At 39.1% G+C, this 113191-nt stretch carries 129 protein-coding genes and 5 pseudogenes (1 of these 134 cut by a window edge); 89 read left to right on the top strand and 45 right to left on the bottom strand.

Annotated elements, in window-relative coordinates:
• From HNQ46_RS08525 to HNQ46_RS08455, 15 genes are all read right to left on the bottom strand, one after another.
• Positions 1–616 carry the start of a VirB4 family type IV secretion system protein gene (locus HNQ46_RS08525; RefSeq protein ID WP_183684312.1) on the bottom strand. The gene continues 1268 nt to the left of window position 1, outside the view, so 616 of the gene's 1884 nt are visible here — the first part of the coding sequence; its start codon is at positions 614–616; its stop codon lies beyond the left edge, outside the window.
• 1 nt (position 617) lies between these two features.
• Positions 618–1364 carry a hypothetical protein gene (locus HNQ46_RS08520; RefSeq protein ID WP_183684311.1) on the bottom strand — a complete coding sequence of 249 codons (747 nt, stop codon included), beginning with the start codon at positions 1362–1364 and terminating at the stop codon, positions 618–620.
• The gene (locus HNQ46_RS08515) at positions 1361–1681 is read right to left on the bottom strand and encodes a hypothetical protein (RefSeq protein WP_183684340.1); all 321 of its coding nucleotides are present in this window, start codon (positions 1679–1681) and stop codon (positions 1361–1363) included. The genes HNQ46_RS08520 and HNQ46_RS08515 overlap by 4 nt, the downstream gene beginning before the upstream one ends.
• Complete coding sequence (locus tag HNQ46_RS08510) at positions 1681–1968, bottom strand: hypothetical protein (protein WP_183684310.1); 288 nt, start codon at positions 1966–1968, stop codon at positions 1681–1683. Before HNQ46_RS08510 ends, HNQ46_RS08515 begins: the two co-directional genes overlap by 1 nt.
• Positions 1965–2843 carry a conjugal transfer protein TrbL family protein gene (locus HNQ46_RS08505; RefSeq protein ID WP_183684309.1) on the bottom strand — a complete coding sequence of 293 codons (879 nt, stop codon included), beginning with the start codon at positions 2841–2843 and terminating at the stop codon, positions 1965–1967. The genes HNQ46_RS08510 and HNQ46_RS08505 overlap by 4 nt, the downstream gene beginning before the upstream one ends.
• Positions 2844–2848: 5 nt before the next feature.
• On the bottom strand, positions 2849–3238 hold the full coding sequence (locus HNQ46_RS08500) for a hypothetical protein (RefSeq protein ID WP_183684308.1): 390 nt from the start codon (positions 3236–3238) through the stop codon (positions 2849–2851).
• Positions 3239–3252: 14 nt separating this feature from the next.
• A complete protein-coding gene (locus HNQ46_RS08495) occupies positions 3253–5277 on the bottom strand; it encodes a type IV secretory system conjugative DNA transfer family protein (RefSeq protein WP_183684307.1) in 2025 nt (674 codons plus the stop codon).
• Positions 5278–5291: 14 nt separating this feature from the next.
• Entirely contained in the window at positions 5292–5669 is a 378-nt protein-coding gene (locus HNQ46_RS08490; protein WP_183684306.1) for a single-stranded DNA-binding protein, read from the bottom strand.
• 304 nt (positions 5670–5973) lie between these two features.
• Entirely contained in the window at positions 5974–7509 is a 1536-nt protein-coding gene (gene mobP3 / locus HNQ46_RS08485) for a MobP3 family relaxase (protein ID WP_183684305.1), read from the bottom strand.
• A complete protein-coding gene (locus HNQ46_RS08480) occupies positions 7502–7993 on the bottom strand; it encodes a type II toxin -antitoxin system TacA 1-like antitoxin (protein WP_183684304.1) in 492 nt (163 codons plus the stop codon). Before HNQ46_RS08480 ends, mobP3 begins: the two co-directional genes overlap by 8 nt.
• 36 nt (positions 7994–8029) lie before the next feature.
• Entirely contained in the window at positions 8030–8722 is a 693-nt protein-coding gene (locus HNQ46_RS08475; RefSeq protein ID WP_183684303.1) for a hypothetical protein, read from the bottom strand.
• 9 nt (positions 8723–8731) lie between these two features.
• A complete protein-coding gene (locus tag HNQ46_RS08470) occupies positions 8732–10180 on the bottom strand; it encodes a helix-turn-helix domain-containing protein (protein WP_183684302.1) in 1449 nt (482 codons plus the stop codon).
• Between the two features lie 2 nt (positions 10181–10182).
• Positions 10183–11478, bottom strand: coding sequence for a ParB/RepB/Spo0J family partition protein (locus HNQ46_RS08465; RefSeq protein ID WP_183684301.1), 1296 nt, complete (start codon positions 11476–11478; stop codon positions 10183–10185).
• Between the two features lie 15 nt (positions 11479–11493).
• Positions 11494–12333, bottom strand: coding sequence for a ParA family protein (locus HNQ46_RS08460; RefSeq protein WP_183684300.1), 840 nt, complete (start codon positions 12331–12333; stop codon positions 11494–11496).
• A 474-nt stretch (positions 12334–12807) separates the two neighbouring features.
• On the bottom strand, positions 12808–13344 hold the full coding sequence (locus HNQ46_RS08455) for a cysteine hydrolase family protein (RefSeq protein ID WP_183684299.1): 537 nt from the start codon (positions 13342–13344) through the stop codon (positions 12808–12810).
• A gap of 416 nt (positions 13345–13760) precedes the next feature.
• Here HNQ46_RS08455 and HNQ46_RS08450 point away from each other — a divergent pair, with 416 nt between their 5' ends.
• The 4 genes from HNQ46_RS08450 to HNQ46_RS08435 all read left to right on the top strand — a co-directional run bounded on the left by HNQ46_RS08450 (position 13761) and on the right by HNQ46_RS08435 (position 16612).
• On the top strand, positions 13761–14645 hold the full coding sequence (locus HNQ46_RS08450; RefSeq protein ID WP_183684298.1) for an acetamidase/formamidase family protein: 885 nt from the start codon (positions 13761–13763) through the stop codon (positions 14643–14645).
• A 97-nt stretch (positions 14646–14742) separates the two neighbouring features.
• Positions 14743–15465: a TraX family protein gene (locus tag HNQ46_RS08445; protein WP_183684297.1), complete on the top strand. Its 723-nt coding sequence runs from the start codon at positions 14743–14745 to the stop codon at positions 15463–15465.
• Positions 15466–15646: 181 nt separating this feature from the next.
• Complete coding sequence (locus HNQ46_RS08440; RefSeq protein WP_183684296.1) at positions 15647–16372, top strand: lysophospholipid acyltransferase family protein; 726 nt, start codon at positions 15647–15649, stop codon at positions 16370–16372.
• Between the two features lie 30 nt (positions 16373–16402).
• Positions 16403–16612 carry a type II toxin-antitoxin system Phd/YefM family antitoxin gene (locus tag HNQ46_RS08435; protein WP_183684295.1) on the top strand — a complete coding sequence of 70 codons (210 nt, stop codon included), beginning with the start codon at positions 16403–16405 and terminating at the stop codon, positions 16610–16612.
• A 22-nt stretch (positions 16613–16634) separates the two neighbouring features.
• On the opposite strand, the gene HNQ46_RS08430 is transcribed toward HNQ46_RS08435, so the two are convergent.
• Both HNQ46_RS08430 and HNQ46_RS08425 read right to left on the bottom strand, forming a co-directional pair.
• Positions 16635–17138: a hypothetical protein gene (locus HNQ46_RS08430; protein ID WP_183684294.1), complete on the bottom strand. Its 504-nt coding sequence runs from the start codon at positions 17136–17138 to the stop codon at positions 16635–16637.
• 18 nt (positions 17139–17156) lie between these two features.
• Positions 17157–17792: an L-2-amino-thiazoline-4-carboxylic acid hydrolase gene (locus HNQ46_RS08425; protein ID WP_183684293.1), complete on the bottom strand. Its 636-nt coding sequence runs from the start codon at positions 17790–17792 to the stop codon at positions 17157–17159.
• 399 nt (positions 17793–18191) lie between these two features.
• Between HNQ46_RS08425 and HNQ46_RS08420 the strand changes: the two genes are divergently transcribed.
• Together HNQ46_RS08420 and HNQ46_RS08415 are read left to right on the top strand one after the other, a co-directional pair.
• Positions 18192–18839, top strand: a complete 648-nt coding sequence (locus HNQ46_RS08420) for a hypothetical protein (protein WP_183684292.1) — start codon at positions 18192–18194, stop codon at positions 18837–18839.
• A gap of 87 nt (positions 18840–18926) precedes the next feature.
• A complete protein-coding gene (locus HNQ46_RS08415; RefSeq protein WP_183684291.1) occupies positions 18927–19487 on the top strand; it encodes a hypothetical protein in 561 nt (186 codons plus the stop codon).
• Between the two features lie 167 nt (positions 19488–19654).
• On the opposite strand, the gene HNQ46_RS08410 is transcribed toward HNQ46_RS08415, so the two are convergent.
• Positions 19655–20134, bottom strand: a complete 480-nt coding sequence (locus HNQ46_RS08410) for a hypothetical protein (RefSeq protein WP_183684290.1) — start codon at positions 20132–20134, stop codon at positions 19655–19657.
• Positions 20135–20158: 24 nt separating this feature from the next.
• The gene (locus HNQ46_RS08405) at positions 20159–21181 is read right to left on the bottom strand and encodes a hypothetical protein (RefSeq protein ID WP_183684289.1); all 1023 of its coding nucleotides are present in this window, start codon (positions 21179–21181) and stop codon (positions 20159–20161) included.
• A 349-nt stretch (positions 21182–21530) separates the two neighbouring features.
• Between HNQ46_RS08405 and HNQ46_RS08400 the strand changes: the two genes are divergently transcribed.
• The 4 genes from HNQ46_RS08400 (at position 21531) to HNQ46_RS08385 (ending at position 25223) form a co-directional block, all read left to right on the top strand.
• Positions 21531–22283, top strand: coding sequence for a response regulator transcription factor (locus tag HNQ46_RS08400; protein ID WP_334298773.1), 753 nt, complete (start codon positions 21531–21533; stop codon positions 22281–22283).
• A 23-nt stretch (positions 22284–22306) separates the two neighbouring features.
• Complete coding sequence (locus HNQ46_RS08395) at positions 22307–23614, top strand: sensor histidine kinase (protein ID WP_183684287.1); 1308 nt, start codon at positions 22307–22309, stop codon at positions 23612–23614.
• 221 nt (positions 23615–23835) lie between these two features.
• A complete protein-coding gene (locus HNQ46_RS08390) occupies positions 23836–24504 on the top strand; it encodes an ABC transporter ATP-binding protein (RefSeq protein WP_183684286.1) in 669 nt (222 codons plus the stop codon).
• 2 nt (positions 24505–24506) lie between these two features.
• Positions 24507–25223, top strand: coding sequence for an ABC transporter (locus HNQ46_RS08385; RefSeq protein WP_183684285.1), 717 nt, complete (start codon positions 24507–24509; stop codon positions 25221–25223).
• A gap of 107 nt (positions 25224–25330) precedes the next feature.
• Here HNQ46_RS08385 and HNQ46_RS08380 read toward each other — a convergent pair whose 3' ends face one another.
• The 3 genes from HNQ46_RS08380 to HNQ46_RS08370 all read right to left on the bottom strand — a co-directional run bounded on the left by HNQ46_RS08380 (position 25331) and on the right by HNQ46_RS08370 (position 27491).
• Entirely contained in the window at positions 25331–26356 is a 1026-nt protein-coding gene (locus HNQ46_RS08380) for a DUF3137 domain-containing protein (protein WP_183684284.1), read from the bottom strand.
• Between the two features lie 505 nt (positions 26357–26861).
• A complete protein-coding gene (locus HNQ46_RS08375; protein WP_183684283.1) occupies positions 26862–27191 on the bottom strand; it encodes a type II toxin-antitoxin system RelE/ParE family toxin in 330 nt (109 codons plus the stop codon).
• On the bottom strand, positions 27192–27491 hold the full coding sequence (locus HNQ46_RS08370) for a type II toxin-antitoxin system RelB/DinJ family antitoxin (protein ID WP_243155888.1): 300 nt from the start codon (positions 27489–27491) through the stop codon (positions 27192–27194).
• A 179-nt stretch (positions 27492–27670) separates the two neighbouring features.
• Between HNQ46_RS08370 and HNQ46_RS08365 the strand changes: the two genes are divergently transcribed.
• Positions 27671–28258 carry an SMI1/KNR4 family protein gene (locus HNQ46_RS08365; protein WP_183684282.1) on the top strand — a complete coding sequence of 196 codons (588 nt, stop codon included), beginning with the start codon at positions 27671–27673 and terminating at the stop codon, positions 28256–28258.
• 72 nt (positions 28259–28330) lie between these two features.
• Positions 28331–29149: a hypothetical protein gene (locus HNQ46_RS08360; RefSeq protein ID WP_183684281.1), complete on the top strand. Its 819-nt coding sequence runs from the start codon at positions 28331–28333 to the stop codon at positions 29147–29149.
• 355 nt (positions 29150–29504) lie between these two features.
• Here the strand turns inward: HNQ46_RS08360 and HNQ46_RS08355 are convergent, their stop codons facing one another.
• Positions 29505–29777 carry a type II toxin-antitoxin system Phd/YefM family antitoxin gene (locus HNQ46_RS08355; protein ID WP_183684280.1) on the bottom strand — a complete coding sequence of 91 codons (273 nt, stop codon included), beginning with the start codon at positions 29775–29777 and terminating at the stop codon, positions 29505–29507.
• A gap of 246 nt (positions 29778–30023) precedes the next feature.
• Between HNQ46_RS08355 and HNQ46_RS08350 the strand changes: the two genes are divergently transcribed.
• Positions 30024–30377 (top strand): hypothetical protein, encoded by a 354-nt coding sequence (locus tag HNQ46_RS08350; RefSeq protein ID WP_183684279.1) that lies wholly within the window; start codon positions 30024–30026, stop codon positions 30375–30377.
• Positions 30378–30392: 15 nt separating this feature from the next.
• Here HNQ46_RS08350 and HNQ46_RS08345 read toward each other — a convergent pair whose 3' ends face one another.
• Positions 30393–30596, bottom strand: a complete 204-nt coding sequence (locus tag HNQ46_RS08345) for a helix-turn-helix transcriptional regulator (RefSeq protein ID WP_007157276.1) — start codon at positions 30594–30596, stop codon at positions 30393–30395.
• A gap of 8 nt (positions 30597–30604) precedes the next feature.
• Positions 30605–31120, bottom strand: coding sequence for a hypothetical protein (locus HNQ46_RS08340; RefSeq protein ID WP_243155887.1), 516 nt, complete (start codon positions 31118–31120; stop codon positions 30605–30607).
• A gap of 280 nt (positions 31121–31400) precedes the next feature.
• Between HNQ46_RS08340 and fumC the strand changes: the two genes are divergently transcribed.
• Positions 31401–32765: a class II fumarate hydratase gene (gene fumC, locus HNQ46_RS08335; RefSeq protein WP_183684278.1), complete on the top strand. Its 1365-nt coding sequence runs from the start codon at positions 31401–31403 to the stop codon at positions 32763–32765.
• Positions 32766–32956: 191 nt separating this feature from the next.
• Positions 32957–34129: an NAD(P)-dependent malic enzyme gene (locus tag HNQ46_RS08330; RefSeq protein ID WP_183684277.1), complete on the top strand. Its 1173-nt coding sequence runs from the start codon at positions 32957–32959 to the stop codon at positions 34127–34129.
• A 190-nt stretch (positions 34130–34319) separates the two neighbouring features.
• Here the strand turns inward: HNQ46_RS08330 and HNQ46_RS08325 are convergent, their stop codons facing one another.
• Positions 34320–35549 carry an ATP-binding protein gene (locus tag HNQ46_RS08325; protein ID WP_183684276.1) on the bottom strand — a complete coding sequence of 410 codons (1230 nt, stop codon included), beginning with the start codon at positions 35547–35549 and terminating at the stop codon, positions 34320–34322.
• A gap of 248 nt (positions 35550–35797) precedes the next feature.
• On the opposite strand from HNQ46_RS08325, the gene HNQ46_RS08320 reads away from it, so the two are divergent.
• The 35 genes and pseudogenes from HNQ46_RS08320 to HNQ46_RS08155 all read left to right on the top strand — a co-directional run bounded on the left by HNQ46_RS08320 (position 35798) and on the right by HNQ46_RS08155 (position 61541).
• Complete coding sequence (locus HNQ46_RS08320) at positions 35798–37294, top strand: carboxypeptidase M32 (protein ID WP_183684275.1); 1497 nt, start codon at positions 35798–35800, stop codon at positions 37292–37294.
• 290 nt (positions 37295–37584) lie between these two features.
• Complete coding sequence (locus HNQ46_RS08315) at positions 37585–38799, top strand: iron-containing alcohol dehydrogenase (RefSeq protein ID WP_183684274.1); 1215 nt, start codon at positions 37585–37587, stop codon at positions 38797–38799.
• Positions 38800–39001: 202 nt separating this feature from the next.
• The gene (locus tag HNQ46_RS08310) at positions 39002–39538 is read left to right on the top strand and encodes a 3'-5' exonuclease (RefSeq protein WP_183684273.1); all 537 of its coding nucleotides are present in this window, start codon (positions 39002–39004) and stop codon (positions 39536–39538) included.
• Between the two features lie 120 nt (positions 39539–39658).
• On the top strand, positions 39659–40201 hold the full coding sequence (locus HNQ46_RS08305; RefSeq protein WP_183684272.1) for a GNAT family N-acetyltransferase: 543 nt from the start codon (positions 39659–39661) through the stop codon (positions 40199–40201).
• A 130-nt stretch (positions 40202–40331) separates the two neighbouring features.
• Positions 40332–40949 (top strand): class I SAM-dependent methyltransferase, encoded by a 618-nt coding sequence (locus HNQ46_RS08300; RefSeq protein WP_183684271.1) that lies wholly within the window; start codon positions 40332–40334, stop codon positions 40947–40949.
• Positions 40950–41044: 95 nt separating this feature from the next.
• Complete coding sequence (locus tag HNQ46_RS08295; RefSeq protein ID WP_330604569.1) at positions 41045–41308, top strand: hypothetical protein; 264 nt, start codon at positions 41045–41047, stop codon at positions 41306–41308.
• 53 nt (positions 41309–41361) lie between these two features.
• Positions 41362–41685: an LPS biosynthesis protein gene (locus HNQ46_RS08290; RefSeq protein ID WP_142535304.1), complete on the top strand. Its 324-nt coding sequence runs from the start codon at positions 41362–41364 to the stop codon at positions 41683–41685.
• A 33-nt stretch (positions 41686–41718) separates the two neighbouring features.
• A complete protein-coding gene (locus HNQ46_RS08285) occupies positions 41719–42108 on the top strand; it encodes a bleomycin resistance protein (RefSeq protein ID WP_183684270.1) in 390 nt (129 codons plus the stop codon).
• 129 nt (positions 42109–42237) lie between these two features.
• Positions 42238–43080, top strand: coding sequence for an AraC family transcriptional regulator (locus tag HNQ46_RS08280; protein ID WP_183684269.1), 843 nt, complete (start codon positions 42238–42240; stop codon positions 43078–43080).
• A 62-nt stretch (positions 43081–43142) separates the two neighbouring features.
• The gene (locus HNQ46_RS08275) at positions 43143–43679 is read left to right on the top strand and encodes a GNAT family N-acetyltransferase (protein WP_183684268.1); all 537 of its coding nucleotides are present in this window, start codon (positions 43143–43145) and stop codon (positions 43677–43679) included.
• A gap of 42 nt (positions 43680–43721) precedes the next feature.
• The gene (locus HNQ46_RS08270) at positions 43722–44315 is read left to right on the top strand and encodes a type IV toxin-antitoxin system AbiEi family antitoxin domain-containing protein (RefSeq protein ID WP_183684267.1); all 594 of its coding nucleotides are present in this window, start codon (positions 43722–43724) and stop codon (positions 44313–44315) included.
• Between the two features lie 184 nt (positions 44316–44499).
• On the top strand, positions 44500–45030 hold the full coding sequence (locus HNQ46_RS08265) for a GrpB family protein (RefSeq protein WP_183684266.1): 531 nt from the start codon (positions 44500–44502) through the stop codon (positions 45028–45030).
• 450 nt (positions 45031–45480) lie between these two features.
• A complete protein-coding gene (locus HNQ46_RS12230) occupies positions 45481–45720 on the top strand; it encodes a hypothetical protein (protein ID WP_330604568.1) in 240 nt (79 codons plus the stop codon).
• 126 nt (positions 45721–45846) lie between these two features.
• Positions 45847–46275 carry a hypothetical protein gene (locus HNQ46_RS08255; RefSeq protein WP_007157249.1) on the top strand — a complete coding sequence of 143 codons (429 nt, stop codon included), beginning with the start codon at positions 45847–45849 and terminating at the stop codon, positions 46273–46275.
• Positions 46276–46368: 93 nt separating this feature from the next.
• Positions 46369–46786 (top strand): annotated as a pseudogene (locus HNQ46_RS08250) (pyridoxamine 5'-phosphate oxidase family protein).
• Positions 46787–47016: 230 nt separating this feature from the next.
• Entirely contained in the window at positions 47017–48498 is a 1482-nt protein-coding gene (locus tag HNQ46_RS08245; protein ID WP_183684265.1) for a phytoene desaturase family protein, read from the top strand.
• Positions 48499–48546: 48 nt separating this feature from the next.
• A complete protein-coding gene (locus HNQ46_RS08240) occupies positions 48547–50025 on the top strand; it encodes an Lsa family ABC-F type ribosomal protection protein (RefSeq protein WP_183684264.1) in 1479 nt (492 codons plus the stop codon).
• 37 nt (positions 50026–50062) lie between these two features.
• Positions 50063–50326 (top strand): hypothetical protein, encoded by a 264-nt coding sequence (locus HNQ46_RS08235; RefSeq protein WP_183684263.1) that lies wholly within the window; start codon positions 50063–50065, stop codon positions 50324–50326.
• 47 nt (positions 50327–50373) lie between these two features.
• On the top strand, positions 50374–50685 hold the full coding sequence (locus HNQ46_RS08230) for a hypothetical protein (protein ID WP_007157244.1): 312 nt from the start codon (positions 50374–50376) through the stop codon (positions 50683–50685).
• 36 nt (positions 50686–50721) lie between these two features.
• The gene (locus HNQ46_RS08225; protein ID WP_183684262.1) at positions 50722–51180 is read left to right on the top strand and encodes a hypothetical protein; all 459 of its coding nucleotides are present in this window, start codon (positions 50722–50724) and stop codon (positions 51178–51180) included.
• A 41-nt stretch (positions 51181–51221) separates the two neighbouring features.
• Positions 51222–52127: a ketopantoate reductase family protein gene (locus HNQ46_RS08220; RefSeq protein WP_183684261.1), complete on the top strand. Its 906-nt coding sequence runs from the start codon at positions 51222–51224 to the stop codon at positions 52125–52127.
• Between the two features lie 26 nt (positions 52128–52153).
• Positions 52154–52345: pseudogene (locus HNQ46_RS08215) on the top strand (SdpI family protein); the annotation flags it as partial.
• Between the two features lie 97 nt (positions 52346–52442).
• A complete protein-coding gene (locus HNQ46_RS08210) occupies positions 52443–53054 on the top strand; it encodes a DNA alkylation repair protein (RefSeq protein ID WP_183684260.1) in 612 nt (203 codons plus the stop codon).
• 60 nt (positions 53055–53114) lie between these two features.
• Complete coding sequence (locus HNQ46_RS08205; RefSeq protein ID WP_183684259.1) at positions 53115–53429, top strand: TfoX/Sxy family protein; 315 nt, start codon at positions 53115–53117, stop codon at positions 53427–53429.
• 33 nt (positions 53430–53462) lie between these two features.
• Positions 53463–54404 (top strand): RhuM family protein, encoded by a 942-nt coding sequence (gene rhuM, locus HNQ46_RS08200; RefSeq protein WP_330604566.1) that lies wholly within the window; start codon positions 53463–53465, stop codon positions 54402–54404.
• A 28-nt stretch (positions 54405–54432) separates the two neighbouring features.
• Entirely contained in the window at positions 54433–55050 is a 618-nt protein-coding gene (locus tag HNQ46_RS08195; protein WP_183684258.1) for an SAP domain-containing protein, read from the top strand.
• Positions 55051–55122: 72 nt separating this feature from the next.
• Entirely contained in the window at positions 55123–55686 is a 564-nt protein-coding gene (locus HNQ46_RS08190) for a GNAT family N-acetyltransferase (RefSeq protein ID WP_183684257.1), read from the top strand.
• Between the two features lie 218 nt (positions 55687–55904).
• The gene (locus tag HNQ46_RS08185; protein ID WP_040648815.1) at positions 55905–56777 is read left to right on the top strand and encodes a BRO family protein; all 873 of its coding nucleotides are present in this window, start codon (positions 55905–55907) and stop codon (positions 56775–56777) included.
• Between the two features lie 221 nt (positions 56778–56998).
• Complete coding sequence (locus tag HNQ46_RS12395) at positions 56999–57121, top strand: CD1845 family protein (protein ID WP_456299641.1); 123 nt, start codon at positions 56999–57001, stop codon at positions 57119–57121.
• A gap of 30 nt (positions 57122–57151) precedes the next feature.
• On the top strand, positions 57152–57607 hold the full coding sequence (locus HNQ46_RS08180; protein WP_007157236.1) for a GNAT family N-acetyltransferase: 456 nt from the start codon (positions 57152–57154) through the stop codon (positions 57605–57607).
• Positions 57608–57653: 46 nt separating this feature from the next.
• Positions 57654–58289, top strand: a complete 636-nt coding sequence (locus HNQ46_RS08175; RefSeq protein ID WP_183684256.1) for a hypothetical protein — start codon at positions 57654–57656, stop codon at positions 58287–58289.
• Entirely contained in the window at positions 58276–59088 is an 813-nt protein-coding gene (locus tag HNQ46_RS08170; RefSeq protein WP_183684255.1) for a DUF6630 family protein, read from the top strand. The genes HNQ46_RS08175 and HNQ46_RS08170 overlap by 14 nt, the downstream gene beginning before the upstream one ends.
• A 50-nt stretch (positions 59089–59138) precedes the next feature.
• Positions 59139–59549, top strand: coding sequence for a hypothetical protein (locus tag HNQ46_RS08165; RefSeq protein WP_183684254.1), 411 nt, complete (start codon positions 59139–59141; stop codon positions 59547–59549).
• 98 nt (positions 59550–59647) lie between these two features.
• Entirely contained in the window at positions 59648–60430 is a 783-nt protein-coding gene (locus HNQ46_RS08160; RefSeq protein WP_183684253.1) for a CPBP family intramembrane glutamic endopeptidase, read from the top strand.
• Positions 60431–60542: 112 nt separating this feature from the next.
• Positions 60543–61541, top strand: coding sequence for a PDDEXK nuclease domain-containing protein (locus HNQ46_RS08155; protein ID WP_036595163.1), 999 nt, complete (start codon positions 60543–60545; stop codon positions 61539–61541).
• A 1-nt stretch (position 61542) separates the two neighbouring features.
• Here HNQ46_RS08155 and HNQ46_RS08150 read toward each other — a convergent pair whose 3' ends face one another.
• Positions 61543–61869 carry a helix-turn-helix domain-containing protein gene (locus tag HNQ46_RS08150; RefSeq protein ID WP_183684252.1) on the bottom strand — a complete coding sequence of 109 codons (327 nt, stop codon included), beginning with the start codon at positions 61867–61869 and terminating at the stop codon, positions 61543–61545.
• A 535-nt stretch (positions 61870–62404) separates the two neighbouring features.
• On the opposite strand from HNQ46_RS08150, the gene HNQ46_RS08145 reads away from it, so the two are divergent.
• The 6 genes from HNQ46_RS08145 (at position 62405) to HNQ46_RS08120 (ending at position 65012) form a co-directional block, all read left to right on the top strand.
• Positions 62405–62818 (top strand): DUF5301 domain-containing protein, encoded by a 414-nt coding sequence (locus HNQ46_RS08145; protein ID WP_183684251.1) that lies wholly within the window; start codon positions 62405–62407, stop codon positions 62816–62818.
• Between the two features lie 110 nt (positions 62819–62928).
• Positions 62929–63312, top strand: coding sequence for a hypothetical protein (locus HNQ46_RS08140; RefSeq protein ID WP_183684250.1), 384 nt, complete (start codon positions 62929–62931; stop codon positions 63310–63312).
• Positions 63313–63330: 18 nt separating this feature from the next.
• The gene (locus HNQ46_RS08135; RefSeq protein WP_183684249.1) at positions 63331–63876 is read left to right on the top strand and encodes a DUF1697 domain-containing protein; all 546 of its coding nucleotides are present in this window, start codon (positions 63331–63333) and stop codon (positions 63874–63876) included.
• A gap of 229 nt (positions 63877–64105) precedes the next feature.
• Positions 64106–64321, top strand: coding sequence for a DUF3791 domain-containing protein (locus HNQ46_RS08130; RefSeq protein ID WP_183684248.1), 216 nt, complete (start codon positions 64106–64108; stop codon positions 64319–64321).
• The gene (locus tag HNQ46_RS08125) at positions 64318–64800 is read left to right on the top strand and encodes a DUF3990 domain-containing protein (protein ID WP_183684247.1); all 483 of its coding nucleotides are present in this window, start codon (positions 64318–64320) and stop codon (positions 64798–64800) included. The genes HNQ46_RS08130 and HNQ46_RS08125 overlap by 4 nt, the downstream gene beginning before the upstream one ends.
• Entirely contained in the window at positions 64797–65012 is a 216-nt protein-coding gene (locus HNQ46_RS08120; protein ID WP_183684246.1) for a hypothetical protein, read from the top strand. The genes HNQ46_RS08125 and HNQ46_RS08120 overlap by 4 nt, the downstream gene beginning before the upstream one ends.
• A gap of 49 nt (positions 65013–65061) precedes the next feature.
• On the opposite strand, the gene HNQ46_RS08115 is transcribed toward HNQ46_RS08120, so the two are convergent.
• Positions 65062–65409 carry a winged helix-turn-helix transcriptional regulator gene (locus HNQ46_RS08115; protein ID WP_009537548.1) on the bottom strand — a complete coding sequence of 116 codons (348 nt, stop codon included), beginning with the start codon at positions 65407–65409 and terminating at the stop codon, positions 65062–65064.
• 244 nt (positions 65410–65653) lie between these two features.
• Here HNQ46_RS08115 and HNQ46_RS08110 point away from each other — a divergent pair, with 244 nt between their 5' ends.
• From HNQ46_RS08110 to HNQ46_RS08085, 6 genes are all read left to right on the top strand, one after another.
• A complete protein-coding gene (locus tag HNQ46_RS08110) occupies positions 65654–66169 on the top strand; it encodes a nitroreductase family protein (RefSeq protein ID WP_183684245.1) in 516 nt (171 codons plus the stop codon).
• A gap of 240 nt (positions 66170–66409) precedes the next feature.
• The gene (locus HNQ46_RS08105; protein WP_183684244.1) at positions 66410–67096 is read left to right on the top strand and encodes a hypothetical protein; all 687 of its coding nucleotides are present in this window, start codon (positions 66410–66412) and stop codon (positions 67094–67096) included.
• A gap of 106 nt (positions 67097–67202) precedes the next feature.
• The gene (locus HNQ46_RS08100; RefSeq protein ID WP_243155886.1) at positions 67203–68198 is read left to right on the top strand and encodes a permease; all 996 of its coding nucleotides are present in this window, start codon (positions 67203–67205) and stop codon (positions 68196–68198) included.
• 63 nt (positions 68199–68261) lie between these two features.
• Complete coding sequence (locus HNQ46_RS08095) at positions 68262–69191, top strand: CobW family GTP-binding protein (RefSeq protein WP_183684243.1); 930 nt, start codon at positions 68262–68264, stop codon at positions 69189–69191.
• A gap of 75 nt (positions 69192–69266) precedes the next feature.
• The gene (locus tag HNQ46_RS08090; protein WP_183684242.1) at positions 69267–69497 is read left to right on the top strand and encodes a thioredoxin family protein; all 231 of its coding nucleotides are present in this window, start codon (positions 69267–69269) and stop codon (positions 69495–69497) included.
• A 13-nt stretch (positions 69498–69510) separates the two neighbouring features.
• Entirely contained in the window at positions 69511–70572 is a 1062-nt protein-coding gene (locus tag HNQ46_RS08085) for a S66 family peptidase (RefSeq protein WP_183684241.1), read from the top strand.
• A 6-nt stretch (positions 70573–70578) separates the two neighbouring features.
• On the opposite strand, the pseudogene HNQ46_RS08080 reads toward HNQ46_RS08085, so the two are convergent.
• Positions 70579–70782: pseudogene (locus HNQ46_RS08080) on the bottom strand (helix-turn-helix domain-containing protein); the annotation flags it as partial.
• A 162-nt stretch (positions 70783–70944) separates the two neighbouring features.
• Complete coding sequence (locus tag HNQ46_RS08075) at positions 70945–71289, bottom strand: winged helix-turn-helix transcriptional regulator (protein WP_183684240.1); 345 nt, start codon at positions 71287–71289, stop codon at positions 70945–70947.
• A gap of 119 nt (positions 71290–71408) precedes the next feature.
• On the opposite strand from HNQ46_RS08075, the gene HNQ46_RS08070 reads away from it, so the two are divergent.
• From HNQ46_RS08070 to HNQ46_RS08055, 4 genes and pseudogenes are all read left to right on the top strand, one after another.
• Positions 71409–72218 carry an amidohydrolase family protein gene (locus tag HNQ46_RS08070; protein ID WP_183684239.1) on the top strand — a complete coding sequence of 270 codons (810 nt, stop codon included), beginning with the start codon at positions 71409–71411 and terminating at the stop codon, positions 72216–72218.
• A gap of 369 nt (positions 72219–72587) precedes the next feature.
• Positions 72588–72776 (top strand): annotated as a pseudogene (locus HNQ46_RS08065) (tyrosine-type recombinase/integrase); the annotation flags it as partial.
• A gap of 283 nt (positions 72777–73059) precedes the next feature.
• On the top strand, positions 73060–73509 hold the full coding sequence (locus HNQ46_RS08060; protein WP_183684238.1) for an Hsp20/alpha crystallin family protein: 450 nt from the start codon (positions 73060–73062) through the stop codon (positions 73507–73509).
• Between the two features lie 609 nt (positions 73510–74118).
• Positions 74119–75864 carry a GGDEF domain-containing protein gene (locus tag HNQ46_RS08055; protein ID WP_183684237.1) on the top strand — a complete coding sequence of 582 codons (1746 nt, stop codon included), beginning with the start codon at positions 74119–74121 and terminating at the stop codon, positions 75862–75864.
• A 133-nt stretch (positions 75865–75997) separates the two neighbouring features.
• Here HNQ46_RS08055 and HNQ46_RS08050 read toward each other — a convergent pair whose 3' ends face one another.
• Complete coding sequence (locus tag HNQ46_RS08050; protein ID WP_183684236.1) at positions 75998–77104, bottom strand: peptidylprolyl isomerase; 1107 nt, start codon at positions 77102–77104, stop codon at positions 75998–76000.
• Between the two features lie 359 nt (positions 77105–77463).
• Here HNQ46_RS08050 and HNQ46_RS08045 point away from each other — a divergent pair, with 359 nt between their 5' ends.
• The 9 genes from HNQ46_RS08045 (at position 77464) to HNQ46_RS08005 (ending at position 86739) form a co-directional block, all read left to right on the top strand.
• Positions 77464–79851, top strand: a complete 2388-nt coding sequence (locus HNQ46_RS08045) for a PEP/pyruvate-binding domain-containing protein (RefSeq protein WP_183684235.1) — start codon at positions 77464–77466, stop codon at positions 79849–79851.
• 70 nt (positions 79852–79921) lie between these two features.
• Positions 79922–81004 (top strand): hypothetical protein, encoded by a 1083-nt coding sequence (locus tag HNQ46_RS08040; protein WP_183684234.1) that lies wholly within the window; start codon positions 79922–79924, stop codon positions 81002–81004.
• A 6-nt stretch (positions 81005–81010) separates the two neighbouring features.
• A complete protein-coding gene (locus HNQ46_RS08035; RefSeq protein WP_183684233.1) occupies positions 81011–81370 on the top strand; it encodes a diacylglycerol kinase in 360 nt (119 codons plus the stop codon).
• 9 nt (positions 81371–81379) lie between these two features.
• Positions 81380–81970, top strand: coding sequence for a CDP-archaeol synthase (locus tag HNQ46_RS08030; RefSeq protein ID WP_183684232.1), 591 nt, complete (start codon positions 81380–81382; stop codon positions 81968–81970).
• A gap of 63 nt (positions 81971–82033) precedes the next feature.
• On the top strand, positions 82034–82636 hold the full coding sequence (locus HNQ46_RS08025; RefSeq protein ID WP_183684231.1) for a CDP-alcohol phosphatidyltransferase family protein: 603 nt from the start codon (positions 82034–82036) through the stop codon (positions 82634–82636).
• Between the two features lie 102 nt (positions 82637–82738).
• Positions 82739–83833, top strand: a complete 1095-nt coding sequence (locus HNQ46_RS08020; protein WP_243155890.1) for a phosphatidylserine decarboxylase — start codon at positions 82739–82741, stop codon at positions 83831–83833.
• Positions 83820–84785 carry a UbiA prenyltransferase family protein gene (locus tag HNQ46_RS08015; protein WP_183684230.1) on the top strand — a complete coding sequence of 322 codons (966 nt, stop codon included), beginning with the start codon at positions 83820–83822 and terminating at the stop codon, positions 84783–84785. Before HNQ46_RS08020 ends, HNQ46_RS08015 begins: the two co-directional genes overlap by 14 nt.
• Positions 84786–85179: 394 nt before the next feature.
• Complete coding sequence (locus HNQ46_RS11980) at positions 85180–85353, top strand: helix-turn-helix domain-containing protein (RefSeq protein ID WP_207720010.1); 174 nt, start codon at positions 85180–85182, stop codon at positions 85351–85353.
• A 375-nt stretch (positions 85354–85728) separates the two neighbouring features.
• Positions 85729–86739 (top strand): YeiH family protein, encoded by a 1011-nt coding sequence (locus HNQ46_RS08005; protein WP_007157209.1) that lies wholly within the window; start codon positions 85729–85731, stop codon positions 86737–86739.
• A gap of 91 nt (positions 86740–86830) precedes the next feature.
• Here HNQ46_RS08005 and HNQ46_RS12345 read toward each other — a convergent pair.
• From HNQ46_RS12345 to citD, 6 genes and pseudogenes are all read right to left on the bottom strand, one after another.
• A pseudogene (locus HNQ46_RS12345) lies at positions 86831–87013 on the bottom strand (IS5/IS1182 family transposase); the annotation flags it as partial.
• 317 nt (positions 87014–87330) lie between these two features.
• Positions 87331–89919, bottom strand: coding sequence for a bifunctional lysylphosphatidylglycerol flippase/synthetase MprF (gene mprF / locus HNQ46_RS07995; protein ID WP_183684229.1), 2589 nt, complete (start codon positions 89917–89919; stop codon positions 87331–87333).
• Positions 89920–90011: 92 nt separating this feature from the next.
• Positions 90012–90719: an alpha/beta fold hydrolase gene (locus HNQ46_RS07990; RefSeq protein WP_183684228.1), complete on the bottom strand. Its 708-nt coding sequence runs from the start codon at positions 90717–90719 to the stop codon at positions 90012–90014.
• A gap of 125 nt (positions 90720–90844) precedes the next feature.
• Positions 90845–92419: a citrate lyase subunit alpha gene (gene citF / locus HNQ46_RS07985; protein ID WP_183684227.1), complete on the bottom strand. Its 1575-nt coding sequence runs from the start codon at positions 92417–92419 to the stop codon at positions 90845–90847.
• Positions 92412–93314 (bottom strand): aldolase/citrate lyase family protein, encoded by a 903-nt coding sequence (locus HNQ46_RS07980; protein WP_183684226.1) that lies wholly within the window; start codon positions 93312–93314, stop codon positions 92412–92414. Before HNQ46_RS07980 ends, citF begins: the two co-directional genes overlap by 8 nt.
• Positions 93304–93609 carry a citrate lyase acyl carrier protein gene (gene citD / locus HNQ46_RS07975; RefSeq protein ID WP_183684225.1) on the bottom strand — a complete coding sequence of 102 codons (306 nt, stop codon included), beginning with the start codon at positions 93607–93609 and terminating at the stop codon, positions 93304–93306. The genes HNQ46_RS07980 and citD overlap by 11 nt, the downstream gene beginning before the upstream one ends.
• Positions 93610–94105: 496 nt before the next feature.
• Here citD and HNQ46_RS07970 point away from each other — a divergent pair, with 496 nt between their 5' ends.
• The 5 genes from HNQ46_RS07970 (at position 94106) to HNQ46_RS07950 (ending at position 98453) form a co-directional block, all read left to right on the top strand.
• A complete protein-coding gene (locus HNQ46_RS07970) occupies positions 94106–95404 on the top strand; it encodes an enhanced serine sensitivity protein SseB C-terminal domain-containing protein (protein WP_183684224.1) in 1299 nt (432 codons plus the stop codon).
• A gap of 102 nt (positions 95405–95506) precedes the next feature.
• Entirely contained in the window at positions 95507–96172 is a 666-nt protein-coding gene (locus HNQ46_RS07965; RefSeq protein ID WP_183684223.1) for a methylated-DNA--[protein]-cysteine S-methyltransferase, read from the top strand.
• 46 nt (positions 96173–96218) lie between these two features.
• Positions 96219–97475, top strand: coding sequence for a DNA polymerase IV (gene dinB, locus HNQ46_RS07960; protein ID WP_183684222.1), 1257 nt, complete (start codon positions 96219–96221; stop codon positions 97473–97475).
• Positions 97476–97505: 30 nt separating this feature from the next.
• The gene (locus tag HNQ46_RS07955) at positions 97506–97865 is read left to right on the top strand and encodes a HigA family addiction module antitoxin (RefSeq protein WP_243155885.1); all 360 of its coding nucleotides are present in this window, start codon (positions 97506–97508) and stop codon (positions 97863–97865) included.
• Positions 97866–97880: 15 nt separating this feature from the next.
• Positions 97881–98453 carry an HD domain-containing protein gene (locus HNQ46_RS07950; protein ID WP_183684221.1) on the top strand — a complete coding sequence of 191 codons (573 nt, stop codon included), beginning with the start codon at positions 97881–97883 and terminating at the stop codon, positions 98451–98453.
• A 99-nt stretch (positions 98454–98552) separates the two neighbouring features.
• Here HNQ46_RS07950 and HNQ46_RS07945 read toward each other — a convergent pair whose 3' ends face one another.
• From HNQ46_RS07945 to HNQ46_RS07925, 5 genes are all read right to left on the bottom strand, one after another.
• A complete protein-coding gene (locus tag HNQ46_RS07945; protein ID WP_183684220.1) occupies positions 98553–98741 on the bottom strand; it encodes a hypothetical protein in 189 nt (62 codons plus the stop codon).
• A gap of 72 nt (positions 98742–98813) precedes the next feature.
• Positions 98814–99449, bottom strand: a complete 636-nt coding sequence (locus HNQ46_RS07940; protein WP_183684219.1) for a hypothetical protein — start codon at positions 99447–99449, stop codon at positions 98814–98816.
• A gap of 10 nt (positions 99450–99459) precedes the next feature.
• Entirely contained in the window at positions 99460–99819 is a 360-nt protein-coding gene (locus HNQ46_RS07935; protein WP_183684218.1) for a DUF2493 domain-containing protein, read from the bottom strand.
• 167 nt (positions 99820–99986) lie between these two features.
• Complete coding sequence (locus HNQ46_RS07930; protein ID WP_183684217.1) at positions 99987–100322, bottom strand: type II toxin-antitoxin system RelE/ParE family toxin; 336 nt, start codon at positions 100320–100322, stop codon at positions 99987–99989.
• Positions 100312–100569, bottom strand: coding sequence for a type II toxin-antitoxin system Phd/YefM family antitoxin (locus HNQ46_RS07925; RefSeq protein ID WP_183684216.1), 258 nt, complete (start codon positions 100567–100569; stop codon positions 100312–100314). The genes HNQ46_RS07930 and HNQ46_RS07925 overlap by 11 nt, the downstream gene beginning before the upstream one ends.
• Before the next feature lie 365 nt (positions 100570–100934).
• Between HNQ46_RS07925 and HNQ46_RS07920 the strand changes: the two genes are divergently transcribed.
• From HNQ46_RS07920 to HNQ46_RS07885, 8 genes are all read left to right on the top strand, one after another.
• Entirely contained in the window at positions 100935–102560 is a 1626-nt protein-coding gene (locus HNQ46_RS07920; RefSeq protein ID WP_183684215.1) for a malolactic enzyme, read from the top strand.
• A gap of 11 nt (positions 102561–102571) precedes the next feature.
• Positions 102572–103519, top strand: a complete 948-nt coding sequence (locus HNQ46_RS07915) for an AEC family transporter (RefSeq protein WP_183684214.1) — start codon at positions 102572–102574, stop codon at positions 103517–103519.
• 250 nt (positions 103520–103769) lie between these two features.
• On the top strand, positions 103770–104600 hold the full coding sequence (locus HNQ46_RS07910; protein WP_183684213.1) for a 4Fe-4S binding protein: 831 nt from the start codon (positions 103770–103772) through the stop codon (positions 104598–104600).
• Positions 104601–104636: 36 nt separating this feature from the next.
• The gene (locus tag HNQ46_RS07905) at positions 104637–105317 is read left to right on the top strand and encodes a response regulator transcription factor (RefSeq protein WP_183684212.1); all 681 of its coding nucleotides are present in this window, start codon (positions 104637–104639) and stop codon (positions 105315–105317) included.
• A gap of 88 nt (positions 105318–105405) precedes the next feature.
• Positions 105406–106332, top strand: coding sequence for a sensor histidine kinase (locus HNQ46_RS07900; protein WP_183684211.1), 927 nt, complete (start codon positions 105406–105408; stop codon positions 106330–106332).
• A 150-nt stretch (positions 106333–106482) separates the two neighbouring features.
• Positions 106483–107346 (top strand): ABC transporter ATP-binding protein, encoded by an 864-nt coding sequence (locus HNQ46_RS07895; protein WP_183684210.1) that lies wholly within the window; start codon positions 106483–106485, stop codon positions 107344–107346.
• A gap of 2 nt (positions 107347–107348) precedes the next feature.
• Complete coding sequence (locus HNQ46_RS07890) at positions 107349–109364, top strand: FtsX-like permease family protein (protein WP_183684209.1); 2016 nt, start codon at positions 107349–107351, stop codon at positions 109362–109364.
• A gap of 96 nt (positions 109365–109460) precedes the next feature.
• Entirely contained in the window at positions 109461–110807 is a 1347-nt protein-coding gene (locus HNQ46_RS07885) for an erythromycin esterase family protein (protein ID WP_183684208.1), read from the top strand.
• Between the two features lie 308 nt (positions 110808–111115).
• On the opposite strand, the gene HNQ46_RS07880 is transcribed toward HNQ46_RS07885, so the two are convergent.
• From HNQ46_RS07880 to HNQ46_RS07870, 3 genes are read right to left on the bottom strand one after another with little or no spacing between them, the layout of a single operon-like run.
• Positions 111116–111871, bottom strand: coding sequence for an SDR family NAD(P)-dependent oxidoreductase (locus HNQ46_RS07880; RefSeq protein ID WP_183684207.1), 756 nt, complete (start codon positions 111869–111871; stop codon positions 111116–111118).
• A gap of 13 nt (positions 111872–111884) precedes the next feature.
• The gene (locus HNQ46_RS07875; protein ID WP_243155884.1) at positions 111885–112166 is read right to left on the bottom strand and encodes a beta-ketoacyl-[acyl-carrier-protein] synthase family protein; all 282 of its coding nucleotides are present in this window, start codon (positions 112164–112166) and stop codon (positions 111885–111887) included.
• Positions 112153–112521, bottom strand: a complete 369-nt coding sequence (locus HNQ46_RS07870) for a carboxymuconolactone decarboxylase family protein (RefSeq protein ID WP_183684205.1) — start codon at positions 112519–112521, stop codon at positions 112153–112155. The genes HNQ46_RS07875 and HNQ46_RS07870 overlap by 14 nt, the downstream gene beginning before the upstream one ends.
• Positions 112522–112672: 151 nt before the next feature.
• Here HNQ46_RS07870 and HNQ46_RS07865 point away from each other — a divergent pair, with 151 nt between their 5' ends.
• Positions 112673–113035: a MerR family transcriptional regulator gene (locus tag HNQ46_RS07865; RefSeq protein WP_183684204.1), complete on the top strand. Its 363-nt coding sequence runs from the start codon at positions 112673–112675 to the stop codon at positions 113033–113035.
• Positions 113036–113191 lie beyond the last annotated feature (156 nt).

Genomic DNA, 113191 nt, shown 5'->3' with positions numbered 1-113191 from the left:
TAATAGGCATCGGACGTTCTCCAACATTACTGATCTTTTCATAGTTTGGAAGACCATAGGGGGCTAGTGTAGCAAAGGCTAAATCTTGTTTAAACAGTAAAGTTCTGGTTCTACATTCCACGATAGATAAAGCACTCTGAACTCTTTTTAATCTACTGAACAGCTCTTCTCTATTATCAGCCGTTATATATAGCAGAATGTTTACATAGCCAACTGGCTCCCCTTTTACTACAATACGGTTTACTAATTCTTTTAAATTCTCTATTGCATTTTTTAAAGACTGCTTTTCAGACTCTACCTTGGAAAGATCAAAAGCTTCTTTTAACTCACTAAGTCTTTTATTCAGCTGTTTTGCGAGTCTGTCCGGTGCGGTATATCTAAATTCTATTTTTGTTTGTGTAGATTCAAGGTTACAGACAGTTGTAAGCCAGCCGAATCCTGCTTCAGCCGGATAACGACTGATACAAAGCACAGTTCCAATATTCTCAGAAACATTTAAGTGCGACCGATCAAAGTCAACACCTGAAGGTGTTATCATATTCAATATGTTTTGGTTCACTTCTTTTGCATAGTTTTTAATTGTCTTAGATTTTTTCTTCTCTTTTATTCCAAACATCCTAGTTCTCCTTTATGAAGGGATAGCTTTCAAACTTGGACACTTCTCCTGTATATGGTGCTTGCAACGGGTTTCCGAAAAGATTGCAAAGCTTGATAATTTCTTTATCCTTTAGAATCTCACAAGGAATTCCGACAGCTTGATACCTTTCCCGGAAATCAGATAAGCGATTCCGTAAGTCTTTTTCAGTATCTTTAATATTTGAACCTATTTTTTTCCAAATCTTTACTATATGCTGGTGCTCAAAATTTTCCCCGGAAGTAGAAAGCCTGGTCATCTCTTGCATCATCAGAGTAAGCCCTTTTCTCTTTCCTATATCATCTGTCCCCTGTCTAATTTCTTTAATGAAATCTTTATTTGGATCCAGATTTACTTGGGAGGGCAAGGTAAAGTAATCGAAATTATCTCTATCACCTTCAAAAGACATAGATAACTTTTGTGTAAGAATCTGGAGCTCTTCTGCACTTAAAAGTTCCAGATTGATACTTCCTATTCTCAGATACCCTAGAATATAGTCGTCCTTCCGATAAAGAAAGCAATTTTCAATATCCGCAACTTCGACCAAAGAATTTGCCGTTTGCCTTTCTTTTGAAAGTTCTTCAACCTCTTTAGCAACTTCCGGATTATTAGCTTTTTTTAATGGCTTTTTGATTGCATTGATTGTTAGATATAAAATACCAAGCGGAAGTAAGATAAAAGGTAAGATATACAATGGATTTTGTAGAAGGTACTCCACTAATTTATTCATAGAATTTCCTCTCCATTTCTATCGAAAAGATAAATTTTTTGCTTTTTTAGAAATCGTAATATGAACATGATCTTTTGAATTAAGTTCTCATTACAGTTATCTCTTCTAATTGTGCTTACAGTAGCAATTGTTGAAAAGACAGCAAAACCTATTCCCACTAAGTTATTGGTAAATATTCTTGCAAGGATAACTGAAATAATTAAAATAATCAAAAGAGCCACTCCGCAAATGGATATCTCCAAAATTCCTATTCCTTCTATCAGGTCATCTGAATCAAGTGTTTTCACCGGGATATATAATGGCTTTTTAGAATCCATCACTTATACACCCCCTTGACTAAAAGGATAATGCTTTCTATGCATATACCTATAATTACAGCAAGGACTTTTATTTTACTTGTTTTGAAAAATTTCATTAAACCGCTGTCCTCATTAATCGCTTTTATTCCTCCCTGAATCAAACGAAGAGAAATTCCTAAAACCAAAAGTAAGAGAAATAACTGCGTGAAATCTGAAATAAATCCATTTAAGGTAGTTGCATGAAGACCGCCTTCTAAATAATCATATACTACGTTTGCAGTAGATTCCTCGGATAAAGCAATCATTTTCCACCTCCTAATACAACTCTTCCAAGTCCTTGGATCGTTGCAGAAGCTCCTCTTTTAACACTATCGCCAACACCGGAATTATAAGCAAATTTTTCCAACCATTTGGGAGATTTTAAAACGGCGATTAAAAGTCCCAATGTGGTAAATGCACTTAGTCCAAGCGGTGAATCTGGATTATTAGTTAAACCAGCCATAGTAAGCCCCAACGTAATAAGATAGACCTTAAATAATAGAAGCTGGATAGAATAGTAGACTCCTGTCACAACAATATTTGTAATGAGTCCTTTCAATCTTTCCCGGTTTGTGAAGCATAATTCAATACAGAATATTGGCAATACTATGTACATCATTGCAAGCTCTACAGCCCTAATGACTGCAATAACAGAGAAGATTAACATTCCAATAACAAGGCTGAAGAAAAAGAGATTACTTAAAAAGCTTCCGGACGTCATTGCTGTCAAAGAGCTTTCTAAAGTCCTGGTTACTTCGCTTAAATCTACTTCCTGATCTTTTTCTACAAGTTGTGTGGCCAGCAATGCTGTAAAATTCAAAAAGCTATAGAAAAGCCATGTAGAACAAGAAGTAATTGCTGTAGCATAAGTTGCTCTTTCAAGAACGTTCAATGGACTTGCTTCCGGATCCCCGGACATTTCTAATATATACACATCAAAAATCTGTTTTACCGAAAAGAAAATAATCAGGCTTATAGATACAGCAAGCATAGTATTATGCGAAGCTACAACCAGTTTATTTTGTGCGAAGTTAAACACGGCATTTTTAAACTGGGATAATTGTGAACTGGTTATAATATTGATGAACTGTATTGTTACGTTAGCCGTAAATTTTGTAAGAGCTTTTAATAGAAAGTCCATAAGCATTACCTCAAAAACATAATCAAAGGATAAAAAGCATTGGTTGGAACATTCTCTGTTCCCTTCGCTCCATATATCTTGGCAATGATTAAGATAATTGTGGGAATACAAGCAACAACAATTCCAACAATTATTGTTGTAAAAACAGCTTTCCGCTTCGCAGGTTTATCATGCGAATCTGCGGTAAGCCAGCCAATTCCATGAACCAGAGCCACAATTACAGTAATCAAGATAACGAGAACGAGCATTACGTTCATAGATCCTTTTAAAATATCTACAGTCCCCGTATAAAGTTTAGATGATTTTAGGCTTGATTCGAAAGAAGCCGATGAATCAAGTAATACAGCATGAAAGAATCCAAAATTGTTATAAAAGCTACCCATTAATGTTTTCATATAATTCCCCTTTTCTAATTGTTTTGTTCAATAAGACTTTTAATCTTATCTTCCATTTGCTCTTTTTCTTTAATCCAAATCCCCCATTGTTTTAATGGCTTATCATCTCTTTCTTTTCTGCTATTTTCATAGTCCAGGATAAATTTTTTAGTGAATTCCTCATCACCCAAGCCAAGTAAGTTATTGAAATCAGTCTCCGAAATATCCGGAAGATATGAAACAAATGGACGATGTCCGGTTACCATTACTAGGGCATCCGGTTTTTCAAATAGAGCTAATTCACTAGGTAATAGCAATCTCCTTCCGGTAAGTCCAGAACCACCGGATATAGTTGCTTTACTTCCAATTTCCGTTGAACGTGATGATGACTCATTAGGATTTTCAGTAGTATAGTCCCCAAGTCTTTCTGATATATCCTTTAATGTTTCCTTTCCGTCAGATTGAAGAAAAATTTTTAACTTACACTGGCTCTTAATCGTTTCAAAATCATCTTTATATTTTGCCTGTAGTTGTTGATAATCTTGTACAACAAGATTTATAGATATACCTCGTCCACGTCCTACAGAAAGCATTGCCGGCAAAATAGGAATTCTGGGACAATTTCCAATCTCATCACAGTCGAATACAACTTTTTGCTTCATGCTACCACCACACTTTCTGGCTTCTTCAACAAGCTTTATATAAAGCTGAACCATGAAAAGAGAAGCCAATGGATGATAGGTTGTTTTCTCATCCGGGACAATAAAATATATCGCTGTCTTCTGTTTTCCAATATCTTCTAAGTTGAATTCTGTTTTCATGCTCATTTTCCCGATTTTATTGGATGAAAATAGCCTTAAGGTTCCTAGCCCGGAAGTATTGAAAGAAGATCTTGTCCTCACTTCTGCAACTTCAGCTTGCATGTAAATCAGTTTTGCTGGATGAGTGTCTGGAAGTCTTTCCAGATATGTACTTAATAGATTTTTCCCTAGTTCTTGATAATACTTACTCATGTATGCCAGGAAACAATATACGTTATATAAATTTTGGCATTGTTCAGGAGCTTCCATACATACTGCAAGAATTGACGAGGCAAGCGTTGACGTTTCTCCATTGTACCAAAGTGGTTCCCCCTTTGCTTCTCCAACCATCGTTGAAACCAAGTCCCAGGTATACTCCTGGGCTTGATCCGTCCAAGAATAGTCATTTTCCAAATCTTTACGTTTAGCAACCAGGGCACTAACGTCTTCAGGAGAAGGATTTTCTTGCTTTTTTATTTCCTCAATTTCTTGAACTAGTTCTTTTACTTGCTTTTCCCACTTTTTCTTTCCTTCTTTAAGGGCATCTATAATTGGTTGTAAAAAATTATACTGCATCGACTTTTCCGGATTAATGAAATCAATCACTACAATTTTGTAGTCTTGAGACTCTGCATATTTACTAGTTAAGTAAAATATTTCCCCTTTAACATCTGTAACGAAATAGCTATCCCCGGCAAGAATCTGTAAACAAATTGAAGGAAGCAAAACTCTTCTTGTTTTACCAGCTCCAGTTAGAGCTATCGTTATTGAATGAGCAAAATTTTTCATGTACCGGACAATGGCGTTTTTATAATCTAAAACAATTCCAGACTGAATTTTTTCATTTTGCGTCTTAACATTCAAATCGCTACTTATAGCTCGAATCTCTTGTTCGTCTGCAAACCATGCTTTACCATGTTGTCCATTTCCCACCGGTCTTGGAATTGAGATATACTCTGTAACCTTATATTCTGAAACATTAGATAACTTGGCTTTATAGAAGAAAAACTGGTAAGTAAGCCAAATAAGAATAATGGTTTCATACAAAATTCCAAATACCAGCATTCCAGAGTAAAATTTCTTTGCGTATTGCGGGATGTCCAGCGGATTTACAGAGAAATGTAAATTTAAAATATCTGTATGCGTAATCCGGAGAAAAAGACGAATAACCTGATCCGTTAAGTAAGAAAGGTAAATAGCCAAAAACACAGAAAGAAAAATGGATATCAAAAATGCTGGAAGTTTTCCTTTAGTTTGCATAAATCATTACCTCGTTAATTGGACGGAAGATCTTCTCCAGGAACATAGTTGGATTCGTTTTCTTTCTTTTTTGTTTCTGCAAATTCTTGCTCGTCTACATAAACGTCTGTGGTATATACAGTTTTTCCATCTTTATCTTTAAAACTCCCGGTATGCAGATATCCGGACACAAGCATCTTCATTCCCTTATTTAAATATTTCTCGCAAAAAGATGCTCTTGCTCCAAAACATACACAGCGAACAAAATCGGCTGAATCATGCTCCTCATTTTTTCCGATCCTTTGGACAGCCAATGTGTATCGGCTAACAGCAGATTCCTCACCATTGTCTTTGCTGAAATATTTAGTTTCAGGATCTGCTACAAGTCTTCCGGATAAAATTACTTTGTTCATTTTGTTCTCCTTTCATTGCACCAATTTCTTTGGATTTTACATATATCTTCCAGCCCATTTGAGCCGAAAAAAAACTAATGATAGTCCACAATAAAATTGGCAAAAAACGACCAATTTTCTTGAGGCAGGAATAGGACGGCTACGCATCGCCTAAACTGGTACTGGCAAAGCCAGTACCTATGCGGTTTTAGAGCATTATTTTTTGTGGCTACAAATGTTGTTTTTTCCATTTTGTACGGCTACAAAATATATAAAATGCAGATAAAACCATTGATACAAGCCATTTTTCATATGGCTACAATTTCTAATAATTGCTATTTTCCATAGAAAATCCTTGTTCTCTTTTCCACTCCCTAAGAGCTTTTACATTGCCTTTGTCTTTTCCTGAAGAATAAACAGAAGAGGGAGATCTAGTATTATTGGCATAAAGTAAAGCATCTAAAAATGTATTGACTAATCTATACATATGATATGACTCCTCTTGTTTTGCATGGTATCCAGGCTCCTGGGGTTCCACAGGGCTAGTGCCTTTCGGCTCCTGGGGTTCCACAGGGCTAGTGCCTTTCGGCTCCTGGAGTTCCACCGGGCTAGTGCCTTTCGGCTCCTGGGGTTCCACAGGGCTAGTGCCTTTCGGCTCCTGGAGATCCACTGGGCTAGTGCCTTCCGGCTCCTGGGGTTCCACCGGGCTAGTGCCTTCCGGCTCCTGGGGTTCCACCGGGCTAGTGCCTTTCGACTCCTGGGGTTCCACCGGGCTAGTGCCTTTCGACTCCTGGGGTTCCACCGGGCTAGTGCCTTTCGACTCCTGAGGTTCCACCGGGCTAGTGTCTTCCGGCTCCGGAGATTCTTCTTGGGTAATACTTTCCATGTCTCTAATTTCTCTAAGTACAAGGTTGCAAAGTCGTTTTTCTATATCCTCTTTTGCTTTTAGAACTGCAACTTTGATTTCTTTTTTACTTGGGCTATAGTCCTTTGCAATCCTATAATGGTAATTTAGAAAATCATCATATTCCCTTTTTAGGACTTTATTCGTCAAAAGAACCTGTACAACAGCAAGAACTTTTTCTTTATTACTAGGTGATAAATATTGGAATTTATTCAATTTATCCCTTGGAAGAGAGTCTAATAATTCTGAAAAAACACTACTAAACTTCTGCCTATACTCCTTATCAATTTTACTAATAAAGGGACGATCTTCTTCAAAAGTAATATCATCAACTAACATTTGTAATTCGGTTTTACTGTCATTAATCAGCTCTTCACGAGATAAGTATTTTTTGTTAGCCAGGCTTTTTCTTTCTTCTTCCGTAAACAGCTTAGAGAATAATTCTCTGCAATAATGTTGCTGTGGTTGAGATATAAAGCTATTTTGCACATTATTTATATTCTGATCCCATATCATAAAATGGATATGAGGGTGATTTTTTTCTCTATGAAAAGCTGCTACCCATTGTAAATTTCCAGACTGTATTCCAAATTTTTCGCCTATTAAGGGAAGGGCTTGAGAAAGATACTTTCTCCAATTTTCTTTATCAAGAAACCCAAGATCTCTGGCATCCCTTTCATCAAGAGATAATATTCCTCTGAATACAACTTGCTTCTTTGAACGTTCCTTAATATTGCTTAAAACAGAATCAATATCATCGGTTTCAATATTCCCAAACAACCCATGGCTTCTTGGGCGTTCGTGAATGTATTGTAAATATGTTTCATTTTCAGATTGTTGAGATAAATCAACTCCTTCTCTGGTTGCGATATAATACAAGTAGTTATAAGTTTTTACTGCCGTATTCCTTTTGTTTGGAGATTCACTCCTTATTTTAGATACAACAATATTATTCATCTTCTCCCTCTGTAATAGCCTTCTTCCAATCGTCTAAAGCTTTTAAATCGTTCTCCATTCTTGTTCTTTCAATCAGACTTTCTACTTGTAATTGTCCTTTGCTGATTTTCTGGCTTTCGCCTTTAGACTGGTAAAAATAAGCTTTATATTCTGTTGGATCCAATCCGGGATTCTGAAGAATATAATTTTTCAAAGACATAAGATTTGCTCTTTCCAACTCAGATAATATTTTTTTCTTTAAATCTATTTCGCTTTGAAAATTTGCATCTAATAATTCTTTAACCGTCTGACGAATTCTGCCATCTAATTCTGCAAAGGCATATTGTGATATCGTTCCATGTATTAGTTTTAGAATATTGTCACGAACAAACTGAGCTCTACTGATTCCTTCTGCTTCTGCACAAGCATCTAACATTGCTAAATTTTCTTTAGACATCCTAAAATGAACATCAACATCTTCTTTGTTTTTTCTTGTGTTGCCCATAGGTCTCCTTTTAAAAATGGGAAGTACTTCCCATTTCTACCATTCAAGAACAAAATTATCATCATCTTTATTATTCGAGAGAAGATAATCAGATACATCGTTTGGTTCAATATTTTCATCCCTAATCTCAGCAATATATGTAGCAAATCCGTTGCAGTGAAATTTCAACGTTCCAATATCATGCTCCGTCATTTTTTTTAACTTGGTACGAAGCTTCTTGAATGACGAAATATAGTTAAAAGCAAATTCGTATAATTCAGGATCTTTTTCTTTGTCTGGAATCTTTTTAGTATGATAATCTATGTAATTATCAAGATTAGTAAGAGCTTCTTCTTTTGTCATAGCAAAGTATTTAAAATGTCCATCTAAAAATTTTAATTGATAATGGTCTAACTTCCATGAATCTATAAATTCACCAAAGCAAGCATATTTGATTTTCCCATACTTACGGTTATATTCCTTCATAATTTCTTCGCATACTTTCATAAAATATGGATTATCAAGTTTTGTAAAACGCTTTGCGTCAAAATCTCCTTTTTTATAGTATCCCAATTCCTTGAGTTCTATTTTAGGCATAATAAAATACTCACAAAGTATCCATCGGTCGAACACAAAGGTAACTGTATCCATACACTCAATAATTCTTCCTTTACAAGAATATCTATTTTGGAATGCATTATTTCCGTAATTTGCTATTGCCTCAGCAACTTGTATTTTTCTAATTCTCATAGTTCCTCCTTATATTCCAAAATCTTTACGAAGATTTGCATGGAGCCTAAAATTATCAGAAAGTAATTCATCATATAAAGACGATGCAATGTATAGCGTTGGACTCTTGATTTCGTCGTTTTCTATTTTTTTGCAGATACGCTTTAATACATTTTCAGCTACATCTTCAAGTTGAAGGCTTTGGAACGTTTTATCATATGTTCTATTTAACGCATCAATGAATTTAGCGTAATTAATGCGTCTAACCTTTACCGGGCGAAACTCATCAGCTAAACAAAGGTTTACAATCATATCAGTAATTAATGATAAACATTCTTTTTCAATAGGATCTTTCAGCAGTTCTATTCTTTGTTCGTAATTAAGAAAATTTTTAATTACTATTTGAAGTAAATCCGGCTGAGTAGCAAAGTAGTAGGGTATTCCATTGTTTTTTATGACTTCATTTTTCCAATCAATATTTTGTAATTTATCCTTTTGCAAGTTGTTCCGTCCGTCCGTCCAATTGTTTTCGAAATGGGAAGTACTTCCCATTTTTTCCGTGTTTAGACTGACTGAGCAGTTATTTTTGAAAGAGTTATTTTTGAAAGAGTTACTTTTATTGTCTGAGATTTCAGTATCCTCAATACCAGTATCTTCATTTTCAGGACTCTGGAATTTAGCACACGAAGAGTTTGGAAAAACATCTTGTTCATTGTCTAAATTATTAGCAGTGTCCGGAAAATTGATACACGGGGAAAATGGCTTATTTACGTTACTTTTTGGAAATTCACAAAGGATAAAACAAGTTTTAGCATAATAATTTCCTTCTTTTTTATACAGTTCACTCTGAATATACCTGTATTCTTTTAGTAGGTCTAAGTGCTTATAATAACTATCTTTTCCGATTCCTAAGTGACGGAGCATTTGATCTCTATATTTACTAATAAAATCTCCAGCTCCGGCATAACTACAAAAATATGCATAAATTCCTTTAGCCTTTAAGGTAAGACGTGGGTCTTTCATAACTGCCTTGGGAATCATTCCATAGCCAAAGGCTTTCATGCTATATTTTTCATGTTGAACAAAATTCTTTTCTACATAAAGACTTGTATTAGCAATCGGTCTTATGATTTCATATCTTTCAAGACGTTGAGGAAGGATATAAGTATTTTTGAAATATGCTCCTTTTCGATTTTGTATGATTTTTAAATATTCTAGATCTCTTAGCAATTTCAAATGGCGATAATAAGCACCAGTTGAAACATTTAAATCGTCCAGAATTTTATCTCTGCCCGGAAAAGAAGAATTTCCAGCTCCAGCGTAGCTACAGAAATAAGCATAAATTGCTTTTGCTTCCAGGGTGAGATCCGGATCTAGCATTACAGCTTTAGGAATAATTCCATAGCCCTGGAAATTAATTCCTTCTATCTCTAATTTAGTAATAAATTCGGCTTTTATAGTAGAGATTTCTTGTTCCATAGCTAATTATCCTCATACGAATTAATCCATTGTTCAAACTGATTAATATTGCTAAATAAACTATCCTTTAAATCCAGAATATCGGAATATGGAAGAACGTCCTGGATATCAAGAGAGCTTGTTCTAATTGCTGTTAAGCTTTCAATTACGCCGAGTAATTCATCAAGTTTTTTTCTAAAGGTAACAACATTTTTAAAATAATAGATATCTTTCTCTGCTAGATCCTGTTGCATTTTTTCTTTTTGCTTTTCTTTAAATAACACAGGGTTTTCACTTAAATTTGCCAATTCTTCAGCTACTTGTTTCTTGCATTCCTTTGCTTCAACATAATCCTGAATTACAAAAGAAATAGCTTGTGCATCGTCTTCGCTATCTATACGATTACAAATAGCCTGTTGTTCTTCTTCTGTTAATCCGGATAATGTTGATACTGCTTCAATCCGTAATTTCTTATTTTCAAATAATTCTTTAAATCTTGGAATTAAGGAATCCAGTAGCTCATACTTATGTAGTTGCCTTCTACTAATTCCAATGGCATCAGCAATTTCATCTTTTGTAACTTTATTTTTCCCTAAAAGGGAAGCTTCCTCCTCCAGCAATTTTTTCACTTTAGAAATATATTCAGATCTTTCTTTTGGTGTAAATTGACGGACATCTAAATTTGTAGCGTATTTCCTTAATTCCGAACGAATTTCATCAAGTCTATTTCCATTCTCATCGTTATGTTCTTTAGAAAAAGAATTAACTTTAAAAGGAATGCCTTCTGTTAGAAGAGGTAAAATATTGCTTCTAAATAAAACAAAATTCTCTTGTTCACTTTCCGGCAATTCGTTAATCCGTGTTACAGAACCAAATTTAGAATTTAGCAAGTCTAATGCACGGATTCTTCTTTCTCCACTTTCAAGAATATAAAGGTCTCTATCATCATCGTAATGCCCGGTTAAATTATGCTCCAATCCATTTTTTAGAAGACTATTTGCCAATTCCTCAATATTCTCCATTGAAAAATCATTATTTTCGTTGAAGATAATTTTCTCCCTGGGAATTCGTTTAAAGTTAAAAGGATTTTTACCATTGAAGGCATCAAACGCTTCCCCCATAGATTCCTTATTAAAAGTTAGAAAACGAGTTCCAGAAGGGTTTAAAGATTGTTTTTGGGAAGTACTTCCCAAATCTTCAATTTGCTTTTCTGTCGTATCGGAAGTCTCAGACGAGAGTAGGAGAGAATCTGCTTTAACATCCTGTAATCCAAATTCCCCAGTAGATTGAATATCAAGCTTTTTGAATTTTTCCTTCATTTGCTAATCCTTTCTTTATAAACTCATTTCTAAACGCTGTTTTGATAAATCATCTAAAATGCCTAATTCCAGTAATAAATGCGAATAATCCAAAAGAGCGTTGCTGTCTAAGCTATGCTCTAGAATTGGTTTAAATTCACTTTCAATCTGAGCAATCTTTGTGTCTTTTCTGATATAAGTATTAAAGAAATAATCCGGAATAGATTCCTTATATTCTTTAATTCGTTCTTTTACTGCAATCGTTGAGGGATTTACTTGTGTAAGAAAAGCCCCAAGGAAAGTTAATGAAAGATCATATTCCTCTGTTAAATTGTTTATCGTATCCATTATTTCAAATAGTCCTTTTTTAGAAAATCCATCTTCTCTAATAGGAGTAACAATGTAGTCGCTAGCCACAATAGAATTCAAAGTGAAAAAATCTAATGCAGGTGCGTTATCAATCAAGATAAAATCAAAATCTTCTTTAATAGCCGTAAGAGCTTTATTTAGAATGAAAGGACTTTTAAAACATGGATCCATATTTGACTCTATTGAATTGAACCTTTTACTTGAGGGTATAATAGAGATATTTTTTATTGGCGTAGGATAAATGAAATCTAAAAGTTGCTCTTTCTTCTTTGGTCTTTCTTTAAATATTTCAGCAATATTCTTTTTACTTGGAGCAATTCTTCCGGCAATATTTGCGGACGAGTCTTCAACATACTGATGCAAAGCCAAAGACAAATTACTTTGTCCATCAAGGTCAACCACCAGTACTTTTTTACCCAAATAAGCTAGCAATTCTGAAAAAATCAAAATGCTAGTGGTTTTGGCTACGCCACCTTTGTTATTTACTACACTTAATATCTTTTTCATACCTTTTTCCTCTTGACATTTCTTCTGTTTTTCAGTAAGCTGAAATGGCTTAGATTTTTAAACAAACAAACTTCTCTAAGCCCCCGGTGCAATTTACTGGGGTCTCTTTTTTTTCAAAAATTAGTGAAAATAAAACAAGCCTAACAAACTCGTAGAAAAGTTTGTTGGGCTTGTTTTTTGGGGAAAATCAATATCAAAAGCTACATAAAAAACTACAGTAGTTATTTACTAAGCAGATATTTCCTTAGAATAAGCCAATATAATTAAAATTCCATACAAACAAAATAAGTTTTCTAAGCAATATAGGTCTAAATTTGGGGCACGCTCTCGCTAGCTTCGCCACGTATCGGATACTAAGCGAAAAACCGCGATTCTCTTGTTTTTCGCAAGTACCGACGGGCTCAGACTACCCCTTATTTAGACCTATATTGCCGAAAATTTATATAATTTTGATTTTGATAGCCCGTTATTTTTCTATAGCACCTCCACCTGACAGGAGCGTAGAGTCTCCAAAGCGGCTTCATGCTTTTCTTTAGTAACCCCGGCGCAACACCGGCTATCCACAGAGAGAGGGACTTCCGGTAAAAATGCCTTTATAAGAAGAGCATTGGAAACCACGCAGATATCGGTACATAAGCCTATAAGCTCGATGGAGAAATCCTGCCCTCTACTTTTGGATTCCTGACAAAGGGCTTTCATAGCATTTGCCAACTCCAAACTTCCAAAGCCGGGCTTTTCAAAGAAATGATTCTCTAAGATTAAGCCCTGAAGAGCGCTGTCCAACTGCCAGCCCTCCGTCCCCTTAATGCAGTGAGAAACAGGAAGATTTTTTCCCTCCTGAGTGGAGAGGTAATCCTCTCTATGGGTGTCTAGGGTTGCGTAGACATCTTCTTTGGGATAGGAGAGAATTTTTTCTTTTACCTTTTGTACAATGGCTTCCGCCTCCTTTGTTCCCAGAGAACCGTCAATAAAGTCCTTTTGCATATCTACTACAATAAGAATTTTCTTCATTTTCCTGCCTTCTTTCTGAGTCGATTTTGATGACAATGGTGTTCCGATTGGAAGTATACACCTTCATAGAAAATCCTGCCAGTTTCATTATTTTGCTTCTAGTCCCTTTTTAGCCATCAAAAATAGAGTGAGACTTTATCGAATGCTGAAAAATCTAACAAGCATTTGACTATTAGGGGGTGCTTGTATAGGATGGTATCATTGAGGCGAAAGCTATTGAATTTTAACCCGGAATGGCAAATGCCTCCTTACAACAATTCGCTATTGCTTCAGTAGCTTCGACTTTTTTAAAATCTCAAGAAGTGAAAATATAAACTGAAACCTAGAGACAGAAAGGAGAATCATCCGTTTTCTCAAACTTGTATGGAATCAAAAGGTCGAATCAGCTCTAAGGGAAATCGGATGAAGGAAAAACTATGAAAATCATTGAAAACAATAGAGTATTTGCTTTTGACAGTAAAAATGAATGCGTTGCGGAGGTGATGGACGGAGAAACCGTCGTTTTCCGTACCCACGACTGCTTTGATAACCAGCTTAGTGAAGAGGGAAGCTGTATCGGAGCTTTGAACTGGGACCGTATCAATCCCGCCACCGGCCCTGTCTATGTGCAGAATGCAAAGGCAGGAGATGTCCTCAAGGTGGAAATCCTGGAAATTGCTCTGGATAAGCAGGGCGTAATGTGTGCCCTTCCGGAGAACGGCGTCCTTGGCTCTTTGGTGAAAGAAGAATCCGTAAAACGGATTCAGGTGAAAGACGGCAAGGTTCATTTTAATGACAAGCTTGTGTTTGATGTTACGCCCATGATTGGGGTTATCGGTGTTGCGCCGGAAAACGGCTCCATCAACTGCGGTACACCGGGCTGCCACGGCGGAAACATGGACAATAAGCGCATTAAAGTTGGGGTAAGCCTTTATTTTCCCGTATTCCATGAGGGCGCTATCTTCTCTTTGGGAGATGTGCACGCTGCTATGGGAGATGGAGAAGTGATGGTCAGCGGTGTGGAAATTTCCGCAGAGGTGAAGGTCAGACTGTCTGTGATTAAGGGAATCAGCATTGAAACCCCTATGGTGGAAAATGAAGAGATTTGCGGTGTAATCTACTCCCACGAAGAAATAGAGAAGGCAGTTTTTCATGCGGTACGGATCATGAATGAAAGAGTACAGGAAAATCTGGGACTCTCCTTGAACGAAGCCGGTATGCTTCTCAGTGCCGTAGGAGACCTGCGTTTCTGTCAGGTGGTGGATCCGGAAAGAACCGTGATGATGTGTATACCGAAGAAGATTATGAAGAGCTTGTTTTAGAAAGCTGGAGAAAACAGTCTTAAAATAAAAATAGGCTGTCATTCTCAAAATACAAAAGTATACTAGGATAAAAAGTAATATAAAGGTGGAAGAAATCATGGAGCATGGAAAGCGGCTGAATAGCAAAAAAGTACAATGCCTTAATGGAGCCCAGCTAAAGGCTATCGCCTTCTTCTCCATGCTTCTTGATCATGTAAATAATGCTTTGCTAGTACCAATTTTAGAAGGGAAAGGCTTTTTGCTTCAGGTATCGAATCTTCTTTCGATTCTGGGGAGAATTGCCTTTCCTCTCTTTATCTTCTTTCTTGTGGAAGGTTTTTTTAAGACGAGAAATCGGAGAAAGTACCTTCTGAATCTTTTCCTTTTTGGCGTTCTTTCCGAAGTGCCCTTTGATTTATTTACCTCAAAAGTCTTCTTTAATCCAAATTGGAATAACATGATGTTTACTTTGGCATTATGTCTTAGTTGTATTTGGATCATCGACAGTTTCAAAAGGAAAATTCCGAACAGAATTTTATGGTACGGATTTTCTTTGCTTCTTGTGGGGATTTTCAGTATTTTGGCGATGTTTTTGAGCCTGGACTATGATTTCCATGCAGTAATAGTGGCTTATCTTTTTTTTATTTTCTATCAAAAACCCCTTTGGGGCGCAGGGCTTGGATTTCTGTCTATCATAAAGGAGATTTATTCTTTTCTTGGATTTGGATTATGCCTAACGTATAATGGGGAAAGAGGAAAACAGAGTAAGTGGCTGAATTATGTATTCTATCCGGTGCATCTTTTGATACTGGGGCTTTTACGCATGTATTTCAATATATAGCCTTTTCATATTAGGCCTTTCAAAATAGCCTTTCAATATTAAGTAGATTAGCGTTTGCTTATTTTATTTTAAAGATAGTTTTTACTTATGCGATACTGAAATTTAGACTTTCGCTAGTTAGTTATGGAGACTTTTATTACTATTTGTGCCGCCTGCTGAATGTGCTGGAATGGAGATTGCTATGAGATTGATTATTGCATTTTTGTATTTTGTTGGAGCTATGTTATATTCTTATCCGGTAAGATTGATTCATCATTTGAAATACAAGGACAAGAAAACTGAACATGATGCAAATTTTTATAGCTTGAAAAAAATAGCAAGAAAAATGCTCAAATTATTAGGTGTAAAAATAGATATTCAAGGCTGTACCATATATGATGAACCCGTGGTTTATATTGGAAATCATAGAAGTAATTTTGATAGCTTAATAATGATTGCAATAATGGAGAAACCATTGATTTTCATTGGAAAAAGTGAGATTAAAAAATTTCCATTTATTGGTAAATGGTTTCGGGATATAGGATGCTTGTTTTTAGAACGAGATGATATCAAAAAGTCAATAGAAGTTATTAATCAAGGCATTCAAAGAATAGAAAACGGGTATTCAGTCGTTATTTTTCCGGAGGGGAGAAGAACGAAAGAAGACAGTGTGGAGGAATTTAAACCCGGTAGTTTTAAAATGGCTTTTAAGGCAAATGCGCGTATTGTTCCAGTTTCATTCTATAATTCAGAGGAGTGTTATGAGCGTTTTCATAGCTTTCGCCCGGCTAATGTGAGTATTCGTATTGGGGAAATTGTCAATCCAAAAGCACTTGAACTGAATAACACTGTACAGATGGCAAAATACGTACATACGGTGATTTCTCAGATTTATGAAGAGCAACGTATACATTATAGTATGCATTGATATTAGCTAATATAAACGAGAGGTGATACTATGATAGAAAATATAGCAATTGCAACAGCAACGGAGATGCAGAACAATTTTGGAAGGTATCTTGCCATGGTTCAGGAGGGCAAGGAGATTATCGTCACAAAAAACGGTAAAGAGGTGGGGCGTTTTATTCCGCGAGAAAAGGCGGTATCTTATTTAACGGATTCTCTTGCAGGAATACTGAAAGGCGATACAGATTTAAAAGCTTTATGAAATTGAGCACAGACGGAAACAACTATGGAAAGAAAATATGAAATTTTATTTGCTCCATGCTTACCACGAAAAGAAGAAGCAGAACTGAGCTGATGATGAAGCATCCGCTTACGGCAAAACTTGGGGAATAATACTTTCTCTTTTCCTTTGGAGAGGAGCCTAAATTCCAATAATGTGTCAGTTCGTTCATCACAAGGCAGATGACAAACTGTGCTTTTCCGCAGTTTAAAACTGAAATGAAAGTATCACGGCTTTTGACATGGAAGAAAAGATAGGAGAAAAAGCTTAAAAGAAGCATTCCCCGAAGAAAAAATCGGCTCCGCTTTAGTCCGTCATAGTTCGTCCTATCTTCTAATTTAACCCGGTGAAAACGGTCCTGCATGCTCTGCCCGATACGATAAAACCAATCCGGTACTTCTTTTTTCTGCTTAACGGCAAACTCCAAAAGAAGATAAAGATAAAAAGAGAAGCTGTAGGCAAGGCAAATAATCAAGCCATAGAGCAAGAAGAATAAATAATAGCCCATATAATCTTAGCTCCCTTCTTAGCGTGGATTCTTTGTTTGATTCCCCACGAACCAGTAATCACAGATTGTGCCTCCTGTTGCCAGCGTTTGCTCTCTATGCAATACTCCCTTGTTTCGTTCAACCGTGATGTGGTCAATGTCACAGCACAAAGGCAATAAATCAAGATAGCCATTTTCTCTTGCGAATTTTTCCAAAGGGCATCTTGTGAAGTGATAATAAAAGCCGTCCTTATGTCGCTTTTCATCAAAATGAAAATCCCAGGTTTTATCCTGATATTCCGGATGCGCCTCTGCCCATTCTTCCGCCTTATGCATCCTTTCAGCAAATTTCTTCATGTCCGTCTCTTTATTGAAATCTATGGAGCTCATGGCTTTTCTGATGATGCGATTGTCCATAAATGCAGCAATCACTTCTCTAAAATCTTCTACCGAAAAGTTACCTGCTCTGCATACTGCCAGAAAAACATAGGCGGAATAAATATTGTGGGCCATAGGATTTTTCTCACCGACATCTTCCGTGCTCTCCAGCATTTCTCGGTATAAGATACGTCCTTTTTGTAAGCTCTCCTTCGTCTTATCCTTTCCGAACTTTTTTATCATCGGTTTTTTCAAGAATAAACTGAATAAGTTAAAATAGATTCCTTTGTATTTCATTACACTCACCTCGCTAAACTTTTTCATCAATGTAGTTCAGGTTCTGCTATTTAGTACAAACCGTATGAGCTACGTAACTCTAGGAATAAAACATGATGAGATAACATAATGATAGAACAAGAAATATTGCATTAGTTTCGTTTAACTAATAATAGCTTAACACTTTCAGCCATTTTGTCCATGCTGAATTTTCCTGCACATCAGCTTGTTTTTATTGCTTTCTCTGCTGGAAAATACTAGGATGTTTTTTGAGAAATAAAGTAAATAGTATAGCAGTTGGGCAATGTTAAAATAATAAAAGGCAAAGTCAGAGATTATCAGAGCAGGAAAGTATAGGTCTAAAATTACCGGACCTGCAGTAAAAATCATCAAGAAATACCAACGGTGGAGGTAGAGATTATGAAGCATTTTTCATGGATTCTCAGAATCTTTCATATTTTTATATTATACACTTGGATTGCTTTTATACTCCTATTTCCGGCAAGCCCCGTATTCAGTTTACAGATTTATGTCTTATTGAATATCCTATTTGCCCTTGTGTTTACCGGCTTTTTCATCAGTCAGATTGTGGAGGCTTTTAAAATTTTTAAAAGAGGGGATAGTGAACAGTGCATAAAGGCTTTCCTTTTCTTTAAATACAGTTCTCTGCCTGCCGTACTGATTTTACTGGCCATATTTCTTGTGGTCTTACTTGGCGGAATAGGGCTTTCCTTTGTGCTGCTGGTGCTACCGGCGACTCTATTCATTGCTCCTTTTTTCTTCGCTATGAGCTTAGTTGTGGCACCACTTTTCCTCGGAATATCGTTTATGGCGGGATTAGCAGGACTTAGCTATGCTATTTTCCTGATTTTACTGAGCAGAAAAGAAAAGGGCTGGACTTTGGGACAATGTATCTTGCACTTTATTTTCCAGTGCATTCCCGGCTTTGATATATTGGATGGTCTGTATATTACGGTGCGATATTGGAAGAGGGGGAAAATTTTATCTATAATCACTGCGATTTGTGCTATCTTGGGATTGACGTTTATATTATTTATGCGTTCTTAAACAAAGACATTATGCCGTTCTCAAGCAAAGATATTATGTATTCTTAAAGAATGAAAGTAAAGATAGCATTTTAGAAAGAGAGACAAGATGAGAAATTTATGTTTTTTATTGATCCCCATGGGAATTGCACTATTGATTTTCAGCATTAGAAACATTATCCGCTTTGCGAAGGCAGAGCTATTCTTCGAAATGCCCTGTTTAGAGGAAGAGGGAAGAGTTCACCTTCCTCAGGGAAAATACGGGATTTGGCTTAGCGGGAAGAAATTCACGAAATCTCCTCTTGGGAAAATCGGTTTCCAGCTGGTAGAGGAGGAGACAGGGAACAGAGTTAATCTTGCTCCCAATTTGATGCGGACCAGCGTAAGCGGGTTTAGGGAAGCAAGGGTGGAACTCTACTCTTTTTACGTGGAAGAGGGAAATTATACCCTGTCTTTAGATGGAGAAAGTAGCGTGAGAGACAGGCTGGAGGCATCTATCGAAAATCTTCTCTTCAAACAGCCTGTGGATTTCAGCAACTTTACCGTACAGATTCGAAAGGGAAGTTCTTTTGCTATGTTTTTCCTGTCTGTTTTTGGTATTAATATTGCCGTTTGGATGATTCTTGGAGGAATTATGCTTCCCTTCCTATTGGCTGAAGCAGGATATTAATGCATTTCCCTTGAGTGCGAATTCCGTAGTTGGTAAGAGAATAATCTGCATGAAAAGTTATGCCGAGGGATGGCTTTTCCATAACGAATAGTCGACGGTTTGCCTGCTTAGCAGATACAATTGCTCATTTCAGACTTCGCAGTGTTTCGCGGGCTTGTACGGAAGTTCTACAAATTGACGTAAAGAGCCAGAAGGAAGACGGAAAAAAATGCCGCTCCGCGAACTGCATTAGTAGTGGAGTAGATATGATAAGCGTCTTCGGAAGAACTGAACTGCATTCTAAGAAGGAGCAAGATTGGGTGGACTATTAAAGCCACGATGATCGTAGCAAATGGCATTTTCATGCATTGATAGAGAGCGGCATGAGCGTCTCCGTTCTTATGGTATAGAAAAACAAAGGTCAAAACATTGACCAAAAGCCAAAGAAAGAGAAATAAGTTGGCATCTCGAAGAGCGGCGGAATTCGTTGCATTTTCATATTCAATATGCACTCTTCCCTGAAAAGCTTGCCCAAATTTATAAATCCACTGAGGGACTTCCCGCTTTCTTATTACGCCGTATAAAAGCCGAAAATAAATATAAAAGGTAAGGAGAAAAGAGAGACCAACCATAAGTCCAAAAAAGAATTCAAAGTTAAAAAAGTTCATTTTCATTATCCTTTACTGATAGAATCATTCCCAAATTGATTGTTGAGCGCGGATTCCGTAGTGGAATACAACGCCATTTGTATCAAAATATGCATAAAGACTATAGTTTTTCCATAATGCATAGTCTTTTGTTTGCATAGTCAAAACATAATAGCTCTCATTCTGAATTTCTTTATAGTTAGCGGGTTTTAAAGAGAAAATATCCGTGATTTTTTTGGTTTGAAAGTCGGAAAGGGAGAGTGCAGTTAAGTTCACCCGGTTAAATTGGACTTCTGCTAATTGGGCGCAATCTCCGGGGATTTCATAATAGGTAATAGTACAATTCTTTAATGCATCCTTATCCTTCCAAGTAGGGGTCACACTCATAAAACCGTAGGATTTTCCGTCCTTTGTAATTTCCAGATATTCACCGTAATAAAAGGGGTCATTTCTTTTGTTGGTGACTTTACTTTTAGCGCTTTTCCCTGCAAAAGAAAATCCTGCATCGATAAGCGAAGAGGCCTTTGTGCTGCCGACAATCAGTTTCGTTCCGTCAATTTGTGCGGTTAGAGGGCTTTCCGGAAACCCCATGGTAGAGACAAAGGAAGCCAAAAGGGAGCCGGAGAAGAAGGCTACCCAAGAAAGTGCATTGGTTGTGGAATACCAACGACGGGCTTCCCTGGAAGAATGAAAAGTCATTCTAAAAAACTGAAAGAGGGAATGAAGCATCATGGCTAAAAGCACGGTAAGGAACTGTAGCTTACAACATTGATAGACAGCTGCATAGTAGTTTCCGCTTTTGTAATACAAAAAAGCAAAGCTTAGAACATTGGAAAGAAGCCAGAAAAAAAGGAAAATATTGGCATCCCGAAGAGCTGTGGAAGTCGTTGCATTTTCATATTCAACATGAACTCTACCCTGAAAAGCCTGCCCGAATTTATAAATCCACCGAGGGACTTCCCGGTTTTTCTTTACGCCGTATAAAAGCCGAAAATAAATATAAAAGGTAAGGAGAAAAGAAAGGCATACAATAAGAGCGAAAGATAATGCAAATCGAAAAGAATCCACTTTTTCTTTCTCCTTTCCTATAGAGTGTTTTTCTTAAGCAGTGCAGTAAGCGAAGAGAAGCCTAGGCATTTAGCGTCTGTTAACGAAAACAGTATAACATTTTTATGATGTGGACGAAAGAAATAAACTGCGAAGCATAAAATGAAAAAATAGGAATCTCTCAACGAAAAAAGAGCGAATCGAACAGTGAAAAACCACAAAGCTCAAAATAAAAAAATACTAAGCACGCAATGAAAAACTTACTCTATTTTAGGTAAAGCATGGTAAAATAAACCGATTAATTTTGTAGAGTTTAGAGACAGCTTGAGGGAAATAGCGGATTTTTTGACTACGAAAGTTTTTAAGAGGAGTGAGAGACTTGCTGAAGATCTTTATTTTAGAGGATGAAAGAATACAACAATCCCGCATTGAAAAGGTGATTAAGGAGCTGATTAGTAGGAAGAGCTTATCTTGTAAGGCAACGGAAATCTTTGGAAATGCCGGGCAGCTTCTTACTGCTATTACGGAAAGAGGTTCTCATCAGCTTTTCTTTTTGGATATTGAGATTAGAGGAGAGGAAAAGAAGGGGCTGGATATTGCGAAAGAAATTCGAAGCAGGGATCCCAATGACACTATCGTATTTGTGACAACTCATTCGGAATTTATGCCGATTACCTTTCGCTATAAGGTTTCGGCACTGGACTTTATTGACAAAGCTTTGGATGAGGAACATTTTTCCGAGCGTGTGGAGTCGGCTATTGAGTACACGTTGGAAAAACTTGGTGCTACTGTATCGGAGGATTCTTTCAGTTTTGAAACGGCCATGGCCAGAGTGCAGGTTCCTTTTCATAAAATTTTGTATTTTGAGTCTTCACCTACCGTCCATAAGGTGATTTTACATACCAAGGAGGAAAGAATTGAGTTCTATGCAGGGCTTTCCGACCTGGAAAAGGCGGATTCCAGACTGTACCAATGCCACCGCTCCTTTGTGGTCAATCCGGAGAACATTGTGAAGATTGATAAAGAGGAGAAAATGGCGATATTCGAGAATCAGGAGAGCTGTCTGATTTCCCGTATGAAGTATAGAGGACTTCTGGAACGGATGAAGTCGATGAAGCAGTAAAATATTTTCAGAGAGGAGAATGTATGGAATCTATGATCAATCTGACAATTGAATATGTGAAAATCGTCAATGTGATGTTGTTCTATCGTCAGATTAGTGATGAAAATATGCCTCTCTGGTCTTTTCTCCTTGTTCCGGTTCTTTTTGAGCTGTTGTTCTTCTTTTTTCCGCCTCTTGCTTTCTTCGGGTATTTTGTGAGCTTCGTGCTGTACAGCTTTTATCGAAATCGGGAGAAAGACGGAGGACTGAAGCTTTTTTACGGACTGTATCCTATTGTTTTAGAAAGTCTGCTGGGAAGGCTGCTGGCCTTCTATGTCTTTCCGTTCTTTGGCATTTCCGTTTACAATGAGGCGAGTATCGGCGGATATGATCTTCTGATTGAACTTCTGGTTTTCCCCCTCTATCTTGTTATTATAAAATCCCTGAAAATCAACTTTCAGGAGCTAAAGGCAGGCTTTGCGCGTGGTTTTTTTCGCCGCTTTTTACTGCCGATTAATCTCTCTATGATGGTTTACATCGTTTTGATTACAGCCTTTTTGATGCTGCGTGAAAGCTTTTCTTGGGCGGACAGTCTTCGGGGACAGCTGAATAATCTCTATATCATTATCTTTTTCGTGATGCTTTTATATATCAATGCCGTTTCCAAGGAAAGACTGGAAGCGGAAGTGCTGGAGCAAAAGGATAGTGAGCTAAAGGCACTTTCCGAATACAGTCATCATGTGGAGGAGTTATACGGAGAGATTCGCAGTTTTCGGCATGACTATATGAATATCTTAACCAGCTTGAAGCTGGGAATTGAGCGGAAAGACTTTGACAGCATTCAAAACATTTACAATACGGTTCTTAAGGACAGCGGAAAGCCCTTTTATAGCAGTAAATTTGACCTTGCAAAATTAAGCCGGATTGAAAATGATGCGGTAAAAAGTATCTTATCCGCGAAGCTCCTGGAGGCCCAGAGTAAGGGGATAGAGACTTCTGTGGAGATAGAAGAAGAGATTTATGATTTTCAAATCGAGCTGCTGGATTTCATCAAGATTCTTTCTATTCTTTGTGACAATGCCATAGAGGGATGTCTTACTGCTGAAGATCCGAAAATCGCCATCGCCTTGATTCGTGAGGAGAGAATGCTCATTTTGGTGGTGGAAAACAGCACAGAGGCGGAAAAACTGGAGCTCTCTCCTATTTTCGAAAAGGGGTATTCCTCTAAGGGGGAAGGCAGAGGACTTGGTCTTTATAACGTGCGTACGATTTTGGAAAAATACCCAAAATCCCTAATCAGTACCCGCAGCGCCAATCATCTTTTTTCTCAAACCATTCAGTTTTGCAAATAGACCTTGGGATTTTTCCTAAGGTCTATTTTTGTGCGTTCTTTTAGGGGATACTCCTTTCAAAAAACTTTTTTGCTGCGATACGATCCTCTTTCAGTCTGTTTTTTTCCGGAAAATTACCGTTCGCGACAAAATAAGTACCATTCACGACAAGATTATTTTCTCTTCCGAAACACGTTCTATAATGAGCCTCGTAAAGAAAAAAGAAATGGAGGTTCACTGAGATGTTTAGTGTAGATGAAATCAAGAAATCCTTTAAAAATAAAGAGGTATTAAAAGGCGTTTCCTTCTCCATAGAGGAAGGTGAGAAGGTCGCTTTGCTGGGGAATAATGGAGCGGGAAAGAGTACGCTGATGAAAATCATTGCCGGTCAGCTGGAGGCAAATTCCGGTACTGTGAAGACGGCACTGGATTATCAGACGGAAATCGGCATGATGCCCCAGGGCGATATTTTGATTGATGATTTGACGGTTTCGGATTTAGTACAGCTAAAAAGTGCGATGAATCGAATTGCAATAGATGTGGATAAAGCCTTGGAAAAAGTTTCCTTGCAGGATTTTAAAAAGCAATATGTGGGCGGTCTTTCCGGAGGACAAAAGAGGAGGCTTTCCTTACTGCTCAGCATTTTAAATTCTCCGAAGCTGATTTTTCTGGATGAGCCAACCACCGGAATGGACTTAGAATCCGTAGACCGGTTTTGGAAGCTTCTAGAGAAGGAAAAATATACTTCGGTGATTGTTACCCATGATTTTAACCAGATTGATCACTTCTTTACGAAGGTAATGATCTTAAAGAATGGACGAATTGCAGCAGCTGAATCCGTAGAAGAGATTCACCGGCAGGGAAAAATGATTGAAGAGTTTTATAGAGAAAAGGTTGAAAAGGAGGCCTAAAAATGATTAGCATGATTCAATTAAAGCAGGTGTTACGAAACAGAAGATTTGTCTTATTTACGATTCTTCTTCCACTGGCCTGGTATATGTTCTTATACAATATTCAGGCGGATATGCTACCGAATATTATGCTGGGGATTGCCGTGTTTATCGGTATCATCGGAAACAGTCTGGCAACCTTTAGTAAAAGAATCTCCTCTGACATCGGTTTTTATTCCTTTGAATCCCGATTTTCCAACTACGGGATAAAAAACTATCTTTTGGACCAGACCTTAGTGCAAATCGTGTTAAATGCCTTGATCTTTGTTGTTGTTTTAGGCGCTGCGACGGTATTTGCCAAATTCCCGATTAACGGAAAGCTGGGCATTCAGTTTTTCTTATTGACCATCATGGGGATTTACTTCAGCGTTATCGGCTTTGTACTTGGTGTGAGATTGGATGCCAAACTCATTGATACAGTGGGATTTCCGGTCATTATTCTGGCAGCTTTGACCATTATACCCTTCGCAAGCTTCGGAGCGGAAAGCGGATTTATTTCCCTTGTTGCCAAAGTACAAAGGATTTTCCCGGGCTATTATTACACGAATATGATGAATGCAATCTTGTCCGGAAATGGAATTCAGCTGAAGGATATGCTGCTCTTTATCACAACATTTGTACTGAATATCATTCCTTTGTACTTCCTTGTTCCCAAGGTGAAATTAAGTAAGGCAAAATAAGAGATCTTATGCAAAGAAAGTAATTCTATGCAAAGAAAGAATTTCTATGCAAAGAAAGAAATTCTATGCAAAGAAAAGCGGAGTCCTATGCAAAGAAAAGCGGAGTCCTATGAAAAACCTTCGTGCTTATGTAGCATCTCTGTCACTTCGTTTGCAAAATCCATGGCATAGCTGATCTTCCTTGCCACGTTTTCTATTCGCCATGCCATGTATTTTTTCTGGTCGTCCGGAGCGTCGAAGAAGTACTTATTGTTGTAATTTGCAAAATATATGCGAGATTCGTTTATGTAAAAGGAAAGCTTGCGGCGGGAAGTCATGCTGTTAAACCATTCGATAACAGTGGGGCTTAAGAACTTCCTTGCAGATAGTTCGTCTGTGCAGTAAATGTTGTAGTGTTCGTTATGCTGTATATCTTCAACGTCGATTTTATTGCCGTCCTGCGTGGTGCCAAGATAGCCGTCTTCCGTCTCAAAGTTAAGGAAATGCTCTGTCGGAACAATCCATAACTTTCCCTTTGAAGAGAGCGGGTTCTTTATGGAATAAACCTGTCCGAGAAAGTCGGTAATATCATCGTAACCGTTATCTCCTTTTTCGACGCTGAATGCATATAAATCGACTATTTCAAGATCTCTTTCATCATGGAGTTCCAGTATTCCGGATTGGATATAGCATTTTGCAGAAGGGACGACTTCTTTTATCGTATTCAGGGCAATATGATACTCCGTATCGACTTCCGCTGTAGGATACAGAGCTTGTAGGATCGGTGTAAGAATTTCTCGCTCGTAAAGACTGCGGAGCTTTCGCTTTTTCTTTCTATCCAAGCGGTCAACAAAAAAGCTATAAAAAAAGGCAGTGAAGAAATAGAGTGCCAAAGAAAAGAGAACCAAACAGGAGAGTAGACGCAAAAACTCATGCATAAAATCGCTGCGGGGAAGGATACCCTCATCTACCAGGGTCATTAAACCATAAGTGATAATCAAGCTGAGAAAGGGCAGAAGCATAATTAGAATTAAATATTTTTTTACTCTTTCCCTCCAAGTGATGATATTTCGTATGGCTTTCCAACCATGTTGTAACTGAGCCGTATTCTGAAGCTCATTTATTTTCTTTAGTTCTTCTTGACTTAAACCCATTTTTGATCTCCTTTCTTTCCACTCGTATCATAAATGCTTTAAATAAAGAATTCTTCTCTTTTTACCATTACTTTTATTGTAATGGTAAAAAATAAATTATTCTAGAGATTTTTAAGTATAACATAGGAGAGTTCTATACGTGATATAATAAATTATCTTTTTCTAGAATTTTGATTCGATTACGTCGTGAACCGGAGGAGAAATTATGGAATTTTTTATTGCGGAAGAGGGAGTTCCTATAAATCTGGGCCCTGACGGTGGAGAATTGCAGTGGAAAGACATATAAAAGCAATTTCCTTATATTGATTCTGATTTACTTAGCTCGCCTTTTTGCCTATAATTCACAGGTTGGCTTTCCACATTATAAATTTATTTATGATAATTTTGTTTATACTATTCAATTGCAAAACAGAAAGTCATTGTTCTTTAATATAGTGACCATTTGGTTTGTGGTAGGAAAAATCGGGAGAAAGCTTAAGTTATATTTTGGCTTGTTCATTCATTTTTATTTGAACTTAGTAGCAAGTTGCCTTAGTTGATCTCTGCGATTATATAGAATGTTTAAAATGTAGACTTGTTTATCTTTTTGATTAATTCGATAGTAGATATAGAAGTTTTTTGCCATGATTTTTCGTATACCGATAGATTTCCATGGTTCTATTTCCACGGGTTTTACTCGATCCGGCATTTGCGATAAGGTATTTATTTTCTTACGAATGGATTCAATATAAAACAGGGCAGTGTCCGGAGCGAGTAAATTATCCGAAATATAATCTTTAAGTTCTAAAAGATCTTTAGTAGCGTCGGGAGTCATGATGATTTCAAAGGAGTCCATTTATCTTAAACTCCCTTCTACTTCATCAAAAACCTTATCAAACGGGCGCCCCTCCTTACGGAGTGATTGTTCATAGCTGTGGGAGAGCTTTGCATTTAAATCAGCTTCAGACAGTTGGTCAAGAGTTTTCGGTTCCTTGGGAATAGTAAGGGAGAAGGGAATACCCTGATTGTATATTATCTGTCGATAAAGGGAATTTATTACAACAGAGACAGGAACACCCAGTTTTTGCAAAATATCTTCTGCTTCATTTTTAACATTACATTCTACACGAGCACTTACTGTTGCATCTTTCATCATATCACCACCTTTCTACATAATTGTAATGTAATGTATTGTGAATTACAATACATATTACTTCCTGCTTCTTTAGGATAGATATAGTATAATTACTATCGCTTAAAGAAATGCGGAAGTATTTTTGCGTTGAATATTTAGGATAAAATCGAATATTCATGATAAAGAAAGCAGGAGTAGAAATGGATCTTATTCAGAAGATAAGGCGGATAGAGCAGTACGTAGTAGAGAATTTTGAGGAACTGGACATGGATGATCCGATAGAAGAGGGATATTGGGAGGAGTATCAAGAGATTCCCGGGGCTTCGCAGAAAGAGATAGAAGCTTTTGAGAAGAAGTTTTCCATCAAGCTACCGAAAGACTTTAAGGAGCTTTACAGCTATAAAAACGGAAGCCAATATTTTAGTATTTTACCTTCTGTAATCCATGGTGTGGAAATGTCATTTAACCTGATGAGTATGAAGCAGATTGAGAGGACGAAGCAATATTTTCAGAACAGAGATGCTCTTCTGACAGAGTTTCCGGACTTTTTCACCGAAGAAGAAATAGAGAAAACGCGGGATAGCAGGATTAAACCCTATCTTTTTCATAAGCAATGGATTCCTTTTGCGGAGTATTGTGACAGTTGCTTTTTAATGCTGGATTTTGACCTGGATAAGGAGGGAAAAGAGGGGCAGATTCTTTGCTATATCCATGATCCGGATGAGGTGATTTATGCCGCAGCAGGACTTTCGGAGTTCGTGGATGATATTTTACTGACCATAGACTGAGGGGAATCCGGATTTTGATGTTACAGGGAAGCAGTATTGATAACGGGGGCATTGTCCAAGAAAGGGAAGCTTATGGAAGCAATAAAACTACCTAAGAAGTACAGAGACATTTGCGAAGAAATTAAAAATGGTTCCGCTGAAAGTTTGGCTAAACTAGATGCCTTTGAAGAGAAATTTCCTCACCAAAATCTTGCGGTAAGGGCTGGGGTGGAGTTTTTTGACCGAAAGTATGAAGAAGCGGTAAGCCATACTCTCCTTTTAATGCCCTTTTGGGATGAGTGGTATTATTCCAATGTAGCCAACGAATATATGATGGCCATGTGCTTTGCGGCAAAGAAAATCGGACGGGAAGCAGAAGTAAGTAAAGCTCTTCAGGAAGAACAAAGTCGCTTAATGGAAGCAGAGGAAGAGAAATGCCTTAAGGGCTCTTGCCAACGATACAATTATTGCAAGATTCTCCTGGACTATATGCAGCAGGATATTTTACCGGAATCAAGGAGCAAGGATTATCAGCCGCCAAAAGCACCGAAAACAGCTTCGGAATTGATAGCAGAAGGAAAGCTGAATTCCGAAAAAGACTTTGATAAGATGAAGCTTTTGAATTTACTTTTTATGAAGGGCAGTCCGGAGGATACAGTGGACTATTATGAAAGAATCAAGGACTTAAATCTTGGGGAACTGTATTACGAGCAGGCCTGTATTTGCTATCGATATCTCGGACAAAAAGACAAGGTATTGGAAGTGGTAGAAAGCTGGGCGAAAAGCAAGCTTTGGGATGTAGCCAGTCCTACGCAGGTTCGCCCCATGAGCTTCTTTATGTATCCCTTTATGCATGAATATTTGGAGAATGAAGAAAGTTTAAAAAGAATTAGGGAAGTGATCTTTGGATAAGCTTAATGAAGGGAAAACGAAGATAATATTGTGATTGAATATAAAAAATGCTAAGACAAAATTTATCTTAGCAAGTCATCAATATTTTTCTTTGCATATAATAATCTTCTCACTTCCATTGTATTACCTATTACTACATAGAAAATGGAAAAGTTTCTTACATTGATTCTGTAGTAAACTTGCTTTCTTAATTTAGAAGATGGATACTTTGGAAATGAAAGAGGCATTTCCAGTCGCTTGCTGATTGCGAACTCAATATCATCAAGCAAGCGGTGAGCTGCACCGGGATTTTTGAGAGTTGATATAGTCTGTTACTTCGTATAAATCTTCTTGGAAGATTGGAAGAAAGCTTAAGTTATATTTTGGCTTGTTCATTAATCCTTCTCCTTACAGAACCAAAAACTTCAGATTTAGAGAGCCGAGTTGTAGAGCTTGCGGCAAGGGAATCTGCTTCATCCAGCTTTTTTTCTGTATCATCGGTTAAGGCGGAATATTGTTCAAGACTCATTAAAACCATTGTTCCATAACCATTTTTTGTAAGAAATACAGGGGCGTTGGAATTAACAACAACATCTTCAATTTCTGGAAATTTATTTCTTAAGTCGGAAACCGGACGGATATTAATCATAGGGGTTCTCCTTTTTGTTTTTTTATCATAATAATATTGTTATTTTATCATAAAAAGGAGAAAGGACAAGGGAATAGTTATATTTCGAATAAGTCGTGATACAATAAATTATCTTTTTGTACAGTATTTGGCTTCGTTGGGAACTTATTACGAGCAGGCTAGTATTTGTTATCGGTATCTCGGATAGAAAAGAATTAGGGAAGCTATCTTTGGATAAAGTTCGGATAAAGATTAGGGAGGAAAAGGATGAAGGAAAACACCGTTAGAGTAATCAAAATCGCTAAGGAAGCCCTGTATGAATTTCTCTATGAAAATATCATCTCGCAGGAAGAAAGTCTCTTGCAAGTGCCTGCTACAGAAGTGATGAATAGCTTTGCCATGGACTGGGAAAGAGGAGAGTTTATTTTTATGGCACATCAGGCGGAAGATGCGGATGGAGAATTGATTCCTTTGCCGAAAGAAATCCTGCTGGAAACGTTGCTGAAAGCCCTGCCGGAAACGGCAGATTCTTTGCTGGGACGAGGAAAGGTCTATCGGGACTATAGCTTTGAGGAATTAAAAGAGCTTTGTGGAGAGAACGAAGATAACGACGGAAAGTGAGCGCCTTTTATGAAGTTAATTAGGCGCTTCTTCCCAGAACAGCTCATCCAATGTTTTTCCTAATACATGACAAATGGCGAGGCAGAGGCGGATGGTAGGGTTATAGTCCCCTTTTTCTATAGCATTGATGGTTTGCCTACTAACGCCTACCAGATCGGCCAGCTCCTGCTGGGACAGATCTTTTCCCGCTCTAGCGGATTTTAAACGGAGATTCTTCATTTTCCACCTCACTCTTCATCATTCTTCATTCGATTCTTCAGTAGCATGAGAATCAGGGCAATGGCAAAAAAGATACTGAGAAGGAGAGGAAGCATAAAGCGGCTGCTGAGCCTTCCGGCAATCCATATTTTATCGGGAGAGATATTCTCTACGGTGTTAAAGACGTTCAGTACACTGAACAGAGCCCATACAATAACGGCAATCCTTTTATTATGTTTATTGCTAAGCCCCCAGAAGGCATCATGGAAAAGGCAGTATCCCATGAGGATCAGTCCCGAGAAAAGAAGAATGGCAAGGGGAATAATTCCGGCTTCCAAATATTTCTCAATCGGCTCGGCAAAAGCAGCGTACAGCATGAGGAGTCCCATGGTGGTGAAAAAAGCATATTGATAGCCCTTCCCGCGGACGATTACCTGCCTCTCATCATAGCAATCCTGTTGTTTCTTACTCAATCTGTTTCGAAATAGAACTAAGAGGGAACTGGCAAAAAAACCTACAGCGATTCCTAAGTTAAAATAATTCATCGAAAACTCCTTTCATTTCTTTGCCTTCACTCTTGGGTGAAAGCAATATGTATTACAAAATGTCGTAAATACTTTACATAACCAATATACACCTTGTTTTTGATATGTCAAGTATATTTTACAAAAAGACATCTGAAGAATTTTATAAAATGACATCCAAAGAATGCTCCGGTGGAAATTAAAGAATCCAATAGAATCCAGCCTGTTCCCTCAGCCATTTTTTTGATAAAATCTATCCGAAGTAATTTTCCTGTTGTAAAGGCTGTATGGAGGAAAAGAAATGGACTATAGAACAGAACACGATTCCATGGGGGAAGTGCAGGTTCCGGTGGAGAAATACTGGGGGGCACAAACTCAGAGAAGCTTTGAGAATTTTAAAATAGGAACGGAGAAAATGCCTACTGAGATTATCCGTGCCTTTGCCATTTTAAAGAAGGCGGCAGCAATGGCCAATAACCGACTTGGAAAACTGGATGAAAGACGAAAGACTTTGATTTCTGATGTCTGCGATGAGATTTTGGGAGGAAAACTTAACGAACATTTTCCTCTTGTGGTATGGCAGACCGGAAGCGGAACCCAGTCCAACATGAATGTGAACGAAGTCATTGCCAATCGGGGAAATGAAGTGGCGGGAGAAAAGCTACTTCATCCAAACGACCATGCCAATATGTCCCAAAGCTCCAACGATACCTTCCCAACAGCCATGCATATCGCAGCAGCCTTGGAAATCGAGGAGAGACTTTTTCCCAGTCTTGACACCCTCATTCAATCCTTTGAAAGACTTATGCAGGAAAATGAAGGCATTGTAAAAACAGGCCGGACCCACTTACAGGACGCCACTCCGATTAGCTTTTCTCAGGAAATCAGCGGTTGGAAAAATATGCTGGAAAAATCGATGGAGATGCTTAAATTAAGCCTTCCCGGACTTCGTGAGCTGGCTCTTGGGGGAACTGCAGTGGGAACGGGACTGAATGCCCCGAAGGGTTTTGATGTGGAAGTGGCTAAAGCAGTTTCGGAACTAACACATAAGGATTTTAAAACTGCAGACAACAAATTCCATTCCCTTAGCAGTAAGGATGAACTGGTTTTTGCCCATGGCGCTTTGAAAGCCTTGGCAGCGAATTTAATGAAAATAGCCAATGACATCCGTTGGCTTGGCAGTGGCCCAAGATGCGGTCTTGGAGAAATTTTCCTTCCGGAAAATGAGCCGGGAAGCTCCATTATGCCGGGAAAGGTCAATCCCACCCAGTGCGAGGCGCTTACCATGGTGTCCGTTCAGGTCATGGCCAATGATGTAGCAGTGGGCATGGCGGCTTCTCAGGGAAATTTTGAGCTAAATGTATATATGCCGGTGTGTATCTACAATTTTTTGCAGTCTGTACGCCTGCTTTCCGATGCCATGCTGTCCTTTAATCAGAACTGTGTTGTTGGCATCATGGCGAACAAGGAGAAAATGCAGGAAAATCTTCATCGTTCTCTGATGCTTGTAACCTGCTTAAATCCCTATATCGGCTATGAAAATGCGGCGAAGACAGCGAAGAAAGCCTTTCAGGAAAACATCTCTTTAAAAGAGGCCTGCCTACAGCTTGGTTTCTTGACAGAAGAGAAGTTTGACGAAGTGTTTCAACCGGAAAAAATAATATAAGAAGAAATGATATAAGAAACAATGAGTTAAGAAAGGCACATTATAAGGAACGATGGATACCGGGAAGAAGTATCCAAAGGTAGAATAAGAGAAGTTAGAAATAATAAAAGTCAGAAATAATAAAAGTTGGAAATAATAAAAGTCAGAAATGAAATAGAATAGAATTGAAATAAAGTACGGAGGAAGAAAAAATGGACTATGCGAAGGAATCATTGAAACTGCATTATGAATTAAAGGGAAAGCTGGAAATTACACCGAGAGCCAAGGTAGATAGCAAAGAGGCTTTAAGCCTTGCTTATACCCCGGGAGTTGCAGAACCCTGCCTTGCGATACAGAAGGATGTGGAAAAAAGCTATGAGCTGACCAGACGCTGGAATACGGTGGCGGTGGTAACGGACGGAACTGCAGTTTTAGGTTTGGGAGACATAGGACCGGAGGCGGGCATGCCGGTTATGGAAGGAAAATGTGTGCTGTTTAAGGCCTTTGGAGATGTGGATGCCATTCCGCTCTGCGTAAGAACGAAGGATGTGGAAGAAATCGTGAAGACGGTGAGCCTCCTTGCCGGAAGCTTTGGGGGAGTGAATCTGGAAGACATTTCCGCACCCCGATGTTTTGAAATTGAAAAGAGACTCAAGGAAATTTGTGATATTCCGATTTTCCATGATGACCAGCATGGTACTGCGGTGGTCACTTTGGCAGGTCTGATTAATGCCTTAAAGCTTACCGGGAAAAAAATCGAAGAAGTGAAGATTGTGACCTCCGGAGCAGGAGCGGCAGGCATTGCCATTATCAAACTGCTCTTAAGCATGGGAGCAAAACATGTGATTATGACGGATAGGGAAGGTGCTATTTATAAGGGAAGAGAGAACTTAAATCCCATTAAGATGGAAATGGCAGAGGTTACCAATCTCTCCATGGAAAAGGGAAGTCTTTCTGATGTTATCAAAAATGCGGATGTCTTTATCGGTGTTTCCGCACCGGGAACCCTGAATAAGGATATGGTGAAGAGCATGGCGGAGAAGCCCATTATCTTTGCCTGTGCCAATCCTATTCCGGAAATATTCCCGGAGGATGCGAAGGAGGCAGGAGCTGCGGTAGTATCTACAGGGCGGTCGGATTTTCCAAACCAGATTAATAATGTACTATGCTTTCCGGGTATCTTTAGAGGCGCTCTGGATGTGCGGGCAAAGGACATCAATGATGAAATGAAGGTTGCCGCAGCCTATGCTATAGCGGAACTGGTGAGCGATCAGGAACTTAATGCGGAGTATATTCTGCCGGCGGCCTTTGATGAAAGAGTCAAGGACGCAGTAGCTAAAGCCGTAGCGGAAGCCGCAAAGAAAAGTGGAGTAGCAAGACTATAGTGCTGTATGGAAATATTACATTGAAGTACTGCATGAAGATGCTACATAGAACTTTTTTGTAATAATAAGGGCGAATGAATGATGCAAGTACAAAAGCCGGGGATTTTCTCCGGTTTTTGTGCTATGCATAGTAAGTATCACTAGCAAAGCATGCGTTTTCTCGTTTGGGAATATGCTTCATAATATAGAATTAAAAAGCCTTTCCATTTCTCATAAAGTCAACGAGGTTAATATGTTCAATACCATTACGTTGTTGCAGAATAGAGTCAGCAGTAACTACATATTTTGGATAATTGTCTTTAATTGCTTCAAGCGGTCTGTACTCACGGTCTTCCGTTTCCTTTGATAATGCAATGGTATACGCAACCTGAATGTAGGAATATCGCATTTCATCATTTCTTAAGATGAAATCGCATTCCAGTTTTCCAACTCGTCCAACGCTAACAGAGTAGTCGTGAGATCTTGCGTATATATAGGTGATATTTTCGAGAACAGGACCGAAGTTAATTCTATTATCGGTATTCTGTGCAAAATAAAAAGCAGTGTCTGCCAGATAGTATTTTTTTTCTCCGCTTAAGGACTTTTTGGATTTCATATCAAACCTTGGGCATTCGCAAAGAATTTTCGCGTCCAACAAGGCTTTAATGTATCTTGCAATTGTGGCCTCACTGATAGCTGTTCCACTCTGCTCAATGGCTTTTTTCAAACTTTTTAGGCTGGTTGTTGCACCAAAATTATTGATAATATATTTTTGGACTGTTTCGAATGTATTCTTGTTACGGATTTTCAGCCTTCTTCTAATGTCTTTTTCAAAGATTTCATCGATAACGCTTTGAACATATCGCCTTTTTGCAGAAATACTATCCATTTGTATAGTTCTGGGAAATCCGCCTTCAAGGATGTAATTTTGTAATTCTTCTTGTCGGTCGGAAGCAATCGCTTTACCATAGAATTCTTTGATGCCTTCATACTCCTCGAAAGAAAGAGGAAACATTTCAAATTCAATATATCTTCCGGTAAGCTTTGTCATTAACTCTCCACTTAGGAGATACGAGTTTGATCCTGTGATAAAGATTGACCATTCATTTGTCCTACGTAAACTATTAAGAATTATTTCAAAGCCCTTAACATTTTGGATTTCATCAATAAAAAGGTATTTTGTTCCGGAGACCGGAGGGATTGATTCCAATAACGCTTCTAGCTGTTCCGCCTTTAGAATTTTGTGATAGGCTTTACTGTCTAGGTCAAAGAAATAGAGTCGGTCAGTTGGAATTCCGGATTCTTTTAATTCGCTGGCAATTGTCTCCATGATACAGGATTTACCACATCTTCGGACACCGGTAATTACTTTAATGATATCGGTTTCATGGTAAAAATCACGAATCTTTTTAAGGTAGTTTTCACGAGGATACCAATTCATATTGTCCTTCCTTTTTTAATTTTGTTTAGCCTATACTAACAAAATTATCATAAAATATCAAGTTTAACGTTGGCGATTTTGAAAAAAATGAAAAATCACAAACGTTAAACATCTAGTATCATAATAGTATGACTTTTCTACATTTGTATGTGTTATTATTAAATGTGTTATGAAAATGCTGAATATATGGTGCTCTCTGCACTGGTATATGTCATATCAGGCAGAGCAGATAGAAAGGAAAAAAATATATGACTACGGAAGAAAAATTAAAGAAGTATCAGGACTGGCTGTTTAAATGTTCTGCCTACCATATGGCTCTAAATATCATTGATATTGATAAGCAGACTGTAGCGCCTACAGCCGGAGCAGGCTATAGAGATGAGCGTTCCGCCTTTTTGACAGGGGAGCTTTTCAGTTTGGAGACAGATCCGGAAATTGTAGAATTACTCAAGGATTTAAAGGATGATCCCAAGGTGGATGCTGAAAATAAGCGGGCCATTCAGCTTTATTACAAGCAGGCCTTGGATACCCTTTGCATTCCCAAGGAGGAGTTTGTAGCCTTTGAAAAGCTTTGTAGTGAATCCTTTGATGCCTGGCTTTTGGCAAAATCCAAGGCGGACTATTCTCTTTTTGCTCCCTATTTAGAGAAGGTGATTGAAGGAAAGAAGAAGCTTTATGGCTATCGGAACAGCAATCTGTCCATTTACAATCAGATGCTGGATGATTTTGAACCGGGGATGGACGAGGAAAAGTATGATGCCTTTTTTGAGGCTTTAAAGGAAAGATTGGTGCCTCTTATTCAGAAGGTGACCAAGGCAAAGCAGCTTCGAGAGGATTTCTTGGCCCAAAGCTTCCCGGTGGAAGAGCAGAAGAAGTTTATGGAAGGGCTTTTGGAGTACTTGCATTTTGACTCCTCCTGGGGCTATCAAAATGAGTCCGAGCATCCCTTTACTTCCTGGACCTGTGAAAATGACTGCCGTACCACTACGAAATATCTCGAGAACAATGTGATTTCTGCTATTTTGTCCACGGTACATGAGGTAGGGCATGCCTATTATGAGCACAATATTAATCCAAAGTATGACGGCATGATTTTATCCGAGGGGGTGTCTTCCGGTATGCATGAGTCCCAGTCTCGCCTTTGCGAAAATTATCTGGGAAGAACCATGGCCTTTTGGAAATATCATTATCCCAAGCTGCAAAAGCATTTTCCAAAGCAACTGGGAGAGGTTTCCTTAGAGGAATTTTATCAGGCCATCAATGTGTCTAAACCTTCCTTTATTCGCACGGAAGCAGATGAATTGACCTACCCATTGCATGTCCTGATTCGTTATGAAATCGAGAAGGGCTTATTTAACGGAAGCATTTCAACAGAGGGACTGGATAAGACCTGGAATGCAAAGTACAAGGAGTATTTGGGCGTGGACGTACCAAATGATAAAGTGGGCATCTTACAGGATGTGCACTGGTCGGACGGAAGCTTCGGCTACTTCCCTACCTATGCTTTAGGAACAGCCTTTGCGGCGCAATTCATGCAGGTAATGCGGAAGGACCTGGATGTAGAGAGGCTTTTGGAAGAAAACCATTTTGATGAAATCATGAACTGGCTAAAGGAGCATATCCATACCTACGGTTTCCGCTATGAGGCACCGGAGCTTATGAAAATGGTGACAGGGGAAGAGTTTAATGTGAACTATTTCTTGGATTACATTGAGGAGAAATATACGAAACTGTATAAACTGTAAATCAGAAATAAAAAACAGAAAAGCAGCTTTTGACAGAAGCTTTGCTTTTCTGTTTTTTTATTCTTAACGAGTATCGCACGCGTAGTGTGCGATATCTCGTTCTGCTACCTTTCATTACAGACTAGAAATAGCCGGATGTAGATTTGGATTTGTACTATTACTCTTATTTTATTCCGTAGAATGTTCAAAAAAATATGCAATTTCTACATTGTTAAATTATTGACATTCCATAAAATGAGGTGTAGCATGTGGGAGTAAGTAAAGTTGACAGCTCTAAAAGGAGGCAGGAGATGAGATTTACATTACCAAGAGACATTTATCATGGAGAGAATGCGTTGGAGGCGCTGAAAACTTTTAAGGGAAAGAAGGCTTTTGTCTGCGTGGGTGGCGGATCTATGAAGCGTTTCGGTTTTTTGAATAGGGTAGTACAGTACTTACAGGAAACCGGAATGGAAGTAAAGCTTTTTGAAGGGATTGAGTCCGATCCTTCCGTAGATACCGTAATGAAAGGCGCGAAAGAGATGCAGGACTTCGGACCGGATTGGATTGTGGCAATCGGCGGAGGTTCTCCCATCGATGCGGCGAAGGCGATGTGGATTAAGTATGAGCATCCGGAGTGCAGCTTTGAAGATATGTGTAAGGTCTTCGGCATTCCGACACTTCGAAACAAGGCAAAATTCTGCGCGATTTCTTCTACTTCCGGAACTGCTACCGAGGTAACCGCATTTTCCATTATTACAGACTACAAGAAGGGTATTAAGTATCCGATTGCAGACTTTGAAATTACGCCGGATGTGGCTATCGTAGATCCTGCTCTGGCACAGACCATGCCGAAGAAGCTGGTGGCTCATACCGGAATGGATGCTTTAACCCATGCCATTGAGGCCTATGTTTCCACCGCAAATTGTGATTACACTGATCCTTTGGCTTTGCATGCGATTGAAATGATTCGGGACAATCTGGTGGATTCCTATAATGAGGATAATAAGGCCAGAAGTGAAATGCATAATGCACAGTGTCTGGCGGGAATGGCCTTTTCCAACGCGCTTCTCGGTATCGTTCACTCCATGGCTCATAAGACCGGTGCAGTATTCGGAGACTTAGGGGCACACATCATTCACGGTGCGGCAAATGCCATGTACCTTCCAAAGGTTATCGCTTTCAATGCGAAGGATGAAATCGCAAAGAAACGTTATGCAAAGATTGCGGACGTTATTGGCCTTTCCGGAAGCAATGATGAGGAGAAGGTAAAGGCATTGATTACCTATGTTAGAGGTTTAAACGATAAGCTGAATATTCCTCATTGCATCAAGAACTACGGCGCAGATTCTTACCCGACTGAGCAGGGATTTGTTCCGGAGAACATTTTCTTAGAGAGACTCCATGACATTGCTGTAAATGCGATTGCGGATGCTTGCACAGGCTCTAATCCTCGTCAACCTAGCGTAGAGGAAATGGAGAAGCTCTTAAAGTGTTGCTACTATGATACAGAGGTGGATTTTTAAGGGGAAATGTTTTAAAGGGAAAATGTTATAAAAGCAGAAGGTATTTTATTCCTAAAGACTTTCAGTGTTTAAGATTTTTATAGAATATCGAAAAGAAAAAAGCATTTGCGAAAACCGTTGTTTCTCAAGTAAAATTGGGATACAACGGTTTTTTAGTAGAATGGATAAAGGTCAAAAGCCCTTGAAAGGCTAGGAGGATATCGTGGCACGCTTTATTGTTTTTGATGTGGAGACACCGAATCGGAAGAACAACCGTATAAGTGCTATTGGCATTACCGTAGTGGAAGAGGGAAAAATCAGCAAGGAATTTTATTCCCTTGTGAATCCGGAAACCAACTTTGACTATTTCAATGTAAAGCTTACCGGAATCAGTAAAGACAGTGTCAAAGATGCCCCTACCTTTCCGGAATTATGGCAGCAGATTGAACCGCTTTTTTCCGACGGAATGCTGGTGGCCCACAATGCCTCTTTTGATATGAATGTGCTGAAAAACTGTCTTTTGGACTATGGCATTGACTGGAAGCCCTATGCCCGCTATCTTTGCACGGTGAAAATGGGTAGAAGCCTCTTTCCCGACAGGAGCCACAAGTTAAATATGGTCTGCGAGGATTTTGGGATTTCCCTTCAACACCACCGGGCGGACAGCGACAGTCATGCCTGTGCGGAGATTTTACTTCGCTATCTGGAAGCCGGGGCAGAGGTGAAGGACTTTATACGGACTTGCTCCTTTAAGAAATAAGGAATGGAGTATTGCATAAGTGTTGAGTAAAGTGTTGAACAAAGAAATGCGTAAGTGCTGAGCAAAGTATTGGGTAAAGTATTAAATAAAGCATAATAGTGATTTTGCAGGAAAGATATTATGAAGGACATTATCAAAGATGTTACTAAAGATGTAATCAAAGACGTTGTCATTAAAGAAGCTCTGCCGGAGGATGCTGAAGCAAGAATAGCCTACTCAAAACAGGTCGGTTCGGAAACAGACAATTTATCCTTTGGAAAGGAAGGATTTCCAATTTCCGTAGAGGAAGAGCAGGAGGAAATTCGGAACTTTTCCAGGGATCCGAAATCGGTATGTTATTTCGCTTGGAAGAACGGAAAGCTTGTAGGAAGCGGAGAATTAAGGGCTTTTCCAAGAAGAATGAGTCATAGGGCTGAGCTGGGGCTCACCGTGGTAAAGGCGGAGTGGAATAGCGGTATTGGAAGCGAACTTATGCAAAAGCTTATAGACTATGCCGGGGAAAATGCCGTGGAGCTCATTAATCTGGAAGTGCGAGGGGACAACAGCCGCGCCATTCATTTGTATGAAAAATTCGGCTTTAAAAAAGTGGGAACTTTACCGGCGTATTTTAAGATTGGAAAAGAGTATATCGACTTTGACAGTATGGTGTTGGATCTAAGATAGGGTATACGGAGAAAAACCGGGAGAGGTAGCTTATGCATAGAGAAGATTTTACCTTGTGTAATCATAAACTAAGCTTATTTCAGACGGTAAAAGCAGGAGTATAAATAGAAAAGTAGGAGTAGGAGGAAAAATGTTAAATAGTAAAGGTTTTGATTTATGGGCGGATGATTATGACAAATCAGTCGGGCTCTCGGAAGAAGAGAATCGTTATCCCTTTGCCGGGTACAAAAAGATTCTGGGGGATATTTACAAAATCATAATGGAAAAGCCGGATGCAGTAGTTTTGGACCTTGGATTCGGAACAGGCACTTTAACCACAAAGCTATATAAAAACGGATGCACTATTTACGGACAGGATTTTTCCTCAAGAATGATAGAGCTCGCGTATGAAAAGATGCCGGGTGCACATCTCTATCAGGGAGATTTTTCAAAGGGTTTAGCGGATGAACTGAAGCAAGAGTCCTTTGATTTTATTATTGCGACGTATTCTATTCATCACTTAGCGGATGCACAAAAGGTTGTTTTGCTAAAAGATTTGCTTGCACGTCTCAAAGATGGCGGAAAGATTCTAATTGGAGATGTCGCTTTTTCGAATCGTAAGGCATTGGATCAATGCAAAAAAGAATATGCGGATGAATGGGATAATGATGAAATCTATTGCGTTGCGGATGAACTAAGAACAGAATTTCCGAATCTGATTTTTGAGAAGAGGACATTCTGCTCCGGCATACTGATATTAGCAGGATAAAGAAGTTTAGCTTTAAAAATGATGTTCTAACAATAGAGTTGGATACAATATTTCAATATACGAAAGGTGAAGAAAAATTATATTCCGGAGAAGTTTTGTTTTTTGACAGTGATTTAGAGGAATGTAATATTTTGATATTTGATAGGACTGTATATGAGGGGGAATTTTCCGGAAAAGCCATCGGATTAAAAGAATATATGAAAGAATATGCCCATGCAGAATTTGAAATCCTAACAGAAGGATACTTCGGCTATAGTACAACATATACAGGCTGGCTTTGGGAGAAAGGAAAAGAACCTGTATCGGCTATCCTGTATATTTGGAATTCAGGGGATATGGTTTATAGAATTGGTGACTAAATTAGAATTTATCAGAAAATGAGGAATAGTTGAAATGGAGGCGCTATAATAACATGAAAATTGAAGGGAACCAGAAAGAACTGGATGCAATGGTAGAATTTCATAAGGGAAACCGTATCGAGGGGCTGAGACTGCAAGAAGAATTTGCAGCGGAATTTCGTAAGGAGTATAAAGACAAAGATCACTGTCCTTGCCTGAAAGCCTGTCGTTATCACGGAAACTGTAAGGAATGTGTAGCAATCCACAGAGCGCATCAGGAACATGTTCCTAATTGTATGCGACCATTGATTAATAAAAAATTGAAATTGATGTCAGAATTAACAGAGCATACCTTGGCAAATGAAATAGAAGCTCCACATGAGATTTTAAGAAAATAGGCAAGTCAAATTTGAAGTTGTGGGGAAGTGAAGATGGATTTTAATAAGATGATTCCGGAATTATCGGTTTTTGATATTAATAAAACAAAAAAATTCTATAGCAGATTAGGATTCAAAATAGAATACGAACGCAATGATGAAAGGTTTGTTTTCATGTCTTTTCAAGGTAGTCAGTTTATGTTTGAACAAATTCATGATGATGGGTGGAACACAGGCGAATTAAGTTATCCCTTGGGAAGAGGTATAAATTTTTCAATAGTAGTCGAAGATGTTGAAGGAATTTATAAATCAGTGAAAACTCTAAATTTTGAAATATATAGAGAACTAATAAGAAATCAATATAAAGTTAATGGTGCAGAAGAAACACAAATTGAGTTCTTAATACAAGATCCCAATGGATATTTATTAAGATTTACAAATTGATAAATGCTAATTTGTTGAATTTAGCAAGGTATTATGAGATGAAATCTATAAAACTTGTACGGATATTGTAGGGTAGGAAAAGAAGTCTTCCTCTATACTAAAATAAACCGAAAGAAAGGAGGGATTGAAATGAATATTATCAAGTCATTTAACAATACGATTGATTATCTTGAAACAGTTCTTGATGATGAGATTGACGAAAAGAAAGTAACTCAGCTATCCGGATATTCGTATTCAATGTTCAGTCGCTTGTTTTCTATTCTGACTGAAACAACGCTCTCAGAATATTTAAGAAGCAGAAGATTGACGGAAGCAGCCGTTATATTAAGAAATACGGACGAAAAAATTATTGATGTTGCTTTCAAATTTGGATATGAGTCATCAGATTCATTTGGAACAGCTTTTAAAAATTTTCATGGATTTACTCCTTCTGAGGTAAGAAATGGAAAACCATTCAAATTAGTATCACGAGTGCAGTTAGCACTAAGTGTAAGAGGAGGAAGAAGCATGAATATTACAATTCAAAAGAAACAAGCATTTACAGTTGCAGGGGTAAATGAACAAAGCATCAATTCATCATTATGTCCGAATGTCTGGGATAAACTGTATGAAAAATATAGCCATGATGAACTTGCAAGTTTGGGAAGCGGTCAAAGTATGGGCGTTTGCCATGATGTGGAAAATCCAAGCACAATAAATTATATGGCTGGTTATATCGTTAATGATGTAGATAAAGCCAAAAGTATGGGCTTAGATGTTTTGGAAGTGGAAGAAGCAGAGTATGCAGTTGTAGAATTAGTAGGAAGTGTTCCGGAGTGCATTCATAACGGGTGGAAATATGCAATGGAAGTATTCTTCCCTGAGCATGGCTATATTCATTCAGGAAAACCTGACTTTGAATATTATTATGAAGGTGATATGCACAGCAATGATTATAAAATGGAGCTGTGGATTCCGATAAATAAAGCTTAAAAAACAGGTTTGTAAAGATAAAAGAGATTCCATTTCAAGAGGATTGGGGAGATAGAAGAAGTATGCCAAACATCAGCCAACTGTCTACAAAGTATAGAATTAAAAAAATGGAGGAAGAGGATATCTCCAGGATTTTGAATCTGGAGAATGGCAATCCCCAATACTTTGCGTATTGCCCACCAAAGCCATGTAGGGAAACGGTGCTGAATGATTTAAAAGCCTTACCGGAGGGGAAAAGCCTTGAGGATAAATTCTATATCGGCTTTTTTGAAAATGACAGCTTAATTGCCATTATGGACTTTATTCTCTCCTTTCCAAAAGAAGATACGATTTTCATTGGCTTGTTTATGATGGACAGAAAAGAGTCCGGAAAAGGGAAAGGGAGCGCTATTATTATAGAGGCTTTAACGGCATGGAAAAGAGAAGGCTATGAAAAAGTAAGACTGGCCTATATGAAAGGAAATATGCAAAGCAGGGACTTTTGGAGAAAATGTGGTTTTACAGAGACGGGTGTAGAAAAAGAAAATGAGCAGGGCGTAGCAGTCATTATGGAAAAAATGTGTGATGGGATAAACCTAGATTTGGTAAACTATTCATGATTACATAAGAAGAGCAAGAAAGTAAAAAAAGGTGGTGATTGTATGACTGATTCTCAGAAAATTCTGGAACTTGCAAAACAGAATAATGCTGTTCTTACAACGGCCATGGTGGTTCATGCGGGATTTTTCAGAGGGAGTCTTCAGCATCTTGTAAAAAAAGGAGATTTAGAACGTTCCGGAAGAGGAGTCTATATATTACCGGAAGCGTGGGACGATGAATTTGTTAATTTGCAAACTCGCTATAAAAGGGAAATTTATGCCTTGGAAACAGCTCTTTTTCTCTGTGATTTGGCGGATAGAACTCCTCTTAAGTTTCAAATGTTTTTTCCTGCTACTTATAATTTATCTAATCCTAAAAAGGATGGTATATTAGCTAAGGGGGCAAAGGAGCCATTTTATAGCCTGGGGTCTACAGAACTTACTAGTCCGGCGGGAAACCCCGTGAAGGCTTATTCTGCGGAACGTACGCTATGTGATATTTTGAAAACAAGAAATCACGTGGATGTACAAGTAGTAGTAGAGGCCTTTAAACGATATGTTTTGCGAAAAGACAAGAACATTCCTCTTTTTTCAAATTATGCTGGAGCCCTTCATGTAGAGGAGAAGCTTAGACCGTATCTTGAGGTACTTCTATGAAAAGCCGGTGGGAGAATTATCAAAAAGACTTTGATTATGCTAAAGGCATTGAGTTTGAAGAATGTTGTAATGCAATTAGCACTTTGTTGGAAAGTTTATAAGAGTCAGTTCTGAGATTTTTATGACTATGAATTTTAGAATGAAGTCTTATTTTGTAGTGTTCTAAAGAACCTATGGAGAAAATATGAGAACAGAACATATTGTCATAGAAGACTATACTCCACAATGGAAGACAGAGTTTCAAAAAATCGTTGTTTCCCTTGGTAATGAAATCGTGGCTAAAAGCCTTAGCATTGAACACGTTGGCAGTACCTCGGTGGAAAATTTAGCGGCAAAGCCAATTATTGATATGGATATTGTGATTCCGGATATGTCGGTCTTTCCTGAAATGAAAAGCCTGCTGGAAAAGAAGGGATACCGGCATGAAGGGAATCTTGGAATAGAGGGAAGGGAAGCATTTTCCTATGAAGAGAAACCGGAACTTATGGTGCATCATTTGTATGTCTGCCCTATGGACTCTAAAGAACTGAAGAGACATATTGCTTTTCGAGATTATTTGCGTACCCAGCCTCATTTGGCAGAGGAGTATGCCGAAGTGAAAAGGGAAGCTGCCCGGCTGTATCCTAAGGATATAGACAAATATTTGGAATACAAAGGAAAATTTATTGAAAGAGTTTATCTCCTATATGAAACCACTGACCTTGAGGGAAAGTAGAGATGTCTGTAACAAGTTTTATTCATGTAAACAAAGCGGAAAATCATGATTTTGATTCATAACGAGTATCGTGCGCAAAGCGTGCGATATCTCGTTTAGAAAAATTTAGTAGGGAAATAGAAAGGAAGTATCCGGGGACAGGAATTGATCTTATGCGATGAAAATAATGAGGATACACTGATGCTTTCCACGAATACCGATATAGAAGATATTGAGGAGTGGTTAGGAAAATTAGGGCTATAAGTATGGGGGACAGAGATGGATTTTACGCAGGATAGGAAAAGTAATATTCTTTTTGGTTTGCATGATAGCAGGATAAAGAAGTTTAGCTTTAAAAACGATGTTCTAACAATAGAGTTGGATACAATATTTCAATATACGAAAGATGAAGAAAAATTATATTCCGGATAAGTTCTATTTTTTGACAGTGATTTAGAGGAATGTAATATTTTGATATTGGATAGGACTGTATATGAGGGGGAATTTTCCGGAAAAGCCATCGGATTAAAAGAATATATGAAAGAATATGCCCATGCAGAATTTGAAATCTTAACAGAAGGATACTTCGGCTATAGTACAACATATACAGGCTGGCTTTGGGAGAAAGGAAAAGAACCTGTATCGGCCATACTGTATATTTGGAATTCAGGGGATATGATTTATAGAATTGAACATGAAATTCTAAGTTAATGATGGAGGTCATGCAAAATGGGAATGCGCGCGACTTATCGATATTTAAGTGATAGAAATTTAAAAGAGCTTAAGTCTTATTCTGGAAGAGAAGACATAGTTTGATTATTTGGAGGTGATATCAATATGCTGTTAGATAGTGAAAGATATGAAGCAGTTATTGCTTATGGCAAGGAGGCTATCAATCAACTCGATGATAACAAAATAGAAGCGGGATTCTCCATTGCAGAACAAGGATGGGAAGCATTTCCTGATTCGGGAGCAAAATGGAATCAAGCTTATAACTATGCTAAAACATTCTTTTTACGTGCTCTAAAATATAATAATCTCCCCATTGCAAAACAATGGTTAGACAGAATGGTAGAGAACAATAATACTCTACATTTGTTTGAGTCTGAAATAGAACATATGCAAGCAAAATATGAATTTGAAACCGGAAACAAGGAGGAAGCTTTTCAACTATGGAAGAATCTTGTAAAACAAAAAGGAGTTGGCTACAGATATTTTGAATACGATGATCCGAAGTATAAAGAGTTTTATAACACAAGAAAGTAAATGTAAGAGTTGTTCTATATTTTATTCGTAAGGACTAGCAAAATATCAAAAAGAATAGAATAAGTAAGGTATCGAAAAAGGAGGTCTCCTTAAATGGATATAAAAGCGGAATTTTTAAGAATTATGGCTGAACAAACGGAAATAGCCTTGGCAACATCTGTAAAATAATGTTCCCAATGTAAGAATAGTAAATTTTTATTTTGAGCCAGCTGAAAATATACTTTACTTTTCGTCTTTCAAAGGAAACGACAAAGTGAAAGAAATAAACGAAAATCCAAACGTGGCATTTACCACCATTCCTTACGGAGGAAATGAGCATGTCAAAGCTAAGGGGATAGTGCAAAAAAGTTCCAAGACGATTTTTGATCTTGCCGAGCAATTTATTGCTAAAATTCCGGGCTACAAAGACACGATAGAATATGCAGGAGAATTGTTGATTTTATTTGAAATCAGATTTGATACAGCTGTAGTTACCAAGGATTTACAAACCATTAAAACTATAAAGCTATAAATTGCAATCGAATATATTGAAAGCTAAAGGAAATATATTGAAAGCCAAAGGAAATATATTGAAAGCCAAAGGAAATATATTGAAAGCCAAAGGAAATGTACTGATTATGATTTGCTAGCATAGTGCAAACAAATTAGAATTTGTTTAGTTCCTTAGAGTAATGTATGAGCATTGTGTACTGTCTGATGCTCTAAAATTGTTCTAAGACCTTATATAGAAAGTAAGAGAATATGGGTAAAAAAGTAGTAATTATTGGAGCAGGTGTTTCTGGCTTGAGTGCTGGAATATATGCATTGCAGGCTGGATATTCAGTAGAAATATACGAAAAAAACAAAATGCCCGGTGGTGAGTGTGCAGGGTGGAACAGGCAAGGATATCATATAGATAATTGCATTCATTTTCTCGTTGGATGTAATAAGGATGAACAATTATATAAAATGTGGGAAAATCTAGGAGTTCTTTCTGATAGTTTGGAGATTTATCGTGAGCCATATTTTTATTGTATGGAAATGGACGGGGTAACACTACATTTGTGGAGAAATTTAGAGAAAGCAAGAAAAGAGTTTTTAGAACTTGCTCCAGAAGATACCAAAGAATTAAATTTGTTTTTTGACTGTGCTAAAAGCTTAGAGTGTATAAAGCCGCCATGTGATATTTCAATTGCTCATATGAACCTAATACAATTTATTAAACTAGGAATGAGCATGAAAGATGCTAATAAGGCTATAAAGGAATATGGAAAACAGTCTATGGAAGACTTTACAAATCGTTTTACAAATCATTACATTAGAGCGATTTTTAAAAATTACTTTAATAGCAACTTCATTGCCCTCTCCTTTGTTGCATCGTATGCTTTTTATACAAGTAATACAGCAGCTATTCCACAGGGAGGTTCTGTTGGCTTGGTTAGTAGAATGCTTGCAAAATTTGAATCCTTGGGTGGCAAACTACATTTAGGCGTTAATATTGAAAAAATAAATATTGCAGATAAGAAGGTTGTTAGTATTATTGGTAATAATGGAAAGGTTATCAACTCAGATAACTATATTTGGTGTGCAGACCCACATTCTCTTTTCTATGACTTAATTGATGAAGGATATTTGGATAAAAATCTTAGGTACATGTATGAGAATCCGGAGGGTTATGTTTCTAATACAGGTTATCAGGTTGCATTTGGAATAGTTACTGAAGCGGATTTGAAATTACCTGAAGGAAGCATTATTTTTCCTTGTGACGAATATGATGTTGCAGGAGAAACACACAATTTTTGTGGAATGCGTGTTTATGATTATGATGAAACACTATTTCCTATGGGAAAGAGAGTTATTCAGTGTAATGTTTTACAAAATGCTGAAAATCATGCTTACTGGTTTGGGCTAAAAGATAATAAAGAGAAATATAATCAAGAAAAACAGCGAATTGCAGAAGAATTGAGATTAAGGGTTGAAAAAAAGTTCCCTCAGCTTGAAGGTAAACTCATCGTGCTTGGAACGTATTCTCCAGTTACATTCACAACTTGGTGTAATGCCCACAAAGGGGGATATATGAGCTTTAATCCACAGAAAGGTTATAAAAGTAAGTATGTTAAGAGCATTATCAAAGGTATAAACAATTTATACCTTGCAAGTCAATGGATTCAAACTGGTGGAGGGCTTCCTATAGCTGCAGCAAGTGGAAAGTTTGCCATAGATAATATGAAATCTCATAGATAAATTCCAGTTTGCTAGTATGGGTAAATTTGAATTTGAGGAGGTGTTTTTATGTCGGCTATTAAACTTGAAAACCTCACTTTCTCATATTATGGCTATGTAAAACCTGTATTTGAAAATGTATCCTTTTCATTTGATACGAACTGGAAAACAGGGCTAATAGGAAGAAACGGAATTGGAAAATCAACACTATTTAAGCTACTTCTAAACCAAGAAGTTTATCAAGGTAAAATCAGCAAAAGTGTTGACTTTACTAAATTTCCACCTGATTTAAGTGATACTTCAAAATTAGGGATTGAGTTATATAAAGAACTCATCTCAGATGAGGAAGAATGGAAATTATTTAGAGAACTTAATTTGCTAAATGTAGATGAGAAGCTTGTTTACAGAGAGTTTGAAACGCTTTCTAAAGGAGAACAAACAAAAATCCTTTTAGCTATTTTGTTTACAAGCGAAGATGGTTTTTTACTTATTGATGAACCAACAAACCACTTAGATATGGACGGAAGAAAAATCGTCAGTGAATATCTGAAAAGTAAAAAAGGTTTTTTGCTTATATCACATGATAGAGATTTTTTAGATGGCTGTATCAATCATGTTATTTCTCTTAACAGGAATTCTATTGATGTCCAATCAGGAAATTTTACATCATGGTATGAAAATAAATTGAGGAAAGATCAATTTGAAATTAGTCAAAATGAGAAATTAAGAAAAGATATTAAACGATTAAAAGAAGCTGCAAGACAAAGTCAAATTTGGTCTGATAAAGTTGAAAATACTAAAAATGGCGTGAAAGTATCAGGCGTAAAACCGGACAAAGGGCATATAGGTCATCAGTCAGCTAAGATGATGAAAAAATCCAAGAATTTGGAGCAAAGACAAAATAAGGCAATAGAAGAAAAACAAAATTTACTAAAAGATATTGAAACAAAGGAAAGTCTATTATTGCATCCATTACATCATCACAAAAATCCTCTAATATTGGTTAGAAATTTATCATCATGTTATGGAGAAAGACAGATATTAAGCGATGTAAGTTTTGATATAAAGCAAGGTGATATAGTGGCTATATGCGGGGGTAATGGTAGCGGAAAATCAAGCTTGATTAAAATTTTATTAGGTCTAAATCACGAGTACATAGGTGATGTAAACTTAGCAAGTGATTTAAAAATATCGTATATTCCTCAAGATACATCCAATTTAACAGGTAGCCTAAATGAGTATATAAAAAGCCAAGGTGTAGATGAAACATTGTGTAAAACAATTCTTAGAAAATTAGATTTTGCAAGAGAATTATTTGAAACAGATATGAAGAACTATAGCGATGGACAAAAAAAGAAAGTTTTAATTGCTGTAAGTTTATCAAAGCCGGCTCATATATTTGTTTGGGACGAACTGTTAAATTATATAGATGTAATATCAAGAATACAGATTGAGGAAATTATAAAAGAAGCAAATCCTACACTCCTATTTGTGGAACACGATAAGAGGTTTGTAGAAGATATAGCGAATAAAATAATACGATTGTAAGCTGTACCATATTAAGTCACGAAAAGAATTTTCTGAAATGGCCTTATGGTTGGATAAATATGGTGTCAATATCGAAACCTCTTTTGCGGATATGAGTCTTGAACCGTATGAGAGTGGGACACTTAATTATATTGGAGCACAGTATACTGTTTTTGATAATTTTACGAATGATAATTCATATTATGTTGAAGATTTTAACATAAAGATTGCAGATTCACACTCCCATATCGAAATTGGTGATGAACACTTTGTTCCGGGAGTAATCCCTATTCATTTTATGATATTATCGATTAATGGATAATTCAGTTTTGTAGAAATAAAGTATGTGAATTTACAGAGGTAAAGGAAATGAAAAAAACAAGAGAAATGTCTGTTTACTTAATAGTGATAACTTTAGCTTTTTATGTGTTGCCTGCTTTCATTAATGATACAGGAACCGGTATATTCTTTTTACTTATTTTAACTCCATGTATTTGTTTTTTAACTTCTCTGATTTATGGGATTAGACATTCTTTTAACTTGATATTTTTATTGTTAATAATGGCCCTCTTTATTCCAACAATATTTATATTTTACAATGAAAGTGCAGCTGTTTATGTATTAATATACGGCATAATTGCAACAATAGGAAATTTTTTGGGAAGCTTATTAAAAAAATAAGTAATTAATAAATTCCGCTTTGTAGGGGAGAGCAAAATGTTAAAAATAAAAGATTTTATATTTCAAGACGATTGGGAAGATAGAAGAACCTCCCTCATGTTTTTTAAAGCAGACCGGGAGGAAAGCGCCTCATGGTCTGTAGACATTGGGTTTAAGCCCGGGGATTTCGAGGGAAATGAGATTTCTCCTTCCATATGTATTAATCCGATAGATACGGATAAGAGCACAGTAAAGGAATTGGTGGGGACTACATTTTCAGTAAAGACAGTTGAGGAAAGCGACGAGCGTGAAGATTCCTTTTATATTTATGAAAATGAACCGCTAATTGAATACAGGATAGAAGTCTTAGATATAGTAGAGGCAAAAGCCCATATAAAATGCAATGGGGTGCTTATTCTGGACGGCTATGCGGAACCATGGATAGAGGAAAGATTCGAAATAGACAGTTGGATTCCGGTAATAGAATCCGTGCAGGATTGGGATAAGCTGTTTTAAAAATAAGGGATATTTTGCATATGGCAGAAAGGAGTCTGTTAGTGAGATTACTCATATTTGGTACGGGAGTGATAGGCTCGCTGTATGCCTCGCTTTTTGCCGAAGCGGGTTTTGATACTACTGTTTATGCAAGAGGAGCCAGGCTGGAAACGCTTAAGAAGAAGGGTCTGCTTTATTTGAAAAGAGAAAAAGTTAAAAAAGCAAATGTTTCTGTTTTGTCTGAACTCAAGGATGATGACGAATATGATTTTATATTCTTGACAGTCAGAGAGAATCAGTTATATCAGGCACTTGATGAACTGAAAACCAATAATAGCAAATGCATTGTTACAATGACAAATTCTATTGATGACTACAATGCATGGAAGAATATTTGTGGAGAAGGCAAAATCCTTCCGGCATTTCCAGGCGCAGGAGGAAGCATTAAGGACGATGTATTGGATGCCACGCTTACTCCGAAAATCATTCAACCGACTACCTTTGCAGAGATTTCCGGAATGAGAACGGATAGAGTAAGACGCCTTTCTTTGATTTTTAAGCAATCTTCTATTCCATATCAGATAGTGAAAGATATGCAGATTTGGCAGCTTTGTCATCTTGCAATGGTAGTTCCTATTGCAGATGCATATTATGAAGCGGATAACCCCTTAAAAGCCGGCTATGAACACAAGATTATGCATAATACAGCAAAAGCTCTAAAACGAAACCTCCAATTTGTGAGGAAAACCTGTGGCAAGTTATCTCCATGGAAAATGAATATCTTTTTGTTTGTGCCGCTACCGATATTGACTTTTATTATGTCGTTTGTATATAGAAGCATTTTCGGCGAAAAGTTCATGTATCAACATTCGATAAACGCACCGGATGAAATGAGAGAATTACACAAGAAATTTTATGAGTACATGGAAAATGTTATAAATATAACTGAGGCTGAATCAATGCTTTAGAAGTAAAAGTAATGGAGGAATTTCAAATGGGATTCTGGATATTCATGCTAATTATGGTTTTACTTATTCCGTTAACTATGATTTTCTTCGGGTGGCTACTTTTCAGGAAAACACCGAAAGAAATTAATTATGTATACGGATACCGAACAAAAAGGTCAATGATGAATGAGGAAACATGGAGATTTGCGAATCAATATTTTGGGAAAGCATGGTATCTTTAGAGAAGATAAACAGAATTGACGGAGCTTTTTGAGTGAGATTCGTCAGTACAAAATAGAAAAGGGCAGAGCAAATCTCTTAAGGAGGTGAGTAGATTTGAAAGAATATATTGCCGCATTAGAACAGGAATTATCTTCGGTAGAAAATGGTTTCAAGGCGGAAGAAAGTAGAGCATTACAGGATTTCCAATCCCATGATTTTGCTTATTGCAAGACTTTGGCATTTGCAGCTTATCAATCTCCTGTTTATCAAGTGAGAATGTATGGGGTATTTCTATTCGGCCAATTATCTGAGGACGAAGAAATCCTTCATTTTATGAAGGAAGAAGTTACGAAGGATGAGAACTGGAGAGTGCAGGAGATTTTAGCGAAGTCCTTTGATATGTATTGTAAAAAAATCGGAATGGGAAAAGCCCTTCCCACGATTTCGGAATGGCTACAAAGTCCTGAGCCGAACGCCCGAAGAGCCGTTACGGAAGGGCTAAGAATCTGGACAAGCAGAGCCTATTTTAAAGACCACCCGGAAGAAGCCATTCAGCGTTTAGCCGCTTTAAAAGAGGATCCTAGTGAATACGTCAGAAAATCCGTGGGCAATGCTTTACGAGATATCAGTAAGAAATTTCCGGATTTCATTCGTAAAGAAGTAGAGACTTGGTCCTTAGATAGTAAAGAAATCAAACAGGTTTATCGATTGATCACTAAACTCTAAAGCTGCATAGGTCTTAATGAAAACTATAGAAAGTTTAGGAATTAGGAGGGATTATAAAAAATGGCTTCAAGTAAAGAATATTTAGACTTTATTTTAGAACAAGTATCGGAATTGGATAATGTTAGTTATAAAGCCATGATGGGAGAATTTATTATCTATTACAATGGAAAAATCATTGGTGGAATTTATGATGATAGGTTTTTAGTAAAGCCTGTGAAGTCTGCAATAGCACTTATGCCAAATGCAAAGTATGAGCTACCCTATGATGGAGCTAAGGAAATGCTATTGGTAGATGATGTTGATAATAAAGAGTTTCTCATTGGATTGTTCGATGCTCTGTATGATGATTTACCTGCACCAAAACCAAAGAAATAATCAAATTAAAACTTGTGAGGATGGGATAATACAGTGAATGAGAAAAATAATGAGATAATTTTATTTGAAACACATGATCAAGAAGTTAAGTTGTCAGTTTCTCTTGAAAATGAGACAGTATGGCTGAGTTCTAATCAAATGGCATTGCTTTTTGATAGAGATGAAAAAACGGTTCGTAAACATGTTAATAATGTTTTTAAGGAAAATGAATTAGACAAAGAAAACAACACGCAAAAAATGCGCGTTGATGGAGTTAAACAGAAAGTTCCATTTTATAGTTTGGATGTCATCATATCTGTTGGTTATAGAGTCAAATCCCAGCGTGGAACTGAATTTAGACAATGGGCGAACAAAGTTTTAAAACAATATATCTTGAATGGGTATGCAATCAATGAGAAACGACTTCTTGCGTTAAACAAAACGGTTGAGATTCAATCCAAGATAATCGCAAATGCACTGGAAGTTGAAGAGTCAGAGATACTTAGAGCAGTAAATCTATATACAGATGCCCTGCTTCTGTTGGATCAGTATGATCACCAGTCATTGAGTAAGCCTAGTGGAAGAAAGTCTTTGTATCGTATGACTTACGGTGATTGTAGAACAATCATTAACCAACTAGAAGATAGCTTTAGTTCGGATGTCTTTGGAGTTGAAAAAGAAGCAGGTAAACTTGAAGGGATACTTGCTGCTGTTTATCAGGATGTCTTTGGAGGTGAGGTATATCCATCACTAGAAGAAAAAGCAGCAAACCTTTTATATTTCTTGATAAAGGATCATCCCTTTGTTGATGGATGTAAGCGGGTTGCAGCATCCATATTTTTGGAATTTCTAGGGAGAAATGACGCATTATTCCGGAATGGAGAAAAGGTAATTAGCGATGGAGCTTTAGTAGCAATTACACTCATGATTGCAGAGTCTAAGCCGGAGGAAAAAGACATAATGACTACTTTGGTTATGAATTTACTGAAGATATAGATAAATTAGTATTTGTAGAGGAGGGTTGATGAAAGATATTAGACCGGATTTTAAAGATATAAAATCATTTGAGGAATTTAACAGATACTATTGGTATCGAGAAGAGCTTTCGCAAATTTGTAAGTCTCTTGGATTAGAATACAGAAGTACAAAACAGGAGCTGAATCATATTATAGAACAATATTTCAAGAAAAATAGAATAGAAAAGTCTGTAATGAAAGTAAACAAAAAACAAGCCGAAGCGATAACCTTAAATTCACCGTTACTTGAATGTGGTTTTTCCTTCAATCAAAAATTTCGCGAGTATTTTTCAGCTGTAACAGGTATTAATCCATTTAAATTTAATGCTGATATGGCAACTGCATGGAGAAAAGTAAAAGCAGAAAATGACTTAAACTTTACAATTCAAGATATGCTTAAAATATATTATGGTGAATCAGATTACGCTAAGTATGATCATTCAGCTTGTCAATGGAATCAGTTCCTAAAAGATTTTTGTTTAGATAAATGTAGCAATCATTATTCTGATAAGTTAAAAGCTGCAGCTACCATTTGGAAAGAAGTTAGAGACTCAAAAAATGAAAAAGTTTATTCAAGGGAACTTTTAAAAAAATATGAGGATAAAATAGAGGAGTACCATAAATAACTTCCGGTCTGTATGGGAGAGTAAAATGTTAAAGATATTACATTTCAAGAGGATTAGGGAGATAGAAAAAGTATGCTGAACATTAGCCAACTATCTACAAAGTATAGAATAAAAAAAATGGAGGAAGAGGATATCTCTAGAATTTTGAATCTGGAGAATGGCAATCCTCTATACTTTGTGTATTGTCCACCAAAGCCATGTAGGGAAACGGTGCTGAATGATTTAAAAGCATTACCGGAGGGGAAAAGCTTTGAGGACAAGTTTTATATCGGCTTTTTTGAGAATGACCGCTTAATTGCCATTATGGACTTTATTCTCTCCTTTCCAAAAGAAGATACGATTTTCATTGGCTTGTTCATGATGGACAGTAAAGAGTCCGGAAAAGGGAAAGGGAGCGCTATCATTGCAGAGGCTTTAACTACATGGAAAAGTGAAGGTTATAAAAAAGTAAGGCTGGCCTATATGAAAGGAAATATGCAAAGCAGGAACTTTTGGAGAAAATGTGGTTTTACGGAGACGGGAGTAGAAAAAGAAAATGAGCATGGAATAGCGGTCATTATGGAATGTAACTGTCTCCAATTCCCCGAGTTTCCTTTGGAGGAAAGAATCGAAGTCAGCTCATATCATATGACATAGGAGAACTTTCAGGGCAAGTAATATGAAACTTGAATAAGGGTAGGCGTGGTAATTTCAATATTTACCTTGAGACTTTACGGAAAGAGGTATTTCTAAGCTCATGACAATGTTAAAATGATAATTAATTATTTGTATGTGTGAGGTTCTTTGGATTTTTAAGCATATAAAGGATTTCAATAAGGGAATTCAATAGTTCATAGTAAATGAGAGGTTTTAAGATGGATAATGAAGTTAAAATCTTTGAGGGAAATCAGATTCGTTCACTTTGGGACAACGAGAAAGAAGAATGGTATTTTAGTATAGCTGATATTATTGGTGTTTTAACGGACAGCAAAGATTTTGGAGCTTATTGGAGAAAGCTAAAGCAAAGATTGAAAAAGGAGGGAAGTGAGGTCGTGACATTTTGTCACGCACTGAAATTAAAATCCCCTAAAGATGGAAAAAGTTATAAAACGGATGTAGCTAATGTGCAGGGGATTTTTCGCATTATTCAATCCGTACCATCTCCCAAGGCGGAACCCTTTAAGATGTGGTTGGCAGAGGTTGGAAAAGAAAGAATAGATGAGATTATTGATCCGGAGTTGACGATAGATAGAGCTTTGGAAACTTATGTGCAGAAGGGATATTCCAGAGAATGGATTAATCAGAGATTACAAGCCATTCAAGTAAGAAAAGAACTGACTGATGCTTGGCAAGACCATGGAGTAGAAGAGGGCAAAGAATATGCCATACTGACCAATGAAATATCTAAAGCGTGGAGTGGTATGACAACAAGAGAGTACAAGGACTTCAAAGGATTAAAGAAGCAAAATCTTAGGGATAATATGAGTAGTACCGAGTTAATATTAAATATGCTTGCAGAAGCGGCTACGAAGGATATTACTAATGCGACAAATCCCTATGGATTAGAAGAGAATAGGCAAGCTGCAAGAGATGGTGGTAAAATTGCCGGAAATGCTAGAAAAGAAATTGAGGAGCATACCGGAAAAGCAGTTATTACCTCTCAAAATGCAATTGATTTTGGAAAGTTGATTAGCGACGTAACGAAAGAGCTGCCTGAAAACAGGATAGATAGGAGTAAAAAGAAATGATTAATATCGGAAAGCTGGAGAGTGAATTATAGGAGTCGGCAGATTTACTCCGCTCAGGTTCACCGCTAACATCAAATCAATATTGCATGCCTGTTCTTGGTCTTATTTTATCAATTTTGACAGCTTTTCTGACATTCTTGCTTGGTATAGTAACAGCGTTACTGTATATCGTTATGGTATTCTGCATATTTGGAGCAGTAGTTTCTTTCGTTTAAGGAGAAATCGGAATAGGTATATCCGGATTGGTTATCGGTTTCCTGTTTAGTCCTTATGGACTTCCTATGATAGGAGCAACAGTGATAGCGTTTATCGAATTGATAAATGATAGGATAAAAGCGGTGTAGACAAATTTGAATTTGTTGAGGTGAATATTAGTGAATATAATTTTTGAAAATGGAATTAATGAGTTTAATGGACACGAGTTAGCTGCATGGTCCAATGAAAAAGGAATAGATTTTCAGGAACAATGGATGGGACCAACGATAGAATATCCATTAAATTATAGTAAACTAAAAAGTTTAGAAAATTTATATTCAATTTTTGCTGATAAGGAGTTTATTGGAGTTATTCAACAGGTTAGAATCTATGAAGATAATATACACATAGGAAGATTTATAATAAACCCAAGTAAGACAGGAATGGGATATGGTAAAGAATCATTAAAGGAGTTTATAAATTATTGTTTTAAAAATGCTGTTATTAAAAGCATTTCTTTAACTGTATTTGGTTATAATAAAAGTGCGAAAGCATTATATGAAAAGTTAGGATTTAAAATAGTAGAAACCATAAATAAGCCAGATTTAAAATACATAATGAAAAAGTATAGATAAATTATCTCTGCAAAATCCCAGTTTGTAGAGGGGGAGAGAAAACGAAATGGACTTATGGGAGCAGATTCAGAATAATACGGAACTCCATACTATGCTTATGCGAGAGTGTGATATTTGCTTTTACAAGCAGCTTCAGGAAATCCAGTTTATGGAGAATAATGAAAACTATTCTATGCAAGCTAAGGCATTTGCACATGATGCAAGTGGCGGAGAATTTGTATTTTTAGAGGATGAAAGTATTGGCTTTATCGGTAGTGAAGGAGAGGTGGGAAGAATTGCGGAAAGTCTTGCAGAGCTTCTGACCTTTTTAATTCACGCAGGAAATCTATTTGACTTTAACTGTAAGAAGATTTATCAAAGGGAAGGCTTGCTGAGAGCCTTTTGCGAAGGCTATCTAGCCAAAATCCGAGAAGAGTATCATAAAGAAAATAAGGACTGGGATAAGATTCGGGGGACGTTGGCGGAAGAACTGTCACTTCCGTTTCATCCGGAGCAGTTGGCGGATGTGGCAATGCAGTTTTATAAAGCAGCGATAAGAGAGCCTTCATTTTCCTGCAAATATATGGACGGTATGGAGGAATATACTTGTGATTCCATACTTTCCGATACGGTAGGGATGTGGGTGAAAGAACTTAGCGGAATGACGAAAAAGGAGATGGAAAACAATCATGAGCATCTATAATTGGATACAGAAAGTACTTTTTGAGAATTACGAAGAATGGCACATGAAAGACCCCCTTTACGAGGGAAACGGATTTCATATCAGCGGAATTGACAATACACTAAAAGCGATGCATGACGGATATATTTTTTATACAGAGCTGACCCCGTCCCATGCCGTAAAGGGCTGTACATCGATGAAAGCGGTAGTCGGGAAAAGCAAAGAGCTGGTCAATTTATATTTGAAAATAGAGGATAAAAAATATCTAATTTCCGACTTAAGCTACAGCGATGCCGTAAAGATTATGAGGGCATTTGTGAAAAAGGAAGTTCTTCCTGATGAAAAGACTTATACGGAAGTGATAGGAAATGATGATGCAATCGTAAAATCCGCATTTGAAGAATTAACAAAGCTCCTGATGGCAGACTCCAAAACAGCGCAGCGTTTCCTGAAAAAACACAAGCATGAAAGTATGGAAGATATGGATCATGCCTGGGAAGAGCTTTTTTTCGCATTAGAGCGGAAAGGAAAGCTTATAGAACTGGATTGGAAAGCAAGGAAGGATAGCTTTATTCCTGCTGTGCGTAAATTAAGTGCCGGACTAAATCTTGTGCCGGATGAGAAAATACTGAATGATGAAGAGGATATTCCAAGGTGGGGAAATATTCTGAATGCCCAGTGGACAGAGTATGTTTTGTCTGCTATGGATATAGGAAGTGACAGCTATGCACTGATGGTTCTTAGCAAGGAAGACTTTGAAAAAGCAAGGGAGTTGGCGAAAGTAATCTTGCATAGAATAGCAGTGATTGAAGAGATGTGAGAAGAGAAGTGAAATGAGAAGTCTGAGAAAAATCTGAGGTGGAAATAGACATGGAAACGCTAAACAGCATCATTCAAAAAATGGAAGCCTGCATTCAAGATAATGACGATCTTGAAACCGTGATGATGGACTGCATGGAAGAAATTGAAGAAAACTATAATCAATTAGACTCCGTACAGCCCTTGCTTCGGCTGATGGAAAGGCATCCTTTGACAGACTTTGGAAGTCCGGGACCAATCGTCCATTTTGTGGAGAGATTTTATAAAAAAGGATATGAAGAAGAACTTCTTCTGTCCTTAAAAAGAATGCCTACTTTACATACGGTATGGATGCTAAATCGTATTATCAATGGAACAGATCAAGCGGAAGTCTATTTAGATATTCTGAAGGGAATTTCTGAAAATGCATCCTGCGATAAGGAAATCAGAGAAGAGGCATTACATTTCTTGTCGATTCATTAAACTGTAATAGAAAAGGTGATAAATATGAACTTGGCAAAAATTTCAGCAAACGGTCAGATTACAGTGCCTGTAGAAGTGCGTTATGGAAGAAAGGTATAATGAATAATAAGTCGATAATGAAAGCATTTTTATTTCCAACATTGCTTCATATAACAGCAGTTGCAGTACTGGTTGGAATTCTCAAAGAAAAAGGATATGGATTAGGCTACCATTCTTTTTTGGGAATGGTTTTTATTATCATTGGAGGTGTGTCGTCTGCCTTTTGGGGCGTATTTTATCAAATTAAATACAATGGGAAAAAGCCTTTGCGTATAATAAAGGATTTTTTCAAGATAAAGCAGCCATTTAAAATCTATGCAATGGTAATCGTATTTTTAATTATAGACTTTTGTTCTGTGGCAATAAGTAAGGGATTCAAAATTGAAAATGTATGGATTCCGATAACTCTATTCTTTAAGGCCATTCTATTTGGTGGAATAGAAGAAATAGGATGGAGATATTCTTTTCAGCCCTGTTTAGAGAAAAAGCTTTCCTATATCGTTGCGACGATGATGACCTTTGTGTGCTGGGAAGTATGGCATTTTTTGTTCTTTTTTATTGATGGTAGCATTGCAATGGTTGATGTTCTTAATTTCTCGTTGGGACTATTCACAAACTGTTTCATACTATCGGCATTATTTGCCTATTCAAATAGTTTATGGATATGTGTAATGACACATGCACTAATGAATACATTATCTCAAATTACTTTCCATGATAATGTAATTATAGGGAATGCATCCAAAGTAATATGTATAGTTGCTGCTATTTTGTTAGTTCATGCGACAAAGAAGGCAAATAGCAGCTTAATGAAAGCTGACAATGTTTCTACCGTTGGATGAGCAAAAGTTCAGCAATTTGATAGGAGACTATACCAAGGGCAAGGATACGGGAAATCAACGTATTATTGTAAAAAATACAGATTACATTGAAAGCGAGGTGAAGCGAGTGTTAATGAATTCGTCGGAGTATATCTCCATTGTTGAGAAGATAAAGAGTGAAATTACGAGTGCGCAGTATCGGGCAGCTGTTCATGTAAACGCAGATATGTTGCTCCTATATTATGACATCGGTTGTGTCATTAATGAGCACAAAACTTGGGGAAACAAATTCATTGATAACCTTGCGTCCGATATTCGCATGGCGTTCCCGGAAAGCAAAGGTTACTCTGTTCGCAATCTAAAGTATATGGCAAAATTTGCTGCTCGTTTTTCAGATAGAGAATTTGTGCAAGAGGCACTTGCACAAATAACTTGGTATCATCATATTGCCTTGATGGATAAACTGAAGAGTGCAGATGAACATATATGGTATACGAAAGAAGCGGCAAAGAATGGCTGGTCCCGCAATGTGCTGGTGCATCAAATCGAAAGCGGACTATATCAGCGGCAGGTGCTGGTTGATAAGGTTTCTAATTTTGAGAGCCGCTTGCCATCACCGCAAAGTGAGTTGGCAGCGCAGACCATGAAAGACCCGTATGTGTTCGACTTTATCCCATTCCGTGAGGAGATGTTGGAAAGAGATATTGAGCAGGCGCTTGTTCGCGACGTTACTAAGCTTCTGCTGGAACTTGGAACAGGATTTGCATTTTTAGGCAATCAGTATCATCTTAATGTCGGGGGCGATGATTTTTATATTGACTTATTGTTTTATAATCTGAACCTGCGGTGTTATGTAGTTATCGAGTTGAAAGCAGGAGATTTCAAACCGGAATATGCCGGTCAGCTGAACTTTTACCTATCTGCAGTAGATGGAATCCTAAAGAAAGAGGAAGACAATCCGTCCATCGGCTTACTGCTCTGCAAAAGCAAGAATAATTTGGTTGCAGAATATTCCCTAAAGGACATTTCAAAGCCGATTGGTGTGAGTGAATATAAAGTCACCCGAAGTCTTCCAGATGCCCTGGAAGAGCAGTTGCCGTCGGTTGAAGATATTCAAAAGAGAATCAAGTAAATTAAGCTTTGGAAACAAAAGGGTATTTTTCTATGAGATTATTATCCAGTTCCATCATGTGAAGAAGCCGGCTGGATGAACCAGAAGGCTGGTTGATGCCGGCTTCCCATGCCTCTACAGTTTTAATGGAAACACCCATATAACTTGCAAAGTATTTTTGAGATAAACCGGTTGAGGCTCTGATTTTTTTTATATCATTCGCTTCGTATACTTTAAGCGGAATTACGGTGATCCGATGTCTTTTTAACGAAGGAGTCTCTTTTTTTGCGTCTTCCAGTGCTTCATTCAGCCCGGACAAAATGCTGTCGAATACGGGTTTTCTACTCATTATTTACCTCCCATAAGATATCCCAATTTTGGGAAAACTCATTGGTTTGAATAAATGTCCTTGTCATAGTATTGTCTCCTGATATAATACACCCTATTAAATAGGGTGTCAATGATTATTGAATTGCTTTAATGAAAAATAAAAAATTGAATCAAAAATGAGGAGTAGTATTTTGATAATGTTTTAATCGATACAGAATATTGGGAATATGCAACTATAGCCATTGAAAAGCTATAGAAGATAAATAAGTGTATAGAATACATGGGAAATAAAGTGCTTGAGTGGAATTATGTTTTAGAAATTTATTGAATTGCTTTTTTATGTTTTAAAGATTGGAGAGAAAGCCTTGAGGTTATAGTTCTTTTCACGAGATATATAATATGCCTAAAGTATAGCACAAAACGAATCGCGTCGAAGAGATTTTCGTGGAAATTTGGTACAATTTATTTAATTATTCTTGCTTCAAGTGACAAATAAGGGAAAATATAGTTTAATGAAAGCTAGCCATTCAAGTTGGGGGGTAAGGAGGAAAAACATGAAAAAGTATATGGGAATCGCTTTAGCTGTTATTTTTATTTTTGTATTAACAGCTTGCGGAGCGAAGAAGGAAATCAGCCTGCCGGAAGCAAAGGACATAACGGAAATTGAAATAACGGAAAATCCTTCCGGAAATACTGTAAAAATTACGGAACAGGATGAAATAGCTAAAATAGTGAATGACATCAAAGAAAATACTAAAGATACAGGAGGAAAAAGTTATAATGAACAGCCTGCAAACATTAAAAAATTTCTGGCTGTTAGCTTTTATTATAACAATACGGAAAGGAACTGGGAGGTCGTTTATCTATATGAAAATAGAAATAAGACCTATGCTGAACAACCCTATTCAGGGATTTGGAAGATCAAAAAAGAAGTATTTAAAGAGATTAGCGGTAAATTAAAGCAATAAAGGGACAATGTAAAAGGATTTTGACACACACTATAAGTGATGTAAAAGCCATTTGCTGGACGACAGGGGGCATTTTCCCTACAATAAAAATGCCAGGGAGGTGCAGTAGCATGGAGCATAATATTAGAAACAAAATCATTATCATACTTTCTTATCTGTTGATTTGGGCACTTGCCATGATTGTGTTTTGGTTTTTTACAAGTGGAAGTGATGCGATGGGCTACAGCTTGATGTTCCTTTGGATTATTCTACCGGTAACAACATTTGTTGAGTCCGTGCTGATTGGGAAAAATGACTTTTGGGGAAAAGGAAAATGGGGATCTACCCTTTTCTTTGGCCTAATGTATATGCTTGCTGAATATGGTACATTTAAAATGGCAAACAATATTGCTTTCAACAAGCTGAATGCCCCGGATTTCGGAATGATTGTAGCCGGAGTGATAATCTCCGCAATCGGTATCTTGCTGGGTTCGTTGTGGAAGAAAAAACACTAAATTTAAGGAGGTAATTCCTTGCGATATATCCTTTTCCTTCGAGGCGTCAATGTGGGTGGGAAAAATAAAGTTTCTATGACGGATTTAAAAGCCTTATTGGATAATGCAGGTTTTGAAAATCTTGATTCCTATATCAACAGCGGCAATCTGTTTTTTAGCAGTGCTGAAAGTCGTGAAACTTGCATTTCCAAAATAAGAAAAGTCTTAGATAGAAACTATGACTTTTCAATTCCCTTTGCTTTACTTACCAAAGAAGAGTATCTGGAAGAACAAGCGGAATTACCGGATTGGTGGGAAGAGGAGCTGGCAAGAAGAGATGTTTTGTTTTATTCCTGTGGTATGGATAAATCCGGAATTCTCCACTTTATAGAGAACTCTACATTTTACAATGAGAAAGTATATGTCGGGAAACAGGCAGTGTTTTGGGGGAAAATGGATGAGGCGGAATATCTAAAAACTACCTACCATAAAAAACTCATGAAGCAGGATTTCTACAAGCAAATTACGATTCGAAACGGAAATACCTTTGAGAAGATTGCAGAAATGTTGAGTAGCCGGGAATGAAAGAGATAGGAAAATGCATTGAACTTTAGGGAACTTCCTATTACTGATTAGTATAGAAAAGTTCCCTAAAGGAAAAGCTCTAAAAAGAAGTTGTGGAAGTATTAAGAACATTGAAGTGAAAAAAACGAAGTGTTCAAAACATCACTAAAGAATGTATACTAGGTAGTATTATTACGATAGTTTCTATGTTTTATTATCTTATTTTGTAAATTGATTGAAGGAGGGAATTTTGCGTTCGGAAATCTTTTCTTTTGTTATTTATATGATTCATGCCTGCGCAAACCGTTGGAGGAAGACGCCTGCACAGGTATATCTTGTTTTAAAACAGAGTGGCTGTCTTAATCATTACCTGGTTCCGAATTATGATATTTTACATACACAGAGTACTGATTTTGTTGTGAAAGATATTGAAGAATATCTTGCCCAAAAAGAGGTGATAGTATGATAGTATATCATGGTTCAAATCAGCATGTAGAAAATCCTGATGTAAAACATAGCCTTCGGAATTTGGATTTTGGTTCCGGATTTTATGTGACCACGGTAAAAGAACAGGCAGAGAAGTGGGCAAAACGAAGAGCGGATTTAATGACAGGAAGACCGATTATTAATAGCTATGAGCTTAGTTTGGATAAAACAGATTTTAATGTGAAAGATTTCGGAGAGGATTTGGACTCTTGGATTGATTTTGTGTGTAATTGTCGTGAGGGGAAAAAGGATTATTTGCAATTTGACATTATTATTGGAAAAGTTGCAAATGATAAAGTTTTTCGAGTGGTTGATATGTATCATCAAGGGATATGGGATAAAGAAAGAGCGATAAAGGAAATTCGTGTTTATCCCAATTATGACCAGATTGCTTTTATTTCTCAAAGATCAATTGATGAACTTTTAGAATTTGTTTCAGCAGAGGAGTTAACATCATGACAGAGGAAGCTTTAGAGCAGTTTTATCAAGAAAGTCTGGAAGAAAGATTGATCCAGAATATTGCAAAAGAGTTGCATTTATCTTTAGAAGAGGCGATGGACTGTTATTATAAGAGTAGGCTGGCAGGCATGATTCAGGAGGGAAAGGAAGGAGTGCAGTATCTGGATTATAGGGCTTTAACTGCGCTTTTTATGGAAATGGAGAAGGCATAAAATTTATTTACAGTCCACAAATAAGCTACTTACAGGCAGTAATTCCGCCTTATTCTTCAAAGCTTCCGGCCATATACTTGCGTCCCCAGTCGCGCATGGAATGGATAATGTCTGTAAGGGTTTTTCCTCTTTCCGTAAGGGAATATTCGGTTTTGGGCGGAACCACAGGGTAGACTTTCCTATGGATTATTCCGTCATGTTCTAATTCCTTAAGTTGCTGTGTCAACATTTTGGCGGTGGCTTGAGGAATATATTTTTGTAGCTCATTATATCGCAAGGTTCCATCGTGGATGAGATGGCAAAGGATAATCATTTTGTACTTTCCGCCAATCTGAGAGAGCGTTGCCTCTACGGGACAATGAAACAATTTTTCTGAATTTGAAATTTTTTTTGTCATTTTTTTGCTCCAAATTCTTCCGGAAATTCGCAGAAAAAGTCAATAAAATCAAGACTTTATCATGGTTTCTAAAAAGTAAGTATATTACTAAAAAGTGAGTATCTCACTGAAAAGTGCGTTCTTGCTGAAAATATACTAACTGTTTAGGATAACATAATCAAGTTGGTAAGAAAAAATGATATCCAACAGAGATGAACTCATAGAACAGAACAAAGTATAGTAGGAAGAAAAGAGGGAAAAAATCATGGATTTTATAACACTGGCAAAGAGTCGTTACTCTGTTCGCAATTATAGCGAGAGGCAGATAGAAAAAGATAAGCTGGATAAGATTTTAGAGGCGGCGCATATCGCACCCAGTGCCAGAAACAAGCAGTCTGCCAGAATTTATGTTGTGCAAAGTACAGAAGGAATTGAAAAGCTTCGTTCCCTTACCAGATGTGCGTACAATGCGCCAACAATTCTGATGATTGGCTATGAGGAGTCCGAGCAATATCGGAATGAAATGGAAGAGGGAATCGTTTCCGGTCAGCAGGACGCCTCTATTGTGACTTCTCATATAATGCTTGAGGCGGCAGAGCTGGGACTAGGCTCTGTATGGGTGGATGGGTTCCCAAATACCGAGACGGCAGAAGTATTTCATTTGCCAAAGTCTGTAAAGCTGGTATGCCTGATGCCTCTAGGCTATGCGGCGGATGACGCAAAGCCGGCACCGATGCACGAGAAGTATAGACCTCTTGAAGAAATGGTGAAGATACTATAGAGAAGAACTCCGGCAGAAGGATTGCGTACGAAAATAGAGTGATTTTTAGACATCCGAAAAATAATCTGAAAATATCTTAAACAAAACAAGACTTTATACGGCGACTAATCTAAAATGAGACTTTAGATTAGTCGCTGTTTAGTATAGTATTAAGAATAGAAGGACGCAGATCAAATAATTGCATGACTGCACATCTATAGAATAGACAGAAATGGCTTTAGTGAATAGATTGGAAAAGATATGAAAAAAATTAGTAAAAGCATAATAATCAGTCTCATTTTGGGCATCCTATTCGGTCTTATTCTTCTATTTATCAAGTTAAGGCTTCAGCTTAGTGAAGAAGAAACCATGCGAATTTACATTTTCTTGTCGATAGCAGTGCTACTCATCAGCGTTATTATAAATCTGTCTTATAATTTCTTCTACGGAAAGAAAATCAACGCCCTTACCTCTTTACTCGGCGAGGCAAAGTATGATGAATACCTGGAAAAGATAACAGCGATTCGGGACAAGGTAAAATCCAAGCATCTTAGAGCTATTGCCGAGCTGAATCGTACTGCGGCATTAACAGGAAAAAAAGAATATCGTGCTGCGGTGGAAATCCTAAAGGAATTGGAGCCCAGGGTAAAGAAAATGCCTTCTGTAGAGATGGTAAGGAGGATGAATCTTTGCCTGAACTATTTTTATTTAAGGGATTACAATGAAGCGGAGGCTCTCTATAAGGATAGTGAAGTGCTTTTTGGAAAATACAAAGAGAATGCGTTCTATAAAAAGAACTTTACCATTCTGGATATGTTTCTGGATCTATGCTGCTATGAAAAAAAGGAGGGCATGGCGGAACGAATTCAGGAAGCAAGAAAGCTGTATCCGGAAAAGCAATTGCAAGAGGATTTTGAGTATCTGGAGGGATTCTTGGAAGAAAGGTAGAATAAACGGAAGGTAGAAGGGATAGAAAGGTATAATGGAAAGATAGCCTTAAAGGAAAGAATGGTAGAAATGAAAGATCAACTTCATGGAGAGATAGGTGCAACGAATGGAATTTATTCAGGATGAAGTTCTTAGGATGACATGGTTAAGCCGTTTACTGCGTTTAGCTTTAGAGGAGCTGGGGCTGAATGTGGACAGTCGTATCGGGGGCAGTTTGCATTTCTTTTTATATGACTGTGTAAAGATTACGATTTACCTTTGTGTGCTAATTTTTGCAATTTCCTATGTGCAGAGTTTTTTTCCGCCGGAAAGAACGAAGAAGATACTGGGGCATTTTCGGGGGCTTTCTGCCAATCTGGTAGCTGCTCTTTTGGGGACGGTTACTCCCTTTTGCTCCTGTTCTTCCATTCCGATTTTTATGGGATTTACGGCAGCAGGACTTCCCTTAGGGGTGTCTTTTTCCTTCCTGATTTCCTCTCCCATGGTGGACTTGGGAAGTTTAGTATTGCTAAGCGGTATATTTGGGATAAGGATTGCTTTTGTCTATGTCCTTTTAGGACTGTGCCTGGCAGTTTTAGGCGGAGCTGTGATTGAGCATTTAGGCATGGAAAATGAAGTGGAGGACATTCTTCGAGGGGTATCGGCTGTAGAGCAGGACATTCCCACATTATCCTTTAAAGAACGACTTTCTTATGCCAAAGAGCAAGTGAAAACGACTTTTCGAAAGGTTTTTCCCTATATTCTTTTAGGGGTGGGAATCGGATCTTTCATTCATAACTGGATTCCTAAGGCTTGGGTTCTTTCTTTACTGGGAGCAAGGAATCCCTTTGGCGTGATTCTGGCGACCTTGGTGGGGATTCCCATGTATGCGGACATTTTCGGAACCATTCCTATAGCGGAATCACTTCTTTTGAAAGGCGCGGAGCTCGGGACGGTACTTTCTTTTATGATGGGAGTGACAACGCTGTCGCTTCCTTCTATGATCATGCTTCGGAAGGTGATTAAACCGAAGCTTTTGGGAATTTTCGTAGGGATATGTGTGGTTGGAATTATCCTGATAGGCTATCTTTTTAATGCGTTGCAGGCGGTACTTCCGCTATGATTTAGAAGGGATATATGCAATAGAAGAAGGCAATACTTTGACGCTTTTTTCTTAGGAGGAATAATGGAAAAGAAGAAGTTATTTGTTTTAACAGGCTTTTTGGGGGCGGGAAAAACCAGCTTCCTACAGCATGTTTTGGAGGCATTTTCCGATAAAAAGCTTGCGGTGATTCAAAATGAATTTGGAAAAATCGGGATTGACGGAAGCATTCTGCAAAGACAGGGGATTCCAATCAAAGAAATCAATCGAGGTTCCATTTTTTGCTCCTGCCTTCAGTTGTCCTTTGTGGAAGCCTTGGCGGAGCTTGCGAAAAGCGATGCGGAATCTCTTTTTGTAGAAAGCTCAGGGCTCGCGGATCCGTCCAATATCATGGATATTTTAGAGAGCGTGAAGCTGTTGGCGGGGGACGTGTATGATTTTCAGGGGGTAATCTGCCTGATTGACGGCGTGCATTTCCCGAAGCAGGTGATGGATACGGAAACGGTGGACAGGCAGTTAAAGCATTGTGATGTTGCCATCATCAATAAAATAGATTTGATTTCAGAAGAGCAATACAAAAAAGTCTTTTCCTTGGTTCGGGGAGTGAATCCGCATTGCCAAGTTTTATCCTGTGCTCATGGGCAGGCGGACTTAAGCTTTATGAAAGAAGCCTTTCTACAGGGGAATTGGGCATTTTCAGAGGAAAGCTTAAATACGGTGGACAACAAGCCGAAGACGATTTCTTTACTTTGTTCGGAAAATGTAGAAAAGAGGAGATTTCAACAATTTCTGCAAGCGATTCTACCGGAATGCTACCGAATCAAGGGTTTCTTCCTTTTAGATCGGAGCTGGATGCAGGTGGATGTGGTGGAGGAATTAATCGACTATAAGCCCTGCCCTGAGAGGGAGATTTCCGAGCTGGTATTTTTGTCGAAGGTTGGACCGAAGGTGATTCGGAGCATTGATGGAGCTTGGAAAAAATATATGGACTCTCCTATGAAATTAAAGAATTAACGCAAAGAAGTTCTTGTCAAAGCATAGAAGCTTGAAAGCAAAAAAGCAGAAAAGGAATTCAGCGAGGGAAGGAATATGGAAATCAAGGTAATCGGTGCAGGCTGTAAGGAATGTGATACGCTCTATCAAAATGTAGAAGAGGCGGTAAAGGAGCTGGGAAAGGATGCCAAAATCGAGAAGGTAGAGGAGTTAATCGAGATTGTAAAGCTTGGAGTACTCAGTGCGCCATCCCTCATGATTGATGGGAAACTTATCGTAAGCGGACGGGTTCCCGGAGTTGGAGAGTTAAAAAAGTTATTGTCTTAAAGGAAGGATAAGCATGATGCAAAAGGTGAAAACAGTAGCCATTGTCAGTCTCTCCAGCGGTGTTCTGGGAGAAGACTTTGTGCAGCATGAAGTAAAAATAGGCCTGGAACGGCTACGTCGTTTTGGGTTGGAAGTGAAATTCATGGAAAATGCCTTGAAAGGCTTAGACTATCTGAAAGAGCATCCGGAAAAGAGGGCAGAGGATCTCTTACAGGCTTTTTCCGACGATTCGATAGATATGATTTTATGTGCCATAGGGGGAGCGGATACTTATCGCCTACTTCCCTATCTTTTTGAAGAGGGACAATTGGAAAAGGCCGTAAAGCAAAAGATTTTCCTTGGCTTTTCCGATACCACGATGAATCACTTGATGCTTCATAAATTGGGGATTAAGAGCTTTTATGGACAGGCTTTTATTCCGGATATTTGCGAATTGGAAGAGGAAATGTTGCCCTACAGCGAAAAATACTTTTTGGAACTGATACAAAGCGGAAGCATTCGTTCTCTTGAACCGAGTCCGATTTGGTATGAGGAGCGGACAGATTTTGGACCGAAAGCAATAGGAACAAAACGAGTTAGCCATGAGAATGAAGGCTTTTTACTCTTACAGGGCAGTCCTGTTTTTCAAGGAGAAATCTTAGGGGGCTGTATAGATACCCTCTATGATATCTTTGACACAACGAGGCACGAGGACTCTGTCAGCTTATGCAAAAAGTATGCACTATTTCCGGATTTGGCAGACTGGAAAGGGAAGATTCTTTTGCTGGAAAGTAGTGAGAATCAACCCAATCCGGAGAAGTATCGGAAAATGCTTAAAGCTTTAAAGCAAAGCGGTATTTTCGAAGTCCTCAGCGGTGCGCTGGTGGGAAAGCCTATGGATGAGCGTTATGCCAAGGAGTATCAGGAAATTCTTCCGGAAGTGATTGGTAATCCCACTCTTCCGATTGTATTCAATCTGAATGTGGGACATGACACTCCCAGAGCGATTATTCCCTTTGGCATTATGGCGAAGGTGGATGTTTCGGCACAAAGAATCAGCTTTACGGAAGACACAAAAGTTTCACAACTGAATTAGCACTCACGATATGTTATAGCGTGTCACAAGCTCATAAAAGATTTGCAGACTTGGTTGTTGCCCTTTATTTTCAATATTGGTAAGGTAACGCGGAGAAATATTCATTGCGTCGCTTACATCTTTGTGACTTTCCTTTCTCGCTGTCCGCGCTGCTTTTATCGCTTGCCCGAAAGCTGCGAAGTCATAAAGTGGTACAGGTCTTTTTGCCATAATTATTCACCCTGCTATATTGTATAGTTCCTAACTTTTTCAAGATACGTCTACACAATTCCCACTACTGACTTAAATAATTCATTTTATTTATCCAGTTAAAAGAAAAATGCTGGTAGTAATGTAATCAACTACTAGCATTTCCGTTATTATTTCAGAGGATTAAACAATCTCTGTATGTGAATTATATGAATGATATGCTTTTCCCCAATCACATAGTTGCGCTAAGATTGGTTTAAGGGTAGCCCCCAATTCGCTTAATGAATATTCAACTTTAGGCGGTACTTCCGGGAACACCTTTCGAGTGATAATTCCTTGTTCCTCTAATTCCCGAAGTTGCTGTGTCAAAGTCTTTGTAGTGATATTACCTAAAACCCTTTGTAATTCATTAAATCGGATTGTTCCGTTTGATAAATGCCACAGTATTTTTAACTTCCATTTTCCGCTTAGTATATTCAATCCGACTTCAACAGGACATTGTTCATCAACCGCTTGTGATTTTGCCATATTTTCCCATTCCTTTCACAGTATCAAGAAAGATACTTTATTTCAAAAAAGTGCGTACTTAATTTTACTCTATATTAGTGCTATCCTCATTATATAAAACGTGTCAAGGAGGCGTAAATATGATTATTGATAGTCACGAACACATAATGTTTCCAGCAAAAATGCAGTTAGACAAAATGGACGCTGCGGGAGTAGATAGGGCAATTCTTTTTTGTTCTGCTCCGCACCCCGAAAAAGCAAACAATCTGAATGAGCTTGAAACAGAAATGAACACATTATACAAAATTCTTGCAGGAGTAAATAGCAAAGAAGATAATATTAAGCGATTGAAAAAAAATATTGTAGAAATCACCACAGCAATAAAAGAAAATCCTAATCGCTTTTGGGGGTTCGGTTCTGTTCCGTTGGCATTAAGTTTAGAGGAAACACAGAATTGGATAGACACACAGATTACCGCTAATTCTTTGTGTGGGATAGGTGAATTTACTCCCGGTAATGAACAACAGATTATTCAGTTAGGAACAGTATTTCAAGCAATAATGAATACAAGGTTATACCCTGTTTGGGTGCATACTTTTAATCCTGTTACATTAAGCGGTATTAAGCAGTTAATGTCCTTATGCGAAAAGTACCCAGAGGTGCCTGTTATTTTCGGGCATTTAGGTGGCTCTAATTGGATAGAAGTAATCAAATTTGCAAAGGAACATAAAAACGCTTATTTAGACCTTTCAGCAGCGTTTGCTTCTATTGCTACAAAAATGGCATTAGTTGAGTTGCCGGAAAGATGTCTGTATAGTTCTGACGCTCCTTATGGTGAGCCATATTTGTATAAGCAACTTATTGAGTTTGTAAGCCCTAGCCAATCAGTAGCAAAAAAGGCATTGGGGGAAAATATTTTAGAGTTGTTGGAGCGTATAAACCTAATTTAACATTTCCACTTTCTTTAATTAAATAACTTATCTGCCGGACGACGGCAAAAGAAAAAAGCCGTCGTAGAGCAGACATATTTTCACGCACGTATGAAGCGGCGGCTTTGATTTTCAGAGTCGCCGTTTCTTTGCGCTTGCACAAACCTATGACGACTTGCAGGGACATGGTAGCCGATTGGAGGTTGATTTACCGTGTCCGTTTTGGTTATTCATAGTGCCCATGAGTTACATCAATTAAAAAAAGCGTAGCTCCCTCTCCGGGTAATTCCGACTATGAATACGAACTGACAATTCAATATATTAGCTTTTTTGTTTCCTATGCGTTTGTTTGCGTTCTGCGAGCAAGCGCATTTTGTCTTTTCTATAACAGTATCCGCTCACATTATGCGACATACGGCTTGTACCAGAATGGCAGAAAAGAGAATAGACGTAAAAGTTCTCCAATATATTATGGGACACGCCCACATAGACGTGACGATGGACGTATACAACCATGTAAGTGAGATGTCCAGAATTGAGAGTGAAATCACTAGGCTGGATAGCGTAGCAATTAGCTGATACCAAAAATAAAAAATTGGTGTCAAATCAAGAAAAAGTGATGATTATAAGGAAGAAAAAGTGTTGCAAACCCCGTAAAATCAAGTTTTGCAAAAAAATCTCAAAAAATTAGCACTCAACGCTTGACAGTGCTAACAATTTGAGTATAATCATAATCAAGCAGAGGAACAGAGAAGACCGCAAGGACTTTAAAGGTTCTCACGATGATGAAGATTCTTCCCCTTGCTAAAAACAATGACGAGAAGTCAGAATTGAAATAAAGAGTATAAGGAGGAAAAAAGATATGTTAGCACCTAGCATTTTTGGAGAGAATTTATTTGATGATTGGTTTGATTTTCCGAGTTTCGGAGGTCTGGGCAGAGTAGAGAATAAGCTTTACGGAGACCGCAGCGGAAGATTGATGAAGACGGATGTTCATGAAAAGGACGGGCAGTACGATATGGATATCGATCTTCCGGGCTTTAAGAAAGAGGATATCAAGGTAGAGTTGCATGACGGCTATCTTCAGGTCAGTGCCGTGAAGGGCTTAAATGAAGAAGAGAAGGATGAGAAGGGTAAACTCATTCGTCAGGAGCGTTACTCCGGCTCTATGCAAAGAAGCTTTTATGTTGGGGACAGCATTAAACATGAAGATGTAAAAGCAAAGTTTGAACAGGGCGTTCTGAAGCTTTCTTTCCCTAAGGAAGGAGAGAAGAAACTTCCGGAGAAGCAGCCGATTATGATTGAAGGTTAAGGGCTGTAAAAAATCAAAATAAATAGATTTTCGGCAATATAGGTCTGAATGCGGGGTAGTCATAGCCCCAATTTCAGACCTATATTGCTTAGAAAAATCGATAATCGAGAGCCTAGACTTCTGCTTTTTTCCGTCTTCTTTTGTCGTCCTGTTTTCTTCATTTTACATACCGGTCCTTCCTTGAATAGATATATGATAAAAGTCACACAAAAATTGGTGGCATTTTCCACGGTTAGGGTTTTTATAGATAAAATATTTTTGGCTTGAATGGAGATTCATCAGGTAATCTCGCTCTCCATCGGTACGAGCTCATTAGTCTTTTCGGTTCATTCGACAGATTTTCCTTTTTTTATAAATCAAAATAGAAAAGATTGTGCTATACTATTTTCATCTTTAGAAAACGGCAAGAGAAGAGTTACTCGTATGAGGCAGAGGTTTATGCCTTCTCTTATATTTGACGATTAAGTATAGGTTACGGTGGACTTTTGTTAGTTTAGACCGAAGCTTTCGTGCTTATGAGACAGAAAGAAGATATGCATCTAAGGGCATAAACACGAAGGATATTTTTGTGAAAAACAGAGCATTCTATGTTGGATATTCGGAGCGGAGATGAGAAATAATTCCTTCATCAAAAAACATCAAACCGTCATTCTTTTGTTCCTCTCCATTTTGGTGGGGCTTCTTGTGATGCGCTATATTCTGAGTGATGTAGGACGAGTGCCGAAAAGTGATTATAAAATGCTGAAGAACATGAGCGTAGAAGTACAGCACGAGGATGGAAGTGTAGATAATTTTCAGAGCTATCTGTTTAATTTTTCTTCCCGAAAAGATCATATCACCATGCATCTGCCCTTGGAATCGGAATGGAAGGCGGAGTATCAGACGATAAATTTCTTTTTTTATAACAGTGTGGTGAAGGCCTACTACAAGGACCAGTTATTGGTGTCATACGGAGAAAATCTAAAAAGGCACATGATTGGACACCTGAAAATCAGTATACCGGTTCCTTTGGAGGCTTATGGGGATGAGATTCGGGTGGAAATCGATCCGCAGCTGGATATTCTGGAGGATAATTTTGATATTCCGATTTTGATGTCCAGAGGAACTGAGTTTTATTATCCGATGATTAGTCAGGAAACGACTTATCCTATTTTCGTGATGACCTTGATTGGATCCTTTATCGGAATCATCATTTTTGCTTTCTTCTTTAAGACTCATGTGTATGCCAGTGAGGGTATGTGGCTATTCTCGCTGGTTTTCGCCATTACTCTTTGGCACTTGGGAAATACCGGTCTGGCCTATTTGCTTTTCCCAAGAGAGGATTTAAGTGCGGTTTGTGAGTATGTGGGGATGTATTTGTTACTTCCCACGGCTCCTTTGTACGCCAGCTATGAAACCTCAAGGAAGGTGGTCAGAGAGTATCTTAGAGTAGTCGGCACCATTTTCTTGGCATTCTTCCTGCTTTGCCTGATTCTTTATATTTTCCCTACGGGATTTCAGTATACCGGGCATCTCCGTCTGGTACAAACGGCACAGATTGTAATGGTATTTTCCTCTATGGCAAGCCTGCTTTTCCCCGGAAAAAAGATAAAGAATAATTCAGATTATATTTTGGGTTACGGCTTGGTTTTTGTGGCTATATTCGGTATTCTGGAGCAGGTTAGAATCATTTTGGCCGGCAGTATTACGGAGAAGTGGCCGGGATTTTTGCAAAGCTTTGTTACCACTGGCTTTTCAAAGATTTTAATTCTGCTTTTGATTATTGTTTTTATTACTTCCTACGTATTTAAGGTTATTCTGATTGCCCAGGCCGGTATCGAAGAAAAGCATTTAAAATACCTGGCCTATACGGATCGGCTGACCGGTCTTGGAAACCGGCAGTATTTGCAGGATCAGCTGGAGGTTTTGGATCACAGTAAAAAGAAGGACTATGCCGCTATCTTTATGGATATCAACGACTTAAAGCTGACCAATGACCTTTATGGCCATGAGTCCGGAGATCGTTTGATTCAAATGGTGGCAGAGGCCATTCAGGATGCCATGGCAGAGGTGGAAGGCTTTTCCGGAAGAAACGGTGGTGATGAATTCGTCTGCATCGTGTTCCCCGCAAGTGCAGTGTTTGAGGTGGAAAATAAGATTAAAGAGTATTTGCGAAATACGAAGGAGAAACAGAATCCGCCCTTCCCTGTAAGCATTTCCATGGGAAGTGCCAGCTATCGAGAGGTTGCGGAGAAGCTCCCCATGGAAAAGAGAGAACATCTCACTGTGAGTCATGTGATTCGACAGGCAGATGGAAAGATGTACGACGATAAGTATAGAATGAAAAAAAGTAGAGATCAGGAAATTTCTTTTTAAATAATGGGAAACAAAAGGAAAAGGACTTTGAAAGAAGGTTATGGGGGTATCCCCGGTTCTTCCAAAGTCCTTTTTGATGTTAATGGAATTTAGCCGGTATCAGGGCTGGCATAAGGAATATGTTTAGCTCTGCTTAACGGTATTTCTGGAAAGTGATGTTTTGAATCAGGATAGGGTTGGATACAGGCGCATCATCTTGATTGGTTTCCTGAGAAGCAATCTTTTCTACTACGTCCATTCCTTCATAAACCTGTCCCAATACCGTGTAGCGTCCGTCAAGCTCGGGAATTCCGCCCACTTCCTTGTACTTTGCTTTTACATTCTCCGGAAGAGATAAAAGAGGAAGGGATGCTTCATTACGAATCTTACTGCACTGCACGATATAGAACTGATTTCCGTTGGTATGGGGACCGTTATTTCCTAAGCAAAGCGCTCCGTTAAAGTTGTGCAGCTCCATGTTTACTTCGTCAACGAAGAAACCGTTATAGCTGGACTTTGCCTCGTCTCCGGAACCATCCAAAGCACCGCCCTGAATCACGAAATCTTTGATGACTCTGGCAAATGGTGTACCGTTGTAGAAGCCCTGCTTGGATAGGGTAATCCAGTTCTGTACGGCAATGGGAGCCTTCTCCGGGAAGAGACGCATCTTAATTACTCCCGCATCGGTGGTCATAATGCAAACTTCTTCGCCTCGCTTTGGCTTATCCAACTGGTAGATCTTTACGTCGGATACATCTACGCCCTTATCCTTCCAAAGGATACCTACAATCTTCCATTTGAGTCCCTGTGCATCGCCCAGTCTGGCCATTTTCAGAAGGACAGTATGTTCCGTTACCTTGTTCTTTGCGTCGGTAGTCTGGAACTTTAATTCCATGATTCCTCGTAAATCATTGTACTCATCGGTTCCGTTTACCCGATGAAGTACCGGCATCTTGGTATAGGTATAGCGGATATCCTTCTTCCCCTCAAAAGTCCGGAAGTAGTTGCGAATAGCTTCCTTCTCCTCTTCTGAAATATCGGGAACAATGTAATCCTCGATACCCTTATGCTCCTTGATATCCTTGATGAATTCTTCAAAGCGTACTTTTAGTTCGCTTTCATCCCAATGCCGGGACAGGAGCTGCCAGCTTTGTACTTCGTCATCATAGTTTTTGGCAAAACCTGTGATGGCGGTGAGAGATAAGGCAGTCAGCAGTGCACAGCCGAATGCAAGAGCTGATTTCAGGAATGATTTTCTCATAAAGCCTCCTTTCTGTCATGAGAACTTGTGCTGATTTACAATCAATCTTTGTAAATCTGAATTTATATTTAGATAATAATACCAAATATAAACTATTTTTTAAATACTTTTTAGAGGAAAAATAAATGTATACAGAATGGGGAGGTGAAGCTATAGGAGCGGTATGGTTCAAAACCTACTAGGATAATATGGTTGCTATGAAACAGACTATGGAAATACAGTGGGCATGAAACAGACCATGGAAAATTGTAGTGATGGAACTGACAGGGCAAATAGGGTGTGGCATTTCTTTAGAATTCAAGGTAAGATAAATTATTATATTTAGAGCAAAACAGCTGAAAAAATAAGTGGGAGAGATCATGAAGGCAAGGCATTTAGAAATTTTAAAAGAGCAGGGATTTCCGGTTCCGAGGTTCATCCTGATCTCGGAAAATGAAGAAGTGGACCTATCTTTTTCCGAGAGAGACTGTTTTGCCGTTCGCTCCAATTTTTCTTCGGAGGACAGCGGAGAGCATTCCTTTGCCGGACAGTTTTTAACTCGCTTAAATGTGAAAAGGGAGAAGGTACAGGAAGCGGTACAGGAGGTCTTTGCCTCCTACGCCGGAAGTTTGGACTATAAAGAAAAGGCGAATAGAGGGAAGGCGGAATACGATTTAAAACAGCAGGGTAAAGCAGAAAAGAATGAGAACACAGAACGTCAGGAGAACACAGAACGTCAGGAGAACGCAGAACGTCAGGAGAACGCAGAACAGAAAAAAGCAGACTTGTTGGTAGAAACGGTACTCATTCAGGAAATGCTGTTTCCGGAAAAGTCCGGTGTTCTGTTTACAAAAAATCCAAAAGGAATTCTTAGTGAAATGGTGGTGGTTCTTGGACAAGGTCTGGGCGATAAGGTGGTGGAGGATCAGGAAAATGTACTGACCTACCACTATTTTCCGGGGGAATGCCTGTACCAAGAGGGGCAAGGTACCGTTATAGGTTTGGATGAGGATGAGCTGAAAACTTTGTTTAGCCTTGGAGAAGAAATAGAACAGCTTTTTCAAAAGCCCATGGACATAGAATTTGCCATTGAAAAGGGCAAGATTTACATATTACAGGCCAGAGCAATCACCACCTTAGACATGCATCTTCCTGTTCGGATTTTAGACAACAGCAATATCTCCGAAAGCTTCCCGGGAATTTGCCTTCCTTTAAGTGAGAGCTTTGCGGGAGAAATGTATAGCGGGATTTTTACTTCTCTGGGAAGACGTTTTTTGGGCAAGAAAGTCTCTTCCTACGAGGAGCTTTTTCAACGCATGGTGGGAGGATTTTCCGGAAGAATGTATTATGAAATCTCCTCCTGGTACGATATTTTGCGCCTTCTTCCCTTTTCCGGGAAAATCATTCCGGTATGGCAGGGGATGCTGGGGGTATCCAACGAAGAAATATCCTTTTCCAAGAAAAAACCGGGCTTCTTTTTAAAGTGCAGAATCGCCCTTTTATTTTGCTATTATTTTTTCGTTTCCCAAAGGAAAATGAAGGAGCTGGACAAGTTTTTCCAAGAGCGTTATGCCTCCTATAGCAAAAGAGTGGAAGAGGAGGAAGAAGCTCCGGCACTATACCGGATTTTTTTGGAAATGAAGGAAGACCTCTTACGGGAGTGGGATATTACTTTGATGAATGATATAGTGTCCTTTATCAGCACACATTTGTATGGGAAGAAAACGGCATTTTCCTTAGAAACCATGAAGCCGGTACGAGCGCTTTCCGCCTTAAAGGCGGTAGCAAGAAAGCATGGCTTAGACAGCGAAGAATACCGCAGGGAAAAGAAAAGCTATATTTCTGCCTATGGAGACCGGATAGAGGGAGAGCTGAAGCTGGAAACCAGAACCTACAGAAGCAATGAAGAACTACTGGATCGGTGGATTTTGGATGCTTTAGAGACGGAAGAGACAGATTGCTCGGAGAAAGATTGCGAAGAGGCGAGCCGTATGGAGAAGCCCTCCGAGCAGAAACGGCGAAAGTCCTTCCTCTATCGCCTTGCCGAATCCTCCTGTAACAACAGGGAGATTTCCCGTCTTCATCGCACAAGATGTTTTGGTCTTATGCGGCGGATTGTAGATAAAATCGGAGAGAAAACCATAGGCTTTGATGTGTACTATTTGAGCCTTGATGAGTTGAAGGAATTTCTATTTTCCGGCAAGGATTTCTCCCTGAAAATTGCGAGAGAAAGGGAACTTCGGAAGGCCTATGAAATGCTTCCTGTCTTGTCCAGGGTAAAGCTCCTGGGAAAGGTGGATAGAGATCCTTTGGCAGGAGAGATTCGTGTTTTAAGCTGTGAATCTTTCAAGGGGAAAAGCGAAAAGTCGAGAGTTCCATTTTCTGAAGAGCCCAAGAAGGTTGCAAGTAAAGGGAAAACGGAATCTACCCCAAGAGTTTTCTTTGGAAGGGGCGTTTCCAAGGGTATTTTCCGAGGAGAGGTTTTAAAGATTAAAAGCTTACAGGAGCTAAGAGCCACGGAGGCTAAGGGGAAAATCCTTTTAAGCTATTCTACAGACCCGGGTTGGTTCCCCTATCTGGATATGGCAGAAGGACTCATTACGGAGCGAGGCTCTCTTTTATCCCACAGCGCCATTCTCGCCAGAGAATTGGAAAAGCCTGCGGTGGTCAATATTCCGAAGATTATGGAAGAGCTGCAAAGCGGAGACATCGTGGAGATAGATGGGGATTTAGGCATTTGCAGTGTCATAAAGAAAAAGGAAAAATAGGATTGCAAGACAAGTGAGAGGGGAAATCCGAAACTTTATTCTCCCACTTGTTTTAAAATAGAAAGGGAAAATGGAGAACTATCAAATCAAAGCGGTAAAGGATCAAGGGGAGAAAGAGCAGTTTTTAAATCTTCCCGCTATGCTATATAAAAAGGCACAGCTTATGCAGGACAGGAAAATGGAGGAAGCAGTACTTTCCGGAAAGCACATTTTAGTACAGGGAAATCTTCGTTTTCTTCCCTTTCTTTGCGTGAGCCTAAAGGAGGGAAAAGAATGCGTAGTAGGGCGGATTGCTTTAACGCTGTATGAAGATGAGGCCTACGGTTTTGTGGGCTTTTATGAAAGTATAAAGGAAGAGGAAGTGGCTCTTTTGCTTTTAGAAGCTTGTGAAATGGAAGCCAAAAAAGCGGGGAAGAAAGGCTTGAAAGGGCCCATTGATCTTTCTTTTTTCGGCAGGTATCGCTTTGCTTTGGAAGAGAAAGTGCCCTACACCGGGGAACCTGCGAACAAAGCTTACTATCCTTATCTTTTTGAAAAAGCAGGCTTTCAGATTTGCGATACTTATATTTCTCACTTTTATGATGCTTTGGAGCCTTACTATGAGAATCTAAAGGCAAAGAAACGCTTGGAACATTTTCAGGAAAAGGGCTACCGATTTTTGCACCCTACAAAAGAGAACTTTGACCGATATCTTTCTGAAATTTATCCCCTTTTAATGGAGCGTTATAAGGATTTTCAAGGCTTTCGAAACATTTCCCGAGAAAGCTTTGTCAGCCTTTACAGCTCTTTAAAGTATATTGTAGATGAAGAAATGGTCTTTTTGGCTTATGATAAGGAGGAACTGAAGGGCTTTTTCCTCTGCCTTCCGGACTATGGAAATCTTCTGCAAAAGCCTCTAAGTCCGGTTCGTCTTTTGCAAATCCTTTTCAAAAGGAGAAGGCCAAGCTGCTACATTCTTTTGTATTTGGCGGTGAAGAAGGGGTCAGAGGGGCTGGGGCTTGCCTTTTCCCAGTTGGCCACGGAAGTGCTGAAAAGAAAAAAGGCCAAGTCTATTGCGGCACTGATTCAAAAAGGGAAGGCCAGCGAAGGCTATTTTCAGGATAAATGTGCGGGAAGTAGAGAGTATGTATTGTTAGTAAAGGAGTTTTTGTAAATTTCGATGAAGAACATCACGTTTCGACAAAGTGTGCTATGCGCCATTAAGGGACTTTATTTCGGACTTAAGACGGAAAAGAACTATAAATATTATCTGGGGATTAATCTCGCTTTTTTTCTTTTGGATTTCTTTTATTTGCAGGTGGATTTGGCTACCTGGTATGCCGTGATTTTAAGCTCTGCCGGTGTGTACGGTATGGAGTGTGTCAATACGGCAGTGGAGCATCTGTCGGATTTTACAACTAAAGAACAGCATCCGGAGATTAAGGCGACTAAGGATCTGGCGGCTGCGGGAGTGCTTTGTTTCGGCATTGCTTTCTTCCTGATTCAGGGGATTGCCATTGGAAAATATTTTATGGGGTAAATAGTATTTATGCAGTGGATTATGTCTTTATACATCACCATGTTTCCGGTGATTCTGGCAGGGGTTTTCAATATGCTATTTCTGAAAATTCCTTTTTTAAAAAACCGTTGCAGGCCTATTGACGGCGGAAAGAACTGGACAGACGGAAAAAGGATTTTCGGGGACAGCAAAAGTGTTTTGGGATTTATTTTAATGACGGTTCTTGCAGGCATACTGGAAGTCTTTTGGGGCTTTCTTCTGCAGGCCTTAGGGCATAATAAGCGAAGTCTTTTGTACCTGTATTTTGAAAATACATCTGCCTTTAATTTTCTGATTGGCATGCTTTTCGGCTTTTTGTATATGCTCTTTGAACTGCCCAACAGCTTTATCAAAAGGAGACTTTCGGTTTCCGCGGCAGAGCAGGGAGACAGAAGGCGAGGGCTAAAGCTGTTTTTCTTTATTTTGGATCAGATTGATTCCATGTTCGGGATTATGCTTTGTCTTGGCATACTGGTGCATCTTACACCGCCACAAATTTTATTTGCGATTTTCCTTGGGGGACTTACCCATGTTCTTGTGAACTGTCTACTGATTCTTTTTAGGGTGAGGAAATATTTATAAATAGTTGCTGAAGTAGGAATAGTAGGCTAAGAATATATTGTTGCATTAGTTGAGGAAATATTGATGAAGAAAATTTTTCTTGGGGTCTATCATCCCAGTGTGCTTTTAACCTATCTTGGACTTTCCATTTCTTTATACGGAATCTTCTTTTCGAAAACTTTGGTCTTTTCTTTGATTTTACTGATTTTAGCCGGACTTTGCGATACCTTTGACGGTATGGTGGCCAACTCTTTTCAAAGAAATGATCTGGAAAAAGCCTTCGGGGTGCAAATCGATTCTTTATCGGACCTTATTTCCTTTGGTATTTTTCCGGTGCAAATTTATCTTCAGTATTTTGCCAAGTTCGGAATCTTTTCTTTTCTGCTCTCGGCAGTCTATCTTCTGACCGTAGTGACCAGACTTGCTTATTTTAATGCCAGCGGAGGAGAAAAGAGGGAATATTTTACCGGCCTTGCGGTGACATATGCTTCCTTTTTTATTCCCCTTTATGGATTATTCAGCGTATATTTTTCCATAGAAAAAATCCTTCCGGGCGAGCTTTTATATGCTTTACTGGCTTTTTTCTTCGTCTTTAACTTCCGGATGAAAAAGCCGAGTCTGAAAATCCGTATCGGTTTGCTGCTTCTAGCGATACTCTTTGTTATTCTTCTTATGAGAAAGCTCTAGGAGGAGAGGATTATGGGGAAAGAGTCAATCAAAAAAGACTTAATGCAAAAAACACCAATACAAAAAATGCTAATAGAAAAAACGCTGATACAAAAAAAGCTTATGCCACATGATTCCATGCAGAAGCATCAAAACGCCCCTTCCATTATCGAGAGAAAAACAGGCAGACTGATTCAGGAAGAAGAGTACGGACAGAAAGCTATTTATTTTTTGTACCATCATTTTCTCGGAAGACTTCTTCTGAAAATGATTTTTGTCCGTCCCTATTTTTCCTTTCTTCGAGGCTTGTATTACAACAGCTTTCTTTCTAAAAAAGAGATTGTTCCCTTTGTGGAAAAATACGGACTTTCCAAGGAACTTTTAAAGAAGAAATATCAAAGCTTTGGGGCTTTCTTTTCCAGAAAAGAAGCCGTGTATTTACGAGAGGCGGGAAAAGAAAATACAAAGGAAAATGGAGAGGCATGGAAAGAAAAGATACAAGGAAAGTTGCCCTTCTATGCAAGCGCTTCCGGAAAGGTTCTGGCGTATAAGATTGATGAGGAGGGGAGAATCATTCTTCCCCCGGGAGTGCAAAAGGAGGGTGCCGGGAAAAAGGAGAATTTTCATTTTCTCCCCCTTGAAATCAAAGGAAATTTCTATTCCATAGAAAAAATCCTGAGGGCCCCCTGTCCGGAATTTTTAAAGGGAGGAACTTTACTGATTTTTCGCCTAAGTCTACCGGACTATCATCGCTACATTTTTCCGGCAGAGGGGAAGCTTTTAAGAACAAAAAAAATCAAGGGAAGGCTGGACAGTGTGCGTAAAGAGGCGGCCCACTTTAAAGCATTTTCCGAAAATAAGAGAGAAGTCAGCCTTTTGGAACTTACGGGCATGGGAAAAATCCTTCATGTGGAAGTGGGGGCAATGCTGGTGGGCCACATTCATAACCACATGGGAAGTAAGTTATTTTCCGATAAAGGGGCTCAAAATAAAAGGAAGAACTTAGGCGAAAAAACCTATAAATCTGACAGGAGATATCAGCAGGCTTTTCGCTTTACTGCAGGGGAGGAAAAGGGCTATTTTTCCCTGGGGGGCTCCACTATTGTGGAAATGCTCAATGAGAAAATTGTGATTGATGAAGATCTTTTTGAAAATACGAAGAAAGGCTTGGAAACGAAGCTGGAAATTGGAGAAAGGATAGGCTATGGAAAGGTTTAAACGCTTAAATATTTACTTTAAGGAAATGTATCCCATTGTACCAAGGCTGGGGCTGGGGGTAATGATTTTTCTGGAAATTTACTTTATTGTGCTTTTAAATCATGGGGTGGGAAAGGATACGCTTCTTTCCTTTCACTCGGTGGAGGGACAGTCGGCACTTTACAGTTTTTTTGTGCAGCATGATATTTTAGGCATGCTGATTTGCAGCTTTACGGTTTTTAGCTTCCTGCTTTGGCTAAGAATTGCGGATGACTTTAAGGACTATGAGCTGGACAAACGGCTTTTTGCCTTTCGGCCTCTTCCCTCCGGAAGAGTTACGAAGACCGATTTACGGATATTTGCGACTATTCTCATTTCCTTTACCCTGCTGATGAACTTCCTTTTCATGAAGAATTTTATCTTCTGCTTTATTCTTTATACCTACGGAAGCTTAATGGCGGTGTGGTTTTTTCAAAAGCATAAGATTGCAAAGTCTCTGCCGCTGGCTCTGGTCACCCATAATCCGGTGCAGATTCTTTTAAATCTCTACGTGATTTCCTATACCATTATGAAATACAAATTGCCGATTTTGGACATTACCAATTTCATGGCAGTGCTTACCCTGTATTTTCCAGCCCTTATCTGGGAGATTTCGAGAAAGATTCGGGCGCCGGAGGAGGAAACGGAGTATGTGACCTATTCCAAGCTTTTCGGTTATAAAAAATGTGTCCGCTTTGTCTTTATCTTGACCTGGGCAGACATTTGTACGAACTTTATACTGGTATGTAGACTGAGCAGGCTGTCCGTTTTCCTGCTTTTCTTAAATGCTCTATGGTGCTCCTACTGCTTCTATGACTATGCCAAAAGTCCGGGACGCTACCGCATTGTGTCCAGGGTGGAAAGATACACCTATATTCAGGAGAGTCTTATGATTTTAACCATTGTGGGATTTTTGATTTTCGGAAGAATTTAGAATGGATGTCTTAAATCTTGTATAGAAACCAACAAAATTGTCCCCCTTTCTTTTAGATTTTGTGGCCCTCAGAAACACCGTCAAATCAACGTTTGCTCGTTCCGTCGTTCTTTGGACGTTGTCCTAAGTGTACCTTTTTGCTGGCTGTTAGAATAGCCAGCTTTTGCTTGGCTAGAAATTGTCTGGACGGGCAGTCTTCAGGACTTCGCTTGACTTCCCGTCAGGCTCGTCCCTTGTCTTTGTCCACTCAATTTCTAGCGCCAAGGCCTCTAAAAGTCATAAGTTCTAGTTTCCTCCTCAACTCATTTCTCACTCGCTATTACTAAACTTACAAACTTTTTTGTATTGTTTATAGGTGATAGAATAAGTTTAAAATACAATACAGGAGTTTATCATGACCTTTATTATTCAAAATTTTGGACCAAATTTGGCACGACTACGCATAGAAAAAGGAGTAAGTCAAACTCAACTTGCGGAAGATTTAGGAATCGGCAAACAATCCGTCTCTGACTACGAAAAACAAAAAAGCTATCTTACCTTTGCAAATTTAGATAAGATAGCAGAATAATTTAATGCAACTCCAACTCAACTTTTTGGAACGAGTAAGGAGATTGAATTAGAAAAGAGTGTTCTTGAATCGAATGAATACTCTGATAAAGTAAGTGAGATCTTAAAGGCTGTCAAATACATCGAACATTTTCAACTCTCTTATTTATTTTCTTATCTCACATAATTACTTCACATGTCCAGGCTCATCAAATTCATTTTTTTCAATAACATATGCCACATTTGCATCATTATTGATCAAAGAACATATATCTATTATACTACAAAAGCTCTCTGACCGTAAAATTCCGTTAATTTACAACCTTATTCCTACTTTCTATTTTACTTTTCTGATAAATAAAATTATAATAAGGAATATTTATTTTAGGAGGTTTTTATGTCATTTCTATCAAAAAATTGGGCAGGACTGTTAGTCTGTCTGATCATTTCTATCATCTCTTGGGTTTTAGGAGGCTTTCTGCCTGTTGTGGGAGCTCCTGTTTTCGCCATTTTTATCGGAATGATTCTCCATCCCTTTCTCACTTCTTATAAACAACTGGATGCCGGTTTGACTTATAGCTCCAAAAAATTGCTTCAGTACGCTGTTATTTTGCTTGGATTTGGACTCAATATCTCTCAAGTTTTCGCAGTTGGAAAATCTTCCCTTCCTGTCATCCTCTCAACTATTTCAATTGCTTTGATTATAGCTTTCTTTTTCCAACGATTTTTTAACCTTGATACAAAGCTAGCTACCTTGATTGGAGTTGGATCTTCTATCTGTGGCGGTTCTGCCATTGCGGCAACTGCTCCTGTCATCCATGCTAAAGAAAAAGAAGTCGCACAAGCCATATCTGTTATCTTTTTCTTCAATGTCTTGGCAGCTCTTATCTTTCCAACTCTAGGTTCTTGGCTCCATCTTTCCAACGAAGGTTTTGCTCTCTTTGCGGGTACTGCGGTCAACGATACTTCCTCTGTAACAGCCACAGCTAGCGCCTGGGATAGTCTTTACCAAAGCAATACTCTCGAGTCTGCCACTATTGTCAAACTGACACGCACCCTGGCTATTATCCCTATTACTCTCTTCCTCTCTTATTGGCAAAGCCGTCAACAAGGCAACAACCAAGGAGTGAAGCTTAAAAAAATCTTCCCCGTTTTCATTCTCTACTTTATTCTAGCTTCTCTGCTTACCACTCTTCTGACTTCTTTTGGGGTTAGCAATAGCTTCTTTTCACCTCTCAAAAAACTCTCCAAATTCCTCATCATCATGGCTATGAGTGCTATTGGTCTCAAAACCAACCTCATTGCTATGATCAAATCCAGTGGAAAATCCATTCTTCTTGGAGCCCTTTGCTGGATTGCTATCATCCTGACTAGTCTTGGCATGCAATTACTCATCGGTACTTTCTAATAAAAAAGGGAGCCTAAAGGCTACCTCAGAACGTAGATAAACGTCATTTTTGGCGTTTGTCTTTTTGTATGTTCAAAGATATTTTGTCTTATCATCTACTATTCCATCTAAAAATCTGATTTAAAGCAAAATAAAAAGAGATATTCCCTATCCATTTCACTAATTTTTTGATATTTAAACACGCCAAAGCAAGCCCAACCTTATCCTCCATTTTGGAATTTACTTTCTCTCTAGTGTATCTCAAATTATGGTACTCCTTAGCTGTCCCAAAGAGTCATTCGTTTTTGCCCCACTTTTAAATCATGACATTGGAAATACCTAAAAGTACTTCCCTAAAATCACTTATATATCAATATTTTTTAATTACTCTCAATATGAAAATCCTTTCCAAATCCATGTAAGAGGGCATGCCACCACCAAGACCATTAAAAGAATTGCGAAAGAATATCCGGAACTTTATGCAGTAGCAAAGAGAGAGGGAGCCCTTCCGGAGAAGGAAAGGGAAGAGCTCCGAAAGATTATTACGGACATCTTTGAAGAAAAGATGAAGAAGCATAAGATTCAATAAAAGTATAAATAATCAAAATTTTTTTACAGCTCCTTCACCTTTCGATTATCAATTTTAAATATAGCCAGCAGGTCAAAAAGTAAGCTGCTGTCTTTCGGATAGGACAGGTATCTTGCCTCCCATAGAGGTGAGAACTTGTCCTTATATTTTCTCAGTCCCGAAAAGGAGTAGAAACGATTGGTAAAGGCGTAAACCAGAAAGGCCAGCTTTTCTTGGAAAAAGCTATGCTCTTCCTGTCCTACATTGGACAGGGGAGCCATACCCAAATCAAAGTATTCTACGCCTTTTTCTTTAAAATACAGAAAGTTTTGTACGAAAAGATAGTCCATAATCCCGTTGCTTTCCGTGCCCGGATTATAGCGCATGAGATCAATGCTGGCTTCTTTTTCTCCATTACAAATGAGGAAATTGGAAAAGGCCTGCACCTTCCCCTCGGAATCCAATACGCAGGCAATGGGGGCAAGGGAAAGATAGTTTTTGTCAAAGAAGCCCAGGGAAAAGCCTTTTTCCTGTCTGCCGGAAAGCCAGGCATCAGAAATATTTTCCAGATCCTGCAAAAAACTGTCGGAAAAAGGAGGATACATTACTTTGAAGGAATAGCCTTTATTTTCCAACTTATTGACTGCGGCGCGGAACTTCTTGCCGGATTTTCCCACAAGGTCAAAGTTGGAAAGAGGAACCTTTGCGCTTTCTCCAAACTTCATAAATTCATAGCCGTGGTTATGGAGGAGCAGTGTCAAATCCTGCCCTACCTCATAAAAGAGGGGAGTGAGATTTTTTTCTTCCGCTTGCTCTGTGAAGGAAGAAATAGCAGCAGGGAAATATTTTTTCTCGCCAATAGGTTCTCCCATTACCACCGCTTTTCCGTCTTCCAGGGCAAATTGAAAAGCCACCTTATCCTCTCCGTCTTCCTGATAATAGTAGAGCAGCTTATCGCCAAGGAAGGCTAAAGAAGCATCCAGATTAGTATTGGAAAAGCTATGTAAAAAGTTTTGAAAGCGTTCCTGATTGAATTTTTCGCCGAAGGAAAAATGCTTATCCCCTGCCAGCATGCCTATTGCGATATAAGAAAGTGCCGGAATCAGAAAATAGGCAAAAAGATGCAGGAAATAGTTCAAAAAGACTGTAAAATAATGGGGCTTCGAGAAAGCATTAATCCTGTGCAGGACTCCCTTATGGAAAATGAGGAAGCCGAGACTTTCTTTTCCGGTATTTCCACTGGAAAGGTATAAAAGAAATAGCGTAATCAAAAGGCTCCCTACAATATAGGAAAAATCCTTTAAACGGTCTTCCGAGGGATAGAAAAAGGATGTTCTGGAGAGCTCCTTTCTCCGGATAAAGAGTAGTAGCATAAAAAGGAGGAGATAAAGGCTACTGAAAAGAGAAATGCTTCCCAGATTTATATAGAGAAGACTTACAAGGCAAAGCAGAAGGGCAAAGGGCTTGGCAAAGGCGGCCTTTCTTTTTAAAAGTCTTCCCAAAAGGAAGAAAAGAGAGCCCAAAAGGAAGCTTGGAAACTGCCAAAGGAGCTGCCCCCGGATGGGATCCATTTGTCCAATCAGTGGAATACTATGAATTTCATCAGGAAGAATGGCGGTGGCCATCAGAAAAAAACCGAAGAAATTTGCCATAAAGTGGCTGATGCCCTGTCCCAAGAGTGAGCTAAGTTTTTTTGGCAGACCGTAAAATTTTTGATTGATTTGTCCGCCCATACTTTTGATAAAAAAGAGGAGGCCGATGGCAAAGGGAATGATGTAATAAAAGATACGGAAAAGCAGTAACCAGCTTGCCGCCTCATTTCGATTTACGGAAAAATGTAAAAGACCGCTCATCATCATTAAGTCAAAGCTTCCCAGGCTTCCGGGAATCATGGAAACGATGCCGATGCAGATAGAAATAAAGAACAAAGGCAGGGTGCTCAAAAGGGAAACGCTGTAGCCCAGTGTTCTTCCGCAATAAAAGAAAAAGCAAGAAACAAAGCCCCAATCCAAAAGGGAAGTTACGATTAAAGCCAGAATCTTTTTCTTAGACAGATTCCCAAAGTAAGACCAGTTTTTTCTTGTAGAAAGAAAAAGCAAGACCGGGAGAATCAGGGAAGCCAGAAGAAGAACAAAACTGTAAGGCTTTAAAACGGCATTTTCCTGAACGAAAAACAAGAGCCCGAAGGAAAGCAGGGAATAGAGGGAAAGTCCCGACATAAAATAAGGCATCACCTTGGAAATGCCCTGCATGGTTTCTTCGCCCTTATCCTCCTCCGTAAAATAGCTGTAGCGAAGTCCCACATCCACAAGACCGGCAAAGCCAATCAGGTTGTTTAGGCTGTTGATGGTCCAGCTGCTTTCTATCAGCTTCCCTAAAGAAATCTTTTTTTTCAGCTCCTTACAGAGGATAAAGTCATAAAGCATCATCGGAGAAACCGAAAGGATTCCGAGAACCAGGAGACTTACAATTTGAAAAGGAGATAAGCCGCTTAAGATACTTTTTACCGCTTCCGGGGAAATGGTCTTTCCCATTTTAATTAGCTCCAAAAGCACCAAAATAGAAATGCTCAGGAAAAGAATGCTCTTTAAAACATTTTGCCATTTTTTGAAAAAAGAAATCAGCTTATTCAAATTTTCCTCCTTACTAGGGAAACCGAAGTTTCTTTACTCTATACGAACTTTGTTTTGCTTGTATATCCGCATTGCTTGCTTGTTGCGGTAGATTATGGCTGTATGCCCTGCACCATTTTTTCTATCAAGCGATTAAAGTAAACGCTATCCTTTTTCGGGATGTTATGCCCCTGTCCTTTTCTTTCCAGAAATTTGCCTTTGGGAAAAAGCTTCGCAATCGCCATACTGTGTTTCCGTTTAATCATATCCCGATCCCCCACCAAAACCACTACAGGGTAAGGCGCCTTTTGAAAAACTTCCTTCGGCACATCCACATTTTCCCGTAAAAGGGGAGAAACTCTGGACTTTCGTTTAAAGGCGGGAAGAAAGAGCCCCAAAAAGCGGTAGAGCCATTCTTCCAGATAGCAGGCATAGCGGGGAAGAAACTTTAGACCGGAAAAGGAAATATTTCCGCTGTTTGCCAGAATCCCGGCCACTCTTTCGCCGTGGCGACCGGCGTATTCCAAGGCGAGGTTTGCGCCGTCACTGTGCCCCACCAAAAGGCATTTTTCTATGGAAAGGGAGGAAAGGAGTTCCTCCAGACTGTCGGAAAGATACGCAAAGCTTGCCTCTCCCTGCAGCTCTCCGGATTTTCCATGCCCCAAACTATCTACAAAGAGGAGCTTAAAACTTTTCTCGAGAACCCTTTGCTTAGCAAAATATCCGCTTTGCAGATTGTTTCCGTGAAGGAAGACAATAGGGAAGCCTTTCCCCAGAATATCCACATGGATTCGTTCTCCGCTTTTACAATAAAATTCCATTTTGAACTCCCTTGGCATAAATTACATACTTGGTTTTATAAGAATGGCACTTGGCTTAACTCGATTTATTTCTATTCTCAGTTTTATTCGATTTACTCTTGGCTTTACTTGAGTTTCTCTCGGTTTTACTTCGTACTTAAGGCGATAAGATTTTTATCCTTCCGTTTTCTTACCACGTCCATAATGCTGCCGTCTCTGGCTTCGATAATAGCAACCACCTTATCTTCGAATTCCAGCGTGGCCGGTTCACCACAGATCTTGTAGGCAATATCTCGTAATTCCTCAATACTCTTTATGGGAAGCTTAACGGCTTTTGCAGCCTCCAAAAGCTCCGGACGCTGGGGATTAATGGCAATGCCATAGTCAGTAACAATCACATCTACAGTTTCTCCGGGGGTGGTAACGGTGGTTACCTCATTTCGAATAGTAGGAATTCTTCCCTGTACCAAGGGCGTGATGACAATGGTGCATTTTGCTCCGGCCGCCGTATCCGGATGTCCTCCCTGTGCTCCCATTAGTTCTCCCTCGGAGCTCATCACCACATTGCAGTGAAAATGTACATCTGCCTCCAGAGTGCCTAAAATCACAAAGTCCAATTTATTAACCACAGCACCTTTACAGAATGGATCCGCATATTCCTTGGTGCTGATGGAAAAATGCTTCGGATGGGAAATCAGATTCTCGATAGAAGGCAAATCAAAGTCCTGGGTATCCAAAAGACAGGAAACCAAACCCTCATCCAATAAATCGCACATGGGCTTGGACATTCCTCCGGCACCAAAGCCCATACGAATGTTTTTCTCCCGCATTTTCTCCGAAAGACATAGTGCTGTAGCACTGGCTGCTCCGCCGATACCGGTTTGAAAGGTGAAGCCCTCCTTGAAATAGGGGGTAGCGGCAATAAATTCTGCACAGCTTTCCGCCATCATCAGTTTTCTTCTATCCGTCACGGGACGGGCGGCACCGGTAGCGATTTTTTCCGGATCTCCTATAGCATCCACCTTTAGCACATAGTCCACGTCAGTCATACTGATATCTGCCGGAAAATTCGGAAAGGGAACAAGACAATCTGTTAAAACCACCACATACTCGGCATACTCCGCATCAATGGCAGAGTAGGAGAGCACACCGCAGTTGCTGTTTCCCCCTACTGCGCGGCAATTTCCGTATTCATCACAGCTTGGGGCTCCGATAAAGGCAATGTCGATTTTCGTTTCTCCCGTTTCGATGGCCCGAACTCTTCCGCCGTGGGAACGAAGAATAGCGATTCCCTGTAATTTACCCTCACTAATGGCTTCTCCGATTTTTCCCCGAACTCCGGAGCTTTCGATATGGGTAACGGTACCGTCTTCCAGCATGGGAACGAGCTCGTCCTGTGCTTTGCTTAGGGAGCTGGCACAGATGGTAATGTTCTTAAAGCCCATCTCATGAATAGCCTGCATAACCTGCATAGCCACCAGGTCTCCTTCCCGAAAATGATGGTGAAAGCTGATGGTCATGCCGTCATGGGCGTTGCATTTTCGCAAAACCTCCTGCAAATCCTTCTCCAGTTTACTGCCTTCGCCACCGATTCTTGCTCTCGCTTTTACTGCTGCCTTTTCATAAGTATAGTCGTCAAAATGTCTGCTTCCCTGAAATACCGTTTTCCCGGTTTCCGCTAAAACCGCATCCGGGATATCTCTCCCCACTGCATTAATCATTTTGTACCTCCTCTAAAACGCCGGCAGCCTTTGCAAGAGCAAGGGTCCTTTTTGCCCCGTCATAAAAGGCGATGTCTATCATTTTCCCGTCCACGGTAAATACGCCGATGCCCTGACTTCGTTTCTCATCAATTTCCTGTACTACTTTTTCGGCAAAGGTAATTTCCTCTGCACTTGGCGTATAGACAGCATGCACTACGGGAATCTGTCTTGGATTTATAATGGATTTTCCGTCAAAGCCCATGGTGTGAATCAGTTCCACTTCCTTTCGGAAGCCTTCCATATCCTCCAGATTGGTATAAACGGTATCAAAGCACTGTATTCCTGCGGCTCTGGCATGAATAATCATCAGTTGCCTTGCACCGCTTAGCTCTACGCCGCTTCCGCTGATTCCTGTATGTAAATCCTTGGTATAATCTCCTGCGGATAAAGCTACCCCGAAGAGTCTCTCCGAGGCGTGGCATATTTCTTCCAAATGTACCACGCCCTTGGCAGACTCAATGGCCGCCATAAGAAAGGTGCTTCCGGGAGTCACACCGGCTTCTTGCTCCGCCTTTGCTACTTCCGCTTCTACCAAAAGAATATCCTCCTTGGATTCCGTTTTAGGAATACGAATGCTGTCACAGCCGGCAAAGACGGCGCAACGAATATCCTCCTTCCAAAATGGGGTATCGATACCGTTAATCCGCACCACTTTTTCTGCGTTTTGATAATCTACTTTTTTTAAGGCATGAAAGAGGGTAAACCTTGCAGCATCCTTTTCTCCAAGGGCTACAGCATCCTCCAGATCGAAAATCAAGGAGTCCGCCCCATAGATATAAGGATCCTTTAAAAGATTCGGTTTCTGTGCGTTCAGAAACATCATGCTTCTTCGCAGACGATTTTTATGATTCATAGAGCAGCTCCCCCCAAGGAATATTTTCCGTTTTATCCTGACTGCGGTAAACAGCGGCCTGTAATCTTGCCACAAGGATGTGGTCAAAGGCGCCCATGTCCTTTACCTCCACGAGGGCATCCTGAATGCCCATTTTCGTAAGGCACTGGTGTACCAAGGCGACCATTCTGTCTCCGTACTCGTAGAGCACCTTGGACTTAAGCTGCACCGTTCTGCCGCCGCTTCCTTTGGAAACGGTTACCAGGCAATCACATTTCTCCGTGGTGCCGGCACTGGCTGTTTTTTGGATTTCCATAACGACTCCTTTCGACCTTCCATCCCTTCGGGGAATCTGCATTGTTCAAGTACTATACATCTTTTCGTGTAATTATGCTATTCTTCGCTGCACAGTATAGACCTATTTCATAGTAGAGGGTGTGATTTTCTTGTGAAAAATATCAGATGATTACTTTTACTAAGATAAAATGAATTAAAATTAGGAAGAGTATTTTAATGATGCATTCATCGATACAAAATATTAGGAAGATGTCATCTATAGCTTATAGATGAACTATAGAAGATAAATAAGTGTATGGAATACAGGGGAATAATAAGATAAAATACTTGAGTGGGATTGCTTTCTAGAACTTCATGGGATTACTTTTTATGTTTTTGAGATTGGAGTGAATGTTGAGAGGCCAAAATTTTTCAAGAGATATAATAATTTGCCTACAGTATAGCACAAAAGGAATCGGGCGAAGAGAATTTCGCAGATGATTTAGTTTGAAATTACACAGCTTCGGGAGGATAGAATGTTAGAAGGTTTAAAGAAGTTTTTTGCTCGCAAAGACGAGCCAAAGCCGGAGAATCAAAGGAATACTGAGAACGGGATCGATTCCGAGACTCTTAGAAATAGTGAGGTCGAGCAACAAGAAGGAAATAATAGCGGAGCTGAGCGAACTCGCTTTACGCTGATGGCAGAAAGCTATACAGCTGTAGAGGAAGATTATTTTTCTGTAGAAGGCCAACTCTTTGGAAATGCCAAAGAAGGGGAAAAGGCTTATGCCCTGCATCGTGATGGAACTATTTCTCATCTAACGATTATGAAGATAGAAGAAAGTATGACATTTGCGGATCAGGTAAAAAAAGAGGAACATGAGGAAACACCGGAAATCCAAGGGCAGAGAAGAGTAAAGCTCTTCTTCTCTCAAAAAGATGTTTTTTCTTCGGACTGGCAATATGCCGTAATTACAGACATTCCCTATCAGATTGAAGCGAATGTGCATCAAGCGGTGGAAAATCCCTATCTTTTGGGCTTAAGTTGCGTGTTTTTTGAAAAACAGGGAGAGGGAGAGTTTCTGAATCTCTTTTTTAGAGAGCTGGTGCGGAGTCATTACCTGGTGGTGATAGAGACAGACGGAAGCCTGCTAAAGGGAGAGAAGGATGAAACTGTGACACTAAAGGCGGGGATGAAGATTACCATCCCTCATGTTACCATGGACCGGGGAGAATCAGCCCTTCCGGTATTTACGGATTGGTTTGCACTAGGCGCCATGGATCAGCAAATGGAGTCTATGAATCAGCAGATGGAGGCAGGATGGAAAAGAGAAACCATGATTGCCGGTTTCCCTCAAATTGTGTCCATGCTTACTAAGGGTGAAGGCTTTGTGATTAACCCTTATGGCCCGCAACTCTTCTATGTGAGTCCGGAGCTTATCCATAACCTGATGAGTTCCCCGGGATACCAAAGTGAATTTGGGGAAGCGAAAGTACAGTCCGTGGAAGTGAAGAAAGATACGGAGGTTCTGCTGGGCTATCCAAAGAAAAATGAAGAAGTGGAAGCCTTGCATAGGAGACTTATATCTTTTGCAAAGGTACATTCCGAGATTTCGATGCTGGATATGCTTATAAAGTCCGACTCGGATGGTACCACTTCTTATCTGATTATTGTGGACATGCCGGAGGAACATTGCCATGAATGCTTTAAGGAAATCTATGAAAGCTGTCGAGATCTTTTACATCGAGTTCCCTATATGGATTTTGTGACGCTGCAAAGAGGAGATTTTGCAAAGGGTGTAAGAACTGAGGCTCCGCTTTATCTAAGGGATTAGGTATTTGCTAAAATAAGCAAAAGTCTTAGAAATACTTTAATAGTTTTGGGAAGACTTAACAGCCGAAAGAACGATGGGAAGAATAGGAGTAAATTGTAAAATATGAAAACCAAAGAAGAAGCCATTGCATTCGGTCTATCCTTTCCGGATAGCTATGCGGACCATCCCTTCCGTACAGCGGATTGGGAGCTGATTCGTTTTCAGGAAAATAAAAAAGCTTTTCTGCTTATCTACGAAAGAAATGGTTTCGTGAATCTTAATGTAAAGGTGCATCCGGAATGGAGAGACTTTTGGAGAAGAGTTTATCCTGCGGTACAGCCGGCCTATCACCAGAATAAAGAGCATTGGAATAGCATCGTTTTAGACGGCAGTATTCCGGAGGAAGAGCTGAAAAGAATGATATCAGAAAGCTATGCTCTTATTTCCGATTCCCCCACAAAACGAATTTACGAGGCAGTGAAGAAGATTCCTAAAGGCAGGGTGGCTACCTATGCGGAAGTTGCCGAGATGGCCGGGAATAAAAAGATGTCTCGTGCCGTTGGAAATGCCCTGCATAAGAATCCGGATCCGGAGAATATTCCTTGTTTTCGCGTGGTGAATTCCAAGGGGGAGCTTGCTCCTGCCTTTGCCTTCGGCGGAGAGGATGAGCAGAGAAAACGCCTTGAGGAAGATGGAGTGGAAGTGAAGGACGGAAAAGTGGATTTGAAGAAGTTTGGCATAGGAAAAGATAAAGTGCAAATAAAGATAGAAACGAAAACAGAGAAGTAGATGGAGTAAAGTATCCTTTTTCAGTAGAAGGAAAGATATATCGGAAATGCAGGAATCAGCACAAACTGAGTATCAAGAAAATCAAATCATTCTTCATGTGGACATGGACGCCTTTTACGCCTCCGTGGAAATGCGGGACAATCCGGCTCTGAAAGATAAGCCCTTGATTATCGGGGCAAAACCGACAGAGCGGGGCGTGGTGGCAACCTGCAATTATGAGGCAAGAAAATATGGTGTTCGTTCCGCCATGAACAGTAAGGAAGCCTTTCGGCTTTGCCCGAAGGCTGTTTTTCTGTACCCGGATTTTGAAAAATATAAGGCGGTGTCAGAGGAGCTCCATGAGATTCTGGAAAGCTATACGAAGCAGGCGGAATATATTGCTTTGGATGAAGGCTATCTGGATTTAACGGAAGTCGCCAAGGATTTTTCCGAAGCGGAAAGAATCGGGAGGGAAATCCAAAGTCGGGTAAAGGATGAACTTCATCTTACTTGCTCTGTGGGCATTGCTTATGGGAAAACAGCGGCAAAGACCGCCAGCGAAGAGAAAAAGCCCAATGGCTTTTTTATGATTCAAAGAAGAGAAGACTATGTAGAGCTTTTGCGAGACAGAGATGTACGGGCACTTTTTACGGTAGGAGAGAAAACAGCGGAAAAGCTCTATTCCTTTGGGATTTATACCGTGAAAGATTTACAGGAAAAAGAAAAGGAAGTGCTTCGCCTTCTGGGAAATCAGGGGAAAATGCTCTTGGAGCTTTCCTACGGTATCGACCATCGGAGGGTAGTGCCCTATCGTCCGGAGGATACCCAAAGCATCAGTAAAGAAATGACTTTTCAGGAGGACGTAACAGACTATTCCTTTTTGGATGATGTTTTGTTTCTTTTATCCTTTCGAGTAGAGAGTAGGGCGAAGCGCTACGGGCTCTATGCAAGAGGGGTTTCTTTGAAAATCACTTTCGCAGATATGAAAACCATTACCCGTTCCGCTCTCATTTCGGAAAGTACCCAAAGCGCATTCTCCTTATATAAAAATGCCTCTGCTCTCTTGCAGCAGATTCCAAAGCGAAGGGTGCGATTAATCGGGGAAGGCTTTTACCATTTGGAGGAAAATGAAGGAAGACAGCTTAGTTTTGCCGACATTTTCATGGAAGAAAAAGAACGGGAAGAAAAGGAAATGGAAGAGCGCTGGCAGAAGATGGAAGAGCGTTACGGAACCTTGTTTCAGGACAGAAAGGCAATGATTCTTTCCGGAGACAGGATCTATGATTTGATTGAGGAGATGCGAAAGTTTGGAGTAAAAGATTGACATTTGTAACATTTTACTTTGAGGAGCAGGATGCTTTTTTGGTGGATTATCAAGACTACCATTAGGAGAAAGAAGGAGAAGACCATGAAGAGAAAACCTACACATCCGGGAAATGTATTTCTTGAGGATGTTCTGAAACCATTAAATCTATCTATTACAGAAGCTGCAAGAATGTTGGGAATAAGCAGAAAGGCACTTTCCGAGTTTGTACATGAGAAGGTCTCTATGAGTCCGGAAATGGCGATTCGAATCAGTCGTGCAACCGGGACTTCTGTAGAAAGCTGGATGAATATGCAACAAAAGCTTACCATCTGGGAAGCAGAGCAGAATATAGTGAATAATGTTATTATGTTTCCCAGTTTATCTATGGATAATACAGTGGCATTATAGAGGAATATATTGTTTATGGAAAAAACTAGAATAGAAAGAGCAATAGAGTACATCACAAAGTTATTTCAGGGAAATGGGGATGGGCATGACCCTTCCCACAGCCTGCGGGTATATAAAAATGCGATGTCGATTGCTAAAGCGGAAGGCCGGGGAGAAGAGGAAATTATAGCCCTTTCTGCCCTCCTGCATGACTGCGATGATCATAAGCTTTTCCATACGGAAAATAATGCCAATGCCAGAAGATTTTTGGAGCAAGAGAAACTTTCTGCAGAAGTCATTGAGGAGATTTGCAAGAACATTAATTCCGTTTCCTTTAGCAAAAATAGGGGAAAAACTCCGGAGACGATAGAGGGAAAAATTGTACAGGATGCAGACCGACTGGAAGCGATAGGTGCTGTCGGCATTGCCCGCTGCTTTCAGTTTGGTGGAAGCCACGGAAGAAGCTTGGAGAATTCCATTGAGCATTTTTATGATAAGCTTTTACTCATTTCCAAGGAGTTGAACACCCCTTCTGCACGAAAAATGGCAGAGAAAAGGGATAAATTGATGCAGGACTTTCTGAAGGAGTGGGGAGAGGAAATGAATTAGATATTAAGACTGTATAATAGTTTTATTTTCCGGTTCATTCCTTAAATAGTTCTGAGTAAAAGAAGAATAATAGAGTGAGAATCACTGCCGCCTCGTGTTTTATACGCCCAAAGCCTTTTTAAGGCTATCCATAGTACTATATGATTTTACGTGATTATCTAAGGCAATACGCCGACCCTCTTTAATGGCGGCTATAGTCATATCATTTAGTCTAAGCTCAGAAAAAAGCTGATTCGCCTGTTCAGGATTTTCTTTATTACTTTCAATATTTCGTTTTGTGTTCGCCATTGAAGGAACCTCCATTCCAATTGCACATTGTTAGTTTTAGGTTCTCAGCTTTGCATTTAAGATATAAATTATCTAAGTATTAGATGGAAAAATACGGTACTCATGTATAGGGATTTTTTTACAGCATTCTTGGATGGCATCACCCAATTGCTCAAAGGAAAGTACCGGGCAAAGAGATTTTACAGTTTTTAGAGAAATTGTTTTTTGTAGAACCAGTTTTTCATCCATTTCAATTAAATAAGTAGGAAGGATATAAAACTCCCACCAGGATAAATCTAATATATTTTCGCTCCTATCTGTTGCAGTATATAGTGTAAATACATAGATATCATTATTTCGTTGCCTTCCGGAAAGATATGGATAATCTCCGGTTTCATCGGGCATTTTGGCCGGGGCAATATTATAGTTCGCTCTATCCGGGTGTTTGATATCCCAAGTTTGAACAAATGCGGCAGATTTCACCTCTATTCGTGCAGGTTTTCCGCTGGAGAGGATAATAGGACCATTAAGGTCATAAGGCTTTATGCTCGCTTGTTCTTCATTGGTTTGAATGCCGATATTTTCCAAAGCACATTTTACAATAAACTCTGCAAAAGTTCCTCTTTGCATATTATGGAGTATGTCTGAATATGCCCATTTCCAAAAATCAAGCATTGTATTGGAAAGATATTTTCCATCATGAATAAGTCTTTCATCTCCATTATACATAGTAGTCTCCTTAAATCTTTACGATATGAATATCTGCCCCATTTTTGGAAGCGACATCTATCATATTTTTTGTCCCTTTACTGACCCCGTCCCAAAAGGCAATAATCATGGGATGATCTTCTAAAGCATAATGATACATCTCTCTGTTTCGAATAGGACCTGCAGCTCTACCATATTTCTTCCAGTCTGCTTTGAAAACGGATAATTTCAGTCCCTTCTTTAGAGCATATTCCTCTCCGAATGCATCTGCGCCCTTTGCATTACCGGAAACAATTTCTATATTCTTTAGAGGAGAAATAATCTCATCTAATTTTCTAAAGCAAAAATCTTTATCTTGAAAATCTCTACCACCACATACTATAACCCTCATTTTCTCCTCCCTACCCATATACTTTAATAGCCGTTTTATGCTATCACAAGAAATCGGGGATGGAAAGAAAATTCAAAGCAAAAAAGTCGGGTTGAGTTGAATAAATGCATCGGGGCTGCCTGCTCATGAGATAAATCGGGTATATCATAAATTATGAAGGAAGAATTCTAATTATTATTTATCTCTCTTACCAGTTCATCTAAGCTTCTCCGGCCATAAAGAATGCGAAGGATATAGATTATTTTTTCATTCGTGTCAGGAAGGTAGTATAGGATATAATTTCCTACAAGAGATTTTCTTACTTCCCTATCCGGGAGAAATTCATTTTCTACAATTCTTCCCATCTTAGGAATAGCACATATAGAATCTATTACTGTTTGTAAATCCTTTAAAAAGCTTGATGCGGCATCCGGATTGGAAAGCTCTATAGAAATATAGGATAGAATTTCATCCAGGTCTGCTTCTGCCTTTTTGGAAAAGCGATACTGAAATCTAGAGTTCATATTTCCCCTTTAACTTACGAATGATATCGGCTCCGTCTTTAGTATTACCCTCTTCTAGATCCTTTAGCCCCTCTATAACAGCTTTTGCTTCATACATCTTTTGCATGGTTCTCTCATAATACTCTATATCCATAACAACAAGACGCCCGTAACCATTCTTGGTAACATAAACAGGACCCTGCTCTTTAATGCAGTGCTTTTCTACCTCTACTGTATTTTTTAAATCTCGCATAGGAATAATTTTCATAGATATGCCCTCCTAAAATATGGCCATATTATAGCTTAAATTTAGTCACATTACAATTTCCTATATTTTATAGCTTGTCTTCTTAGAGTAAAATTTTAGTTGGCAAAAAAATACTAAGGACAGGAGCTGTATGATAGAGTTGCCAACGATTCCTTGACAGTAATGAAACTTCACCGCATAGAAACAAGTGTTTAGTCTTGTTGCTTTGTAATTGTGTTCATTCTGTTAAGTGTGTAGATTCTGTTAAACTTTTTATGATGTTGTTGAATATTATTTATACCGATGTTAGATTGTGCGTACATCGGATGGCTGGACCATCTTCACAGGGCAGTTTGCTCTTTTCCTTAATGAGTAGGAGGAATCTTATGAAAGCACATGAAATTTTGAACAATCCCTTTTTAAACAAGGGGACGGCATTTACCATGGAGGAACGTGAGAAATTAGGACTGATCGGACTTTTGCCTCCCCACGTGCAGACCATTGAAGAGCAGGCGGCACAGACCTATGCTCAGATGGAAAAGAAGGAAAATGACCTTGAAAAGCGTCTCTTCCTCATGCAGATTTTCAACACCAATCGTACTCTTTTCTACTATCTTTTTTCCAAGCATTTGGCAGAATTTAATCCTATTGTTTATGATCCCACGGTTTCGTTAACCATTGAGGGCTATAGTGATCTTTTTGTGGATCCTCAGTATGCGGCTTATTTGGATATTAACCATCCGGAAAATATTGAAAAGACCTTGAAAAACGCCGCAGGAGACAGGGAAATCCGTCTCATTGTGGTAACCGATGCGGAAGCTATTCTCGGAATAGGGGACTGGGGCACCAATGGTGTGGATATTTCCGTAGGAAAGCTGATGGTATACAGCGGTGCTGCAGGAATTGATCCGGCCTGCGTTCTCCCCTTGGTTATCGATGCCGGTACCAACAGGGAAGAACTACGAAACAATCCCAACTACTTGGGAAATCGTCATGAGCGTGTCAGAGGAGATCGTTACTATGACTTTATCGACCAATTTGTAGAGACTGCTGAGCGTCTTTTCCCCAAACTCTATCTTCACTGGGAGGACTTCGGCCGTGGAAACGCTGCGAATATTCTGGAAAAATATCGTACCAAAATCCCAACTTTTAATGATGATATTCAAGGAACAGGAATCGTAACCTTAGGCGGAGTATTTGGGGCAATGGCCATCAGCGGACAGAAGCTTAGGGATCAGGTTTATCTTTGTTTTGGTGGGGGTACGGCAGGAGCCGGTATTGCCTCCCGCGTACACAGAGAAATGATGAGAGAGGGCTTATCCGAGGAAGAGGCTTACCGGCGTTTCTTTATGGTGGATAAGCAGGGATTACTCTTTGATGATATGGAGGATTTAACACCCCAGCAGAAACCCTTTGCGAAGAAACGTTCCGACTTTCCAAATGCAGACAAATTAACGGACTTGGCTGAGGTAGTAAGAACGGTAAAGGCGACGATTCTTGTAGGTACCTCTACACAGCCAAATACCTTTACCAAGGAAGTTGTGGAAGCGATGTGTCAGAATACTGCGCGCCCCTGCATTTTCCCCTTGTCCAATCCGACGGAACTGGCAGAGGCAACGGCGGAAGACCTGATTACCTGGTCAGACGGAAAGGCCTTCGTAGCAACCGGTATTCCGGCAGACCCTGTTTTTTATAAGGGTGTGGAGTATATCATTGGGCAGGCAAATAACGCCCTGATTTATCCCGGACTGGGCCTTGGGATGCTGGCTTCGGAAGCAAGTCTCTTAACCGATGAAATGATTGCGGCAGCAGCAGATTCCTTGTCCGGTATTACCGATATCACAAAGCCCGGTGCACCGGTGCTTCCTCCCTTTAAGTATGTGGGCGAGGTTTCCATTAAAGTAGCGGAAGCGGTGGCAAAGAAGGCAAAGGAGCAGGGACTTGCCCGTGCAAAAGAGCAGGATATGGAAAAGGCGGTAAAGGACTTAAAGTGGTATCCGGAATATAAATAAAGGAGGAGAAAATGACGGTATTTCTCACCTCGATACAAAGTATTATTCCGATTATCGTGATTATCGCTCTCGGCTATATTTTGCAGCTAAAAGGCTGGTTTTCGGAGAGCTTCGGACCGAATCTGTCCCGGCTTATTATGAATGTGGCTTTACCGGTTTCCATTTTTGTCTCGGTATTAAAGTATCTTACCGTAGATAAGCTCATCAGCCTTTTGGGAGGCTTGCTTTACACCTTTGGAGCCTTTGCTTTAACCTATATTTTCGGCTTTTTGGCGGTGAAGCTATGCGGAGTTCGTGCCGGAAGACGGGGAACCATGATGAATACCTTTGTAAATGCCAACACCATTTTCATTGGGCTTCCCTTAAATGTTGCTCTTTTTGGGGAAGAGGCTATACCCTATTTCCTGATTTATTATATTACCAATACGATTTCCACCTGGACCTTGGGCGTTTATATCATGACCTCGGACAGTGTGGGAGGGCAAAAGAAAGATGGAACAAAGTTTGACTGGAAAAAGCTTTTACCGGCTCCTCTTGTGGGCTTTCTGATCGCTTTGGTATTTTTACTTTTAGGAATTTCAGTGCCCGCATTTGCTGAAAATACCTTGACCTATATCGGGAATATTGTAACACCCTTGTCTTTGATTTACATTGGAATTATTCTTGCAAAGGCGGGGCTTAAGAGTATTCACTTAGATAAAGACACTGTAGTTGCGGTGGTGGGGCGTTTTATTCTTGCCCCCGCCATCATGTATGCTTTACTTTTCTTTACAGGAAGAGGACTGCCAACAAAGGAATTCAATACCTTTGTGATTCAGTCGGCTACACCGGCTCTTGCGGTTCTCCCCATTTTGGCCAGCCAAGGAGACGGAGATGTAGAGTTTTCCACCAATGTGGTGACCATCAGTACCGTGCTTTTTATTCTCGTTGTGCCGATTCTTATGACTTTGTTGGGCTAAACGTTTCAATCATACATTGAGAAGCTGAAGATTTTTGGTTTGGAAAAGCCTATATAGGAGGAAGTAAAAAAGAGCGGTTTCCGCTCTTTTTTGTGTTTTTGTTCCTGAGCAAGAACTTGAAAATATTGAAGTATAAACATAGAATTTTTTTGTATGAGAAATCCTGTAAAAAGGATGAACATAAATATATACATAGGTATAAACATAACTATTTACACATAACTATATACATATATGAGAGGAGCTTTCTTTGCGAGATTTCTTGAAAAAATATGCTTTGGTACTTCTGATTGGCGGTGTTTTTGAAGCAGTAGCGGTGAGCCTTTGGCTTACGAAGCAGAATCTTTTTTATCTTTTCAACTTTAGCTATATTGGAATCTCACTATCTTTCGGAATTTTTCTGCTTGGAAGAAAATATCCCTATGCCCGCCGTGTGGTACAGCTTCTGGTGGGGCTGTATATGCTTGTTTATTTAGGGCTTATCAACCGGGAAAATATGCAAATCGAGGGCTTTTGGTACTACTTGTTTACCGGTGTCTTCGAGGCCGCTACCATTCATTATGCGGTGGCGAAAATCTTCGGGCCGCTGATTTTTGGAAGAGGCTTCTGCGGCTATGCCTGCTGGACTGCTATGGTTTTGGATTTTTTGCCATATAAGACAAGAGAACTTCCAAGAAAAAACTTTGGATGGATTCGTTATCTGACTTTTACTTTAGCACTACTTTTTGTATCTGCTTTATTTCTTATGAAGCTGGGGAATCTGGAAAGGATTATGTTTTGGGCCTTCCTCATTGGAAATCTCGCCTATTATCTTGTGGGGATTGCTCTGGCCTTTTTTTGCAAGGATAACCGAGCATTTTGCAAATACATTTGCCCGGTTACCGTATTCCTTAAGCCTATGAGTTATTTCTCCTTGGTGCGCATTCGTTGCGATGAGAACAAATGCATTTCCTGCGGAAAATGTAAGAGAGTTTGTCCCATGGATGTGGAAATGACGGATAATTCCAGGAAGAGAAAAAACGGGACGGACTGCATCCTTTGCATGGAATGTGTAAAGGTCTGCCCGAAGGGGGCGCTGTAAGGGAGAAAAAAGGATAGATTAGGTGAGGCCGGAAAGATGAAGATTTTTATTGTAGAAGATGAAGAGAATATTGTAAGCTTACTAAAGGATGAGCTTATGCAATGGGGCTATACGGTAGAATCCGTAAAGGATTTTCAAAGAGTGAGCGATGAAGTGGAAGAGTGTAATCCGGAGCTGATTCTTATGGACATCAGCTTACCCTGTTATAACGGTTTTTACTGGACAGAAAGAATCCGCAAATTTTCCCATGTACCCATCCTCTTTTTATCTTCTCACGGAGAGCCCATGGATATGGTACAGGCTATGCAATTCGGGGCGGATGACTATATCGTGAAGCCAATTGATTTATATGTGACAAGGGCGAAGATTCAGGCACTGCTTCGAAGAACCTACGAATATATCGCAGTGCAGGACAAGCTTTCCTTTCATGGATTGCAGCTGGACTTAGCTAAGGCAGCTCTTCAGGGAGAAGAATTCAAAATTGATTTAACAAAGACGGAACTGCTCATCTTGGAGTGTTTATTCTTAGCCAAGGGAGGAATTTCAAAAAGAGAGGAAATTATGAACCATTGTTGGCAGGGAGAGGATTTTCTGGATGACAACACCCTTTCCGTTAATATCACAAGGCTAAGAAAAAAGCTTTCTGCTGTGGGCTTAGAGGATTTGATTCAAACCAAGAAAGGGATTGGGTATTCTTTGGCTTTAAAAAATGAATAATTGAGGAAAATTGCTGATCAAAAAGTCACTACTTAAAAAAGTCACTATCGAAAAAAAATCCAGTGCAAAAAGGAGACAGCAAAACACTATGCAGATAAAAAAGCAGATTCAAGCTTATCTTCAAACGAAATATGAGCTCTTCGGTTTTTTCCTACTTTTGCTGTCCCTTTTCGGAGGGATTTTTTTCTTTGGGCATTTGCCCCTGAACTACTTTGCTTTAGCTACTGAACTGAGTACTTTTTTACTCTTTGTCTATCTTGTCCTAGGCTACTTTTCCTTTGTTCGGAAGGAAAGCTTGGAAAAAGCTTTGGAACGGATGGAGGAGGAGAAAAAGGAAGAAGAACGCAGGAGGATAGAGGAAAAAAGGGAGCTTTCCGAGTATTTTCTTCTCTGGGTACATCAGATTAAAACGCCGATTACCGTGTCCAAGCTCCTTCTTCGAAAAACGGATAGTGAGCATAAAAAGAAGCTCGCAGAGCAAATGTTTTATATTGAAGAGTACAGCAACATGGCGATGAATTATTTGAAAATGCAGAACCGTTCCTCCGATATGGATATTCATCCGGTGGATTTGGACGCCTGTTTAAAACGTCTGTTCAAAAAGTACGCCCCCATTTTTATTGAAAAACAACTTTCCCTTCATTATGAGGGACTCTGCACGGATGGCAACGGAGAAAAGGCGGAAGTGATTAGTGATGAAAAATGGCTTTCGATTCTCTTAGAGCAGCTTCTTTCCAATGCTCTAAAGTATACGAAAGAAGGCAGTATCACCTTCTCTTTTGACCGGGAAAGTTCTTATCTTCGGATACAGGATACGGGAATCGGGATTCCTTCTTCGGACTTAAAGAAGATTTTTGACTTGGGCTACTCCGGCTTTAACGGCAGAGCTACGGAGAAGTCCAGTGGACTGGGACTCTATATGGTGCAGAAGATTGCCGGGTTTTTACAGATTTCCGTATCGGTGGAATCTACCGTGGCAGTGGGAAGCTGCTTTACTTTGCATTTTCCAAGCTAAGCTCTTTCAATCTTACAATTCTGTAAGTTTCCCACCTTTTTTGTCATTTTAAATAAAGGCACAAATCGGATATTCGTTTTATACTTCTTCTTGTTTCAAGGCTTCCTGAAAAGGAAAGGAAGCTAGGCAGTAGAAGGGAGTTTAAAACGAATGTCCATTTTAGAATGTAAAAACATCAAGAAAGTCTATCAGACCAAGAATCTTAGCACGGAAGCCCTTCGGGATGTGAATTTCTCCGTGGAAAAGGGGGAGTTTATCTCGATTATGGGAGAGTCCGGTGCAGGAAAGACCACCCTCTTAAATATCCTTGCTACCTTGGACAGCCCCAGCTCCGGTGTTCTTCTAATAAATGGAAGGGATGTGGGAAGCCTCAAGAAAGAGGAAGTTTCCGTCTTTCGAAGAAAGGAGCTGGGCTTTGTCTTTCAGGACTTTAATCTTTTGGATCAGTTTAATAACCGGGATAATATTTTCCTTCCCCTTGTTTTATCGGAAGAGAAAGAAAGCCTGATGCAGGAGCGCCTAGCGAAAATGCAGGGGATTCTGGGAATAGAGGAGCTCTTAGAGAAGTATCCCTATGAGGTATCCGGAGGACAAAAACAGCGTATCGCCATTGCCAGAGCCATCATAACGAACCCCTCTCTTCTGCTTGCGGATGAGCCTACAGGTGCGTTGGATTCCGCCTCTTCAGAGATGATTTTACAGCTCTTCCATAAGATTCATATAGAAGGACAGACCATATTAATGGTAACCCATTCTCTTCGGGCGGCATCTTATGCCGATAGAGTTTTATTTATCAAAGACGGCGTGGTTTTCCATGAGATTTATCGGGGAAATGAGGAGGGACAGCGTGATTTTATGGAACGCATCTCCGAGGCGCAGCTTGTACTGAGCAAGCAGCAGAATGCGCTTCGCCCTGATAGTCTTTACGATAGGCAAGCGGAGATGGCAACGGAGATGACAACGGAGATAGCGCAAAAAGATGCTTTCACAGAGAGAAAAGGAAGGGAGGCATAGGCATGAGCTTTTTTATGGCAAGACGCTTCGCTCTGAAAAATCTCCAGGCAAATCGGCTTTTAGAAATACCCTTTGTACTCTCTTCCGGGATTATGGGGATGCTTTTCTTTATTATGGCTTCCTTACTGGGAAATCATTATGTTGAAACCCGTCATAGGGACTTGCCCCTTTTTATCCAAGTTGGTACGATTCTTCTTTGCATTTTCACCTTTATTTTTATCCAATATGCAGTCAATTTCATGCTGAAGAAACGAAATAAGGAGTTTGCGCTTTATGGCATTTTGGGCTTGGAGAAGAAGCATATCCGAAAGATTATTGCCATTGAATTTTTCTTCCTCTTTGCCTTTATCTTCGTACTGAGCATTGTGGGGGGATATCTCTTTGGACAAATGGTCTTTCTCATGCTGAATTTCATCATGAAAGATGTGTCGGGGAGGCTGATGGACTTTCCCTTCAGTTTTTCCGCCCTGTTCTATACTACAGTTTTGCTGTTGTGCCTCTATCTTTTCACCTTGCTACGCAGCAGTTTTCGGATTTCCTTTTCTACCCCGATGGAGCTTTTACAAAAAGGACATGAGGGGGAGGGGGAACCGAAGTCGAGAGTGATTCTGTCTCTTATCGGTTTCCTGTTACTCGGTATCGGTTACGGGGTTGCACTTTTGATTCAAGGCTTACTGTCTTCCTTTAATTACTTTTTCCTTGCAGTACTGGCAGTAATTTTTGCGACCTATCTTTTGTATATTTCCTTTTCCGTGCTGATTTTGAAAATGGAGATAAAGCGCCCTTCTTACTACAGGCCGGAGAAGTTCTTAAGCATCAGCGGACTTCTCTATCGTATCAAGGGAAATGCGATTTCCCTTGCGAGCATCTCCATCTTAAGTACAGGAGTGATTTTGAGCCTTGCCACCACCATTTGTATGTATGCAAATATTCAGAATAAGGGAAACAGTTTATTTTCCAGAGAATATAGTATGGAGCTTTCCCCATTTTCCTATCCGGAAAAGGAAGGGGAAGACTTGAAGCAGTCTTTAAACCAAATGGTGCTGGAAAGCGTGAATTCGCCCACCGAGGTAGAGGGTTTATATAGCATGGCAACGCTTGCTACCGCGGGTTATGTAGAGGAAGGTCAAATCCTGCCTGTCCAAAAGCAAGAGAACATGGCGAATGCTAAAGACCCCAATATGATTATCCTTTATGATTTAGCTGGCTACAATGCCCGTTTTCAAAAGCACATTACTTTAGGAGAAAATGAAATCCTGCTTTGCAACAATAGAAATACGCTGAAGAATCCGAGCAGTTTGAAAATTGGAGACCGGGTGTTTCAGGTGAGCGAAATTCAGAATATCTTACCGGTGGATATGGTGGCTTTAGGAAGCTACGGCATTGTGGTACGGGATCTTGCCACTATGGAGTATATAGAAAAATATTTACAGCCAAAGGAGCATAGCGGTGATTCTACGGTCATCGAATTTAGCACCCATTGGAATCTGAAAGGGATTTCCAAGGAGGCATATCAGACGAAGTACACAGCTTTAAAGAAAGAGCTGAAGATGTTTTCGGAAAAAAATTTCAAGAGAAACTATCGGTATTCGGTAGAAAATAAAGAAGAGTACCTTCAATCGCAATATGAAGTAAACGGCGGTTTTTTATTCTTAGGGGTGCTGATTGGCATCATTTTCCTAACAGGAACGGTATTAATCAGCTACTACAAGCAAATCAGCGAAGGCTATGAAGACAGAGAAAAGATGCAAATCATGAAGAAACTGGGGCTTTCCGACCGTTTGATTCAGAAGACCGGAGCGGCTCAGATTCTATGGCTATTCTTCGGCCCCTTAGCGGTGGCTACCCTTCACTGCCTCGTAGCCTCCAAGATTGTTTTCAGGCTACTGGGACTTTTCGGAGTAGGAAGCCTGACCCTTTATGCCGGCTGTTTGTCTGCGGTACTTCTTGTCTTCGCACTGGTTTATCTTGTGATTTTCCGGCTGACCAAGAAAGCGTATACGCGGATAGTAGAATAGGAAGATATTTTTTACGGAACGGGTGCGGATTGTGAAATGAGAAAATCCTCTTAGAGTGCGTTTGGTTTTGGAACAGGGAAAGTGAGGAAGAAAGAGATGAAAATGATAGGGAAACTTTTGAAACTTGCAGGAAAAATTGTTCTTGCGTTGCTAGCCTTTCTGTTTGTCTGTATTTTGCTTTATTTTGGAAAATTAAAGTTCGAGGAATTACAGGCTCACCGCGAAATCAAAGAAGTTCAGGCGGAAATGAAGCCCCTCTCCGCAGAGTATATACCGGAGAATATTTCTATTCTTTCTATCGGAGAGGCTGCCCATGGCTGTAAAGAAATGCAGGAGCTGAAGCTGTCTGTTTTCAAGGAAATGGTGGAGAAACGGGGCTTTACGGCATTTGCTCTGGAAGCAGACTATGGGGAGTGTGCGGAAATTAACCGCTATATTCAAGGAGGAGAAGGAAGCGCCGAGGAAATGGCACAGAAGTTCGCCTTTCCCATTTACCATACCAAAGAAATGGCAGAGCTCATTTCCTGGATGCGGGAGTGGAATGAAAGTGCTCCGGAAGAGAAGAAGGTTCGCTTCTACGGCTTTGATATGCAGGATCCGGAGGGAAGTTATGCCTTTTTAAAGGAATACAGCCTGTCTCACAAGCTGACGAGCGAAGAAGAGTTTGCAAAAAATCTGGACTGCATAAAGGGTGAGAATTTCAGTTTAAATGAAAAGAATGCCGGAGAAGTAATTGCCTTTTTGGACAGCTTAAAGGAAAAGGCGGAGAAGAATCCGGAAGAGGCGCAGAAGGAGACGGGAAACACAGCGGATGAGCAGGAGGGTACAAATAAGCAAGCGTTTAAGGAGAATCTAGACTTTCTGATGGAGTTAAATACCGTCCGACAAGCCGCGGAAACTTGGCTTTCCAAAGAGAATTCTTCTGTCCTTCGGGACCGGGATATGGAAGAAAATGTGAAGAAAATCCTGGAAATAGAGCAAAAAATCGGTTCCGGAAAGCTCGTTATTTCTGCGCATGACGGACATATTCAGAAGGAAAATCCGATTTATAACAGCATGGGCGTGCTTCTGACAAAGGACTTCGGGGAAGCCTACTATGCCATCGGAACGGACGTCTGGAAAGTAACAGACAATATCAAGGTGATTGGAGAAGCAAAGAGAACGGTACAGCGCTTTGTTTCGGTAGACACCTTAGCCGCGCAGGCAAGATTTGCAAAGGGAAAGCAATATGCCTTGTATTTTTCAAGTATTACAGACGAGAAAAGCAAAGTCTATCAGCTGATTCATACGCCGATGGAAATGTTGCAACTGGGAGAGGGCTACTCTTTCCTTATGCGCTTTTTACCGAATTCTTATCGGGTGAAGAGTGCTCCTGTTCAGCGCTACGACAGCATAATTTATCTTTATGAGGGAAATCCGATAGAGCTTTTGGAGAAAAAATAATTGCCGGCGGGGCGGAGTGCTTCTTGTAAAATAAAAACAAGGCGGAGGCATCCTAATAAGTAAAAACGCAATAGCGTAATATGCAAAAGTATGTTATTGCATAATACGTTCTTGCGTTATGTTAATGAACTCTAGACGATTTAGAGGTTCTTTTCACCCTGTTGGAAACATTTTTATTTGAATAAGTTTAAATCATAATAGATAGACAAAAAGCTTCTGTAATCTAACATTTCAGAAGCTTTTTTCTTGTCATAAAATGGCTGCAACTATTATTATTCAATACATATTATCTCTATTTATTAAAATAATTAATGATTAAGTAGTGGTCCACTAAGATGAAATTCAAAATTTGTAACATCAACTAAACCAACAACTTTGTCACTTTGATATAATTCCATCAAAAATTGTGCCATCTCTTCACTTGTGTGATATTTAGCAAAATGCTCATCATAATTGTATTCTTTCGAATCTGTAGCAACTTGACCGAATTCCGTTTTTGTGGCAGCTGGAGCTAAAACCTTAGCTTTTAATTGATGTTGATTTGCCTCTAGTTCCAATGCCAAGCCTTCTGTAAAAGCACTGACATAAAATTTACTTGCACAGTATGTAACTGCATTTGGAACCATCATGTATCCGCCTCTAGATGATAAGTTAATCAATTGAGCGCCTTTACAATCTTTATAATCTCTCACATATAGAGTTGATAGAATTGTTAAAGCTTCAATGTTTAGATGGATTAATGTTATTATCTTTTCTAAACCTTGAGATTCAACCTTATCATAATTTCCAAAACCAGCATTATTTATTAGAGTAGTAATGTGATATTTTTTCAAGCTTTCATAAAGAGCAAAAACATTACTGGACTTCGATAAATCAACAACTTTAATAACAACATCTAAATCCGGATAATGGTTCAAAATCTCTTGCTTCAATTTTTCTAGTCGTTCTTGACGCCGAGCAATTAAAATAAGATTCGTTCCTAATTTTGCAAATTGTCTTGCTGTCTCCGCTCCTATACCAGCACTGGCTCCAGTAATACAAGTATAATTCTTCGTTTGTTCCATACTTTTTTCTCCTTTACAGATTGCTATTTGCATTTTTTATAAGAGTCGCTGCTCCCATTCCGCCACCGATACACAGAGAAGCGATTCCATAATTTCCTTTATTTTCAATTAACTCATAAATTAGAGTAGTCAGTATTCTGCTTCCTGAAGCTCCAACTGGATGCCCTAAAGCAATGGCACCACCCTTAGGATTAACCTTATCCATATCATTGATTCCCAATTGTCTTATGCAAGCTATTGATTGTGCAGCAAATGCTTCATTCAATTCAAAGATATCAATATCAGTTATATCCATTTTTTGCTGAGTCAACAGCATTTAAAATTTTTGGAAAACCGACATATGGGATACATTGGATAAATGTTTCAAGAATTTCTTCCTGACTTAGACCAATATTCAAAGCTCCATTAATATGAACTTTAAGTTGATGTCCTGTTCCACCTTGCGACAGCAAACTTGTAATAGTAATCATTTCTCGATGTTTTAGGTTAAGTGACTTACGATTATAAATTTCGCCAAAAGCAAATTCTAAAATATAATTTCCAATATCCCCTGCCACTCCATCAAGGGCTTTTATGACTTTATCACCAACTTCACCATCTATGGTCTTCAGATATTTCAAACCAATTTTTCGTCTTTCTTCCACTTCCATATGGTATTACCTCCTCTCCTAGCTTTATATCAAATTCCTTTGATGCTATGTCTTTTACATAGTAAAGTGCACTTTATGTCAAGAGAAAACTGAAAATTTTTTGATTTTTTAAAAATTATGCTAAAATAATAAAAAAAGGGGGGGAAATATTATGGCTTACTATTCTATTGGAGAATTTGCTAAAAAAACTGGACTTTCTATTCCCACACTTCGATACTATGAGCAAGAAAAATTGATTTACTCACACAGAGAAGAAAATAATCGTAGATACTATGATGACTCTGATATAGCGTGGACTCAATTCATTATTAGATTAAAAAAGACGGGAATGTCTATTAAAAATATGCAAGAATACGCTGACCTAAGATACAAAGGAGACTCCACAATTCCTCAACGACTTAGACTACTATTTTTTCAACTTGATGAACTTCATAAGCAACAAACTGAAATTAACCAACATATTGATTTTCTTGAAAAGAAAATTAAAACTTATTTAGGTATTAATCCTAATTAGCACCATTATTATTTTCTTTATCCAAAAAAGGGATTGAAAATAAAATTTCAATCCCTTTTTATTAATGGACTTTAGCCAGTATCGGAGCTGACATTTGAAAAATGTTAGCTCTGATACAAAAAACCACCCGCTATGCGGGTGGGAAACACTTGTTAT

Source organism: Oribacterium sinus (genome assembly GCF_014202695.1).
GTDB classification, from domain to species: Bacteria; Bacillota; Clostridia; order Lachnospirales; family Lachnospiraceae; genus Oribacterium; species Oribacterium sinus.
This window is presented reverse-complemented; position numbering and strand designations above follow the sequence as displayed.

Bases quoted from the DNA above. Each gene is read 5' to 3' on its own strand.
- HNQ46_RS08520 (WP_183684311.1), bottom strand. From the start codon at position 1,364: ATGAATAAATTAGTGGAGTACCTTCTACAAAATCCATTGTATATCTTA.
- HNQ46_RS08515 (WP_183684340.1), bottom strand. From the start codon at position 1,681: ATGGATTCTAAAAAGCCATTATATATCCCGGTGAAAACACTTGATTCA.
- HNQ46_RS08510 (WP_183684310.1), bottom strand. From the start codon at position 1,968: ATGATTGCTTTATCCGAGGAATCTACTGCAAACGTAGTATATGATTAT.
- HNQ46_RS08505 (WP_183684309.1), bottom strand. From the start codon at position 2,843: ATGGACTTTCTATTAAAAGCTCTTACAAAATTTACGGCTAACGTAACA.
- HNQ46_RS08500 (WP_183684308.1), bottom strand. From the start codon at position 3,238: ATGAAAACATTAATGGGTAGCTTTTATAACAATTTTGGATTCTTTCAT.
- HNQ46_RS08495 (WP_183684307.1), bottom strand. From the start codon at position 5,277: ATGCAAACTAAAGGAAAACTTCCAGCATTTTTGATATCCATTTTTCTT.
- HNQ46_RS08490 (WP_183684306.1), bottom strand. From the start codon at position 5,669: ATGAACAAAGTAATTTTATCCGGAAGACTTGTAGCAGATCCTGAAACT.
- mobP3 (WP_183684305.1), bottom strand. From the start codon at position 7,509: ATGAATAATATTGTTGTATCTAAAATAAGGAGTGAATCTCCAAACAAA.
- HNQ46_RS08480 (WP_183684304.1), bottom strand. From the start codon at position 7,993: ATGGGCAACACAAGAAAAAACAAAGAAGATGTTGATGTTCATTTTAGG.
- HNQ46_RS08475 (WP_183684303.1), bottom strand. From the start codon at position 8,722: ATGAGAATTAGAAAAATACAAGTTGCTGAGGCAATAGCAAATTACGGA.
- HNQ46_RS08470 (WP_183684302.1), bottom strand. From the start codon at position 10,180: ATGGAACAAGAAATCTCTACTATAAAAGCCGAATTTATTACTAAATTA.
- HNQ46_RS08465 (WP_183684301.1), bottom strand. From the start codon at position 11,478: ATGAAGGAAAAATTCAAAAAGCTTGATATTCAATCTACTGGGGAATTT.
- HNQ46_RS08460 (WP_183684300.1), bottom strand. From the start codon at position 12,333: ATGAAAAAGATATTAAGTGTAGTAAATAACAAAGGTGGCGTAGCCAAA.
- HNQ46_RS08455 (WP_183684299.1), bottom strand. From the start codon at position 13,344: ATGAAGAAAATTCTTATTGTAGTAGATATGCAAAAGGACTTTATTGAC.
- HNQ46_RS08450 (WP_183684298.1), top strand. From the start codon at position 13,761: ATGAAAATCATTGAAAACAATAGAGTATTTGCTTTTGACAGTAAAAAT.
- HNQ46_RS08445 (WP_183684297.1), top strand. From the start codon at position 14,743: ATGGAGCATGGAAAGCGGCTGAATAGCAAAAAAGTACAATGCCTTAAT.
- HNQ46_RS08440 (WP_183684296.1), top strand. From the start codon at position 15,647: ATGAGATTGATTATTGCATTTTTGTATTTTGTTGGAGCTATGTTATAT.
- HNQ46_RS08435 (WP_183684295.1), top strand. From the start codon at position 16,403: ATGATAGAAAATATAGCAATTGCAACAGCAACGGAGATGCAGAACAAT.
- HNQ46_RS08430 (WP_183684294.1), bottom strand. From the start codon at position 17,138: ATGGGCTATTATTTATTCTTCTTGCTCTATGGCTTGATTATTTGCCTT.
- HNQ46_RS08425 (WP_183684293.1), bottom strand. From the start codon at position 17,792: ATGAAATACAAAGGAATCTATTTTAACTTATTCAGTTTATTCTTGAAA.
- HNQ46_RS08420 (WP_183684292.1), top strand. From the start codon at position 18,192: ATGAAGCATTTTTCATGGATTCTCAGAATCTTTCATATTTTTATATTA.
- HNQ46_RS08415 (WP_183684291.1), top strand. From the start codon at position 18,927: ATGAGAAATTTATGTTTTTTATTGATCCCCATGGGAATTGCACTATTG.
- HNQ46_RS08410 (WP_183684290.1), bottom strand. From the start codon at position 20,134: ATGAACTTTTTTAACTTTGAATTCTTTTTTGGACTTATGGTTGGTCTC.
- HNQ46_RS08395 (WP_183684287.1), top strand. From the start codon at position 22,307: ATGGAATCTATGATCAATCTGACAATTGAATATGTGAAAATCGTCAAT.
- HNQ46_RS08390 (WP_183684286.1), top strand. From the start codon at position 23,836: ATGTTTAGTGTAGATGAAATCAAGAAATCCTTTAAAAATAAAGAGGTA.
- HNQ46_RS08385 (WP_183684285.1), top strand. From the start codon at position 24,507: ATGATTAGCATGATTCAATTAAAGCAGGTGTTACGAAACAGAAGATTT.
- HNQ46_RS08380 (WP_183684284.1), bottom strand. From the start codon at position 26,356: ATGGGTTTAAGTCAAGAAGAACTAAAGAAAATAAATGAGCTTCAGAAT.
- HNQ46_RS08375 (WP_183684283.1), bottom strand. From the start codon at position 27,191: ATGGACTCCTTTGAAATCATCATGACTCCCGACGCTACTAAAGATCTT.
- HNQ46_RS08370 (WP_243155888.1), bottom strand. From the start codon at position 27,491: ATGATGAAAGATGCAACAGTAAGTGCTCGTGTAGAATGTAATGTTAAA.
- HNQ46_RS08365 (WP_183684282.1), top strand. From the start codon at position 27,671: ATGGATCTTATTCAGAAGATAAGGCGGATAGAGCAGTACGTAGTAGAG.
- HNQ46_RS08360 (WP_183684281.1), top strand. From the start codon at position 28,331: ATGGAAGCAATAAAACTACCTAAGAAGTACAGAGACATTTGCGAAGAA.
- HNQ46_RS08355 (WP_183684280.1), bottom strand. From the start codon at position 29,777: ATGATTAATATCCGTCCGGTTTCCGACTTAAGAAATAAATTTCCAGAA.
- HNQ46_RS08350 (WP_183684279.1), top strand. From the start codon at position 30,024: ATGAAGGAAAACACCGTTAGAGTAATCAAAATCGCTAAGGAAGCCCTG.
- HNQ46_RS08345 (WP_007157276.1), bottom strand. From the start codon at position 30,596: ATGAAGAATCTCCGTTTAAAATCCGCTAGAGCGGGAAAAGATCTGTCC.
- HNQ46_RS08340 (WP_243155887.1), bottom strand. From the start codon at position 31,120: ATGAATTATTTTAACTTAGGAATCGCTGTAGGTTTTTTTGCCAGTTCC.
- fumC (WP_183684278.1), top strand. From the start codon at position 31,401: ATGGACTATAGAACAGAACACGATTCCATGGGGGAAGTGCAGGTTCCG.
- HNQ46_RS08330 (WP_183684277.1), top strand. From the start codon at position 32,957: ATGGACTATGCGAAGGAATCATTGAAACTGCATTATGAATTAAAGGGA.
- HNQ46_RS08325 (WP_183684276.1), bottom strand. From the start codon at position 35,549: ATGAATTGGTATCCTCGTGAAAACTACCTTAAAAAGATTCGTGATTTT.
- HNQ46_RS08320 (WP_183684275.1), top strand. From the start codon at position 35,798: ATGACTACGGAAGAAAAATTAAAGAAGTATCAGGACTGGCTGTTTAAA.
- HNQ46_RS08315 (WP_183684274.1), top strand. From the start codon at position 37,585: ATGAGATTTACATTACCAAGAGACATTTATCATGGAGAGAATGCGTTG.
- HNQ46_RS08305 (WP_183684272.1), top strand. From the start codon at position 39,659: ATGAAGGACATTATCAAAGATGTTACTAAAGATGTAATCAAAGACGTT.
- HNQ46_RS08300 (WP_183684271.1), top strand. From the start codon at position 40,332: ATGTTAAATAGTAAAGGTTTTGATTTATGGGCGGATGATTATGACAAA.
- HNQ46_RS08290 (WP_142535304.1), top strand. From the start codon at position 41,362: ATGAAAATTGAAGGGAACCAGAAAGAACTGGATGCAATGGTAGAATTT.
- HNQ46_RS08285 (WP_183684270.1), top strand. From the start codon at position 41,719: ATGGATTTTAATAAGATGATTCCGGAATTATCGGTTTTTGATATTAAT.
- HNQ46_RS08280 (WP_183684269.1), top strand. From the start codon at position 42,238: ATGAATATTATCAAGTCATTTAACAATACGATTGATTATCTTGAAACA.
- HNQ46_RS08275 (WP_183684268.1), top strand. From the start codon at position 43,143: ATGCCAAACATCAGCCAACTGTCTACAAAGTATAGAATTAAAAAAATG.
- HNQ46_RS08270 (WP_183684267.1), top strand. From the start codon at position 43,722: ATGACTGATTCTCAGAAAATTCTGGAACTTGCAAAACAGAATAATGCT.
- HNQ46_RS08265 (WP_183684266.1), top strand. From the start codon at position 44,500: ATGAGAACAGAACATATTGTCATAGAAGACTATACTCCACAATGGAAG.
- HNQ46_RS08255 (WP_007157249.1), top strand. From the start codon at position 45,847: ATGCTGTTAGATAGTGAAAGATATGAAGCAGTTATTGCTTATGGCAAG.
- HNQ46_RS08245 (WP_183684265.1), top strand. From the start codon at position 47,017: ATGGGTAAAAAAGTAGTAATTATTGGAGCAGGTGTTTCTGGCTTGAGT.
- HNQ46_RS08240 (WP_183684264.1), top strand. From the start codon at position 48,547: ATGTCGGCTATTAAACTTGAAAACCTCACTTTCTCATATTATGGCTAT.
- HNQ46_RS08235 (WP_183684263.1), top strand. From the start codon at position 50,063: ATGGCCTTATGGTTGGATAAATATGGTGTCAATATCGAAACCTCTTTT.
- HNQ46_RS08230 (WP_007157244.1), top strand. From the start codon at position 50,374: ATGAAAAAAACAAGAGAAATGTCTGTTTACTTAATAGTGATAACTTTA.
- HNQ46_RS08225 (WP_183684262.1), top strand. From the start codon at position 50,722: ATGTTAAAAATAAAAGATTTTATATTTCAAGACGATTGGGAAGATAGA.
- HNQ46_RS08205 (WP_183684259.1), top strand. From the start codon at position 53,115: ATGGCTTCAAGTAAAGAATATTTAGACTTTATTTTAGAACAAGTATCG.
- HNQ46_RS08195 (WP_183684258.1), top strand. From the start codon at position 54,433: ATGAAAGATATTAGACCGGATTTTAAAGATATAAAATCATTTGAGGAA.
- HNQ46_RS08190 (WP_183684257.1), top strand. From the start codon at position 55,123: ATGCTGAACATTAGCCAACTATCTACAAAGTATAGAATAAAAAAAATG.
- HNQ46_RS08185 (WP_040648815.1), top strand. From the start codon at position 55,905: ATGGATAATGAAGTTAAAATCTTTGAGGGAAATCAGATTCGTTCACTT.
- HNQ46_RS08175 (WP_183684256.1), top strand. From the start codon at position 57,654: ATGGACTTATGGGAGCAGATTCAGAATAATACGGAACTCCATACTATG.
- HNQ46_RS08170 (WP_183684255.1), top strand. From the start codon at position 58,276: ATGAGCATCTATAATTGGATACAGAAAGTACTTTTTGAGAATTACGAA.
- HNQ46_RS08165 (WP_183684254.1), top strand. From the start codon at position 59,139: ATGGAAACGCTAAACAGCATCATTCAAAAAATGGAAGCCTGCATTCAA.
- HNQ46_RS08160 (WP_183684253.1), top strand. From the start codon at position 59,648: ATGAATAATAAGTCGATAATGAAAGCATTTTTATTTCCAACATTGCTT.
- HNQ46_RS08155 (WP_036595163.1), top strand. From the start codon at position 60,543: ATGAATTCGTCGGAGTATATCTCCATTGTTGAGAAGATAAAGAGTGAA.
- HNQ46_RS08150 (WP_183684252.1), bottom strand. From the start codon at position 61,869: ATGAGTAGAAAACCCGTATTCGACAGCATTTTGTCCGGGCTGAATGAA.
- HNQ46_RS08145 (WP_183684251.1), top strand. From the start codon at position 62,405: ATGAAAAAGTATATGGGAATCGCTTTAGCTGTTATTTTTATTTTTGTA.
- HNQ46_RS08140 (WP_183684250.1), top strand. From the start codon at position 62,929: ATGGAGCATAATATTAGAAACAAAATCATTATCATACTTTCTTATCTG.
- HNQ46_RS08125 (WP_183684247.1), top strand. From the start codon at position 64,318: ATGATAGTATATCATGGTTCAAATCAGCATGTAGAAAATCCTGATGTA.
- HNQ46_RS08120 (WP_183684246.1), top strand. From the start codon at position 64,797: ATGACAGAGGAAGCTTTAGAGCAGTTTTATCAAGAAAGTCTGGAAGAA.
- HNQ46_RS08115 (WP_009537548.1), bottom strand. From the start codon at position 65,409: ATGACAAAAAAAATTTCAAATTCAGAAAAATTGTTTCATTGTCCCGTA.
- HNQ46_RS08110 (WP_183684245.1), top strand. From the start codon at position 65,654: ATGGATTTTATAACACTGGCAAAGAGTCGTTACTCTGTTCGCAATTAT.
- HNQ46_RS08105 (WP_183684244.1), top strand. From the start codon at position 66,410: ATGAAAAAAATTAGTAAAAGCATAATAATCAGTCTCATTTTGGGCATC.
- HNQ46_RS08100 (WP_243155886.1), top strand. From the start codon at position 67,203: ATGGAATTTATTCAGGATGAAGTTCTTAGGATGACATGGTTAAGCCGT.
- HNQ46_RS08095 (WP_183684243.1), top strand. From the start codon at position 68,262: ATGGAAAAGAAGAAGTTATTTGTTTTAACAGGCTTTTTGGGGGCGGGA.
- HNQ46_RS08090 (WP_183684242.1), top strand. From the start codon at position 69,267: ATGGAAATCAAGGTAATCGGTGCAGGCTGTAAGGAATGTGATACGCTC.
- HNQ46_RS08085 (WP_183684241.1), top strand. From the start codon at position 69,511: ATGATGCAAAAGGTGAAAACAGTAGCCATTGTCAGTCTCTCCAGCGGT.
- HNQ46_RS08075 (WP_183684240.1), bottom strand. From the start codon at position 71,289: ATGGCAAAATCACAAGCGGTTGATGAACAATGTCCTGTTGAAGTCGGA.
- HNQ46_RS08070 (WP_183684239.1), top strand. From the start codon at position 71,409: ATGATTATTGATAGTCACGAACACATAATGTTTCCAGCAAAAATGCAG.
- HNQ46_RS08060 (WP_183684238.1), top strand. From the start codon at position 73,060: ATGTTAGCACCTAGCATTTTTGGAGAGAATTTATTTGATGATTGGTTT.
- HNQ46_RS08055 (WP_183684237.1), top strand. From the start codon at position 74,119: ATGAGAAATAATTCCTTCATCAAAAAACATCAAACCGTCATTCTTTTG.
- HNQ46_RS08050 (WP_183684236.1), bottom strand. From the start codon at position 77,104: ATGAGAAAATCATTCCTGAAATCAGCTCTTGCATTCGGCTGTGCACTG.
- HNQ46_RS08045 (WP_183684235.1), top strand. From the start codon at position 77,464: ATGAAGGCAAGGCATTTAGAAATTTTAAAAGAGCAGGGATTTCCGGTT.
- HNQ46_RS08040 (WP_183684234.1), top strand. From the start codon at position 79,922: ATGGAGAACTATCAAATCAAAGCGGTAAAGGATCAAGGGGAGAAAGAG.
- HNQ46_RS08035 (WP_183684233.1), top strand. From the start codon at position 81,011: ATGAAGAACATCACGTTTCGACAAAGTGTGCTATGCGCCATTAAGGGA.
- HNQ46_RS08030 (WP_183684232.1), top strand. From the start codon at position 81,380: ATGCAGTGGATTATGTCTTTATACATCACCATGTTTCCGGTGATTCTG.
- HNQ46_RS08025 (WP_183684231.1), top strand. From the start codon at position 82,034: ATGAAGAAAATTTTTCTTGGGGTCTATCATCCCAGTGTGCTTTTAACC.
- HNQ46_RS08020 (WP_243155890.1), top strand. From the start codon at position 82,739: ATGCCACATGATTCCATGCAGAAGCATCAAAACGCCCCTTCCATTATC.
- HNQ46_RS08015 (WP_183684230.1), top strand. From the start codon at position 83,820: ATGGAAAGGTTTAAACGCTTAAATATTTACTTTAAGGAAATGTATCCC.
- HNQ46_RS11980 (WP_207720010.1), top strand. From the start codon at position 85,180: ATGACCTTTATTATTCAAAATTTTGGACCAAATTTGGCACGACTACGC.
- HNQ46_RS08005 (WP_007157209.1), top strand. From the start codon at position 85,729: ATGTCATTTCTATCAAAAAATTGGGCAGGACTGTTAGTCTGTCTGATC.
- HNQ46_RS07990 (WP_183684228.1), bottom strand. From the start codon at position 90,719: ATGGAATTTTATTGTAAAAGCGGAGAACGAATCCATGTGGATATTCTG.
- citF (WP_183684227.1), bottom strand. From the start codon at position 92,419: ATGATTAATGCAGTGGGGAGAGATATCCCGGATGCGGTTTTAGCGGAA.
- HNQ46_RS07980 (WP_183684226.1), bottom strand. From the start codon at position 93,314: ATGAATCATAAAAATCGTCTGCGAAGAAGCATGATGTTTCTGAACGCA.
- citD (WP_183684225.1), bottom strand. From the start codon at position 93,609: ATGGAAATCCAAAAAACAGCCAGTGCCGGCACCACGGAGAAATGTGAT.
- HNQ46_RS07970 (WP_183684224.1), top strand. From the start codon at position 94,106: ATGTTAGAAGGTTTAAAGAAGTTTTTTGCTCGCAAAGACGAGCCAAAG.
- HNQ46_RS07965 (WP_183684223.1), top strand. From the start codon at position 95,507: ATGAAAACCAAAGAAGAAGCCATTGCATTCGGTCTATCCTTTCCGGAT.
- dinB (WP_183684222.1), top strand. From the start codon at position 96,219: ATGCAGGAATCAGCACAAACTGAGTATCAAGAAAATCAAATCATTCTT.
- HNQ46_RS07955 (WP_243155885.1), top strand. From the start codon at position 97,506: ATGCTTTTTTGGTGGATTATCAAGACTACCATTAGGAGAAAGAAGGAG.
- HNQ46_RS07950 (WP_183684221.1), top strand. From the start codon at position 97,881: ATGGAAAAAACTAGAATAGAAAGAGCAATAGAGTACATCACAAAGTTA.
- HNQ46_RS07945 (WP_183684220.1), bottom strand. From the start codon at position 98,741: ATGGCGAACACAAAACGAAATATTGAAAGTAATAAAGAAAATCCTGAA.
- HNQ46_RS07940 (WP_183684219.1), bottom strand. From the start codon at position 99,449: ATGTATAATGGAGATGAAAGACTTATTCATGATGGAAAATATCTTTCC.
- HNQ46_RS07935 (WP_183684218.1), bottom strand. From the start codon at position 99,819: ATGAGGGTTATAGTATGTGGTGGTAGAGATTTTCAAGATAAAGATTTT.
- HNQ46_RS07930 (WP_183684217.1), bottom strand. From the start codon at position 100,322: ATGAACTCTAGATTTCAGTATCGCTTTTCCAAAAAGGCAGAAGCAGAC.
- HNQ46_RS07925 (WP_183684216.1), bottom strand. From the start codon at position 100,569: ATGAAAATTATTCCTATGCGAGATTTAAAAAATACAGTAGAGGTAGAA.
- HNQ46_RS07920 (WP_183684215.1), top strand. From the start codon at position 100,935: ATGAAAGCACATGAAATTTTGAACAATCCCTTTTTAAACAAGGGGACG.
- HNQ46_RS07915 (WP_183684214.1), top strand. From the start codon at position 102,572: ATGACGGTATTTCTCACCTCGATACAAAGTATTATTCCGATTATCGTG.
- HNQ46_RS07905 (WP_183684212.1), top strand. From the start codon at position 104,637: ATGAAGATTTTTATTGTAGAAGATGAAGAGAATATTGTAAGCTTACTA.
- HNQ46_RS07900 (WP_183684211.1), top strand. From the start codon at position 105,406: ATGCAGATAAAAAAGCAGATTCAAGCTTATCTTCAAACGAAATATGAG.
- HNQ46_RS07895 (WP_183684210.1), top strand. From the start codon at position 106,483: ATGTCCATTTTAGAATGTAAAAACATCAAGAAAGTCTATCAGACCAAG.
- HNQ46_RS07890 (WP_183684209.1), top strand. From the start codon at position 107,349: ATGAGCTTTTTTATGGCAAGACGCTTCGCTCTGAAAAATCTCCAGGCA.
- HNQ46_RS07885 (WP_183684208.1), top strand. From the start codon at position 109,461: ATGAAAATGATAGGGAAACTTTTGAAACTTGCAGGAAAAATTGTTCTT.
- HNQ46_RS07880 (WP_183684207.1), bottom strand. From the start codon at position 111,871: ATGGAACAAACGAAGAATTATACTTGTATTACTGGAGCCAGTGCTGGT.
- HNQ46_RS07875 (WP_243155884.1), bottom strand. From the start codon at position 112,166: ATGGATATAACTGATATTGATATCTTTGAATTGAATGAAGCATTTGCT.
- HNQ46_RS07870 (WP_183684205.1), bottom strand. From the start codon at position 112,521: ATGGAAGTGGAAGAAAGACGAAAAATTGGTTTGAAATATCTGAAGACC.
- HNQ46_RS07865 (WP_183684204.1), top strand. From the start codon at position 112,673: ATGGCTTACTATTCTATTGGAGAATTTGCTAAAAAAACTGGACTTTCT.